General features: G+C 49.6%; 103 protein-coding genes and 1 pseudogene (2 of these 104 cut by a window edge). 54 read left to right on the top strand and 50 right to left on the bottom strand.

Annotation, left to right across the window (positions count from 1 at the left end):
• Positions 1-460, bottom strand: partial view of a deoxyribodipyrimidine photo-lyase gene (locus EHW56_RS03825; protein WP_152798653.1) — the start only. It extends 1,115 nt beyond the left edge of the window; 460 of the gene's 1,575 nt are visible here — the first part of the coding sequence; the start codon lies at positions 458-460; the stop codon falls past the left edge of the window.
• A gap of 239 nt (positions 461-699) precedes the next feature.
• On the opposite strand from EHW56_RS03825, the gene EHW56_RS03820 reads away from it, so the two are divergent.
• The 4 genes from EHW56_RS03820 to EHW56_RS03805 all read left to right on the top strand — a co-directional run bounded on the left by EHW56_RS03820 (position 700) and on the right by EHW56_RS03805 (position 5,128).
• Positions 700-1,479 (top strand): ABC transporter ATP-binding protein, encoded by a 780-nt coding sequence (locus EHW56_RS03820; protein WP_077666653.1) that lies wholly within the window; start codon positions 700-702, stop codon positions 1,477-1,479.
• Positions 1,476-2,339 (top strand): iron-siderophore ABC transporter substrate-binding protein, encoded by an 864-nt coding sequence (locus EHW56_RS03815; RefSeq protein ID WP_152798650.1) that lies wholly within the window; start codon positions 1,476-1,478, stop codon positions 2,337-2,339. Before EHW56_RS03820 ends, EHW56_RS03815 begins: the two co-directional genes overlap by 4 nt.
• A complete protein-coding gene (gene fhuB, locus EHW56_RS03810; protein WP_152798648.1) occupies positions 2,336-4,306 on the top strand; it encodes a Fe(3+)-hydroxamate ABC transporter permease FhuB in 1,971 nt (656 codons plus the stop codon). The genes EHW56_RS03815 and fhuB overlap by 4 nt, the downstream gene beginning before the upstream one ends.
• Positions 4,307-4,393: 87 nt before the next feature.
• The gene (locus tag EHW56_RS03805; RefSeq protein WP_152798646.1) at positions 4,394-5,128 is read left to right on the top strand and encodes an SDR family NAD(P)-dependent oxidoreductase; all 735 of its coding nucleotides are present in this window, start codon (positions 4,394-4,396) and stop codon (positions 5,126-5,128) included.
• Between the two features lie 17 nt (positions 5,129-5,145).
• On the opposite strand, the gene EHW56_RS03800 is transcribed toward EHW56_RS03805, so the two are convergent.
• Positions 5,146-5,451: a DUF6482 family protein gene (locus tag EHW56_RS03800; protein WP_152798644.1), complete on the bottom strand. Its 306-nt coding sequence runs from the start codon at positions 5,449-5,451 to the stop codon at positions 5,146-5,148.
• Between the two features lie 221 nt (positions 5,452-5,672).
• On the opposite strand from EHW56_RS03800, the gene phhA reads away from it, so the two are divergent.
• Both phhA and EHW56_RS03790 read left to right on the top strand, forming a co-directional pair.
• The gene (phhA, locus tag EHW56_RS03795; protein ID WP_077579115.1) at positions 5,673-6,545 is read left to right on the top strand and encodes a phenylalanine 4-monooxygenase; all 873 of its coding nucleotides are present in this window, start codon (positions 5,673-5,675) and stop codon (positions 6,543-6,545) included.
• Entirely contained in the window at positions 6,538-6,879 is a 342-nt protein-coding gene (locus EHW56_RS03790) for a 4a-hydroxytetrahydrobiopterin dehydratase (protein WP_152798642.1), read from the top strand. Before phhA ends, EHW56_RS03790 begins: the two co-directional genes overlap by 8 nt.
• A gap of 179 nt (positions 6,880-7,058) precedes the next feature.
• Here EHW56_RS03790 and EHW56_RS03785 read toward each other — a convergent pair whose 3' ends face one another.
• Positions 7,059-7,247 carry an ATPase gene (locus EHW56_RS03785; protein ID WP_152798640.1) on the bottom strand — a complete coding sequence of 63 codons (189 nt, stop codon included), beginning with the start codon at positions 7,245-7,247 and terminating at the stop codon, positions 7,059-7,061.
• Positions 7,248-7,428: 181 nt separating this feature from the next.
• Between EHW56_RS03785 and EHW56_RS15645 the strand changes: the two genes are divergently transcribed.
• From EHW56_RS15645 to EHW56_RS03760, 5 genes are all read left to right on the top strand, one after another.
• Positions 7,429-8,637 carry an HDOD domain-containing protein gene (locus EHW56_RS15645; RefSeq protein WP_172969900.1) on the top strand — a complete coding sequence of 403 codons (1,209 nt, stop codon included), beginning with the start codon at positions 7,429-7,431 and terminating at the stop codon, positions 8,635-8,637.
• Between the two features lie 2 nt (positions 8,638-8,639).
• Complete coding sequence (locus tag EHW56_RS03775; RefSeq protein ID WP_227486434.1) at positions 8,640-12,062, top strand: ATP-binding protein; 3,423 nt, start codon at positions 8,640-8,642, stop codon at positions 12,060-12,062.
• Positions 12,063-12,185: 123 nt separating this feature from the next.
• Positions 12,186-13,223: an efflux RND transporter periplasmic adaptor subunit gene (locus tag EHW56_RS03770; RefSeq protein ID WP_152794067.1), complete on the top strand. Its 1,038-nt coding sequence runs from the start codon at positions 12,186-12,188 to the stop codon at positions 13,221-13,223.
• Positions 13,220-14,320, top strand: coding sequence for an efflux RND transporter periplasmic adaptor subunit (locus EHW56_RS03765; protein ID WP_172969899.1), 1,101 nt, complete (start codon positions 13,220-13,222; stop codon positions 14,318-14,320). Before EHW56_RS03770 ends, EHW56_RS03765 begins: the two co-directional genes overlap by 4 nt.
• Positions 14,317-17,382 (top strand): efflux RND transporter permease subunit, encoded by a 3,066-nt coding sequence (locus EHW56_RS03760; protein WP_152794063.1) that lies wholly within the window; start codon positions 14,317-14,319, stop codon positions 17,380-17,382. Before EHW56_RS03765 ends, EHW56_RS03760 begins: the two co-directional genes overlap by 4 nt.
• A gap of 310 nt (positions 17,383-17,692) precedes the next feature.
• Here EHW56_RS03760 and EHW56_RS03755 read toward each other — a convergent pair whose 3' ends face one another.
• Both EHW56_RS03755 and EHW56_RS03750 read right to left on the bottom strand, forming a co-directional pair.
• Positions 17,693-18,175 carry a PaaI family thioesterase gene (locus EHW56_RS03755; RefSeq protein ID WP_046075817.1) on the bottom strand — a complete coding sequence of 161 codons (483 nt, stop codon included), beginning with the start codon at positions 18,173-18,175 and terminating at the stop codon, positions 17,693-17,695.
• Positions 18,176-18,281: 106 nt separating this feature from the next.
• Positions 18,282-18,812 (bottom strand): NUDIX hydrolase, encoded by a 531-nt coding sequence (locus tag EHW56_RS03750; RefSeq protein WP_158011367.1) that lies wholly within the window; start codon positions 18,810-18,812, stop codon positions 18,282-18,284.
• Positions 18,813-18,945: 133 nt separating this feature from the next.
• Here EHW56_RS03750 and EHW56_RS03745 point away from each other — a divergent pair, with 133 nt between their 5' ends.
• Positions 18,946-20,265, top strand: a complete 1,320-nt coding sequence (locus tag EHW56_RS03745; RefSeq protein ID WP_152798636.1) for a DEAD/DEAH box helicase — start codon at positions 18,946-18,948, stop codon at positions 20,263-20,265.
• Positions 20,266-20,927: 662 nt separating this feature from the next.
• Here the strand turns inward: EHW56_RS03745 and EHW56_RS03740 are convergent.
• Complete coding sequence (locus EHW56_RS03740; protein WP_131825352.1) at positions 20,928-21,125, bottom strand: hypothetical protein; 198 nt, start codon at positions 21,123-21,125, stop codon at positions 20,928-20,930.
• A 200-nt stretch (positions 21,126-21,325) separates the two neighbouring features.
• Positions 21,326-21,865 carry a hypothetical protein gene (locus EHW56_RS03735; RefSeq protein WP_231637467.1) on the bottom strand — a complete coding sequence of 180 codons (540 nt, stop codon included), beginning with the start codon at positions 21,863-21,865 and terminating at the stop codon, positions 21,326-21,328.
• A 276-nt stretch (positions 21,866-22,141) separates the two neighbouring features.
• Here EHW56_RS03735 and aroG point away from each other — a divergent pair, with 276 nt between their 5' ends.
• Positions 22,142-23,224 carry a 3-deoxy-7-phosphoheptulonate synthase AroG gene (gene aroG / locus EHW56_RS03730; RefSeq protein ID WP_152798634.1) on the top strand — a complete coding sequence of 361 codons (1,083 nt, stop codon included), beginning with the start codon at positions 22,142-22,144 and terminating at the stop codon, positions 23,222-23,224.
• Positions 23,225-23,301: 77 nt separating this feature from the next.
• On the opposite strand, the gene EHW56_RS03725 is transcribed toward aroG, so the two are convergent.
• Both EHW56_RS03725 and EHW56_RS03720 read right to left on the bottom strand, forming a co-directional pair.
• Complete coding sequence (locus EHW56_RS03725) at positions 23,302-23,727, bottom strand: DUF3069 domain-containing protein (RefSeq protein ID WP_152794061.1); 426 nt, start codon at positions 23,725-23,727, stop codon at positions 23,302-23,304.
• A 12-nt stretch (positions 23,728-23,739) separates the two neighbouring features.
• On the bottom strand, positions 23,740-24,180 hold the full coding sequence (locus EHW56_RS03720; RefSeq protein WP_046075823.1) for a polymer-forming cytoskeletal protein: 441 nt from the start codon (positions 24,178-24,180) through the stop codon (positions 23,740-23,742).
• 219 nt (positions 24,181-24,399) lie between these two features.
• Here EHW56_RS03720 and EHW56_RS03715 point away from each other — a divergent pair, with 219 nt between their 5' ends.
• Together EHW56_RS03715 and EHW56_RS03710 are read left to right on the top strand one after the other, a co-directional pair.
• The gene (locus tag EHW56_RS03715; protein ID WP_152798632.1) at positions 24,400-25,038 is read left to right on the top strand and encodes a YceH family protein; all 639 of its coding nucleotides are present in this window, start codon (positions 24,400-24,402) and stop codon (positions 25,036-25,038) included.
• Between the two features lie 5 nt (positions 25,039-25,043).
• On the top strand, positions 25,044-25,322 hold the full coding sequence (locus tag EHW56_RS03710) for a GIY-YIG nuclease family protein (protein ID WP_077579121.1): 279 nt from the start codon (positions 25,044-25,046) through the stop codon (positions 25,320-25,322).
• Here EHW56_RS03710 and EHW56_RS03705 read toward each other — a convergent pair.
• On the bottom strand, positions 25,319-27,562 hold the full coding sequence (locus EHW56_RS03705; protein ID WP_152798630.1) for a bifunctional diguanylate cyclase/phosphodiesterase: 2,244 nt from the start codon (positions 27,560-27,562) through the stop codon (positions 25,319-25,321). The genes EHW56_RS03710 and EHW56_RS03705 overlap by 4 nt on opposite strands.
• Positions 27,563-27,840: 278 nt before the next feature.
• Here EHW56_RS03705 and EHW56_RS03700 point away from each other — a divergent pair, with 278 nt between their 5' ends.
• The 11 genes from EHW56_RS03700 to EHW56_RS03650 are packed head-to-tail and all read left to right on the top strand — an operon-like array spanning position 27,841 to position 37,053.
• Positions 27,841-28,794 carry a DUF523 and DUF1722 domain-containing protein gene (locus tag EHW56_RS03700; RefSeq protein ID WP_152794052.1) on the top strand — a complete coding sequence of 318 codons (954 nt, stop codon included), beginning with the start codon at positions 27,841-27,843 and terminating at the stop codon, positions 28,792-28,794.
• A complete protein-coding gene (locus EHW56_RS03695) occupies positions 28,784-29,614 on the top strand; it encodes a MerR family transcriptional regulator (RefSeq protein WP_152798628.1) in 831 nt (276 codons plus the stop codon). Before EHW56_RS03700 ends, EHW56_RS03695 begins: the two co-directional genes overlap by 11 nt.
• Positions 29,605-31,047, top strand: a complete 1,443-nt coding sequence (gene phrB / locus EHW56_RS03690) for a deoxyribodipyrimidine photo-lyase (RefSeq protein WP_152798626.1) — start codon at positions 29,605-29,607, stop codon at positions 31,045-31,047. Before EHW56_RS03695 ends, phrB begins: the two co-directional genes overlap by 10 nt.
• Positions 31,044-31,484, top strand: coding sequence for a nuclear transport factor 2 family protein (locus EHW56_RS03685; protein WP_046075828.1), 441 nt, complete (start codon positions 31,044-31,046; stop codon positions 31,482-31,484). Before phrB ends, EHW56_RS03685 begins: the two co-directional genes overlap by 4 nt.
• Positions 31,481-32,206, top strand: a complete 726-nt coding sequence (locus EHW56_RS03680) for an SDR family NAD(P)-dependent oxidoreductase (protein WP_152794045.1) — start codon at positions 31,481-31,483, stop codon at positions 32,204-32,206. The genes EHW56_RS03685 and EHW56_RS03680 overlap by 4 nt, the downstream gene beginning before the upstream one ends.
• A gap of 3 nt (positions 32,207-32,209) precedes the next feature.
• Complete coding sequence (locus tag EHW56_RS03675) at positions 32,210-33,469, top strand: NAD(P)/FAD-dependent oxidoreductase (protein WP_152794042.1); 1,260 nt, start codon at positions 32,210-32,212, stop codon at positions 33,467-33,469.
• A complete protein-coding gene (locus tag EHW56_RS03670) occupies positions 33,466-34,212 on the top strand; it encodes a DUF1365 domain-containing protein (RefSeq protein WP_046075831.1) in 747 nt (248 codons plus the stop codon). Before EHW56_RS03675 ends, EHW56_RS03670 begins: the two co-directional genes overlap by 4 nt.
• Before the next feature lie 2 nt (positions 34,213-34,214).
• Positions 34,215-35,456 carry a cyclopropane-fatty-acyl-phospholipid synthase family protein gene (locus EHW56_RS03665; protein ID WP_077606600.1) on the top strand — a complete coding sequence of 414 codons (1,242 nt, stop codon included), beginning with the start codon at positions 34,215-34,217 and terminating at the stop codon, positions 35,454-35,456.
• Between the two features lie 3 nt (positions 35,457-35,459).
• The gene (locus EHW56_RS03660; RefSeq protein ID WP_152798624.1) at positions 35,460-35,978 is read left to right on the top strand and encodes a DUF2878 family protein; all 519 of its coding nucleotides are present in this window, start codon (positions 35,460-35,462) and stop codon (positions 35,976-35,978) included.
• A complete protein-coding gene (locus tag EHW56_RS03655; protein ID WP_227486435.1) occupies positions 35,975-36,508 on the top strand; it encodes a hypothetical protein in 534 nt (177 codons plus the stop codon). The genes EHW56_RS03660 and EHW56_RS03655 overlap by 4 nt, the downstream gene beginning before the upstream one ends.
• Positions 36,505-37,053 carry a DUF3833 domain-containing protein gene (locus EHW56_RS03650; RefSeq protein ID WP_152798622.1) on the top strand — a complete coding sequence of 183 codons (549 nt, stop codon included), beginning with the start codon at positions 36,505-36,507 and terminating at the stop codon, positions 37,051-37,053. The genes EHW56_RS03655 and EHW56_RS03650 overlap by 4 nt, the downstream gene beginning before the upstream one ends.
• Positions 37,054-37,079: 26 nt before the next feature.
• Here EHW56_RS03650 and EHW56_RS03645 read toward each other — a convergent pair whose 3' ends face one another.
• Positions 37,080-38,711 carry a DUF2813 domain-containing protein gene (locus EHW56_RS03645; protein ID WP_152798620.1) on the bottom strand — a complete coding sequence of 544 codons (1,632 nt, stop codon included), beginning with the start codon at positions 38,709-38,711 and terminating at the stop codon, positions 37,080-37,082.
• Between the two features lie 200 nt (positions 38,712-38,911).
• Here EHW56_RS03645 and EHW56_RS03640 point away from each other — a divergent pair, with 200 nt between their 5' ends.
• Positions 38,912-39,832: a LysR family transcriptional regulator gene (locus EHW56_RS03640; RefSeq protein ID WP_046075835.1), complete on the top strand. Its 921-nt coding sequence runs from the start codon at positions 38,912-38,914 to the stop codon at positions 39,830-39,832.
• Between the two features lie 83 nt (positions 39,833-39,915).
• Here the strand turns inward: EHW56_RS03640 and EHW56_RS03635 are convergent, their stop codons facing one another.
• Positions 39,916-42,621, bottom strand: coding sequence for a bifunctional acetate--CoA ligase family protein/GNAT family N-acetyltransferase (locus tag EHW56_RS03635; RefSeq protein ID WP_077666674.1), 2,706 nt, complete (start codon positions 42,619-42,621; stop codon positions 39,916-39,918).
• Between the two features lie 283 nt (positions 42,622-42,904).
• Here EHW56_RS03635 and EHW56_RS03630 point away from each other — a divergent pair, with 283 nt between their 5' ends.
• Together EHW56_RS03630 and EHW56_RS03625 are read left to right on the top strand one after the other, a co-directional pair.
• Positions 42,905-43,390: an SPOR domain-containing protein gene (locus EHW56_RS03630; RefSeq protein ID WP_172969898.1), complete on the top strand. Its 486-nt coding sequence runs from the start codon at positions 42,905-42,907 to the stop codon at positions 43,388-43,390.
• A 229-nt stretch (positions 43,391-43,619) separates the two neighbouring features.
• On the top strand, positions 43,620-44,624 hold the full coding sequence (locus EHW56_RS03625; protein ID WP_077606604.1) for a D-alanine--D-alanine ligase: 1,005 nt from the start codon (positions 43,620-43,622) through the stop codon (positions 44,622-44,624).
• Here the strand turns inward: EHW56_RS03625 and EHW56_RS03620 are convergent, their stop codons facing one another.
• Positions 44,625-45,578, bottom strand: a complete 954-nt coding sequence (locus EHW56_RS03620; RefSeq protein ID WP_152798618.1) for a tyrosine-type recombinase/integrase — start codon at positions 45,576-45,578, stop codon at positions 44,625-44,627.
• 214 nt (positions 45,579-45,792) lie between these two features.
• Between EHW56_RS03620 and EHW56_RS03615 the strand changes: the two genes are divergently transcribed.
• A complete protein-coding gene (locus EHW56_RS03615; protein WP_152798616.1) occupies positions 45,793-46,161 on the top strand; it encodes a DUF3319 domain-containing protein in 369 nt (122 codons plus the stop codon).
• A gap of 94 nt (positions 46,162-46,255) precedes the next feature.
• On the top strand, positions 46,256-46,579 hold the full coding sequence (gene yciH / locus EHW56_RS03610) for a stress response translation initiation inhibitor YciH (RefSeq protein WP_152794030.1): 324 nt from the start codon (positions 46,256-46,258) through the stop codon (positions 46,577-46,579).
• Positions 46,580-46,648: 69 nt separating this feature from the next.
• Here yciH and EHW56_RS03605 read toward each other — a convergent pair whose 3' ends face one another.
• Complete coding sequence (locus EHW56_RS03605) at positions 46,649-47,539, bottom strand: alkyl sulfatase dimerization domain-containing protein (protein WP_077579138.1); 891 nt, start codon at positions 47,537-47,539, stop codon at positions 46,649-46,651.
• A gap of 232 nt (positions 47,540-47,771) precedes the next feature.
• On the opposite strand from EHW56_RS03605, the gene EHW56_RS03600 reads away from it, so the two are divergent.
• Together EHW56_RS03600 and EHW56_RS03595 are read left to right on the top strand one after the other, a co-directional pair.
• Positions 47,772-48,134: an XRE family transcriptional regulator gene (locus tag EHW56_RS03600; RefSeq protein WP_152794028.1), complete on the top strand. Its 363-nt coding sequence runs from the start codon at positions 47,772-47,774 to the stop codon at positions 48,132-48,134.
• Positions 48,127-48,666 carry an RES family NAD+ phosphorylase gene (locus EHW56_RS03595; protein ID WP_152794026.1) on the top strand — a complete coding sequence of 180 codons (540 nt, stop codon included), beginning with the start codon at positions 48,127-48,129 and terminating at the stop codon, positions 48,664-48,666. Before EHW56_RS03600 ends, EHW56_RS03595 begins: the two co-directional genes overlap by 8 nt.
• Positions 48,667-49,032: 366 nt before the next feature.
• Here EHW56_RS03595 and EHW56_RS03590 read toward each other — a convergent pair whose 3' ends face one another.
• Both EHW56_RS03590 and EHW56_RS03585 read right to left on the bottom strand, forming a co-directional pair.
• Complete coding sequence (locus tag EHW56_RS03590; RefSeq protein WP_370517123.1) at positions 49,033-49,755, bottom strand: RES family NAD+ phosphorylase; 723 nt, start codon at positions 49,753-49,755, stop codon at positions 49,033-49,035.
• A complete protein-coding gene (locus tag EHW56_RS03585; protein ID WP_046076072.1) occupies positions 49,721-50,125 on the bottom strand; it encodes an antitoxin Xre-like helix-turn-helix domain-containing protein in 405 nt (134 codons plus the stop codon). The genes EHW56_RS03590 and EHW56_RS03585 overlap by 35 nt, the downstream gene beginning before the upstream one ends.
• A 284-nt stretch (positions 50,126-50,409) precedes the next feature.
• Here EHW56_RS03585 and EHW56_RS03580 point away from each other — a divergent pair, with 284 nt between their 5' ends.
• Complete coding sequence (locus EHW56_RS03580) at positions 50,410-51,444, top strand: Gfo/Idh/MocA family oxidoreductase (RefSeq protein ID WP_077667972.1); 1,035 nt, start codon at positions 50,410-50,412, stop codon at positions 51,442-51,444.
• A gap of 139 nt (positions 51,445-51,583) precedes the next feature.
• Here EHW56_RS03580 and chrA read toward each other — a convergent pair whose 3' ends face one another.
• Entirely contained in the window at positions 51,584-52,729 is a 1,146-nt protein-coding gene (gene chrA / locus EHW56_RS03575; protein WP_152798614.1) for a chromate efflux transporter, read from the bottom strand.
• 461 nt (positions 52,730-53,190) lie between these two features.
• Between chrA and EHW56_RS03570 the strand changes: the two genes are divergently transcribed.
• Entirely contained in the window at positions 53,191-54,105 is a 915-nt protein-coding gene (locus tag EHW56_RS03570; protein ID WP_152794022.1) for a LysR family transcriptional regulator, read from the top strand.
• A 15-nt stretch (positions 54,106-54,120) separates the two neighbouring features.
• Here the strand turns inward: EHW56_RS03570 and EHW56_RS03565 are convergent, their stop codons facing one another.
• Entirely contained in the window at positions 54,121-55,281 is a 1,161-nt protein-coding gene (locus EHW56_RS03565; protein ID WP_046075864.1) for a 1-acyl-sn-glycerol-3-phosphate acyltransferase, read from the bottom strand.
• A 194-nt stretch (positions 55,282-55,475) separates the two neighbouring features.
• On the opposite strand from EHW56_RS03565, the gene EHW56_RS03560 reads away from it, so the two are divergent.
• Complete coding sequence (locus EHW56_RS03560) at positions 55,476-56,147, top strand: hypothetical protein (protein WP_152798612.1); 672 nt, start codon at positions 55,476-55,478, stop codon at positions 56,145-56,147.
• Positions 56,148-56,181: 34 nt separating this feature from the next.
• On the opposite strand, the gene EHW56_RS03555 is transcribed toward EHW56_RS03560, so the two are convergent.
• Positions 56,182-56,700: a nicotinate-nicotinamide nucleotide adenylyltransferase gene (locus EHW56_RS03555; protein ID WP_152798610.1), complete on the bottom strand. Its 519-nt coding sequence runs from the start codon at positions 56,698-56,700 to the stop codon at positions 56,182-56,184.
• Positions 56,701-56,898: 198 nt separating this feature from the next.
• Between EHW56_RS03555 and nadE the strand changes: the two genes are divergently transcribed.
• Positions 56,899-57,738, top strand: coding sequence for an ammonia-dependent NAD(+) synthetase (gene nadE, locus EHW56_RS03550; RefSeq protein WP_077579154.1), 840 nt, complete (start codon positions 56,899-56,901; stop codon positions 57,736-57,738).
• A 49-nt stretch (positions 57,739-57,787) separates the two neighbouring features.
• Here nadE and EHW56_RS03545 read toward each other — a convergent pair whose 3' ends face one another.
• From EHW56_RS03545 to EHW56_RS15290, 10 genes are all read right to left on the bottom strand, one after another.
• The gene (locus EHW56_RS03545) at positions 57,788-58,342 is read right to left on the bottom strand and encodes an HD domain-containing protein (protein WP_046075867.1); all 555 of its coding nucleotides are present in this window, start codon (positions 58,340-58,342) and stop codon (positions 57,788-57,790) included.
• Between the two features lie 85 nt (positions 58,343-58,427).
• On the bottom strand, positions 58,428-58,586 hold the full coding sequence (locus EHW56_RS03540; RefSeq protein ID WP_077579155.1) for a YoaH family protein: 159 nt from the start codon (positions 58,584-58,586) through the stop codon (positions 58,428-58,430).
• Between the two features lie 86 nt (positions 58,587-58,672).
• A complete protein-coding gene (gene traF / locus EHW56_RS03535; protein ID WP_046075868.1) occupies positions 58,673-59,803 on the bottom strand; it encodes a conjugal transfer protein TraF in 1,131 nt (376 codons plus the stop codon).
• 123 nt (positions 59,804-59,926) lie between these two features.
• Positions 59,927-60,829 (bottom strand): DUF2861 family protein, encoded by a 903-nt coding sequence (locus EHW56_RS03530; RefSeq protein WP_046075869.1) that lies wholly within the window; start codon positions 60,827-60,829, stop codon positions 59,927-59,929.
• Entirely contained in the window at positions 60,829-61,494 is a 666-nt protein-coding gene (locus EHW56_RS03525; RefSeq protein WP_046075870.1) for a response regulator transcription factor, read from the bottom strand. The genes EHW56_RS03530 and EHW56_RS03525 overlap by 1 nt, the downstream gene beginning before the upstream one ends.
• Positions 61,466-62,905, bottom strand: coding sequence for a DUF3404 domain-containing protein (locus tag EHW56_RS03520; protein ID WP_077667088.1), 1,440 nt, complete (start codon positions 62,903-62,905; stop codon positions 61,466-61,468). The genes EHW56_RS03525 and EHW56_RS03520 overlap by 29 nt, the downstream gene beginning before the upstream one ends.
• Before the next feature lie 156 nt (positions 62,906-63,061).
• Positions 63,062-64,438, bottom strand: coding sequence for a Re/Si-specific NAD(P)(+) transhydrogenase subunit beta (gene pntB / locus EHW56_RS03515; RefSeq protein WP_046075871.1), 1,377 nt, complete (start codon positions 64,436-64,438; stop codon positions 63,062-63,064).
• A 9-nt stretch (positions 64,439-64,447) separates the two neighbouring features.
• Positions 64,448-66,001, bottom strand: coding sequence for a Re/Si-specific NAD(P)(+) transhydrogenase subunit alpha (locus tag EHW56_RS03510; RefSeq protein WP_046075872.1), 1,554 nt, complete (start codon positions 65,999-66,001; stop codon positions 64,448-64,450).
• A 312-nt stretch (positions 66,002-66,313) separates the two neighbouring features.
• Positions 66,314-66,595, bottom strand: coding sequence for an HlyU family transcriptional regulator (locus tag EHW56_RS03505; RefSeq protein WP_077579157.1), 282 nt, complete (start codon positions 66,593-66,595; stop codon positions 66,314-66,316).
• A 141-nt stretch (positions 66,596-66,736) separates the two neighbouring features.
• Positions 66,737-66,910, bottom strand: coding sequence for a hypothetical protein (locus tag EHW56_RS15290; RefSeq protein ID WP_167369760.1), 174 nt, complete (start codon positions 66,908-66,910; stop codon positions 66,737-66,739).
• A 348-nt stretch (positions 66,911-67,258) separates the two neighbouring features.
• Between EHW56_RS15290 and EHW56_RS03500 the strand changes: the two genes are divergently transcribed.
• Positions 67,259-68,191 carry a hypothetical protein gene (locus tag EHW56_RS03500; RefSeq protein WP_172969897.1) on the top strand — a complete coding sequence of 311 codons (933 nt, stop codon included), beginning with the start codon at positions 67,259-67,261 and terminating at the stop codon, positions 68,189-68,191.
• Positions 68,192-68,420: 229 nt separating this feature from the next.
• On the opposite strand, the gene EHW56_RS03495 is transcribed toward EHW56_RS03500, so the two are convergent.
• On the bottom strand, positions 68,421-70,169 hold the full coding sequence (locus EHW56_RS03495) for a bifunctional UDP-sugar hydrolase/5'-nucleotidase (protein ID WP_152798608.1): 1,749 nt from the start codon (positions 70,167-70,169) through the stop codon (positions 68,421-68,423).
• Between the two features lie 107 nt (positions 70,170-70,276).
• Here EHW56_RS03495 and EHW56_RS03490 point away from each other — a divergent pair.
• Positions 70,277-71,188 (top strand): annotated as a pseudogene (locus EHW56_RS03490) (NAD(P)-dependent oxidoreductase); the annotation flags it as partial.
• Positions 71,189-71,513: 325 nt separating this feature from the next.
• Positions 71,514-72,458, top strand: a complete 945-nt coding sequence (ylqF, locus tag EHW56_RS03485) for a ribosome biogenesis GTPase YlqF (RefSeq protein WP_152794547.1) — start codon at positions 71,514-71,516, stop codon at positions 72,456-72,458.
• A gap of 66 nt (positions 72,459-72,524) precedes the next feature.
• On the opposite strand, the gene EHW56_RS03480 is transcribed toward ylqF, so the two are convergent.
• From EHW56_RS03480 to nrdD, 4 genes are all read right to left on the bottom strand, one after another.
• On the bottom strand, positions 72,525-74,516 hold the full coding sequence (locus EHW56_RS03480) for a methyl-accepting chemotaxis protein (protein ID WP_152794003.1): 1,992 nt from the start codon (positions 74,514-74,516) through the stop codon (positions 72,525-72,527).
• 163 nt (positions 74,517-74,679) lie between these two features.
• Entirely contained in the window at positions 74,680-75,864 is a 1,185-nt protein-coding gene (locus tag EHW56_RS03475; RefSeq protein WP_152794001.1) for an amino acid aminotransferase, read from the bottom strand.
• A 74-nt stretch (positions 75,865-75,938) separates the two neighbouring features.
• Entirely contained in the window at positions 75,939-76,436 is a 498-nt protein-coding gene (nrdG, locus tag EHW56_RS03470; RefSeq protein ID WP_172969896.1) for an anaerobic ribonucleoside-triphosphate reductase-activating protein, read from the bottom strand.
• Positions 76,437-76,444: 8 nt separating this feature from the next.
• Positions 76,445-78,586, bottom strand: a complete 2,142-nt coding sequence (gene nrdD, locus EHW56_RS03465) for an anaerobic ribonucleoside-triphosphate reductase (RefSeq protein ID WP_077579162.1) — start codon at positions 78,584-78,586, stop codon at positions 76,445-76,447.
• 350 nt (positions 78,587-78,936) lie between these two features.
• Here nrdD and EHW56_RS03460 point away from each other — a divergent pair, with 350 nt between their 5' ends.
• From EHW56_RS03460 to EHW56_RS03450, 4 genes are all read left to right on the top strand, one after another.
• Positions 78,937-79,782, top strand: coding sequence for an endonuclease/exonuclease/phosphatase family protein (locus EHW56_RS03460; protein WP_172969895.1), 846 nt, complete (start codon positions 78,937-78,939; stop codon positions 79,780-79,782).
• A 122-nt stretch (positions 79,783-79,904) separates the two neighbouring features.
• Complete coding sequence (locus EHW56_RS15285) at positions 79,905-80,048, top strand: hypothetical protein (RefSeq protein WP_172969894.1); 144 nt, start codon at positions 79,905-79,907, stop codon at positions 80,046-80,048.
• Between the two features lie 92 nt (positions 80,049-80,140).
• Positions 80,141-80,458: a hypothetical protein gene (locus EHW56_RS03455; RefSeq protein ID WP_152793997.1), complete on the top strand. Its 318-nt coding sequence runs from the start codon at positions 80,141-80,143 to the stop codon at positions 80,456-80,458.
• Positions 80,459-80,558: 100 nt separating this feature from the next.
• A complete protein-coding gene (locus tag EHW56_RS03450; RefSeq protein ID WP_077667074.1) occupies positions 80,559-81,386 on the top strand; it encodes a DUF2797 domain-containing protein in 828 nt (275 codons plus the stop codon).
• 71 nt (positions 81,387-81,457) lie between these two features.
• Here the strand turns inward: EHW56_RS03450 and EHW56_RS03445 are convergent, their stop codons facing one another.
• Positions 81,458-81,682: a DUF3389 family protein gene (locus EHW56_RS03445; RefSeq protein ID WP_152793993.1), complete on the bottom strand. Its 225-nt coding sequence runs from the start codon at positions 81,680-81,682 to the stop codon at positions 81,458-81,460.
• Positions 81,683-81,687: 5 nt separating this feature from the next.
• Positions 81,688-82,134 (bottom strand): hotdog fold thioesterase, encoded by a 447-nt coding sequence (locus tag EHW56_RS03440; RefSeq protein ID WP_172969924.1) that lies wholly within the window; start codon positions 82,132-82,134, stop codon positions 81,688-81,690.
• 184 nt (positions 82,135-82,318) lie between these two features.
• Between EHW56_RS03440 and EHW56_RS03435 the strand changes: the two genes are divergently transcribed.
• Positions 82,319-83,143 carry a M48 family metallopeptidase gene (locus EHW56_RS03435; RefSeq protein WP_152793990.1) on the top strand — a complete coding sequence of 275 codons (825 nt, stop codon included), beginning with the start codon at positions 82,319-82,321 and terminating at the stop codon, positions 83,141-83,143.
• A 144-nt stretch (positions 83,144-83,287) separates the two neighbouring features.
• Complete coding sequence (locus EHW56_RS03430; protein WP_172969893.1) at positions 83,288-84,838, top strand: sensor domain-containing diguanylate cyclase; 1,551 nt, start codon at positions 83,288-83,290, stop codon at positions 84,836-84,838.
• Positions 84,839-84,867: 29 nt separating this feature from the next.
• Here EHW56_RS03430 and EHW56_RS03425 read toward each other — a convergent pair whose 3' ends face one another.
• The 3 genes from EHW56_RS03425 to EHW56_RS03415 all read right to left on the bottom strand — a co-directional run bounded on the left by EHW56_RS03425 (position 84,868) and on the right by EHW56_RS03415 (position 88,031).
• Positions 84,868-85,335 carry a PAS domain-containing protein gene (locus tag EHW56_RS03425; protein ID WP_077639162.1) on the bottom strand — a complete coding sequence of 156 codons (468 nt, stop codon included), beginning with the start codon at positions 85,333-85,335 and terminating at the stop codon, positions 84,868-84,870.
• A gap of 4 nt (positions 85,336-85,339) precedes the next feature.
• Complete coding sequence (locus tag EHW56_RS03420) at positions 85,340-86,341, bottom strand: response regulator (RefSeq protein WP_152793986.1); 1,002 nt, start codon at positions 86,339-86,341, stop codon at positions 85,340-85,342.
• Positions 86,342-86,465: 124 nt separating this feature from the next.
• Positions 86,466-88,031: a hypothetical protein gene (locus EHW56_RS03415; RefSeq protein WP_152798604.1), complete on the bottom strand. Its 1,566-nt coding sequence runs from the start codon at positions 88,029-88,031 to the stop codon at positions 86,466-86,468.
• Positions 88,032-88,336: 305 nt separating this feature from the next.
• Between EHW56_RS03415 and EHW56_RS03410 the strand changes: the two genes are divergently transcribed.
• The gene (locus EHW56_RS03410) at positions 88,337-89,485 is read left to right on the top strand and encodes a fatty acid desaturase (RefSeq protein WP_152793982.1); all 1,149 of its coding nucleotides are present in this window, start codon (positions 88,337-88,339) and stop codon (positions 89,483-89,485) included.
• 94 nt (positions 89,486-89,579) lie between these two features.
• On the opposite strand, the gene EHW56_RS03405 is transcribed toward EHW56_RS03410, so the two are convergent.
• A complete protein-coding gene (locus EHW56_RS03405; RefSeq protein WP_152793980.1) occupies positions 89,580-90,554 on the bottom strand; it encodes a GTP-binding protein in 975 nt (324 codons plus the stop codon).
• A gap of 213 nt (positions 90,555-90,767) precedes the next feature.
• On the opposite strand from EHW56_RS03405, the gene EHW56_RS03400 reads away from it, so the two are divergent.
• The gene (locus tag EHW56_RS03400) at positions 90,768-92,156 is read left to right on the top strand and encodes a TldD/PmbA family protein (RefSeq protein ID WP_152793978.1); all 1,389 of its coding nucleotides are present in this window, start codon (positions 90,768-90,770) and stop codon (positions 92,154-92,156) included.
• On the top strand, positions 92,153-93,505 hold the full coding sequence (locus EHW56_RS03395; RefSeq protein ID WP_152793976.1) for a TldD/PmbA family protein: 1,353 nt from the start codon (positions 92,153-92,155) through the stop codon (positions 93,503-93,505). The genes EHW56_RS03400 and EHW56_RS03395 overlap by 4 nt, the downstream gene beginning before the upstream one ends.
• Positions 93,506-93,530: 25 nt before the next feature.
• On the opposite strand, the gene EHW56_RS03390 is transcribed toward EHW56_RS03395, so the two are convergent.
• Positions 93,531-94,436, bottom strand: a complete 906-nt coding sequence (locus EHW56_RS03390) for an alpha/beta hydrolase (RefSeq protein WP_152793974.1) — start codon at positions 94,434-94,436, stop codon at positions 93,531-93,533.
• 96 nt (positions 94,437-94,532) lie between these two features.
• On the bottom strand, positions 94,533-95,123 hold the full coding sequence (locus EHW56_RS03385; RefSeq protein ID WP_046076083.1) for a TetR/AcrR family transcriptional regulator: 591 nt from the start codon (positions 95,121-95,123) through the stop codon (positions 94,533-94,535).
• A 417-nt stretch (positions 95,124-95,540) separates the two neighbouring features.
• On the opposite strand from EHW56_RS03385, the gene EHW56_RS03380 reads away from it, so the two are divergent.
• Both EHW56_RS03380 and EHW56_RS03375 read left to right on the top strand, forming a co-directional pair.
• Entirely contained in the window at positions 95,541-96,932 is a 1,392-nt protein-coding gene (locus EHW56_RS03380) for an L-cystine transporter (protein WP_152793972.1), read from the top strand.
• A 185-nt stretch (positions 96,933-97,117) separates the two neighbouring features.
• On the top strand, positions 97,118-97,681 hold the full coding sequence (locus EHW56_RS03375) for a PhnA domain-containing protein (protein WP_077667081.1): 564 nt from the start codon (positions 97,118-97,120) through the stop codon (positions 97,679-97,681).
• A 500-nt stretch (positions 97,682-98,181) separates the two neighbouring features.
• Here EHW56_RS03375 and EHW56_RS03370 read toward each other — a convergent pair whose 3' ends face one another.
• The gene (locus tag EHW56_RS03370; protein ID WP_046075895.1) at positions 98,182-98,514 is read right to left on the bottom strand and encodes a TM2 domain-containing protein; all 333 of its coding nucleotides are present in this window, start codon (positions 98,512-98,514) and stop codon (positions 98,182-98,184) included.
• Positions 98,515-99,031: 517 nt separating this feature from the next.
• On the opposite strand from EHW56_RS03370, the gene EHW56_RS03365 reads away from it, so the two are divergent.
• A complete protein-coding gene (locus EHW56_RS03365; protein WP_152798602.1) occupies positions 99,032-101,119 on the top strand; it encodes a methyl-accepting chemotaxis protein in 2,088 nt (695 codons plus the stop codon).
• 103 nt (positions 101,120-101,222) lie between these two features.
• On the opposite strand, the gene EHW56_RS03360 is transcribed toward EHW56_RS03365, so the two are convergent.
• Complete coding sequence (locus EHW56_RS03360; RefSeq protein ID WP_152793968.1) at positions 101,223-102,050, bottom strand: MalM family protein; 828 nt, start codon at positions 102,048-102,050, stop codon at positions 101,223-101,225.
• A 63-nt stretch (positions 102,051-102,113) separates the two neighbouring features.
• Positions 102,114-103,529 (bottom strand): maltoporin LamB, encoded by a 1,416-nt coding sequence (gene lamB, locus EHW56_RS03355; RefSeq protein WP_152793966.1) that lies wholly within the window; start codon positions 103,527-103,529, stop codon positions 102,114-102,116.
• Positions 103,530-103,941: 412 nt separating this feature from the next.
• Here lamB and EHW56_RS03350 point away from each other — a divergent pair, with 412 nt between their 5' ends.
• On the top strand, positions 103,942-105,906 hold the full coding sequence (locus EHW56_RS03350) for a glycogen-debranching protein (protein WP_152798600.1): 1,965 nt from the start codon (positions 103,942-103,944) through the stop codon (positions 105,904-105,906).
• An 83-nt stretch (positions 105,907-105,989) separates the two neighbouring features.
• Here EHW56_RS03350 and malG read toward each other — a convergent pair whose 3' ends face one another.
• The 3 genes from malG to malE form a co-directional block, all read right to left on the bottom strand.
• A complete protein-coding gene (gene malG / locus EHW56_RS03345) occupies positions 105,990-106,880 on the bottom strand; it encodes a maltose ABC transporter permease MalG (protein ID WP_046075898.1) in 891 nt (296 codons plus the stop codon).
• Between the two features lie 11 nt (positions 106,881-106,891).
• Complete coding sequence (gene malF, locus EHW56_RS03340; protein ID WP_152793962.1) at positions 106,892-108,466, bottom strand: maltose ABC transporter permease MalF; 1,575 nt, start codon at positions 108,464-108,466, stop codon at positions 106,892-106,894.
• Positions 108,467-108,528: 62 nt separating this feature from the next.
• Positions 108,529-109,710, bottom strand: a complete 1,182-nt coding sequence (malE, locus tag EHW56_RS03335) for a maltose/maltodextrin ABC transporter substrate-binding protein MalE (protein WP_077579336.1) — start codon at positions 109,708-109,710, stop codon at positions 108,529-108,531.
• A gap of 499 nt (positions 109,711-110,209) precedes the next feature.
• On the opposite strand from malE, the gene malK reads away from it, so the two are divergent.
• Positions 110,210-111,349 (top strand): maltose/maltodextrin ABC transporter ATP-binding protein MalK, encoded by a 1,140-nt coding sequence (gene malK / locus EHW56_RS03330; protein WP_077579335.1) that lies wholly within the window; start codon positions 110,210-110,212, stop codon positions 111,347-111,349.
• 129 nt (positions 111,350-111,478) lie between these two features.
• On the opposite strand, the gene glgB is transcribed toward malK, so the two are convergent.
• Positions 111,479-113,404 carry a 1,4-alpha-glucan branching protein GlgB gene (gene glgB / locus EHW56_RS03325; protein ID WP_152798598.1) on the bottom strand — a complete coding sequence of 642 codons (1,926 nt, stop codon included), beginning with the start codon at positions 113,402-113,404 and terminating at the stop codon, positions 111,479-111,481.
• A gap of 84 nt (positions 113,405-113,488) precedes the next feature.
• Positions 113,489-115,343, bottom strand: partial view of a 4-alpha-glucanotransferase gene (gene malQ / locus EHW56_RS03320; RefSeq protein ID WP_152798596.1) — the 3' portion only. Its footprint extends 332 nt past the window's final position; 1,855 of the gene's 2,187 nt are visible here — the last part of the coding sequence; the start codon falls outside the window, past its right edge; its stop codon occupies positions 113,489-113,491.

Here is a 115,343-nt window from a genome sequence, read left to right as displayed (position 1 = left end):
CGCGCATCACCTTTTGCCATTCAGTGTCCCAATCAACCCGATTTTTAGCGCCGCGGATCACCGCCCCAGTGGGGGATTCATGCCACGGGATCTGATGGCTCTCCAGCCATTTTGCCACCGCTTTATCACGAGAAAATGTCGCGTCGACGCCAATTTCTTGATGGCTGTACACCGCGCCAATGGCCTGTTGCCGGTGGATGGCGTCGAATACTGAGAGCGCCTCTCCTTGGCAAATGGTGACGTGACCGCCCAGTGGTGCGAGCTGTTGATTAAGATCGCACAGCGATTGCCAGACAAATCGCCAATGGCGTTCACTATGGTGCGGATCGTTAAGCAGCAGTGGTTCAAACAGGTACAGGATCACCAAGGGGCGCCCCGCTGCAATGGCGGCTTGTAATGGGGCATGATCCCGCAGGCGTAAATCGCGTTTTAGCCACACAAGGCTGATGGGCGCGGACATAGGGCTCTCGACAGTCGCAACAACAATTTATATTTATCCATGGGCGATACGAGGCTGAATGACGCTTGGATCCCTGAGAGGGACTTGGTTGAGGTCTAATTTCTCTCATTAACAAGCGCTAAGCACACAAAGCGAAATCAAAATGGTTTGCATTTGCCTTTTAAGCATCGGAAAATTAGCGCTCTTAGAGATAACGGGCAAGTGCTACGCGCTTGTGTTTGCAATAGTAGGATCGAGATATGTTAGAGGCAAAGGACGTTGCGTTTGCCGTCAACGGAAAAGTGTTACTCGATAAGGTGAGCTTGTCGTTTACGCCCGGAAAAATCTGTGCGTTGGTCGGGCATAATGGCTCGGGTAAGTCGACGTTGATAAAGCTGTTAGCGCAGCAACAGGCAACCAGCAGCGGGCAGATCGCATTAGACCAAAAGCCCTTATCAAAATGGTCGGAAAAAGCCTTTGCGCGCGAGGTGGCGTATTTGCCACAGCATTTACCGGCAACCGATAACTTAACTGGGTATGAGTTGGTCAGTTTTGGTCGCTATCCTTGGCATGGCTTGCTGGGGCGGTTGACCAAAGCCGATCACCAAGCGATTAACGAGGCAATGGCGCTCACTGGCACCCAAGATTATGCCGATCGCTTGGTCGATACCTTATCGGGGGGCGAGCGCCAACGGTTGTGGATTGCGATGCTGCTGGCACAGCAAACGCGTTACTTACTGCTCGATGAGCCGCTATCTGCACTGGATGTCGCCCACCAAGTCGAAGTGATGACCTTGGTGCGCAAACTCAGTCGAGAGTTGGATAAGTCCATCATTATCGTGGTGCACGACATTAATATGGCGGCACGTTTTTGTGATGAAATTGTCGCGCTGCACAGCGGACAAGTCCTGACTCAAGGCGCGGTCAGCGATGTGTTTCAAGAGTCGGCCCTCAAATCGATTTATGGCATTGAAATGCCGATTGCCGATCATACCGCCGGCTATGCGGTTGCTATGCCGGGGGAGTTATCGCCGGTATGATCAAGTCCTCTTTTTTGACGCTTGTGGTCTGGCTGACCGCGGCCATGATGCCAGCGAGCGTCAGCGCATCGCCTCGTATTCTTTCGCTGGATTGGACCCAAACTGAAACCTTGTTGGCCTTAGGGGTAACGCCCGTCGCGGTCGCGCAAAAGGCGGATTACAATTCGTGGGTGAAAGCCCCGCCCATTCCAGAAAAAACCGTCGATATTGGGCTTCGCACCCAGCCCAACATGGAGCGTTTGGCCGAGCTTCACCCCGATAAAATTCTGATCTCGCCCATTTTTAAGGCGATGAAGCCCAAGTTAAGTACCATTGCGCCGGTCAGTTCAATTCCTCTGTATGAAAGCGGCCTAAGCTGGGCGTCGCTCAAAACTGTGACGCGGCAAATTGCGCGCGAGGCTAACCGTCCGGAGGCCGGTGAAACCTTGATTGCCAATGCGAAACAGCAATTGGCGAGCTTGCGCGATACCATTCCCGGCGAACAGCCACCGCTGTTGATGATCCAGTTTCTGGATGCCAATCATGTGCGGGTGTTTGGGACGAACAGCTTGTATCACGCCGCTATCAGTGAATTGGGGCTCAGCAACGCGTGGCAAAATACCACCAACAGTTGGGGGTTTAGCATGGTCTCCACCCGCGAGCTGCTTGACCTTGATGCGCAACTAGTGATTGTGCGCCCGCTCCCCGCGGGCGTCGAGCAAACCCTTCAGACTAATATGTTTTGGCAATATTTGGTTAAACATACGGGGCATACGCCATTGATGATTGATCCGGTATGGAGCTTTGGCGCGATTCCGTCGGCGTTACGTTTTGCCCGCCTTGTGACCGCAGCATTGATCGAGCAAGGAGGGCAGTCATGAAACTGAACCTATTATGGGTGCCCTTGGCGTTATTGGCGGCACTGTTAAGCCTCGCAACAACTCAGTTGGGGCAGTGGAATGTGAATGCATCCATGCTCTGGCAGTCGCTGTGGTCGCTGGATGACAGTGCGTCGATTGGCGTTGTGATGCATTTAACCTGGTGGCCGCGCTTGGTCACCGCATTGCTGGCGGGGGCGTGTTTGGGGCTGGCCGGTACCTTGATGCAACAGGTATTGCGTAACCCCTTGGCCTCGCCCTCGACGCTGGGGGTGGCGAATGGTGCCAGCTTGGCGCTGATGCTAGCTACGCTTTATGCCCCTCCTTGGCTACTGACTTGGTCGAGCGCGATGGTGGCGATGTCTGGCGGGGTGCTGACCATGCTGGTGGTGTTTGCGCTAGCATGGCGACGCGGCCTATCGCCCACCGTAGTGGTGATCGCGGGGTTGATTTTAAACCTTTACTGCGGCGCGCTCAGCACCGTGCTGCTGCTGATGAATCAAGAAGCGCTACATGGCATGATGGTGTGGGGCGCGGGCTCGATGGTGCAAACCGACTGGCACAGTGTGCAAGCCTTACTGCCGCGTATTGGATTGGCGGTCGTGTTGATCCTTGCCTTATTAAAGCCGCTCAACGTCCTGAGCCTTTCAGATGAAGGAGCAAAAAGCTTAGGCGTATCACTGGCTAAAATCCGTGTGATTGCACTGGGACTATCGGTACTTCTGACCGCGTGGGTGGTCAGCTTAATTGGCGTGATTGGCTTTGTCGGTCTCGCCGCGCCCGCGATTGCGCGCTTATGTGGCGCTCGCAAGCTCATCACCCGATTGAGCCTAGCGATGATTTTAGGCGCCTTGATGTTGGCAGCCACCGATTTGGCTGTCCAGCTGTTACCCGGCCGCCGGGCAATGATGGTGCCCACGGGCGCCGCCACGGCAGCGTTAGGTGCGCCGCTATTATTGTGGCTGTTGCCACGGGTATCGCTGGGCAATCGTCAACGCCAACAGATGCAATCGGGATCGCCCGCACCGCGTCAGGATTGGCCACTAGGCCGAACGTTGATGTTACTTGTGTTGGGTGTGGTGATTTTTGCCACTGTATCGCGTCAAAGTGAGGGCTGGCAGTGGCTGGCGCTCAGCGGCGATTGGTCCTTGTTGGAATGGCGCTTGCCACGCTTGCTGGCCGCGGCATTGGCGGGTGGTGTGCTTGCTGTTGCGGGTGCCGTGCTTCAGCGTTTGAGTGCTAACCCGATGGCGAGCCCTGAAGTGATGGGGATCAGTGCCGGTACGGCGCTGGGACTGATTGTCACCATTTTTGCTGGCATGGGCGCATCTATGCTGAGCTTATATGTCGGCGGCTTAATCGGTGCAGGGGCAACCTTGGCGTTGATTGTGCTGCTTAATCGCAAAACCGGCTTCCAGCCAGAAAAGGTGTTGCTCACTGGCGTTGCCATAGCCGCACTGATGCAAGCGGTACAAAGTTTTTTGATGGCGGGTGGCGACCCTCGCGCATATCAAGTGCTCGCGTGGATTTCAGGCTCAACCTACTATGTGACTGACAGTACGGTGACCACACTGGCCTTGGTTGCCGCGGTGCTGGTGGCGCTGGGATTAATGTGCCAGCGGTGGCTCGATATTTTGCCGCTCGGTGGCGAAACTGCTCAATCACTGGGGGTTAAGGTAGGGCGTGCCCGCATGCTGTTGCTGGCCCTCGTCGCGGTCATGACCGTCAGTGCCACCTTGGTGGTGGGGCCACTCAGCTTTGTCGGCTTGATGGCGCCACACATTGCGCGCAGTTGGGGAGCGAAAAATGCTCGGGCGCATATGATCACCGCCGGATTGATTGGCATGGGATTGATGCTGTTTGCCGATTGGCTCGGACGACAATGGTTGTATCCGCAAGAAATGCCAGCAGGGATCATTGCCTCCTTGATTGGCGGACTCTACCTAATGGTTGTGCTACGTAAGCTATAGTTTTAACACACGGTGATCGACAGGATCGCCTCATCCCTAACTAAAGAGATGCAGTTTGCATCTCTTTTTGTTTGAGGAGCCAAGAGAATGAACAGTGATTCCATGCAGCGTGTGGCGGTTGTCGGCGTAGGTGGCGCGATTGGTGAAGCTTTTTGCCGCGCGTTGCTCGACAAGCCATCCATTCAGCAAGTCTTCGCTCTAGGGCGTCACCCCGCGCCACTTGCTGATGTAAGTGAAAAGGTGGTGCCTGTGGCGGTGAACATTCGCGATGACGCATCAATACAAGCAGCGGCCGAGCAGATCGACGACAATAGTTTAGATGCCGTGATCATTGCCTCGGGAATGTTGCATGACGATGCGGTCAGCCCAGAAAAGCGGCTCGCGGCGTGCAGCAGTGAGGCCATGCATCAGCTCTTTGACGTCAACGCCGTCGCGCCGCTGCTATTGAGCAAACACCTCGCGCCCAAATTGAAACGCAACGCCGAGGCGAAGCTTGCCATCTTGTCGGCGCGCGTGGGCAGTATCAGTGATAACCGTGCGGGCGGTTGGTACGCCTATCGCGCAAGTAAAGCGGCGGTGAACATGTTGATCAAGTGCATGAGTATTGAGCTTGGCCGCCAAGACAAATCATTAACCGTGGTTGGCCTGCATCCGGGGACCGTCGATAGTCGTTTATCCGCGCCATTCCAAGCCAATGTTAAGCCCGGTAAATTATTCAGCCCGGCTCAATCGGCTGGCTATTTGTTGTCGGTGTTGGATGGCCTCGACAGTCGTCACACCGGCCGATTGTTTGCGTGGGACGGGGAAGAAATTGCCCCGTAGGTTGGGGCATTGTTGCGTTATTTCCAATGCAATGGCTGCTCGAGGGTCGACAAAGGCTTTTCCGTGCCAAGCCCTATCATTTCATCGTATGCTGTGTCAGTGACTAGCACGTATTGCGCGGCATTAACCCATTCAAAATCATCTTTTACCGCCAGCAAACTGCGAGATAAATAGGGCTTATCGCCGTGGTAAATCAGCTTCTGCTCTACCGTATCGCCGTGACGCAAAAACGCAATGGCTTGATATAACATGCCATCAATGCCACGGATCTGAATCTTGTCAATGTTGTCGCAATTTATCAGTTCGCTCAGTTGTAAATTCATCACTCGTCCTTGCAGTCAGGTCTTTTCAAGATACTACGAGCCATGCAAGCACGCGGATCCCTCGGGGGTGAAGCATTGGCTAAAGCAGCAGCCTTTTGGATGTGTAATGTAAAATAAATGTTACGCAAAGGTAAAATTAAAACCGCAGTGAAGAGATGATTTTCTCTGCAAAGTCGACGTAATCTGTGAGTAACGGAGACATTGCGTAAGGCTAAGGGCCGCTGTTTACGCGCGATTTTTACGCCAGACAACGACACAAGGCGGTGAACGTGAAACAGAGTAAATACGAATCCAAACCCGTTGATGAGCTGGGTCGTGTAGCCTGGTCGGCACAAGAAAACGATGTATGGCGCCAGCTAGTTACGCGGCAGCTTGCATGTATCAAAGATAAAGCGTGTCAGGAATATCTCGACGGGTTGCGAATGCTGGATTTGCCGCATGACACGGTACCACAGATCCCAGATGTGAATGCCGTGTTAATGCGAGAAACAGGTTGGCAAGTGGCTCCTGTGCCTGCATTGATCGATTTTGACCATTTCTTCGCCTTGCTGGCGGATAAGAAATTCCCAGCGGCGACGTTTTTGCGCACCAAAGACGATTTCGATTACTTGCAAGAGCCGGATTACTTTCACGAGATTTTTGGTCACTGTGCGATGCTGACTCACCCAGCGTTTGCGGAGTTTACCCATATGTACGGCCAGCTCGGTAAGCAAGCCACGCCCAAAGAGCGCGTTTATCTTGCACGCTTATATTGGTTTACGGTCGAGTTTGGTTTGCTCAGTGACTCGCAAGGCAACCGTAGTATTTATGGTGGCGGGATCTTGTCTTCGCCAGCGGAGACCGAGTACGCCTTTAATAGCGACAAAGCGGTGCGTAAGCCTTTAGAAGTGATAGATGTCATGCGCACGCCATACCGGATTGACATCATGCAACCCATTTACTTTACCATTGAGTCGATTGACGATTTATTTGCCATCAGTCAACGTGATTTGATTGCTGATGTGCATCAAGCGATGGAACTGGGCCTTCATGCGCCTTTATTCCCGCCCAAACCGAAAAAGACAGAACAGCAAAAGGAAACGCAACATGTCTGAACTAACTGAGTTGAAATGTGAAGCCTGTAATATTGATGCCCCTTTGGTCAGCGATGAGGAAATGCCAGCGCTGCTTAAAGATATTCCGCAGTGGCGCAAAGTAACACGAGACGGAATTGATCAGCTCGAACGTGAGTTCACCTTCCGCAACTTTAAGTTGGCGTGGGCATTTGCCAACCAAGTGGCTGAGCTGGCTGAGCAAGAAGGACACCATCCCGCTATCTTACTGGAGTGGGGTAAAGTGACCGTGACGTGGTGGTCGCATAAGATTAAAGGCCTGCACAAAAATGATTTTATTTGTGCGGCGAAAACCGACGGCATTGCTCCTGAGTAAACCAGAAAAACGCCCCGAGTTTGAGCTCGGGGCGGATCTGTGTCGATAATCTTCTGTCTATCCCAGCCACGCAAGTATCAACCCTGCGCCGCTAATGCCTTTCATTATCATCTCTCGGCATCTTCTTCGTAGAATAAGATAAATTTAAAAAGTGACGCTGTCACGTCTTCGTATTGTTCTTACTCTTCTTCGTCACTTGTGTCTTTTTGCTTAACGGCAAAATACTGCGCGAGAATTTCTTCAGTGAGCTCACCTTTCTCCTCAAGGGCTTTGAGTTTTGCCACAATCGCTTTTTGTTCGTCGAGTGATGGCAAGGTGTCCGGCTCATGCTCGGGCGCGTCATCGGCAAGTTGATTCAAAACATCCATAAATATACCTCGTGATATGCTTAGCGCAGAGCCTAGCAAAAATCGTGATTTTGCCCAAGCAAAAGACGAGCACGTCCCAAGTAGTTGGACTTAACACACTCAGTTATATTAAAAAAAGGCGCCATAAGTCATACCTTTGGTCTACGTTTGTAGTGAGGGATTGTTTTAAGGAGAGTGAGTTGTGAGTGAAATTTTTTTTTCGTGCCAGCCCATCTTTGACGAAGCGCAGAACCAATGGGGCAATGAGCTTCTGTTTAGGGAAGGTCAAGAAAACAAGTTTCCTTCAATTGATGAAGATACGGCGACATCGCGCATTCTCAGCGCCAATTTTCTATCAGGGAAAGAACTCGATGATAGCTTGCGATACGTGGTGAGCTTTTCGGAGGCGGCACTGCTTGATGAGATCCCCTTTTCTATTCCAGTAAAATCTTTGGTGATCTGTGTCACTGCAAAGTGCAATGCGACGCCAATGCTAGTGAAGCAACTGGAGTCTTACCGGAAAGCAGGCTTTACCATTTTAGGAGAGAGTGATGTCTTCTCGAGCCGCTGGCAAAGGCATCTGGACTTATTCGATGTGGTGCGGGTCAGTATGGCAACAGAAAGCTTGAACGAATGGACCGCAGCGATTTCGGACTATGCCCAGACGCGTTTTATGGCAAGTAAAGTGGAGAGCAACGAAGAGTTTGTTTTGGCTAAACAGCTTGGGTTTAGCTTGTTTCAAGGATACTTTTTCGAACAACCTCAAATTAAAAGTCATAGCGATGTGGCACCCTCAGTAATCAGTTTACTGGATGCGTGTATCGTGATTAATCGCAGCCCTCATGATATCGATGAAATCACAGAGGTTATCTCTCGCGATGTCTCGTTGCTCTACAAAGTCGTCACAAGCGCCAATATCTTAGCGAAGTCAAAAAAGAAAGCGATCACTAATCCCAAACAAGCGGTGGTGTACTTGGGGTTAGAGTCATTGCGGCGGCTGATTTCTCTGCTGATTATGTCTAACATGAATCACCAAGAATGCTCACACTTGCAGAATGCGGCCATTCTTCGGGCCATTTTTATGCAGCAAGCAGGCCCATTGATGAACGACTTGGACCCTGATGAAGCTTTCTTGGTGGGCGCTTTTTCACTCCTAGACGCGATGTTAGGTGTTCCAATGGAGGATGTCGTAGAGCAACTTGCCCTAAACCAACAGGCAAAACAAGCATTACTATCACGTGCAGGTCCTTATGGTGACCTTTTGGAACTATGTAAACATATTGAGCATGCGAATTGGGATTGGGTTGGGTCACTGTGTGAAAAAATGTCGCTAAGAGAGCGTGCGGTTTTAAAAGCGTTTGATAAAGCCCGATACCAAACCCAAATCCTGGCGGCGACAATGCAGGTGTGATCATGATGAATAAAGTAGGTATGCGGCTCGCTGTCATTTTAATTGTATTAGCAACCTTACTGTTGGGTGTGTTTGGTTATTACAATTATCATGTTGCTAAAGGTCGGCTTGAGTCTGATATGAACCAAGACATTAATTCTATCACTCAACGCCTAAAGCAACGAATTCCTACTTTGATGTGGAATTATGATTTTAATAATGTTCAAAATGACTTAGACAGTGAAATGGGCTCTCGTTATGTCCACCGTCTTGAGCTGACGGATACCAATGAGCAATTTCGTTATGTGACTGACTCTAAAGGCATGCGGTCAAGTGATGAGCTAAAAGAAATCAACGTTCCCTTGGTTTATGATCAGGGAGAGCAACCTGTGGATGTAGGTCGACTGATCATTTATCAAGACAGTCGCTATATCGATAAAGAGCTTAACACAGAAATACTTCGCACTGCGACGCAAATCATTCTACTGAACTTGTTGGTTGGTTTTTTTATTTGGAAATACGCTAAGCAAATTAATCGAGCAGAACAAAGCCGTGCGTATTTAAATACGGTGATTCACAGTTACACTGATGCATTATTAGTGCTCGGTGATAAACACAGTATTATTACCATTAATGATTCGGCTAAGAAACTATTCGAGTTAGAATCTGTGCCCGATGAAGCGATCAGCCTATCGACGATTATCTCTCGCGTAAGCCCTAATTCGCGCGGCTATTTTTCACAAGCGCTTTATGGCCTCGGTGGACAGTTACAGCGGTCGTACGAGATAGATACGGATCAAGGTGTCCGTATTGTGCAGGTCAAATCAACCCCCATTAAAGATGAAGATCCTAGAGCGCTGAACGTAGCGATTATTCGCGATATCACAGAACAACACCTGGATAAACAGAAGGTATCTAAAGGGGCCGAGCTTTTTTCTGCAATGAAAAGCTTACAAGATAAGTTTCTTATCAGGGAAGACTTTGGTAAGAGCTTTCAGGATGTCTTGCAGGTACTGCTAAGGATAGGCGAAAGTAATCATGGCATTATTGTTGAGGTAGGCCATAACGACGAAGAAGCAATAAAGAACAACTTGCCTTATAAAGTGCTGGCACAAACGCGATTGGTGAAAAATGAGTTTATTGGTGAAGAGTTTGTGCGAGGGCTCATTGAGGAAATTATCGAGACCAAGCAAAGCAAACGTAGTCTGCAAATGGCGAGTGTGGCGGGGAATAATCAGAAAATGATTATTAACGTCTACGGTACGCCCCTATATATGTCTAGCCAGATGGTAGGGGTGGTGTGCTTGTTTGACGAGTCGACCACTTATAATGAAGAGCTTCAGGGGTGGATCGAGCCGATACTATCAAGTTTGAGCGCTATGGTGCACTTTGTGCAGCAGAAGGCGCTTAATGACATGATTTCAAGGGAAATGGCACGGGCTAAAGAACAAGCCGAGCGAGCAAATGAATCGAAGACCAATTTCCTGGCGATGATGAGCCATGAGATCCGTACACCGATGAATGGCATTGTTGGCATGTCTAATCTTTTGATGGAGACCTCGCTCAATCAGCAGCAACGCTATTTTGTTGATACCTTACAGCACTCTTCGACTGCACTGTTGAATATCATTAACGATGTACTCGACTTAACCAAGATTGAAGCCGGCAAGATGACGCTCACCAAACAGTCATTAGATCTGGCGGAACTTGTTCACGAATCCTTAAGTATTTTTACCGCAAAAGCGGCGGAAAAACAGTTGCGCTTACATTGTTATATCGATCCTGATATGCCCTGTGACATTGAATTAGATGCCATACGTTATAAGCAGGTGATCATAAACTTGGTCGGCAACGCCGTTAAGTTTACAAAGCAGGGGCACATTGCCGTGCGCTTATTCCAACGGCAAGCAGGCGATGGTTCGGTCACATTGGTCATGGAAGTAGAAGATACAGGGATTGGGATCCCGGAAGACCGCCACGAAGCTATTTTTGAGAACTTTACGCAAGTCGATAATTCGTATTCACGTTCTTATCAAGGCACAGGACTGGGCTTGCCTGTCTGTCGTAAGCTTTTACGCCTAATGGATGGTGATATCTCTATCCGCAGTCGAGAAAACCAAGGCACGACTTTCACTGCAGAAGTACCCGTGACGGTGGCGAATACTGACTCGACATTGATGTCAAGCTACGAGCCTGACGAGAGCATGACAGATAGCAAGGTTTACCTCGTGTCTGAAGACGCCATTTTGATAGAAATACTATCGACCTATTTAGAGCGTCTAAAGTTGGATTTAATCAACTATTCGGATGGCAGTGAGATAGCTTTTGATAACTCGAACCAATCAGTGTTGATGATCGATCAGGACAAAATGCAAAGCTGTCAGCGTTTGATCAGTCAAGCACATAAATCGATTGCTATCAGCCATGATGGCCATCATGACACTGGCATGGCGACGCTGACCTGTCCGATTTATCACGTTGAATTGTATCGTGTATTGAACGAGGATGAGAATGCATTGACAGAGCCTGAGCCCGTGGCTGGGCAGTATGATGATATTCAATTCAATCTCAACGTTCTAGTGGCCGAAGATCACTTGGTTAACCAAGAATTGATTGACATTATTTTGTCCAAACTGGGCTGTCAGCGTGCGCTTGCCGTCAATGGTAAAGAAGCGTTAGAACTTCACAAGTCTTCGCCATTCGACATCATTTTAATGGATTGTCAGATGCCAGAAATGGATGGTTTTGAGGCGACACGAGAGATCCGAAAATTCGACAAAACCACGCCCATTTTGGCTGTGACAGCTAACGCGCTCTCAGGCGATGCAGAGCGTTGTGTGGAGGCGGGAATGAATGGGCATCTCGCTAAGCCATTCAGTAAAGATCAGCTCATTGAATTGTTGCTCCTATATGCGAATCCAGATGCGGTCAGTTATGGTGATAAGCATACTGACGAAGAGGAAACAAGGTTGGATGATTTGGCCAGTGAGCACTTTACAGATGCATCCATAGATACAAACTCCTTACCAGAACCAGAACCAGAACCAGAACCAGAACCAGAACCAGAACCAGAGCAGTCATCCGGAGGGAGCACAATGAGCGATACCTCACCCCCAATTGATATCCAGCATGTCAAAGACCAGATCGGTGATAGCATGGACTTGGTAAAAATGCTGCTTGATAAGTACGTAAAAAACCAAACGAATGATTTAGAGGCGTTGAAGGCCGCGTTTGCAGAGCAAGATATCGGCAAGATCAAAAAGCTTGCCCACAAAATGAAGGGGGCAGCGGCAATGATTGGAGCCAAAGAGCTATTACAAACATGTCTTGAGTTGGAGAAATCACCGTATGATGAGTTGGAGGCGCTACACCCCTACCTCCAGCCGATAGAGGATCAGACAACACGCGTGATTCAACAGGCAGAGCATCTATCTGAAACATCTTGATACATTATTCGGCACTGGTTAGCATAGCGGTTAGCGCGGAATAAGATAAAAACAATGACCCATCAAAGACCTAGGGCCTGGCAAACGCTGTCGGAACCTGGGTTTTATTGTAAGGAAAAGCTGATGATAAAGCGTTTTGTATTGAGCGGTTGCCTCGCTCTCGCCCTAGCTGGCTGTGGTGAACCCCAGGTGTCAGCACCGTCTGAAACACCGCCTCGACCCGCCAAGTTACTGACCGTAGTCACCAATGAAGATGGGCTTGCCCGCCAGTTTCCAGCTCAAGTTGAAGCGGATGATAAAGCTTTACTCTCATTCCGAGTGTCAGGGGTGATTGAGTCAATGCCGGTCAAAGCAGGTATGGATGTCGCGAAAGGGCAAGTGCTGGCGGCGTTAGACAGCCAGCAGTATCAGCTGCAATTAGATAAGGCGCGTGCGCAATATCAGCTTGCTCAGGTACAATTTAATCGTGCCGAACGCCTGCATAACGATAAAGTAATTTCCGAACAAAGGTTTGATGAAGCCCGCTCGGCACTCAGTGAAGCGGCGGCTGGCCTAGAGCAAGCGCAAACTAATGTGAATTATACGCAACTAAAAGCGCCGTATGCGGGAACTGTCTCACTCCGAATGAAAGAGCGTAATGAATTCGCTCAAGCGCAAGCGCCAGTGTTACACATTCAATCTAAAGATATTATTAATGTCAGTTTCCAATTACCAGAGCGCTACTTTCACTATTTTGCTCAGCATGTTGACACACTCGTGCCGAAGGTGTCATTTGATACCCATCCATCGCGACAGTTTCCTGCACAGTTTAAAGAAATCGACACAGAGGCGGATCCCAAAACCGCCTCTTACCATGTCACGGTGAGTTTAAATCGGCCTGATGCCATCAATGTATTGCCAGGCATGGCAGCAAAAGTGCATGCCACTATTCCTACCGAGTCACAAACGCAAATACCGGACTCTGCTTTGCTCGACGCAAATGGTGAGAAAGCCGTGTGGCGTGTCAGTCGACAAGGAACCGTTAAGTTGACCCCAGTAACCTTGCGTGAAGGAAAGGTTGTTTCAGGCCTTGAAAATGGCGATGTCATTGTCGCAACTGGCGTCAGTGCGCTTAAAGAAGGTGACCGTGTGAAAGCATGGGTGAAGGAGAGAGGACTATGAGAGCGATAAAAGCCATGTTTGGTCTGCTCGCAGTTAATGCGCTGTTTGGATGCGAGCCCGCAACTGATGCTCAACCGGCGCCTTTGCCTGTGGTAACCACATTTACGGTGAGCCAACAGCAACTGAATGAACGAATCTCTTTTCCCGCGGTGGCAGCGGCGGCTGATAAAGCGACACTCGCTTTTCGCGTGCCAGGTGAGATCCAAGCCATTAATGTCAAAGCGGGCGATCGCGTGACGCAGGGACAGGTATTGGCACGTTTGGAGCCTACGGATTACCGCTTAGCGGTAGAGAATGCCAGTGCACGTTTTGATGTAGCCGATTCGCAGTATCGGCGCTCAGCCCCCTTGGTAGAGAAAGGCATGCTTGCCCAGTCGCAATTTGATGAGTTAAAAGCGCAGCGCGAAATAGCGCAAGCGGAATTGGCACTGGCCAAGCTTCGTTTATCTTATGTTGCGCTCAGAGCGCCAGCTGACGGGGTGATATCTAAGCTGAATGTTGAGCCATTTGAAACCATTGCGCCAGGACAAGGGATCATGAATATTCATGACGCCTCGCGTGCTGATATTCGTGTGCAAGTGCCGGATGTGTTATTCACCCAAAACACGGGCGCGAGTGCAGAAGAAGTGCAAGATCGGCTACAACCGAAAGTCTTAACTCAGCAAGGACAGTCTTACCCAGCCACGATTGATGAATATACGGCAGAGCCGGATCCGAGCAGTGGTGCTTTTGTAGTGACGCTAACCATGCCCATGCCCATGCCAAAGGAGCAGTTTATTTTAGATGGCATGCCCGTACAGGTCAGTATTGCGAGGGAAGGGTTACAACTGACACGCACCGGACTTTCCGTGCCCATCGAAGCGGTGTTTAACCAAGACGGGGATCCACTGGATCGAGACCACAGTTATGTATGGATTTATGACAGCGCCACACAAACCGTGGCGAAACAGCAGGTAACGATGGGGCGCATTCATGGTCAGCGGCTAGAAATAACCCAGGGTGTGTCTAAAGGAGATCGTATCGTGGTGGGAGGAACCAATCACCTGTCTGAGGGGCAAAAAGTGACGCTGGCATCGAAAGAGGAAAATGCATCATGAAGCAGGGTGTAGCGGGATATTTTATTCAAAATAAAGTGATTAGCTGGATGATCACGTTGATTTTCCTGATTGGTGGCACCCTTGCATTTTTGGGGTTAGGGCGGTTGGAAGACCCTGCTTTCACCATCAAAGATGCGATGGTGGTGACCAGTTATCCAGGTGCCACCCCCCAACAGGTGGAAGAAGAAGTCACTTATCCGCTGGAGAAAGCGGTTCAGCAGCTGACCTATGTGGATGAAGTGCGTTCGATCTCCAGTCGTGGCCTGTCCCAAATCACGGTCAAAATGAAACCCAAATACCGCGCCGATGATTTACCACAAATTTGGGATGAGTTGCGACGAAAAGTCCATGATGCGCGTGGGTCGCTTCCTCCCGGTGTCAATCCGCCACAGGTGAAAGATGATTTTGGTGATGTGTTTGGGATCATGCTAGCCGTCACTGGCGAAGGGTACGGCTACAGCGAACTGAAAGACTATGTTGACTTTTTGCGCCGCGAGCTTGAGCTTGTTGATGGCGTAGGCAAAGTGCAAGTCAGTGGCACGCAGCAAGAGCAAGTCTTCATTGAGGTCTCGATTCAACGGTTAAGTAGCTTAGGGATCTCACCGGACACCTTGTTTAATTTATTGGCGACGCAAAACCTCGTGAGTAACGCAGGGGCATTGCGTGTGGGTGATGAATATATTCGCATTCACCCAACTGGGGAGTTTTCCTCCGTGGATGAGTTGGGCAACTTGATCCTGACCGAAGCTGGGTCACAGGGGCTGATTTACTTACGTGACGTTGCCGAGGTAAAACGTGGATATCAAGAGGTACCGCAGCAGATTATTTCGTACAACGGCAAACAAGCGCTACAGGTAGGAATATCGTTTGCTGATGGTGTGAATGTGGTAGAGGTCGGCGACAGTGTGGATAAGCGTCTCGCGGCGTTGAACAGTGATCAGCCCGTGGGAATCAATGTCCATCATGTCTATAACCAACCCAATGAGGTCGATAGCTCAGTCAGCGGATTTGTCTCCAGTTTAGGCCAAGCGGTGGCGATTGTGATTATCGTGCTGCTCTTCTTTATGGGCCTGCGCTCAGGACTACTCATTGGTTTGGTGTTATTGCTGACGGTACTGGGTACGTTTGTATTCATGTACTACTTCGAGATTAACCTGCAACGCGTCTCTCTCGGGGCGTTGGTCATTGCCCTAGGGATGTTGGTGGATAATGCCATCGTGGTCGTCGAAGGGATACTAGTGGGCTTAAAGCGAGGACGAACCCGTCTACAGGCGGCTCACGATATTGTGACGCAAACCAAGTGGCCTTTGCTGGGTGCGACAGTGATCGCGGTAACGGCGTTTGCCCCGATTGGCTTGTCAGAGGATGCAACGGGCGAATACTGCGGCACCTTATTTACAGTGTTATTAATCTCCTTACTGTTAAGTTGGTTTACCGCTATCACGTTAACGCCTTTCTTTGCCAGCGTGTTCTTCAAAGAAACACCGCTTGAAGAAGGGGATGAGGGCAGTGATCCCTACAACGGGATTCTGTTTGTGGTGTATAAACGTTTTCTTACCGCCTGCATGCATCACGCCTATATCACCTTGTTGGTGATGGTAGTGGCACTGGGGGCCAGTATTTATGGCTTTGGTCACCTCAAGCAGTCGTTTTTCCCTGACTCCACCACGCCCATGTTTATGGTCGACGTTTGGTTGCCAGAGGGCACCGATATTCGTGCCACACAAAGTACACTGGATGAGGTGTCGAGCTGGCTGAGTAAACAACAAGGCGTCAACTATGTCTCTACCAGTGCCGGACAAGGTTCGCAACGTTTTATGTTGACCTATTCACCGGAGAAAACATACGCCGCTTATGGCGAGCTGATCGTCCGCGTTGACCAATACGAACATGTTAAACCCACTATGGGCATGGTGCGTGAGCATGTTCGTAGCCAGTATCCAGATGCGCAGCTTAAACTGAAGCCTATTTCCTTAGGGCCTGCGACTGGCTCGAAAATTGAAGCGCGTATTTTTGGTTCAGATCCCACCAAGTTACGCGCGATTGCTAAACAAGTAGAAGCGCGATTGCATCAGGATCCTGATGCGGTAAATATTCGCCATGATTGGCGTAATCGCACCAAAGTCCTTGAGCCGGCGTTTAATGAAAGTCAGGCACGGCGCTATGGCATCACCAAAAAAGATGTCGACGAGTTGCTGACAATGACATTCAGCGGCAAACGGATTGGTGTTTATCGGGATGGGACCAACCTTATGCCGATTGTTGCTCGATTGCCCGATGAGGAGCGCGTGAATATCAATACCTTAGAAGGGATGAAAATATGGAGCCCGGTATTGAAAGACTACATTCCTTTGCAGCAAGTCATTCTCGATTACGACATGCGTTGGGAAGATCCGATTATCATGCGCAAAAACCGCAAAAGAATGCTCACCGTGTTGGCCGACCCCGATCCGTTACGGGAAACCACCGCGGCGACCTTACTAAGCCGCGTGCGCACTGATATTGAGTCAATTCCTCTGCCTGAAGGTTACAGCATTGAATGGGGCGGGGAGTACGAGTCTTCCAAAGAGGCGAAAGAGGGCTTATTTAGCATTATGCCACTTGGTTATTTGTTTATGTTCTTGGTCACGATATTGCTGTTTAATTCCGTGAAAGAGTCATTGATCATTTGGCTGACGGTTCCCTTGGCGGTGGTTGGGGTCACCACAGGATTGCTGTTGTTGGATACCCCGTTTGGTTTTATGGCGCTCTTGGGCTTTTTAAGTTTGAGTGGAATGCTGCTCAAAAACGGTATTGTATTGATCGATCAGATCAATATCGAAGTGGCCAGTGGTAAACAGCGCTATCAAGCCGTCGTCGATGCGGCGGTGAGCCGGGTACGCCCAGTGTGCATGACGGCCATTACCACTATCTTAGGGATGCTTCCTTTATTGCCGGATGTTTTCTTCCGGCCGATGGCGGTGACGATTATGTTTGGGCTCGGGTTTGCCACCGTGCTGACGTTGATTGTGGTGCCTGTGCTATATCGTATCTTCTACCAAATTCGCTATCACCCTGAATAATCCCACCTTAAGCACCGTTTTGACGGTGCTTTTTTGTTTCAACCTTAAGACAAAAGCGCCTGTGTATAACTTGAATTTCATCCACAAAAACGGTTGATAACTCGGTGAATTTCACCGCAATCTCGCGATTTTATCGGCGTTGTGTAAAGTCAATAATATAAGGGAGAATTCAGAACCAAAGTCACAATGATGCTAGGTATTATGTAACTGGTTGATTATATTGTAGTGATAACCAAGCCAGTCTATTGACGAGACAGACTGGCTGAAGGCGTGACAAACAATAAAAAGAGACAAGTGCGGTGATGGGGGATTATTCGCCGATTTTTTTGACCGATAGCGTCAATTCAAAGGTCGCCATAGGCTCATCCCCGTGTAAGCTTGGGCATGTGGCCACAATGGTGACAGGCTGATTAACGCGATGACCCGTTTCGATTGATTCACTGATCATCTGGTTAATCTTGTCTCCATCAAGACACGTAAACACCACGTCATCCTCTGGTCGTTTATGAAAATCAGCGTTGACGGATTTAAACGCTAAGCTAATTTTAACCCCGCGTTGCTCGGCCATGGCCATGGCAAGAAAGCCACCTGCGACATCAGCGCCAACTGCCAACGCGCCGAAATACATACTGTTGAGGTGGTTTTTGGTACGTCGCCCCAGCGGGATTCGCATCGTGACATGCTTATCGTCGATGGAGAGGATCTTGGGCCGACACCAACCGATCATGGGTACTTTTAAAAAGCCAAACAACGACAAATGTTGATTAGCGCGTGCTAACGGAGACGAGAACATAGACACTCCTTGTTATCTGGTCGTACCTGTTACGCTACCTTGGTGTTCAATTTGCCGTCAACATCTTGTTAACAAAGTTGTGGCCTAGTGCTTTATTTTTCAGAGGTTAGACGCCCATTGTCGGGATCAACCCATTAAATAGGGCACGGAGAATAATGGCGCAGGTTTTGGTGTCTGTGATTTGTCCATTTGCAACGAGCGCCTGTAACTGGGAAGGGCTCACCCAATAAGGCGCAATAAACTCATCGTCATCTAATTGCGTTTGGGTGGGAGTGAGCGCTTGGGCAATATAAAAATACTGCACTTCATCGCAAAACCCGGGCACAGGGTGAGCGATGCCGAGAAAATGCCAGCGAGTCGCCACATAACCGGCCTCTTCTCCTAACTCTCTTTTGGCGGCTTCTAGCGGTGGCTCCTTCGCTTCCAGTGTGCCCGCAGGCGCTTCGATAATCCATTGATTGATGGCAGGACGAAATTGTTTGAGCAGCAGTATATTGCCATCTTCTGACAGAGGTAATATCACGGCGGCACCAGGGTGGCGTATGACGTGGTGTACGTGGTGCAGACCATCAGGTGTCTGTGTATGGGTTTCCACCAAGCTGAGCTTTTTCCACTGGTAGCGTAGTGTGTCATTCATGTTAGCGTGGCTCTCCATTCGTGGCGTAATCAATATTTTTGGTGCGGTGTTTTTTGCTAAAGTATGATAGCATTCGCCGCCTTAATTGGCGTGTGCACGCCTTTTGCTTTTGATTGACCTTTGGAGTGATACCTTGCAATTTGACGATCTGGGACTCGATAGACGCTTACTATCGCTTATTGCCCACCGTGGATTTGAACAGCCAACAGACATTCAACGTCAAGCCATCCCCGTTGTCATGGCAGGCAAAGACTTACTGGCCTCTTCAAAAACAGGATCGGGGAAAACGCTGGCGTTTTTGTTGCCAGCTATGCAGCGTGTGTTGCGTTCTAAGCCCCTCAGTCGTCGCGATCCGCGTGTCTTGATCTTGGCGCCGACCCGTGAGCTAGCAAAACAGGTGTATGGTCAGCTGCGTATGTTGACCAGCGGCACCAGCCACAAACCGGCCTTGGTACTCGGTGGCGAGAATTTTAACGAGCAAGCGAAGGTGTTTCGCCAGTCGCCAACCTTTGTGGTCGCGACGCCAGGTCGATTAGCTGATCATCTTGAACAACGCCACTTGTCTTTGTCGGGATTGGAAATGCTGATTTTGGACGAAGCGGATCGTATGCTTGACCTGGGCTTTAAAGCGCAGCTCGACGCGGTTAACCAACATGCGGATCACCGTTTAAGGCAGACACTGATGTTTTCTGCCACTTTGGATCATCAGCAAGTGACAGACATCGCCGCGGGGATGCTCAAGTCTCCTAAACGTATTGCCGTAGGGGAAATTGAAGCGCTACATAGCGATATTGAGCAACATTTTGTGCTGAGTGATCACCTCGACCATAAACATGCGCTGCTTGAGGAACTGGTACAAGCTAATGCGCATAAGCAAGTCATGATTTTTACCGCGACACGCGCTGACACAGAGCGTTTAGCTGAACGTTTTTCTCAGGCTGGCTACCAAGCGATTGCACTCAGTGGTGAATTGAACCAAGCCACACGCAGCCGGATCATGAACGAGTTTGAGCGTGGATTTCATGAGGTTTTGGTGACCACGGACGTGGCATCGCGAGGTTTGGATTTAATGAATGTGTCTTTGGTGATCAACTTTGATATGCCAAAGCATGCGGAAGAATACATTCATCGAGTAGGGCGTACCGGTCGTGCTGGGCAGCAAGGATTGGCTTACTCACTGGTAGGGCCTAAAGATTGGCGTAGTTTTAAAAATATCGAAGGTTTTTTACAGCAAAAACTCGACTTTACTAAGATTGAAGGCTTTGAAGGAAAGTTCAAAGGCTTTAAAGAGAAAAAAGCTGAAAAAGCAAAACCTTCAAGATCAGCTAAACCCAAAAAAGCACCCGTTAAGAACAAGAAAAAGGCGCCAAAAAAGCGAGATAGAAGCTTTTATACCAATGTGCCGGTTGGTGATGCGCCTTTGGTAAAAAAGAAGTCTAAACCTGAGTCTTAATCGAGCTGTAATGGCTGAGCGTGTTGGCGCTGACCATTAAACACTGACGCTTCCGCTATGCCAAATGGTGTAGCGGAACCTCTCGACTACGCAATATAACGATTGCTCTGCCACTTTACTGTTACTTTTAAGACATAGGCCGAGTATCAAACCTCTCTCCACGATTTATCTCTGTCTTTGCCTCAATATCGTGGCAACTTCCCTAGCTAAAGGCGTCATTGGTTAAATGTGATGTATCGCTAACAGTGAAAGCTGCGCTTTGTCGCACCACAAGGTGTTAAGTGATGAAACTTTATGCGTTCAACTGTCTAGTTGGCCAAAAAACTCACTTTTCTTTGCGTGAGATCGATTCTACGGCTGATTTTACAGTGATTTATCCGTAAACTACGTCCATCTGTTGGAAAGCGCTCATCCTTTGAACAACTTGAGCTGCTGGAAACGCGTATCACTCTGTCTATCATTTTTAAACTGGGAAAATTGCTGTGGAAACTGCACTGGTCGTTGCTTTTATCACTGCTGCGGCGTGGATTGTTCGCCGTGAACGTGCTGCACAATAATCTGCTGATTGAGCCCTTTTATACACACTCGTTTTATTCAGCAAAAATGAAAAGCCTTCTCCATGGAGAAGGCTTTTTTATGCTTACGTGTTTCGATGCTCGGCGTCAGTTGTCGTAATAGTCGCCGTCTGACACTTCATGAAAGTCTTCTACTTGGCTGGCGGCTTGGAAGTCAGCAGCAGGCTTGAGTTGACGTCGCCGTAACATCGTTACTTGCTCTTCCAAGCGATGAGCGGTTTCAATGTTGCCTTCTTGATAGGCTTCTTGGATTTTTCTTTCAAATTCATCAATACGTTGAGTCATCACCATCGTTATACCCTCCGACAGTTCCCACGCACAATCACAACGAGCATCGCTGTGGGAGTTGCACCACGCACTAAGACGCCCGCCTTGTAACAGCGATTACGTCCATACCTTAAACTTAGTTTAGATTGACAAGATAACCAGTGAGAGAGGTCACACTGGACGGTAACACAAGGGAGTGAGATGGTTACCGTTTGCTATTAATACAGGTATCTGACAGAAAAAATCAAGCGATTTTGTTCCAAGCCATTGGCACGCCACGTTGCGCCTAACGACAAGGTTTCAGTGGAGTGAAAGCGCCCGCCAATTTCCACTAAGCTGGTGGTGTCGTCTTGATCAAAAATGATAGAACCGACATACAAATTGGCCTCAATCGGTGGGGCTACCCAGCCGCGCAATCCGGCACCAATCACAGTGGCAAAATCACCGGTATCGTGCTTGTCGTCGTCTGGCCGCCGAAACCATGCACCTTCCAGCTCGCCATACACATCGACAAACTGGTTAATTGGGGCATGAAAGCCAACACCGCCCGAGGTATACCAGTCACCTTCGAATTGCGTATCCCCTTTAGCGACGAAGTGTGCGCCCTCCGTAAATGCAAAACGTCCCAACCCGCCAATTCCACTAGGATTTGCAAGGACGTTGACCTGAATATGGTTGTAATCAAAATTGGTCGCATGTGCAGCGGGTACGGACAGGGTCATGGCCAATAGTGCCGCTTTACTAAGGCGTGTGATCACAGCATTTACTCCATTTGCATTTAACATCAGTGTAATAGCTTCAACGCAGTCAGTGCAATAACTTAGCCGATCTTGCGCCCATATTTAAACCACAGCGCACATTGCGTCGCTAATTCACGAGGATTGATGTGTCAATATTTTGTTTGATTTAGGCTTTTGCTATTGCGTAAAAAAATATTTGCACAAAAGAATGTGGCAGGTTAGCGTAGGAGTCGAATAACGAAAACGTGGCAATCAGCTACGTGAGTCAGCGACACGCAAACACAGGATTAGCTCATGAGTGAACACCCAACCGATGACGTTAGAATTGACCAAATAAAAGAACTCCTTCCACCTATCGCTGTACTGGAAAAGTTTCCAGCGACCGACGCGGCGGAACACACCGTATTTAATGCACGTCAGGCGATCCATCAGATCTTAAACGACCAAGACGACCGTTTGGTTGTCGTTGTAGGGCCTTGTTCTATTCACGACCCTAATGCTGCGCGCGACTACGCCAAAAAACTTAAACAGCTGCGTGAGACATTAAGTGCCGATTTGGAAGTGGTGATGCGGGTTTATTTTGAAAAGCCGCGCACGACGGTTGGTTGGAAAGGCCTAATTAATGACCCGTATTTAGACAACAGTTTCAAAATTAATGATGGGCTGCGACTAGGGCGTAACTTACTGCTAGATATTGCGGATTCTGGTTTGCCTGCGGCGGGTGAATTTCTTGACATGATCACGCCACAGTATATGGCCGATTTAATTAGTTGGGGCGCGATTGGGGCACGGACTACAGAGTCTCAGGTGCATCGCGAACTTGCCTCTGGGCTATCATGTCCTGTTGGATTTAAAAATGGCACAGATGGGAATATCAAAATTGCCACGGATGCCATTCGCTCAGCGAGTTCACCGCACCAGTTTTTATCAGTGACCAAGTATGGACACTCTGCGATCGTCGCAACCGCAGGTAATGAGGATTGTCATCTGATTCTACGTGGAGGCAAAACGCCTAATTATTACGCGGGTGATGTCGATCAGATCTGTGGGGCGCTGGCTGATGCTGGGTTACGGCAAAAATTGATGATTGATTTGAGCCATGCCAATAGCAGCAAACAATATCAAAAGCAGAAAGACGTCAGCGAAGATGTGGCGGGGCAAATTGCAGCAGGCAACAAAGCCATCTTTGGTGTGATGATCGAGAGTCATCTCGTCGAAGGTCGCCAAGATTTAACGGACGGTCAGTCGCTTACCTATGGTCAAAGCATTACGGACGGTTGTATTGGTTGGGAAGATACGGAAAGAGTGCTCCATCAATTGGCGGCCTCTGTGCGTGCACGTCGTGAAAAGACGACGCCGCTCAGTGAATCCGCTTAATTGCGTCTGTTTAGTCACAAGAAGCCCCCAACCGGTGGGGGCGAATCACAGGGGTCAGTGCATGGCACTGGCCTTTCTTATTTTTGGAAAATAGCTTGAAACTCGCGTTTTAATCCAGGCTTTAAACGTGCTTGTTTCAGTTGCTTCGATAAATCTTTGACACAAGAGCTGAGCACATCATCAAGAATTTGCGCTTTGTAGTTGTCGCGCTCTTCATCAGACATATCACTTAAGTCAACCTTCTCGAGCTCGCTCAGCGCATCGATACCCGCATAGCTTTGACTTATGGCGACGAGTGCGTGAAATTGATCATAGTTGTCGAGAATGTTTTGCGCACTGGCAGGCAGTTTCTCCCACGCCTCTTTGACACTGGCACTGGACGCATCGTGTACCGAGGCGATCATCGTGTACATGGCTTCAGGGGCTTGTTCATAACGGATCACGCATTGTAGCTCAGGAGAAAAGCTATCAAAGCTGACGGGGGATTGATTAGAGTCGGACATTCACAGGCTTCCTTACGACTGTTTCGAGGAGGGTGGATGAGCTTTTTTGTCTTTGCTTGCTTTATCGTCTGATCTTGCTTGTTCCGCTAAGGGTACCACTGTGTCTGTTGATAGAGTGGCACGGTTCTCACCAGCAAGAAGCCCACCTTTTTCAATGGTCAGTTGCTCGGTATTCAGTACGCCTTTCATCTTTCCCTGCGAGAGAATATCGATAGCGTCTGCATCACATTGCCCCTCTACTAAGCCATTGATGGTGATATGCTTAGCGTTGATGGTACCGCGAAAGTGGCCAGATGCTGAGATAACAACGGCGTTAGCCTGGGTTATATTGCCTTCCCCAAATCCATCAATTTGAATATCGCCCTCAAGATCAATATCACCGACCACTTTACAGTTTCTGGCGACGATCGATAAGCCATGATTCGGGGTAGACTTTGAACTAAACAGACCCATGTCGTGCACTCCACATACATCATTTTGGTCAAGTATATCATTAGCTGTGCACAGATGGTGGCGCTCTGGTGTACAACCCGATGCGTAAGATGTGATCCTGCTACCAGTATTGGTGATCGTCGCCTCGGGTGGATTATTGCGCGGTTATCGGCGCAGTGATTGCTTGCACGACATTCAGTTGATATAACTCGATGAAATCGACTAAATGGGATCATCGCTATGTCAAGGACACTCTCACCGTATCAGCAACGTGTCATCGGTTGTTTACTTGAGAAAGAAGTCACCACCCCGGATCATTACCCGCTCACACTCAATGCGCTGACCACCGCCGTGAATCAAAAAAGCAACCGTGATCCTGTCTATGAGATGGCCGATTCAGAGGTATTAGATATCGTAGAGACCTTGATTGAGATGCGTCTGGTTAGCCCGCAAGAGGGCAGCGGTGGGCGTGTTGCCAAGTATCAACATCGTTTCTGTAATACACAATTTGGCGACCTAACCCTCAGTGAGCCACAGAAAGCGATCCTTTGTGTCATGTTATTGCGAGGCGCTCAGACGCCCGGGGAGTTGAGAACCCGTACACAGCGCCTCTATGCCTTTAATCGTGTCGAAGATGTCGAGCGCACATTGGCTGACATGATTACGTCAAACTGGGTAAAAAAATTGCCGCGTGAGGCTGGAAAGCGCGAGTCGCGCTATCAACACCTATTTACTGACGGCGTTAATATGCCGACGAACTCAGCACCGCAATTGGAACCAGAACCGACCACCGATGCCTCTTTGGTGACGCGAGTGAGTGCGTTGGAGCAAGAAGTGGCGGAACTCCGTCAGATGTTAGAGGCTGTTTTGGAGCGATAACACCTATGGATACGCCTTGGTTTGTTTATTTGATTCGAACGCGCCAAGGGCAGCTTTACTGTGGCGTAACAACGGATGTTAGCCGCCGGTTGATACAACATCGCCAGGGTAAAGGTGCACGTGCGCTACGAGGGAAAGGACCGCTGTCACTGGCGTGGCAATCGCAACCGATGGAAAAGCGAACGGCGATGCAGCGCGAATGGCAAATAAAGCAATGGCCGAAGCAGCGTAAGGAAGCGCTATGTGCACGCTTTTGTTGTGTGCGTGACAATGGTGTTGATTAATTAAATAAGCGAGTGATGGGTTGTGACTGCGTGAGGAGCGCAGTCAACTGATGGATATTCATTGAGGGGTAATAAAGGTGCCCCTGCGCATAGCGGCACCCCAGGTCAAACAAAAAGTCACGTTGATCTTCACGTTCCACACCTTCTGCGACCACTTTTAATTTCAGCAATTGCGCCATGTTAATGACGGCTTGGCAAATCACGATATCGTCTTTGCAGTGAGGCAGATCGGCTACAAAACTGCGATCGATTTTGACGGTGTCCACCGGGAAATGCTTAAGATAGGCCAGAGATGAGTATCCGGTGCCAAAATCGTCAATCGCCAAAGAAACACCTGCTGCCGCGAGCGTGTGTAAGGTATGTTGGTTTTGGCTAAGGTTCTCAATGAAAACTTGTTCTGTCAGTTCAATTTGCACACGTTCGGGCGGGACTTGATGGCGTTCAATGGCGCGTAGAATGGTATCAGCAAGGAAGCTGTCTTGGAATTCATGCCCAGAGATATTTATCGCGATAAATGGGGGGGCACAGTGCTGCGCCAGCAAGGTTGCATAGGTCTCTAATGCCTCATTGACCACCCAAGTGCCTAACTGCCGCATAAGCCCTGTGTCTTCTGCGGTGCGGACGATGGTATCAGGCGAAATCACCGCGCCCTCTGTATCTTGCCAGCGTACCAGGGCTTCAATCCCCGCAATGCTGTGATCTTTTAGATCGATTTGCGGCTGAAAATGTAAGCTCAACTCGTTACCTTGAATCGCTTTGCGGATGGCGTACTCGGTATCCTTTTTCTGATGCAGGTGGTCTCGCATTGCCATTTGAAACACCACGACTCTGTGATGAGAGAGTTGACGAGCGCGATGCGCCGCGGTGTCTGCGTGACGCAACAGTTCCTGAGCGGGCATGGAGGCATCGTAGCGATAACTAATGCCGACGGCACAGGTCACAATAATCTCCTCTGCGTCGTGGAAGAAGGGCTGCTCAATGGCTTTTCGGATCTGTTTCGCGTAAATCTCCGCTTTTAGCGGTGAAAGCTCGCTGCCGACAATCGCGAATTGGTCGTCGCTGATTTTGGCAATATAGTCATCGGTTTGCCTCACGCGTTGTAGACGTTGTGCCAATTCAACTAAAAGCTGGTCATGCACCGCTTGCCCGTACAAATCATTGATCTCTTTCAAATTATCAATGTCCACACAGATTAACGCCAGATCGTGGGGGTGCGCGTTAGATTCATGTACACGCTGCTGAATATAGCGAGTGAGGGCATGACGGTTGGGTAGGTACGTCAAGGCGTCGTGATTCGCGATAAAATGTAGCTGCTGCTCGACGTCTTTGCGTTGCTCAATTTCATTTTTTAAATAGTCAATCGTGGTCTGCGCCGCCCGGCGAGACATCAAATTCACCTCAGCCAAATACAACGCGACGCCCAATAAAAGAGCCACAAGCATGCCGGCGATATAAATCAGAATGGGTAATGAGATAAATTGACTGGCGCCTGGCTCTTGCCAAAGCGCAAGCTGCATAGCGGGTTGCGTGCCTGCTAAGGTTAAAGGTGCCGAACCAACCGCGGCAAACGGCGAGATGGTGTCACCAAGCAACACGGTGTCGTTTGCCCAGCGGGTCATGGTGAGGTGTTGATGTTTATTGAGATAGTCGGACGTAACCTCGCCAACAAGCGCGTCAAGATTAACGACTGCGCCAAGATAGTAACTTGGCGCGGCGCGGCTATGACTGTAAATCGGGTAAGCAATTCGCCAACGGGTGAGATCGGGCTGATCCGTTTCAAGCTGTCCCTCTGGCTCGCCCACTACGTCAAATGAAAAACGCGGCTTATTATGGCTGGTATCTGCGTGTGTTTGCCAACTTATTTCCTTTCGACTGTCCGCCCAAAACAATGATGAAATATAGGCACTGTCTTGTTGGGTTTGTTGCACCAAAGCTTGCCATGTCGAGAAGGTCGAGGGCACATCCAACTCGATGTTACTGGCTAATGAACTAAGCCGTGTGAGTTGGGTATTAATGCTGCGTTCGACGGCGCTGGTCAAGGCTTGAACTTCCACATTGAGAAGCTTTTCAGTGCGTTGCGCTTGTTGTGACTGGGCAGCCTGATACAACAAAAACGTCGCGACGAGCACACCAAAACAGACGAGCGCGATGAAAATGAACGCACGGCCACGAGGCTGTGCCGACCGCCTGGCAAGTGTGAGTGGATCCTCGTTGTGATCATTGAATGTTGATAAAGGCATAGGGCCTGCGCGTAAGGATTATGGTGACAACCAGATAGTTCCAGTGTAGTGCTAAGAATGGGGGATTGCGCGTATCAATACTGAGACAGTAGTCGGCCGCTTGCTGCCAACAAAATCTCGGCGTTAACCCAGTAACTGACGTGGATGCGACAGGGCACTTACTTGTACAAATAATTTTTTTTGTACAATTTTGATCTATCTTCTACTCTTAGTTGTACAACATATTATAAATGTACAACTCCGCAGCCAATGCTGCGCGGTCAGTGTAGAGGTGAGACATGTCATTCCCTGTAGGTGTTAGCGCCTGTGTTATTGGCGAAAAAGTACGATTTGACAGTGGTCATAAGCGTAGCCCATTTGTCACCAAAGAGTTGGCACCGTATGTCGACTTCGTGCCAGTGTGCCCTGAAGTCGGGATTGGACTCCCCGTGCCGCGCCCCGCTATTCGGTTAGTCGATAAAGGCGACCTATCAGTGAGGTTGGTAGAAACCAAAGATCAGCAAAAAGACTACACCGAGAAAATGATAGCGTTCAGTGAACAGAAAGCGGAAGAGCTCGCTCACAAAGCACTGCGTGGCTACATTGTCTGTGCCAAGTCACCGACCTGTGGCATGGAGCGGGTGAAAGTCTACCGCGAGAATGGTTACGCCTCAGATATTTCCGGGGTAGGGCTTTACACTCAGGCACTGATGGCGCGTATGCCATGGCTACCTGTTGAAGAAGACGGCCGGCTTAACGATCCTATCCTCAAAGAGAACTTTGTTTTTCGGCTATTTGCGCTTGATGATCTTTACCAGAGTGTCGAGCAAGGGGTGACCAAGAAAGCTCTTGTCGATTTCCACTCACGCTATAAGTTGGTGCTGATGGCGCACTCACCTGAAAAGTACCGTGAGCTTGGGCGATTTATGGCCAACATCGGCCATTATGACCTTGATCGTTTTTTTGAACAGTACCGCACCGCGTTTATGCAAGCCATCGCCATTCGTGCGACGCGTAAAAAACACACCAACGTGCTGATGCACCTGCAAGGCTATTTTAAAAACAACCTTGATAAAAGCCAAAAAGCTGAGTTAGCGAACCTTATTCATGCGTATCGTCAGGGCACCATGCCTTTACTGGCGCCGCTGACGTTGATTTCGCATCACCTACATAATCACCCTGATGCGTACTTAGCTAACCAAGCCTATCTCAAGCCTTATCCTGATGCGCTGAGGCTTCGCTATGGCCTTTAACACGACTCACACTCTGACCATCAGTCAGGTCGCGGATCAAACCGGGGTTAACCCTGTCACACTGCGTGCTTGGCAGCGACGTTATGGATTGCTTGCGCCTGAGCGAACGGCCAAGGGACATCGGCTTTATCGCCAAGAAGATGTAGAGACTATCGCTCATATTCTCCAGTGGTTAGACAAAGGCGTGCCGATTAGCAAGGTCAAACCTCTTCTTGCTCACAGTCCCGCGTCGGCCGAGGCGGAAGACGACAGCGTGGCACAAGAGCTGATTGACTGTATTCATACATTCTCAGTCAAACGGCTTGGGAAAGCCCTGGATATGATTTTAAAAGAGTACCCCTTTTATTGGTTAGTTGAACATGCCTTTACACCGATCGACCAATGGTTAGGTGACGAGGATGAAGCGGTTCGTGTATTGCAGCGCGACCTGTGGCAAAGCGCCGTGATTGACCGATGCAGAACGGCGCTGGCGGCGAATGCCAAACGACATGCCCAGTCTCGATGCTGGCTTGTCTCATTAACGGTAACCAGCGAATATCAACGCGTGCTTATGGCGATGGCACTCAACGAGAAGGGTTACAGTGTCACAATGTTATCCAGTCCGCATCAGCAATTGAATTTGGTGGTTGAGGTGATGCGCGAGCAGGGGGTGACAACATTGGCCTTAATGGCTAATCGTCGTCTCGATCGCGCCCAAATCAATCAAGTACGCCATTGCCTTGCTCAAGATGATATTGACGTTGTGAGCCAAGCTTTTATCTGCTCCGTACACGGTGACGAGCTCGAAGAACTTAAGGAGAACAAAACGTTATGCATCTAGTCTGGTTTCGGCGCGATTTACGTGGGCTGGATAACCGTGCTTTGAGCGCAGCCAGCGAAGCGTCCGATCCTGTGGTCGGGATATTTATTGAGACACCGGAACAGTGGGCATCGCACCATCTTGCCCCCAAACAAGCGGGCCTTATCAAAGCACGGCTAGAGGCGTTACGTGAAGAGCTTCGCGCGCAAAACATTCCGTTGGTGGTTGAACGTGCGGCTGACTTTTCTCAATCGGCGGAAAAAGTGGCTGACTATGCCCACCGCATTGGTGCAACAGCGGTATTTGCTAACAAGGAGTACGAGCTCAATGAAAGCAAGCGTGATGAACAGGCGCGCGTGGCGTTGGCGGACAAAGGCATCGCGTGGTATGCCTATGATGACCGCAATTTGTTTGCACCGGACACCATAAAATCGGGAAAAGGTGAACCGTATAAGGTGTTTACTCCCTTTAAAAAGGCTTGCTTACGTGCCTTAGACGGCATGGATGCCTCACCGCGCCAAAAGCCACCTAAACGCGAGATAAATTCGGCCGTCGACGCGATCTTTTCACAGCTTAAACCGATTCACTTTGATTATCCGACAGAGGATGTCTCCGACTGGGCGTCTGATGAGAAAGGGATCCTCGCGCACATGCGTCGTTACTGCCGCGAGCAAGTGGCTGATTATAAAAGACAGCGTGACTTTCCCGCTGTTGATGCCACCAGTCAACTTTCTCCTTATTTAGCCATTGGCGCGTTATCCCCACGTCAATGCTTGGCACGTTTACAAGAAGAGCATGCCGATTGGCGCGAGCCCGATACAGGGGCAGCCACCTGGCTTTCGGAACTTATTTGGCGTGATTTCTATCAGGAAGTGAGTGCGCAAAATCCGGCAATCAGCAAAAAGTATAGCTTTTTAGCTTGGGGCGAGTCAGTGGTATGGGATAACGACCTTACATTGTTTGAGGCGTGGAAGGCGGGCAAAACGGGCTTTCCCATTGTTGATGCGGCCATGCACCAGCTTAATCAAACGGGCTGGATGCATAACCGGTTGAGAATGATTGTGGCCAGCTTTTTGACCAAAGATCTACTTATCGATTGGCGCTGGGGAGAAGATTACTTCATGTCCAAGCTGATTGATGGCGATTTTGCCTCTAACAACGGGGGCTGGCAATGGTCTGCGTCGGTAGGGACCGATGCTCAACCTTACTTTCGGATCTTTAATCCGACCACACAGGGAGAGCGGTTTGATAGTGATGGGCGCTTTATTCGTCGCTGGCTACCGGCGCTTAAACAGGTGCCGGGCAAGCATATTCACCAGCCTTGGCAATGGGCAGATCACTACGCCCAGACGCTAGATTATCCGCGTCCGGTGGTGGATCACGCCACTCAGCGCAAAAAGGCGCTGGCTATTTTTGAAGCGGCGAAGAATCAGCCTCAGGAGCAAACACCATGACTCGCTCCCCAACCCATGTCGGTGTGTCGCAATTTGTGACGACCTATCAAGCGCTTAATAAAGATAACTTGTCATCACTGGCGACGATTTATCACCCCAAGATTGTGTTTGTCGACCCAGCGCATGAGATAACCGGCTTAGAAGCGTTTATCCAGTATTTTTCGCTGCTGTACGAAAACGTGACCGATTGTCAATTTCATATACACACGACCGCGGTAGACGGAGACGATGCCTTTGTGACCTGGACCATGATGTTAACGCATCCCAAGTTGGATGGGGGGAAAACGCGACAAGTTCAGGGCTGCTCTCACTTACGTTTTTATGACGGCAAAATCATTCGCCATCGTGATTACTTCGACTTAGGTGAAATGCTGTACGAGGCGCTGCCTGTGATAGGTCGCCTGCTCAAACATATCAAAACGAGGCTAGGACAATGAAAAACGTATTGATCACCGGCGCCACGTCGGGAATTGGTGAGCAATTGGCAAGAGACTATGCACGTCAAGGTTGGCAGGTAACGGCCTGTGGGCGAAATCAAGACAAGCTCAACACTATGGCTCGCGATCACGCATCATTAGATGCATTGGCGTTTGATGCCACGGATGGCGAACAAACGCATCAAGCGCTGAGTAACCTAAGCGTCTTCCCCGATTTAATTATTCTAAATGCTGGGACGTGTGAATATATCGACCATGGCAAAGTCGATGTGGCGCTGTTTAAACGCGTTTTTGAGATCAATGTCTTCGGCGTCCTCCACTGTATTGAAGCGCTACAGAGTCGGTTCACCCACAGTACGCATCTTGCCATTGTCGGCTCGTCGGCCAGTTACATGCCGCTGCCACGTGCGGAGGCATACGGCGGATCGAAGGCGGCGATTAGCTACATAGCCAACACCTTATCGGCAGATCTGGCGCAACAAGGAGTGACGGTGTCACTTATTTCGCCAGGGTTTGTAAAGACACCACTGACAGACCAAAACGACTTTGCGATGCCAATGCGCATCACGGTGGAGCAAGCATCGGCGGCGATTCAACAAGGATTAGCAAAAGGAAAAACGGAAATACATTTTCCGCGAAAATTTACCTTTATTCTCAAGTTTCTCGCGCTATTGCCTATGTCTTGGCAGCGAGCTCTCGCACGACGTATGACAAGGAACTAAATCATGAAAATTGCCATCATCGGCTCAGGCATTGCCGGTTTGACGTGTGCTCATTATCTCAATAAACAGCATGACATCACCTTGTTTGAAGCGAATGATTATTTGGGGGGCCACACGGCCACGGTCGATGTCGACGTCGCCAGTGGACAGTACGCGATTGATACCGGGTTTATCGTTTTTAACGATCGCACATACCCAAATTATGAACGTTTACTCAATGAAATTGGTGTAGGTCGTCAACCTTCTCAGATGAGCTTTAGTGTTCGCAATGATGCGAATGGACTGGAGTATAACGGGCATAGCCTTTCCTCGTTATTTGCGCAGAAGCGTAATGTCATCAATGTACGCTTCTACCGCTTTTTGGCGGAGATCATGCGATTCAACCGCCTCGCGCGCGACGCACATGAAACGGGTGAAGCGGAGCGGCAAGGCGCACTTAATACCCTAGGCGATTTTCTCAATCAACATGGGTTCAGTGATTATTTTTGTCAAAACTATATTCTCCCCATGGGCGCGGCTATCTGGTCATCTACCTTGTCGGATATGCGTGGCTTCCCCTTGGCGTTCTTTTTGCGTTTTTTCCAAAACCACGGCTTGTTGGATATCGCGAATCGGCCGCAATGGTATGTGATCCCCGGAGGCTCACGTGAGTACGTTAAAAAGCTCACGCCTGCTTTTGAGGATAAGATCCATCTGAATTCACCCGTGACAAAGGTCCGCCGGACCCCTGATGCGGTGTGGGTGACGACAGAAGCCGGTGAGCAGGCGTTTGAGCAGGTGATTTTTGCGTGTCACAGTGACCAAGCCTTGGCCATGCTGGCCGATCCCAGTGAAGCGGAACAACAGGTGCTTGGGGCGATTCCCTATCAAGACAATGAGGTTGTGCTTCACACTGATACGTCGCTGTTGCCTAAGCGTCAAGGCGCGTGGGCGAGTTGGAATTATCATTTACCTTTGTCAGACAAAATAGACACAGAACCAGCGGCTTTGACCTACAATATGAATATATTGCAGTCAATTCAGGCGCCTGAGACATTTTGCGTGACGTTAAATCAAACCGACAGGATCGAGCCGAGTAAAATTCTTAAGCAATTTGTCTATGCTCACCCCGTGTTTAATACCGACAGTGTTGCCGCACAGCAGCAGCGCCATCGGGTTAATGGCCAGCAACGCAGCTGGTTCTGTGGCGCCTATTGGTATAACGGCTTTCACGAGGATGGTGTGCGGAGTGCGCTTGATGTCGTGGAGGGGATTAATTCGTGAGTGAGTCGGTTTCAGCACTAAATAGCGGTTTATATGTCGGGCAAGTGCGGCATCGGCGTTTTAGCCCGATAAAACACACGTTCAATTACTCGGTGTTTATGCCTGTGATTGATCTTGATGAGCTTAGTTTGTTGGCATCACAGGTCAAAGGGTTTCGCTTGGGTAAGTGGGGGTTAGCTGCCTTTGATCATCGCGATTATTTGAATGGACAAGCCGACACCAAAGCGGCATGCATCGATAAGGTTCAGGAACTGACGGGCGAGCGCATTGAGGGGAAAGTGTATGCGTTGTGCCAGCTACGTTATTTGGGCGTGTATTTCAGTCCGGCCAACTTTTATTACCTCTATGACCAAGCCCATAACTGGCGTTATTTATTAGCCGAAGTGAGTAATACCCCGTGGGGAGAGCGGCATTATTATGCCGTGCCTGCGGGTCAGCGGTATGAGCATGACAAAGCGTTTCATGTCTCACCGTTTAATCCCATTAAGCAACGTTATCACTGGCGTCTTCGCCCTTTAGGTACGCGGGTTCACTTGCACCTCGAGGCTCACCGACAACAGAAAGAATTCGACGCCACACTTGGACTGCAGCGACGTCCATTTACATCAAAAACACTGAGTAAGTTATTGATCCGGACGCCGATGGAAACAGTAAAAGTTGTCATTGGTATTTATTGGCAAGCGCTCAAACTTTGGATAAAGGGCGCACCGTTTTATCCGCACCCGAGTGCGAAGAAGGAGTAATTATGTCTGCAACGGACGTACCTCAGAGTCAACGCACACTGACACGTAAAGAGCACTACGCTAAACAGCTGGTTTATACCCTGCTAGCACATGTTGATGAAGCGTGTATTTCGCTGGTTGATGAGCAGGGCCAAACCTTACAGTGTGGTGATCCTCAGGCACAATTACATGCATCCGTGCTGGTACACGACCCACGTTTTTACACCCGGATTTTAACCGGCGGTAGCATTGCGGCGGCCGAGGCTTACATCGATGGTTGGTGGGAATCACCGAACTTGACCGACGTTATTCGCGTATTTGCTCGCAACCTTCCTGCTATCGACAGAATTGAAAAGCACACTGGCTGGCTGGTGGGACTAGGGAACAAGCTTGCTCACTGGCGCAATCGCAATGAAAAAGAGACCGCGCGCCGCAATATCGCAGCGCATTATGACCTCGGCAACGACTTGTACCGTCATTTTCTTGATGAGCAAATGCTGTATTCCAGTGCTATTTACACTGACAAAGAAATGACCCTAGAGCAGGCCCAAGTGGAAAAGATGGACCGGCTCTGCCGACAGCTGGCGCTGACCTCTAACGATCATTTGCTCGAGATTGGCACTGGCTGGGGAGGAATGGCGGTCTACGCGGCTAAGCATTACGGCTGCCGCGTGACCACCACCACGATTTCACAAGAGCAATATGCTTGGGCAAAAGCCTGTGTCGAGCGAGAAGGGCTGGAAGATAAGATCACGCTGCTACAAAAAGACTACCGCGATCTGACCGGCGAATACGATAAGCTGGTATCGATTGAAATGATTGAAGCGGTGGGGAAAGAGTATCTAGATACCTTTGTCCGTCAATGTCAGTCATTGCTTAAGCCCAGTGGTTTAATGGCCATTCAAGCGATCACCATTGCTGATCAGCGCTACGAGCATTACAGCCGTAACGTCGACTTTATTCAAAAGCATATTTTCCCCGGAGGGTTTTTACCCTCAGTGAGCGTATTGTTGTCTCACCTCACCGCTCAAACTGATTTTGTGATCAGAGACCTAAAAGACATCGGCTTGGATTACGCACAAACCTTGGCTGATTGGCACACACGCTTCAATCAGCAGACGGAGGTACTGCGCGATTACGGCTATGACGATCGTTTTGCACGTTTGTGGCGCTATTACTTTTGTTATTGTGAGGGCGGCTTTAAGGAACGTACGATCAGTGCGGTCCAGCTACTCCTAAGCCGTCCTGCTTGGCGAGAGGCATAATCTGTGCGCTTTGTCGTTATCTCTTTATTGTTCAATGTTTACTGGTTTTCGGCGGCACTTGGCCCGCCGAGCTTTCAGTGGTTAATGGTCGCGATGCTACTGGGCGCGATCCTTTATGATCGCAGCGTGATGTGGGCCATTGCCGTGCTTACGCCTGTTGGGTTGATTGGAGATAGCTTATTACTCCACACACAGTGGTTGGCTGTTGAGGCCGAGTACGTTGTGATGCCGCTGTGGCTACTATTACTCTGGCTAGGGTTTTGCAGCTTTGCGTGGTTAATGCGTGAGCTTATCCTCGCACGCGCATTTTGGTTTATGGCGGCGCTGGGCAGTTTGGGTGGCGCAAGCAGTTACTGGGCAGGAGAGCGTTTAGGGGTTTTAAGCTTCCCACAATCAATATGGGTCACTGGCGCGGTGCTGATTGGCACTTGGTTAGTCTACAGCATCATCCTGATTAATCTGATGCAATGGCTGCAACACCACTTAGATGTCCGTACTGCCACGACAAGGAGAGAGCCATGAACAAGTGGGTAAAACACCTTGTATTAATGCTCGCGCTCGCAACGCCTTACGCCACCATGGGGGCGCCCTCGTCTTCAATGACATGGCAAAGCTGGCCCCAAGTTGGCGAAGCGACGCTAACTTGGGGCTGGTGGACGATATATCAGTCATCACTGCGCTCACCGACCGGGCGTTATCAAGCGCAAGCGCCTCATGCTTTAGTGATTACCTACGCACGCGATATCAGTGACCAACGACTGATGAAAGCAACAAACGATCAATGGGAGCACTTGGGCTTTTCGGAAGTACAACGAACGCGATGGCAACAAGCGCTGGACAACGCATGGGGAGAGATAACAGAGGGCGATCGTCTTGCGTTTGTTCGTCACGCGCAAAAGGGTGTTTTTTACGCTCAGCCAAAAGGGAAAGATTGGGAAGAGACCTTGACGGTCAAGGACATCGAGTTGGCAGATGCCTTTCTCGCAATCTGGTTATCAGAAGACACTGACTATCCAGATCATCGCCGAGCATTATTAGGAGAAACGCCATGAGACAAGTGACGCAGACGATAGGCAAAATCCTGACGGCATTGGTGAGTGCTGTGCTATTGGCGGCATGCTCTGCCGATATTGAAGACTATCAAGGGCGCAAGCCAGACTTTAACTTGTTTGAGTACTTTGAGGGACAAACAAAAGCGTGGGGCATGGTACAAGATTTTACCGGCGAGCAAACCCGACGCTTCGTTGTCGATATCGACGGTGTGGTAGAAGGCGACACACTGACACTGGATGAATCCTTTGTGTATGCTGATGGCGAAACGCAAACCCGGGTTTGGACGATTAAACGTCACTCTGATGGGACTTACACGGGGACGGCGGGCGATATCGTCGGGACAGCAACAGGTGTTGTGGCGGGCAATGCGCTTAATTGGCGTTATGATTTAGTGGTTCCCGTCGGCGATAGCGAATATCAGCTTCACTTTGATGACTGGATGTTTCGGCAAGACCAAGATCGCCTTTTTAACGTTACCTCAATGCGCAAGTGGGGGATTGAAGTAGGCAAAGTCACGCTGTTTTTTGAGCGGGTGGAACAATAGTTCGCGAATAGGACGAGTCAGAGGCGTTAACCAACACCTCTGGCCAAACCGATTGCGCGTTGAATAATCCAGCGCAGCAGCTTGGGAATGGGTGTTTTTAACTCATTCTCGGTATAGGCGATGATCGCCAACGCGGCGTCAGGCTTGGCATAGCGTTTTAAGGCTTTGGCGATAATACGTTTGTCATTCATGTGGGGCTGTTGACTGGTGACGCCGGCCATGTCGCGAAACAAAGGCTCATAACCGTTGTTGTACAAGTAGTGCTCAATATCTCTATCAGGCAGCACGGTTAAACGCGCGCCCTCTGGTTGATGCTCTATTTGCCCGCGCGCCGTCGCAGCGTACTTCTTACCAGCCATATCACCATCCGCCACCAAATGCCATTCAATACCTAATGCTTTTGCAGCCTTGATAAGCGGGCGTAATCCACTTTGGGCAAACTCGATAAGGTGTACACCCTCTGCAGCTAAGTCATAACCTTGCAATCGCGCTAGCTCGTTAAACAGCCATATCTCCGTTTCTCCTTCCACCAGCAACCAGCAGCGTGCAAATAGCGCACTGGGTCGGTGAAAACGGACATGGAAGGTCACGCGGCGGCGCTCGTCTTTGCTAAGAAGGTGAGGCGGTACTTGGTGGCTATGCGTTTCAGTGGGGTGTCGCACCAGTCGGCGAATATGATCCAGTTGTACGCCCGCGAGCAAGTCACCGCTGTTTGTGGTGAGCAACTTTTGCATCGGCATCAACTGAATCAAGCGCCACGCTTGATTCAGTAAGGTTGGATGAAGTCGCCCTTCTGGATCTTCAAATAACATCACTGGCCGCGCATTACGTTTGAGCTGTTTTGGCCCGCGCGCCCGGACAAATGCACTCAATAAACCCATGAGCACGAGCCGACTTTGATTAGAGGTATTGGCGGCCACCGCTTCGAGCGGGTGCATTTGGTTATGAGTGATGGCTAATGCACCCGGGGCATGAATGGGATAAGGATCGCGGTCATGCTCGTAGGCGGCAAAATAGTGATCGAGCAATTGACGCATGGCATGCAGGCCACTTTTTATCTCGCCTTTATTCACATGGCCGGGCATCATCAACAGGCGGCGATAGGTGTTGTCTAACCGCTGCTCAAGGCGGGTGTTATCTTTTGTCACTGCTTGCCCTGGCACGCGCATGCGTCTGGCATCACGCACACGAACAACTGGGTGAATTTGCATTAGGTGGCTGGCGAGCGCGTCGCTGTCTGCTTGCTCAATAATATCGCCTTGTGAGGATAAAAACTCTCTCCGTACCGCGACTTTACTTTCTTGGATGGTGGCGCTTAAGCAATAATCAAGGGTTCGACACCCCGCGTTGTTCCCATTCCAAACGGGTTTAAAACGACGATAGCGGCGCGCTTTATGCTCACCGGGGAAGCTCTCTTGCCAGCGAAGGATGATTTGAAACTGTTGTTCAGGCAAGACACCTAAGACATGGTCAACGTGAAAGTCCGACCGTTTAAACTGGGGTTTATCGCCACTTGGGTGCAATGCAATTTCTAGCGCATCAAGCAGAGACGATTTTCCCCATGCGTTTTCACCGATTAAAACGGTCAGCTCATCTACTTGCAGTGACAGGCGATTGATACCACGAAAGCCTGCTATTTCAATTCGGTCTAGTCTCATCGTCACCTCTGTTTTACAGTATGACACCTTCACTAAAAAGGAAACCAAACCCGTGATGGTTTTGTGCTATATGCCTGATTTATTGCATTTAAGCGAGCGCATGTTAGCGCCAGATTTGCGATATGGCGGTGAGCCAAACCCTGATATAGTGTTTAACATGAGTTATCTCGCCCCTAATGGGCAACGACTAAGAGACCGTCATGCTATCATTTGAAGCTTTGCAAGTGCTTGATGCCATTGAGAGAAAAGGAAGTTTTGCCGCGGCAGCTGAATCATTGAATCGTGCGCCATCATCGCTGAGCTATCAGGTTCAGAAGTTGGAAGACGAGCTCGGTTTAGTCATCTTTGACCGTTCAGGGCATCGTGCAACCTTCACCGATGCCGGGTATTTATTAGTTGAACGTGGGCGCATGCTGTTGAACGCAGCAGATGAAATGGTGGCCGACGCCGCTTCTCTGGCGCATGGTTGGGAATTAGAAATTTGCTTAGCGTATGACGGGTTATTTAAAAGCCATTTCTTCTTTCCCTTGATTGAGCGCTTGGCGAAAAAAAGTAATACACGCCTTAAGCTGTCGGAACAAATATTGGCAGGATGTTGGGAAGCGCTGGCTCAAGACCGCACCGATGTGTTGGTGGCACCCATTCCCGACACAGTGCCGCAGGGCATCAAAGTTCAGCCTTTGGGCGATATGAGTGCCTACTGGGTGGCAGCGCCCGACCATCCTATTCACAAAGAAGCGCGTCCCGTAGAGCCTGATGTACGAGCCAAATATCGCGGGGTGGCGGTGGCGGATACCGCGCGAGGTATGCAACCTAAAACCTTCAATGTCTTAGAAGACCAACCACGGCTTACTGTCAGCTCAATGCACGATAAGTACGCAGCCATCTTAAACGGACAAGGGATCGGTACCTTACCTTGGTTCTGGATACAAGATGACCTTAATACGGGTCGTTTGAAACGTTTAAAAGGCGGAGAGCCATTCGAGTTAACGCTCGGGCTGGCGTGGAAACGCAACCGAATGGGCAATGCTAAGTCATGGTTAGTACGCCAGCTTCCCAAGCTACTTGAACCCTACTTACAAGCTGGGGATATGCCTATTGCTGACAAGTCGATGAAATAGGGGGACGTTCGCTCGTCTTTAGCCGCGATCAGTGAGTCCGATCGCACGGCGTACGAACACAGTCGAAGACCGCCGAGACGCTCTTAATCGTTAATCGGCGGGTTTGGGTGCAAAGACAGTTGCATATCGACAATGCCATCTTCCATTTGCACATCAATACTAAAACCACATTTTTGTGCCAATGCGATCATCCCACGGTTATTGGGCATGGTCATCCCGGTGATCCGCGACAACCCCGCTTGACGACCATAATCGATGATCGCTTGCATGAGCACGCGACCTAACCCCACTCCTTTTAGGTCGGAGCGCACGAGCACGGCAAACTCAGCGTCGGTGTTTTGTGGGTCAGCCAGCAAGCGTGCTACCCCCCAAATCTCTTCTTCGCCAGACGCAAGATGACAAGTAGCCACGAGTGCCATTTCACGGTCATAATCAATTTGGGTTAAATTAGCGAGCGCTTCATGGTTGAGCTCGCCGACGTCAGAAAAAAAACGACGATACAAATCTTCTTCGGACACTTTTTCTACGAAGGCTTTGTGCGTCGGCTCGTCTTCGGGGAGGATGGGGCGCAGTAGAATGGTCTGCCCGTTTTTGAGCTGGATAGACTGCTCAAGCTCTTTCGGGTAGGGGCGTATCGCTAACCGCTTTTGTTGACTACCTGCGTAATCGCGCAATCGTAGGGATGCATCCAAAATAGTCAGCTCATTGCCAGACACCAATAAAGGATGAATATCGAGTTCATCAATTTCGGGGCAATCAATGATCATCTGTGACAGGGTCACTAAAAAGCGACACAAACTGGCAATATCAATGGAGATCGGAAAACCACGTTGTTTGATTTTGCCGCTCTTTATCGCGCCAATGACCAGATAACGTGCCAATGCCATGTTTAATGGCGGGATCGCAACGGCGGCATCTTTGGTCACATCCCAATCCGAGCCTCCCTCACCCAGCAGAATAATGGTACCAAATACGGGATCGTTGCTGATGGTGACCCGCAATTCTTGCGCGCCAGCGCGGGAAGCCATGGATTGAACAAGTAAGCCTTGAATTCGAGCCTCTGGAAATGTGACCGCGACGCGATCAACAATTGCTTGGGCGGCATTTGCGACTTCGGCGCCGGTGCGTAGATTGAGCATCACGCCTTGTACATCGGATTTATGGCGAATATCTGGGGAGCGGAGTTTTACCGCCACAGGATAGCCGACTTGCTCGGCAATTTGTGCCGCCTCGACGGAATCGGTGGCGAGCCATGTCGATATCACTTGCATGCCATAGGCTTCGAGCAAGGGACGGACTTCATGGGTGGTTAAGGTCAAATGCTCGATATCTTCTGCTTGATCGATAAAGGCGCGAGCGGCGGGCAAGTCGTAGTCCATACTCCCGGTTGAGGTGGGCGTTTCCATTAATTGCTTTTGATTGCGTCTGTATTCTACAAGGTGCATGTAGGCGGTGACGGCGCTTTCGGGTGTGCGATAGGTCGGGAACCCGGCGTGGGTAAAAGCGAGACGCGCGACCGTGGCATCATCGCCTTCGCCTTGCCAGTTGGTCAGAATATTGAATCGACGCGCGCGCGGGTTTTCTTTGAGTGAATGGATTATGGCCTTAGCGGTCGCTAGTCCTGGTGCCGTGACAGAAGGAGAGTGCATGATGAGTACGGCATCGGCATCGTCACTGTTTAGTACGATATCAATCACCGCTTGATATCTTTGCATGTCGGCGTCACCAACAATGTCAATGGGGTTAGTTTGCGACCAACTTTTGGGAAGGACCTGGTGCAATGCGTCGAGCGTCTGCTCGCTGAGCGTGGCCAGTTTGCCACCGGCATCCATGAGCGTATCGACGGCCATCACCGCCGGCCCACCCCCATTGGTAATAATCGCAAGGCGTTCTCCGCGAAGTGGTACCGAGTGAGAAAGCGTTTCAACAGCGGCAAAAAGCTCGTGGGTATTGTTGACACGTAGCATCCCAGAGCGGCGAATAGCCGCATCATAAGCGGCATCTAAGCCAATGTTGGTATGACTGAGCTGCTCGAGTGCAACAGAGCCACCTCGTGTGCGGCCACTTTTAAGCACGAGAATTCGTCGATTACGGGCTGCGGCACGAGCAGCTGATATAAATCGGCGCGCGTCGCGTATAGAGTCGACATACAGCAAAATGGCGTCGGTTTTACTGTCGCGACAAAGAAAATCGAGTAACTCTGGGAAGTCGATATCGCTCGCTTCACCGAGCGAGATAAAGGTGGAAAAGCCGATGCGTTTGTTCCGCGCCCAATCTAAGATGGTGGTACAAACGGCGGCTGATTGAGACACAAAGGCAATATTGCCTTTATTGGCGGGTACTGGCGCAAACGACGCATTGAGATTGAGCCAAGGTAAGATCATGCCAAGGCTATTGGGACCGAGCACCCGCATGGTATATTTCGCCGCGATCTGTTGCATAGCGTCGTACTGACTTACCCCCTCAGCATTTAATTGCCCCCGCATTCCCGCTGCTAGCACAATCACGAGCTTTACCCCGCGCTCGCCAAGCTGCTCAATAAGAGGAGGCGTGATCTCGCCACGCGTACAGAGGATGGCCAAATCAGGCACCAAGGGGAGATCAGCCACTGTTTTGTAGGCCAAGATACCGGCGACCGCTTGGTATTTGGGTGTCACGGGCATGATAGGGCCTTGGAAGCCGCCGGATTGCAAATTGCGTGTAACAACGTAGCCTGCACGACCACTGTGATCAGAGGCGCCCACCACCGCGATGGACTTTGGCTTGAGGAGTTGATCGATACCGGCCATGATGCCCTCCGTTGGTTTGACGAGTGCTTGCTTGTGGTGCGCAATGGCGCAAGCGTGTTCACAAGCCAGTTTATCGGTTCGCGCTTGAATTCAACGGTTTTTTTTAACGCAATGTGATCTCGGCATGGCAGAAAGTGAACCGTGAGATAGACTAAAAAACGACGTTTAACATGACTATCTGTGAGCTGTAGCCGGAAACCTCGTGCAAGAGGATAACTTTTGGTTGAATGGCTACTGGGTCGGGGGCACAATGAAACAAACTTGGATAACTGACAGAATCACAATGAAAAAATCGGGCTTACTGGCTATCGCGATACTGCTAACTGGGTGCAGTAGCGGTGGCGTTACCACTGAAATCTACAGTCAGACAATTGAATCAACTGACAAGCGCGATACCGCGCAAACGGCAGACGCCGAGCCAATGATGAACACGGCCAAGCCTGAGCCGAAGCCGGCACCGAAAAAGCAAACGGTGAAATCAGCGACGCAAGGCGCTGGGTATACCATCCAAGTCGTTGCCCTTAGCCATGATAGAGGGTTCAGTGATTATGCCAAACGGCTTCCGAGCGACCAGCCATTGTGGAGCAACAAAAAAATGGTAGATGGTTTGCCTTGGTACACCTTGTTGTATGGTGAGTACCCAAGCCGTGATGCGGCCAAGCGTGCGATTAAAGCGCTGCCACAAACGATTCAGCAATATGGTCCTTTTGTACGCGATATTGGTAAAATAAAACGGTCTTCAACACCTGAGATGATCCGTATAAATTAATTCGCAAATTGGTGTGGTTGAAAAGAGCTGGCGAATGCCAGCTTTTTTGTTGCGTGGCGTTTATCCCTGTATTGTGGAGACGCATTGGCAGCACAGATTGAACAAACCTGCAGCAAATGGGCTCTAATCAACCAATAAAACGTCTCTGATAGATGAAAGCGAAACGGCATTTGTCTACTATGGCGTTAATGTCCGAATAGCGCGTTTCGACGCGTGATGAGAGAAGAAAATGACCAAACTCAACCTGCTTTTGTTATGCGGCGGCGGCGGGGCAGAACATGATATTTCCCTCGTGTCTGCTCAGTATATTGAATCACAATTGGCTAAATTACCGCGCATTAAGGTGCACAAAGTTGAAATGACCCAAGACGGGTGGCGCCTTGATGATGGCATGCGCTGTCACCTCGATACAGATGGCAACCTGTGCAGTAAAGTAGAACACACGCAAATTCACTATGTCGTGCCTTGCCTTCATGGCTTCCCGGGCGAAACAGGCGATATTCAGTCATTACTGACGATCACTGGCCTTCCTTATTTGGGGTGTGACGCGGAAGGCAGCCAGATCTGTTTTAATAAAATAACGTCAAAGCTATGGTTTGATGCACTGGGCATCCCCAATACTCCCTATGTGTTTATCACCGACCAAGGCGAGCAGAGTCAAGCACGTGCCTCCGCGTTTTTAGCCGACCATCAGGCGGTGTTTGTGAAAGCGGCGAGCCAAGGCTCCAGTGTGGGTTGTTACCACGTAACGGATGCAGCGCAGCTACAAGCGCGGATTGCCGATGCATTCACCTTCTCGGACCAAGTATTGATCGAAAAAGCCATCAAGCCGCGTGAATTAGAAGTGGCGGCGTTTCAAGTCGGCGATGAGATCATAGTGACGCGCCCTGGGGAAATCCGTTGCCCTGAAGGGAGCTTTTACACTTACGAAGAAAAGTATAGCGAGGGTAGCCACAGTAATACCTACATTGAGGCAGAAGATCTGACCGAAGACCAGGTCGAGGCAATTCGTTCATACGCACATCAAGCATTCAAGCAACTACGTTTAAAAGATATGTCGCGTATCGATTTCTTCTTAACGGAAGACAACGAAATCTTAGTTAATGAAATCAATACGTTTCCTGGCATGACACCTATTTCTATGTTCCCCAAACTGGTGGAGCACCATGGCTTGGCATTCCATGAATATTTGGCATCCTGTATTAGCACGGCCACGGGCCGGCGGGTTAATTGATTAATCGGTGAGCTTTTTGCGTCGGTAACGCGACTTGACTTGCTCACTAGCTACCGTGTTACCGACATATTGCGCTGGCATGGCTGGGCTTTTCCAACGTCCCATATACTGAATTTGTTTAATGGACATTCCCTGGTTCGCCAGCGACCGACTTGCTCCCACTCTGGGTGACTGGCCGGAAAAGGTCACGGACTCCTCCAACAGCGCACTGGCTCGGCGGAACACGCGATAGATAGAGGAAGGGTCGAGAGGCGCTTCTCCTAGGTGACCATGTTTGTTGATTCGACGCAGTAGGGGACCTTGGCTGATCCCTGTTTTTTCGAGCCAGTCCATGAGCAGCGTTGCGACTGAGTCAGACACCGGCACGCGTTGCTCTTTCACCAAAATGAATGCTTGGCCTTCAGCTGTGACAAGGTCCTCCACCGACAGGGCGGCTAATTCACTTCGCTTTAATAATCCTTCATAACAAAGCGACCAAACCAAGCGGTCTCGAATATCCTTTAGGCGCTTAGAGCTTGCAAGCTGCTGATTTAAGCTAGCTAAGTGATAGGATTGAAAAGGTGTGGCTTCGCGGCTTTCCGGTAATTTCTCTTGCAGAAGGCGCGCCATTGCGTACTTCACTTCTCGATGCTTGCTCGGGTCTTTAAATTGGTGAAGCTTGTGCACCAAACCGACGGTGATAACCATCCTACGAACGGCCGAAATCTTGCGCTGGTTCGCCGTTATTTCAGCAAAGCGGCGCAGTGTGGTGACGGCACAAGGAAGGGGCGTCACGTTTTGTTCTTGACAGAAAGCAACGAAAACGCGCCAGTCGTTGCGATAACTCAATAGCGAGTTTTTGCTGTAGGCGTTTTGTGTGATGGACGACCATTCTTCAATGCTTAATGCACCAGTGTTAAAGCGAGTTTGACTTGCTTCAATGTCACTTGGGTCTAATGGTAATAATTTCTTCATAATGCACTATAACTTTTTATTGCTAGCACTAATATATCAGACATCAGTGCAAATTGTTTGAAACATATCTCAATTTGCCTATTACTCGGTCTACCAGCGGCTTAGGCTTGATGAAATTGCTCGAACAACACGTGATAATAGTCTAAAAATGAAGAATGTTCGTAATCCATTGCATACATAGGTATCGGATTATTGTTCGCGAAAGGAGAGAGCCATGACTCGACGCCTTTTTCATCGTGGTTATACGATTGAAAAGACAGAAGGTGGTAATGAGACCACGGAGGTTTACCGGGCTAGAGTCGCAGGTAAATCGATCTCTGGCAGTTTGCAGAATGTAAAAAAGTCAATCGAGTGGTGGGCTGACACAAACACATTCGTGGAGCCCTCTGATTTTGACGATGAAGAGAATGACGTATCGTCAAAAAAGCAGGTGGAAGAATATAAAGGTTTTCGTATCATGAACGACGACCCAGAAAAAGATGAAAAGGGCTGGTACATGATTGTACGCGGTAACTTAATGAAAGGCTCGCTGCCCGCACTCAAACACTTTATTGACAAAAATGCAGAGCAACTCCGCGCTTAAGAGGGAAAGTCACTGAGTGGCTCTCCCTGTCATCGGCTGCTATGTGGATTCAGCTTTGATATAGTGTGCCCAAACGCTTCAACGATACAGAATTATGTCTGATAATAATCATTTAGTTTACTCGACAGAAACTGGCAGAATTAAAGCCGAGCCAGAAAAGCCAAGCCGCCCTAAAGGTGATGGCATCGTTCGTATTCAGCGACAAACCAAAGGGCGCAAAGGTAAAGGCGTCAGCCTGGTAACTGGGTTGGATCTTGATGATGGCGCGCTGAAACTGCTCGCCGCTGAACTTAAAAAAGTATGTGGCTGTGGTGGCGCAGTCAAAGATGGTGTTATTGAGATCCAAGGGGACAAACGCGATGCCCTCAAGGCGCATTTAGAAAAGAAAGGCCATACGGTGAAACTGGCAGGTGGCTAGGTGTTAAAAACAACATCCTAATAGCAGTAAAAAAGGCAGCCCACGCTGCCTTTTTGTATTCCGCCTGATTTAAACTTGGCCTTCAGCATCAATCAAGGCATCAAAGCGCTCATTACCATGCAATGATTCAAAGTCCGCTTCTTCACGGGCGGCTTCGCGCAGCGACGCACTTTCTGCAACCGCCAGCTCTAAGTCAGACACTGCCTGATCTTCAGCCCCCAATCGCGCATAGGCGCACGCACGCTGGAAGAGGGCGTTGGCATTACGTTCATCCACTTCCAGTACGCGGTTACTGATGCTCAGCGCCCAATGGTATTCGCCCATTTCCATTGCCGCATCCGCTTTATGGGTGAGCGCCTCGAGGTCACCTGGGCGAATTTTCAGGATTTCATTGTAAATTTCCATTCGCTGCTCAGGCGTCTGCGAGTGTTGAGCGCGTAGCCATAAGTTGTGGATCTCATTGATACGCTCAATCTCTTTGTTGTTTTCAGCAATAATGCGTGTTTTACGCTTCAAGTCCCGCTCCAAGGCTTGGAACTTGCGTTCATATTGCTCTGCAATCTCTGACAGTTGTTGATCGGCCAACTCTTTGGTATTGGTTTTTATATCGCGCAAAGACTGCCAACCCACCAATGCAATCAATGAGGCCGCACCGGCTATCAAATAAAAGAAGTAGGTCACCGTCACGTTGGCATAGTTCAATGACTTATCCGCTACGTCCAGCTCACGATCGGTAATTTCCGTCACCATTCGCTTTTCTAGCGCCTGGAAATCTGTTCTTAAGTTTCGGATTTCATCCAAAACGTATCTTTCCATCAACGGCTTATCGTAGATACTTTGCTCAGCATACGACGTCGGCTCTTTCGCCGCTTTGGTATGCTTGACATCGTTTTCATCTTCAGCAATAACACTGAAGCTTGCCAACGCCACGAGCAAACAAGCCCAAATGTGCGCTTTCATGGTTATCCTTATGTAACGAATCAGTTTAGAACTAGCGAGACTTTAGCAAACCTTCTGCAGACTAAAAAGGTTAACAGGTGGAATTCGCCGATAAGATGACTTTTCACAATCCGTAGCCCTACACGTGCCATGATTGATACGCTAAGCACAGCACATACTCGCCTTGACAATAACCATACTGACAATCATATTGGATGTATATAAGTCAAATATTGCTGACATGGTGAGCGAAATGAACCAATCCATTTTAGACGCAGTCATGAATGCAGAGGGTATCGTCGAACCAAGCAAAATGGCCGCGTTCTTCCATACCAATTTGAAAGAAATCGCGTCTTTGTCTGGATTACCTTATTCCACGTTAAGCCGCACAGAGCGATACTCAACGATCAAGGCACAGCAACAACTGCGTAACTGCACAGAAGTGATCAACCGAATCCTTCCGTGGACGGGAAATGAATTTCATGCCTACGCATGGTATCGGAGCGAAGGGCTACCAGAGTTTGGCGGATTAACCGCAGAGCAACTGGTTAAACACGATCGAATGGACGCGCTGAGAGCCTACCTTAACCATACGACCGAAGGCGGTTATGCGTAAAGAAAAGCTACAGGAATACCTATTTCGCTTTGAAGGTGCGGTATTTCGTGGCCATAACCCTCGCTGGTCATACGCGCCTAACATTGGGGAAGGAGCAAGACGCAATGGTGGACGCTTTAACCCCAAAGGCGTTGCCGCTCTGTACACCTCATTGTCTCAATCGGGTGCATGGGTAGAGGCTCAGCAGGGGTTTCGTTTTAAAGCTCAGCCTTTGACAATATGTCAATATGATGTCGACTGTGACAATGTACTCGACCTGACCGATGAGACAGTGCTGCTAAACTGTGGCATCAAGCCCTCGACGCTAAGCTGTGCTTGGTTAGATCAAGTGACCCAGAGCCAAACTCCCGATAGTTGGCACTTATCGAAACAGCTTATCAGTGCAAAGGTCAACGCCATTATTGTGCCCAGTTTTGCGCGTGGCGCCCCCCGAGGGATGAAAAACATCGTATTTTGGCGATGGAGTGATACGCCACCCAACATGGTTAAAGTGATTGATGACTTTGAACGGCTGCCGCCATCACCTTACTAGCGCCACCCGCCAAGGTAAGTGAAGCCCCAGTGTTTGCCAAAATAGCTTGGTATAACCCGTAAAGCCGTTCCGTCTGGCTCATCACCGCGCGCTTGAAGCATCTCAGATCAAGCGGAGCATTTGAACTGAGTGGGTTAAAGAAAGTGGTGATTAGCTATTTTATGGTAAATGTTGTTTATGGTGAATGATGGATAAGCATAAATACATGTCGCTAAGTAGGGCGACAGTTGTCGTAATGGCGCATCAGCAGCGCTCTCTATATGATAAACAACAAACCTCGTTTTACTTCAGCACTCCCAAATTATATTTAACATAACATACATAATGCGCACTAAGGATGTATTTGTTAACACGCAATCGTGTCGATTACGCCATTGCGTAAATCTTCTCGACCTGACTGATTTCTTTTCCGTTCCAAATCATTTCTGCATGGAAGCATTGTATGACGTCGCTAACGACTTGTGGCGTAGACATCGCCCAACAGCTCCCTTTTTCATTTCGTACTGAGTTGTAGCGGATCCCTGTTAATGTATCATCTTGCCGAACCTGACGACCAAGCGTCTGTGCCGCGGAGTAATCAATAAGGTCGTAGATTGGATCGGTCATTGGCTTATCGCGCACATCAATCACTTTATCGTCATCAAATGTGAAACGAAGCGCCCTAAACACCAAGCGATCATAGTGAAGCCCATTAACATGAGTCCAATACTTGCGCTGGTGATACATGACTTCCTTTAAAGCGGTTTGTTCGGTGTCGCCGATATACAGCATTCCAAAGCTGCCATCAGCGAAACGCGAACCATCACGATTAATGTGAGTAAAGGCAGCGACAGCATAGCTACGCCCACGCTCACAGTGGTACGGGATTTCTTCCGGCTTAATCAGGGATACATCGCCCACTTCATCGCGAATACGTGGATTCGTCAATGCTTGCAGTTGATACATCACCTCAAAGTCCTCAGGGTTGAGGACATCATCAAACAAGTCAATCGTCGGGTACTTAGACGGAATAAGCCTATATCCTACCGCTTGATTTTCTCGAGCATTCAGCATTTTATCCCCACTGACCGGAACGTAACGCGTCGACACGACAGAACACTTCGTAGAGGTCAGCAAACTTGCCGCTACTAATAATAGATAAAGGAGTCCGCCCTTCAAAGTAAGCGTTTTTGTTCTCCATAGACATGAACCCCTGAACGTTCTCTTGATTATCGAAGATGATTCGAAGACTACCGTGGATGTTTGCGATGTAGCTTAAACGCTCAAGCTGATCATCATCCATAGATATCGTGTCTGGGTTAGCCTTGTACTTTTGGAACGTAGACCTTGGTATGCGAAGAATTCGTTGCATGTCTGCTCCGGTACATCCCCATCCTTCCATTATGTTTACAGCAGCCTTGAAGCCGACCTGAGCCATTCTCTTCTTGTCTGCCGCTTTTAGTGCTTGTGCTGCTGTCATATCATTCACCATTTCATGTTTGCACACTCTCATTGTGGACCCAATGTTTAATTTTGTCCACAATGAGACCGATGACCTTACCCAGCTCGCGACATTCTTTCGTCTTGGATTGACCAAACCTCGCAACCGTATCAACGATCTAAAGCATTCTTCTGATGTCGCCCTTTTGTATGCCTTAGCGCATTCAACAGCGACGCGTTATCACACCTCATCTCGCTTGGATTGATTGGCATGTCGATGTCCGATAAAGTGCTGATAATACGTCGTCAATGCGAGTGAGCTTTATGATAAAAACAGCTTTGGTGGGTTTTGGCTTTTCTGCCAATACATTTCATGTTCCTTTTCTGAGCGCAATCTCTGAGTTTGCTATCTCAGCTGTCGTGTCCAGTAAACCCGATCAGGTTGCACAACGGTTACCTAAAGCGGCCTGCTTTGATGATCTCAGCACCTTATTAGCACAACAAACCCCGGATTTGGTGGTGATCACCACGCCCAACCATCTCCACTACCAACATGTTAAACAAGCATTAGAAGCCGGTTGTCATGTCTTAGTGGAAAAGCCTTTTGTCACCAATAGTCGTGATGGCCTTGAGCTGGCCGCGCTGGCTAAACAGAAAGGCTTAGTATTGTGCCCCTACCATAACCGCCGCTGGGATGGTGATTTTCTCACTCTGAAAGGCTTACATCTTGCAGGCGAGCTCGGTGACATCAAAGTCATGCACTCTAGCTTTAATCGCTACCGCCCAGAGGTGCGTCAACGGTGGCGTGAGCTACCAGGTGAAGGCGCCGGTATCTTGTATGATTTGGGCTCACATTTAATTGACCAAGCACTGCACTTATTAGGGGATCCGAATGCGGTTTCGGCCAGTTGCCGCGCACTCCGCCCAGGCAGTGAGACGACAGATTACTTTCAAGTCACCCTGCATTACCCAGACAAAGAGGTGGTTCTCTCCTCAAGCCCCTATCGATCTGGGACCACAGAGCGTTTTGTTGTTCATGGTGAAAAAGCGACCTTTAGTACGTTTGGTTTAGATATCCAAGAGGATCAACTACGCGCCGGTTTAATGGTCACCGTCTCCGGCTTCGGAGAACAAGCGTATCAGGGAATGCTTGAAATTGGTGACAGTGTCACACCTGATCCCTTGACCTTAGAAGATGGCCAATACCATCGACTATTCGACGGGTTAGCTCAGGCAATTACAAATGACCAACCCTCGCCTGTTTGCCCTATCTCCGCCAGCAAAGTTATCTATGCCATTGAGCTGGCACAAACAGCCTCTGATACGGGCAGTCGCCAACCCTGGCAGTTCCAAGCCTAACCCTCACCAATTGATGAATAAAGCTTAGCTACATTGACAGATGTGACTGAGCTTTTGTCGAACAACCACTAAAGTTATAGTGCATTATAATGCCAAAATGTAGCCCAGAACATGGCTGGGCTACAAAATTGGGCGCGTATTACGCGAGGATAAACTGATACACCATCATCAATAGGAGCAACCAAAACACTGAAACACGCCACTTGATAAGTGCCATTAAACCTAGCGCTACCGGCAATAAATCAAGGGGTTGCGTATAGGCAGACACCCATACAGGTTGGTAAAGCGCGGCAGCGAGTAACCCCACGACACTGGCATTAATGAGGCTGATCGCACCGGCTAAACGAGGCTGCGTTTTCACCGCCTCCCAGATAGGTAAAACACCAAACATCAGCAACGCGCCAGGCAAGAAAATCGCGATAGTGGCAATAATACTGCCCCAAAGCGGTGACAAGCCATCAATACTGGCACCAAGGTAGCTCGCCATCGTGAACATAGGGCCAGGCACAAGCTGTGCCGCCGCATACCCTTCAATCAACGCAGAATCTGTGACAACGTCACCAACTATGGGCTCAAGTAAAGGTAGCACGACATGGCCACCACCAAACACAAAGCTCCCTGCCTGATAGAAAAGATTAAACACTTGTACCCAAAGTGTCTGGTTAAACAACCAAGGCACCGTTAGCAATAATAAAAACAGGCCAATAATAATGGCACTACGACGCCACGCAATAGACACGGCAGTGTGGCTCTGCTGCGGTTTTGCAAACCCTATTGCGCCAACCATGCCGGCGACCAAAATGGGCAGAATTTGGTACAACACGCCTGAAGGCGTCAGTAACAACCACAATGCCGTTATAACTGCGACAGCGGCAGTCACCCACGAGCTGACAAACTTTTTACCCATCGACACCGTCGCATCAATGACGACCACCACCGCCAATAACTTCGCCGCACTGATGATCGTTGCCACCCAGTCTGCTGCCTGCGCGCCACTGTTTAGTACCGCCACTGCTGTCAATAAGGCAAAGGAAGGTAAGGTAAACGCCACAAATGCGCCGAACGCCCCCAGGTACCCTGCACGCTGATAGCCAATATACATGCCTAACTGGCTACTTCCCGGACCGGGTAAAAACTGACTGATTGCCAGACCCGAAGCAAATGTTTCTTCGCTTAACCATCGCTTATTTTTGACAAAAACCCGCTCAAAATAACCCACATGGGCGGCGGGCCCACCAAAGGACATACAGCCCAACAAAAAAAACTGTTTGATCAACTCAATCATTGCTCACCTCCTGCTAAGAGTGTATGCGAATAGAACAATGAACAAAAACAAGACATTTCGATTAAATGAATCGATTAAATTAATAGATAAACAAGGCGTAGCGCCGCATAATTGTGATGTGTAAGTTTACAACACAAACAAGAGTGAGCACTTACAACTATAAAAGTTAAGTGTCCACTCAGAGAAACAGTCATTATTTTTACATATAAAACAATATTTTGCATGTTGTAATGATTATCGTGATAATGAAGGTAAGGTGATCATCTGTCGCTTACAAAGGCAAAAAGTCGTGCTCTCATAGAAGTGTCGAAGTCACAACATATTCGCATTTAATAAAATAGATTCGAGGCAGCATAGATGACTACCCTAGACGAACATAATGCGTGACATTGTCACACACATTCCTGACCACCGACGTTATGTGGTAGTCTCACGCTATTGATGAAATGGATGTGCGTAGAATGCTCGATTACCTTCAACAAATCGTTGTGCTAGCCGCTGTTGCACAAGAGCAGCACTTTACTCGCGCAGCAGACAGGCTGGGAATTTCGAAGTCTCAGGTCAGTAAACAGGTTCGCTATTTAGAGGATCGCTTAGGTGTGCAGTTGGTGCAGCGCAACACCCGCTCTGTTTCCCTTACCGAAGTCGGTAGCAGATATGCGGAGTATGGCAGCCAGTTGATCGCTACCTTGGACGAAGCGGAAGCGATGGTGGCAGGCTATCGCAATGAAGTAACAGGAAAACTAAAAATTGGGGTCGCACAGTCGTTTGGCAATACATTAATGACGCGCCACTTCGCTAAATTCCGCCAAGCTTATCCCGCGCTTAATCTTAACATTAACCTTTTTGACCATCGCCCTAACCTCGTCGAGGAAGGCTATGATTGCTGGGTCGCGATCCATGAACATCCTCCTGAAGGCATGGTGGCGCGAAAGCTGGCTGATTGCCAATTTAAACTGGTCGCGGCACCCAGCTACCTAGAAGCGAGAGGCACACCACAACAACTGGGTGATTTGCGTCAGCACGATTGCATTACCTATCAAAGCCGTGAACGCCGCTATGATAAATGGCCGTTTGTCAAAGCGGGCATAGAGCAAGTGGTGCATGTTAGCGGACAGTACACAATAAATAACGCGCCCGCTGTGCTAGAGGCGGTAAAGGCGGGACTTGGCATTGCCTATTTAGCGACTTACCTTATCAACGAGGAAATAGAAAAAGGCGAGCTTATTGAGCTCATTCCTGAATGGAAGCCTTGTCTTGAGTTACCCATTTACATTGTTTACCCAAGACGCAAGCATCTCGCGCCCAAAGTGAGAGAGTTTGTCGACTTTATGCTGCAAGAAATTGGCGATCCCCCGACTTGGGATCGCCCTTAATTGTGACGCCGTCACTTATCGCTGCTCAGCAGTGAGACCGCTGGTTGGCGTATTGGAGGTTGGCACCGTCTTTGATTGGTTGAGTACCGGGTTTGCGTACATTTGGCGCAAGTAATCACGTGCCGCGTCGGGAGCCTGAGCAAGCTTTTGCTCATATAAGCGCTGCTCTGCTGGCGTGACACTGTCATGTTCTACCCCAGCGGCAATATAATTTGCGGGGTATAAACGGTATAACTGGTGGATTTGCGCATCAATTTTCGCAGCCATTGACTCGGGCGTGTCTTGTGACAACGTCACAGGTTCACCAAACGCCACGTGCACATGCCGTTTATCTCCGACAATCCCTTTCACAATGGTTTGAATGTCTTCAAACTCGCTTTTTTCGTAGGCGCCAAGGCGGTTGACCGCATCTAATTCAGTCGCTTTGTCCACATCACACGGATCATTTTGATAAGAGATAGCCACAGGCACCACATTCAGTGCCTCCATATAGGCATCAAACGCTTGCTTACGTTTTCGTCCTTCCATGAAGAACATTTTTAAGATCGCCGGATCCGTGACATCTTGACCGGTCTTTGCCCGCCCCTCACGCTGAGCAATCCAGATAGATTGCCCCTCATCCAGCGATAAGCGTAAATAGGCAGAAAGCTGTGATAGCGACTTCATCATTTCACGTGGTGCTTTGGCAGAGCGTTTGACGATAAAGCTTTTATTGAGCTTCATCAGCTCGGTCGCACACGGCTTACGCAATAAGTTATCACCAATGGCAATCCTCACGGTATCAAGCCCTTGCTGGTGCAAGCACCAGTTTACTAACGCGGGATCCATGGCAATATCTCGGTGATTCGAGACAAAGAGGTACGCTTTATTCGGATCCAACTTTTCTATGCCTGAAACCGTGACTTTGTCGCACGTTGTTTTAATCATCTTGCGCATGTAACTGGCAACATGCAGTTGAACATCCTGCACTGTTTTGATGTTGTTCCACTTTTTGGTTAGATACAATTTAAGTGCTGGCTTTAAAAGCCAACCAAGTGGGCCAGACGCATGTGGATAGCGATAAGACAAGATCGCATTAATGAACTCATCATCTTGGATGAGGCGCTGAATCGCACTGGGAACTTCGTCGTCGTGATAAGGACGAATCTCTTGATAGGGATCGTTAACTGTCTGCACTTTCTTCCATTATATCGAGTAAAAACCGCGCCATTCTACGCAGTCAACAAAGGATTCAAAGTGAACCCACCGAAATTTTACACAGGTTGGAGGTCAGACCTTCAAGCGGGTTAAGAGTTCCACTTGCCGTCCTTGACTTGACCTCGACAACAAAAGTGATCACCATTGCCGCCTTATTACATCGAGACACGGTTATGAAGAACACGAGCGAATACACTCTTTATCACACACCCTCATTGATATTCACCCCTCGAAAGCGCCGCTACACAGCGAACCTGCTTTATGTTGAGGACGGTTTGGTGCTTGTTCGCTTAGGAAAAAAAGATATCCCTGTCTATACCGGTCAGGGGTTCTGGCTACCTTTTGAGTGCCTTCACGCACTGACCATCACGCCCGATACCCGTTTACACCAATTGGCCGTGTCACCACGCACACAACACCCTCTCCCTGAGCGCGTGGGGCATGTTGTTTTGCCTCCATTACTGACCGCTGGCTTGATGGAACTTGGCACGCCGACAGCATCTGTATTAACGGCACAGCAATCGCATCACATTCAAGCCGTGCTGCTTGACCAAATCATGCATCTGGCTCCGACGCAACAACTCGATGCGCCCACGCAAGCGCTGGCAGATTGTGTGGCGTGCGCCCAAACAGGTCAGCCACCGGTGAGCGCAGCGCAACACTACCAATTACAAGCACTCACCCAGCTAACCATTGCACAACTGCAAGAGTATTTTACCGTTCGACAACTCAGAGCAGCGATAAAGTCCGGTAAAACACCGCAGCGCGCGGCTGAGTCGGCCGGACTCGCCACAGCCGACGCTGACACCCTGTATACCCGCTATGCCTGTGTGTTTGAACGCTAAACGCGCGTGTTCTTGAAAACGCAGCGATAGGCCGTTAGCGACAAAAGACCGTCTCGCTCAGCTGTGCTGCGATACTGGGTGTGGTGAGATCATCAATCGGTAAGCCTTGCGCCAGTCGTTCACGAATATGTGTACTACGCACCACCACCGTCTCAGGCATCCCTAAGACTGACCAGCGAGAGAGTATTTGCGCACTATGCGCAAATTGGCCAAATTTGAGCAAATTATCAGGGCCAACGACGAACGTGAGTGCTGCATCAGGGTAATCGCGCTGTAACGAGGAAAGCAGCATGTATGTCGTGACAGCGTCACCTTTTTGCCCTAACGACGCCTCTCGCTGACACACGTGTAGATTCGGTAAGCGCAAATCATTAATCAATGCCTGTACCCACCCGCATCGTGTCTCGTAAGGTGCCATCATTTTGCCCCATGCGTGTTTATAACTTGGCACTAGCAGCACCTTGTCAAAATGACACAATTGCGCCAAAACAGACGCGTGACCTTGAGTGGGTGGATTAAATGCACTGCCAAATACGGCTATTTGCTCTGTCATTATACGCTCTTCGCCAAGTCATTCTCGCGTTTAGGGATTACGCGAGATGATGCCATGAATCTGACCAAAAGCCCAATCTGTCGCCATCAACGTGAGGAGATTCACTCGCGCTATACCCAAGCCAACAGAGATCATGCACAATAACCCCATAGCGTCTTCATTTACATCGTATGCCAGAGTGATTGAGAGGAACATAAGATGGAACACCAGATCCGCGAAGCCATGTGCGTTCAACCGAATATCGATCCCGAGACAGAGATCCGTCGTCGCATCGCTTTTATCAAAACCATGTTGCAACGTTCAGGGACACGTAGCCTCGTGTTAGGTATCAGTGGTGGTGTCGATTCGTCGACATGTGGACGACTGGCACAGTTAGCCGTTGAAGAGCTTAACCAAGAAGCAAGCAACGACCACTATCAATTCATTGCGGTTAGGTTGCCCTATGGCGAACAAAAAGACGAAGACGAAGCGCAACTCGCACTGTCTTTTATTAAGCCGAGTAAAACCGTCACAGTAAACGTTAAGCCGGGTGTCGATGGTAACCACCAATCGGTTTTAGACGCGGTATCTGCCGTTGGCCTACTACCGGATAGTGATAGCCGTATTGATTTTGCTAAAGGCAACGTCAAAGCACGCGCAAGAATGGTGGCACAGTATGAAATAGCAGGATTAACCCAAGGGCTGGTCATTGGTACCGATCACTCAGCTGAGAACATCACGGGTTTTTATACCAAGTTCGGCGATGGTGCGTGTGATCTTGCGCCGCTCTTTGGTTTAAGCAAGCGCCAGGTTCGTCAACTCGCGGCCACATTGGGGGCGCCAGACATCTTGGTGCATAAAACGCCCACCGCTGATTTAGAGGACTTATCGCCGCAAAAAGCGGATGAAGATGCGCTACAGCTGACCTATGAGCAAATAGATGATTTTCTTGAGGGCAAGCCTGTCGATAACGCAGTTAAGGAGAAAATCATACAGGTTTACCAAGCCACGCAGCACAAACGTCAACCGATTCCGACAATTTATGACCTCGATATCTGATTGATAGTCTTGGGAATTGAAGAGAAAAGCGTGTCGAGCTTAGCCTGAGTCAAGAAATGGATGCGTGCAGTTGATGATCTGGGTGCCGGTCTGCTTGTTGGCCGGCATCAATCAAGCCATCAAGCTCACGCCAGAGGTGATCACATAACCCTGGCCGATACACCGCGACCCGGAAGCCTCCATGCTCGCGTTGATATTGTAAAAAACGCGGCGGACTGTGCTCACTACTGGCAATCACATTGGCTAAACGGTCACAGGTTTTTACCACTAATGCTAGCCACGCAGCTTCATCGCTCGGATCGAGCGCGATCAAACGCTGGTTCAATGCGCGCTTTCTCTCTTCCCGGCTTGGCCGTCGGGGATCCGTCACGAGCATGACCGCCCTGGCAACCGTTGGGCCGAAAAGTGCTGAGATCTCGTCAACACGTGTGGCGGTATCTTCCAAAATGTCATGCAATTGCGCCACAATGCGTGCTTGCTCACCAAAGGGCGCGGCAATGCGCTCAACATGATCAAGGTGACAACGATAAGGCTGGGCACCATAACGTTGCAGTGCGTGCCGCACCCTCGCCCACTCGCGCGCCTTTTCAAGCCGATTGCTCATCCGACACTCCTTTTACTGATCTCCTTTAAATAAATCAGGGATTGGCGGAATTGTAAATAAAAAGGCGATTTGTTTGCAGCTTGTCTCACTCTTCAGACGAAGATGCCTGCGCCGCTTGCGCTCTGATTTCATTAGCAACGTGCATAATGGCCTCGCCACTGCTCATCCCTTCTGCCATCAGTGCATGAATGCGCTCTGCCGCTTCTTGCTGTTGTTCATGGTTTAACGTGACGCCATCAAACATAGGGAGCTCTCTTGGTGGTAAATCGTGATCAAAAAAGGCAGGCCATTTTAGGGCCTGCCTCATCATTTGTCATCATCAATAAAGGACTAGAATGTAAATGCCAGCTGAGCCGATCCGCCATAACTGTCGCTATCAATAATACTGGCAGCAATATCGAAGTTGGCCACACCAAAGGGAGACAACCCTAAACCGAGCGTAAACGCATTGTCGACGTTATCTTCAAGATCCGCGCGATAACCGGTACGTAACTGCGCATGACCAAAGGCATCAAACTCTGCCCCAACCCGGAAAAACTGGGTGTCATCGTCCACATCCAGGGTACCTTTAAAGCCCTTTTTCTTGTTCAAATCCAAATCCGCCGCGAGGGTGACAAAGTCAGATACAAAGGCTGAACCCAGCGTGACTTGCGGCTCAAGTTCATAGGTGAAACTGTGACCGGTTCTCGCGCTAGTCACAGTATCAACATCTTGGCTAACAAGGTTTTTACCTGCAAGCCCCACCCGGTAAGGGCCGGACTGCCAGACGGCGCCAAGGTCAAGGTTAAACGTGTTTTCTTCTTCTCGGTAGCGGCTATCATCCCAATCATCCGTATCGTAATCGTCGACCGCGACACCGTAATTATAGGTGGTAATTCTCTGTAGTTTCGGCGTCACGCCCACCGCCACTCGCTGACCCGCGAGCTCGAGGTTAGTGGCCAACGCGACCCCTAACTCACCAATACCCGCGGCAATAATGGTCGCAGTTGAATTGGGGTTGGAAGTGACACCAAAATCACTGGTGTCGATATCAGGTAACACCGCGCCTTCAATCAACCCTGAGGTATAAAGGGTGGCCGAGACAGAGCCAGTAGGAATGCCGACTGCGGCACCGACGCCTGCATTGAGATACGCTTTATCGCCTTGCACCGCTCTCAATGATTGTTCAATTTGATTGGCATCATTGGTATCAAACGCATCCGCTACATCATCAAGCCCATCAACCAGCTCATCAGGGTCACGCACCTCAGCGCCAAGATAAGGCACGAGGACACCAAACGCGCTGTCAGGGTCAAGCGCCGCCAAAGCAGGATTATGAAAGCCAGCAGAGAGGTAGTCGCCCGATGCGACACCCACTCCGCCCATCGCATTGCCGCGCGCATCGGTGGGATTGGTTGCAGCCATCGCACTGGCAGAGCACGTGGCTAACGCTAGAACAAGTGCTTTCGTTTTAAAAGTCATTGAGCGGCCTCTATATTGTTTGTCTCGCTACTAAAAGCAAGAATAGAGGCAAAACCCAATGGGTGGAGAGCGTTCACTAAAACCTGTGAGCTTTATCAAACTACGACACATCTAAACGTCGTTTTACTGATTATCAGCCTCAGGCGCAATCGCCTCAAGTGAGCCGGGGTCCAAGTCCGGCAGATCAATCGCACGCCCGATGCGCTGTACTTCTTCTATCGATAACGCGCCTTGCCAGCGACGCTCAATCAAGGCAACACTGAACCAATACTGTCCATTGGGTACATCCAGCATGGGTAACTGAGTCGGGAGTCGTTTGTGCTTCTCTGCCGACCAAATCGGTGCGCCATCAGTTTGGTTTTGCGGATAAAGGTTAAGCGTCAAAAAAGGACGCTGGCAGGTTGAGTTAAAATCATCAAAAGGCGCAATGTGCCAACTGCGGGTGTCTTTCCAGCTCAGCGTTTGACGCGGCTGAGGTTGTGTCAGCAATAACCAGCTAGACCATGTCTCTCCCGCCACTGACTCAGCGGTTAACTGGTAAAGCCCTTCAGAAACCGGCTCTGATAGCCCATCTTTCACAAGGCGCCAGCGATGTTGTTGCTCTGTCGATAAATCGTCACTGATGACGGTTTCGTCCGGCCATTTTTTCAGTGTAAACGCCTCAACACCAGGCTGCGACTCTCCCGCCACTTGGACGCGGTAGTAAACGCGACTGGTAGTCTGCACCGTTTCTCGACGAATGGAGACATTATTCAGCCAATCCGGCAACGTCTGACGACTCAAACTACGGCCACAATCTTCAGTAATGGCGAGTGCCAATAACTGAGCCAGATGATCCTGACGCGACGCTGAAAGACTGGGCTGTTGCCACGCCTCAATCATCGATTCGACACTGGCCGCGGTTTTCCCCTCTAACAGGCGCTGATGGGCACTGGTTAATGCATCATTGCCATCAAACCATGCTGCATGCACACCACTTGCAGTCAAAATCGTCAGTAATGTTCCAGAAACGACCCACTTTTTCATCATGCTTTCATACGGTAGCCAACGCCACGCAAGGTTTCGATATTGACCGAAGGTAGCTTTTGCCGCAGCTGTAATATGTGCGTATCGACGGTGCGAGTTGTGGGATAATGGTTGTAGCCCCACACTTGATCCAATAGTTCATCACGCGTAAATACCCGTCCCGCATTCTTGGCCAAAAAGTGTAAAAGGTCGAACTCAGTTCGTGTCAAAGTCATCTCTTCTTCGCCACAAAATACCGCTCGGCTCGCGGTATCAATACGCACATCATTGATAATGAGGTCATCGCTCGAGACTTCCACCTCACCCACGGGATGGCGAAGATGCACACGCACGCGCGCAAGCAACTCGGCCTCCGCAAAGGGTTTGGTGATATAGTCTGTGGCGCCGGAGTCCAGGCCGCCTACACGATCGCGCACCGAGACCATGGCCGTCAGTAAAATCACAGGAATGGTTTTAAGCTTATTCCAATCCGCTAGCCACTCAATGGAGTCGCCTTCTGGCAATTGGCGATCGAGGATCACGAGATCGGCATCTCTCCATAATTCGGCCACTTTTGTCGCATTTTCTGCATATAAGCAGCGGTAGCCTGCTTGTTCCAAGCTTGCCAGTAAACCATCAGCCAGGTTGGCATCATCTTCAACCAGAAGTAACGTCGCTTGCGTCACAATGAATCTCCAAAGTAAATGTGGTGGGTGGGCCAGATAAAATTAACTTCCCCCCCATTCGCTCAATCATGGATTCTACAATCGTCAGCCCCAGTCCAAGTCCACTTTGGCTGACAAAAGGTTTACGTATATGTTTCCAGTCCTTGGCCGTGAGTTCCCCTTGATCGCGTATCGCGATCGTAAAACGATCCTCAGACACGTGAGCATGAACATCGACGGGTGCAACGCCATATTTGACCGCATTAGCAATCAAATTGTTCAACGATGTTGCTAACCAATAAACATTCGCTCGCACGGCACCATCTTGGCTTACGTGTAACGTAACTTGGTGCTCGTCGCAAATATAACCCAACCACTCTTCAACAGAAGGGATCGTCTCTTTACTGAGAGGTTTCTGGTTGGATTGTAAATAATCTTTACTTGCCTCTGCCAATTGTTTTAGGCGTCGCGAATCCTCGCAAAGCCGGCGGAACTCCTCATAAAACTCATCGGGTAAACTATCAAATTTGCGCCGAAAGCCCTCCACTGTCATGGAGAGGCTCGCAATCGGCGTGCGCAGTTCATGGGTGAGAATTTGCAACACCAGCATACGCTCTTGCATCAACCGGCGCTGCACCGTCCAACGGTTAAACGCCCAACCACCCAGTGCCACAAGGTTGATAACGATTAATGCTCCGACCAAGTAGGGCCAATAACTGGGCGCTTTTTCCTCATTCCAACAAATGTTGCCCACTCGCGCCAAACAGAAATCTTGCTCCCCACGAGGGGTGATCCTTAAATCAAACTCGGCCAGTAATGGCTGCCATTGCGAAGCTTGGTATAAATGGTAATAACTGCCAACGCGCACCCACATCTCATTCTGACTGATTAACGATTTAGCGCCGCTGTTTAAAGCATCAACGGCATTAGACTCCATCCGCTGCAATCGTCCCAACAAGCTGTCTGGTTCTGCTTGAGGCCGCTCTTGAATATGAAAAAAACGCATTAGTTCGCTGCGCCGCTCAGGAAATTGCTCTGCATATTTTGCCGCGTAACTTCCCCCACCGGGATGAATAAAGCCAGACCGAGAGAACCATGCCACCGGAAGCTGGGTGTTATTACACATCGCTCGCGTGAACACCAACGGCTCTGTCACCTTCGGATTGACGGGCCACGGGCCTTGGCATTTTTGTGCAGCTTGATAAAGGCGGCGAATATCTTTTAAAGGATAATTAGCGCTCTGCGGCAACAAGCTATCGGGGCTAAGCAGCACACGAGGGAACGCACGGTTAATACCAATCAGGTTATAGCGAGCAACGGGATCGGCAAGCAATAACTGCGCACGAAAGGCAGTCATCTGTTCCGAGAACGTGCTCGCGGCCAAGGTTGGCCAGCCAGTCAATGTGAGAATGAGTAGCAGCAGAATTCGCATGATCGCAAGCTTACCATCAATTTTTATCAAAATGTCAGTGCCGTGTAAGTTCCAAGGCCGCGCCCGGCACTCTCCGTCACGCCATAAGACGTGGCGAAAAAAAAGAGCCAGTTGAAACTGGCTCTTTTCGGCAACGCCACCAATCAGTAGACGTCATTACAATGCTTTAAAGATCGCTTCAACGCTTTGTTTCGCGTCCCCAAATAGCATACTGCTATTGTCTTTGAAGAATAGCGGGTTTTGCACCCCGGCATAACCTGTGTTCATTGAGCGCTTAAATACCACCACATTTTTGGCGTTCCAAACCTCAAGGACCGGCATGCCAGCGATGGGACTCGATGGATCGTCCGTCGCCGCAGGGTTTACCGTATCGTTGGCACCAATGACCAAAACCGTATCTGTGTCAGGGAAGTCATCATTGATTTCATCCATCTCCAGTACAATGTCATAAGGCACTTTGGCCTCAGCCAACAAGACGTTCATGTGGCCTGGTAAACGACCCGCAACAGGGTGAATCGCAAAGCGCACCTCAATCCCCATACTCCGGAGTTTTTCTGTCACCTCGTAAACAGGGTATTGGGCTTGCGCAACCGCCATGCCATAACCCGGGGCGATGACGACGCTGTTAGACTCTTTCAGCATTTCGGCAACTTCTTCGGCTGTGCTTTCTCGATACTCACCGACTTCGTCATCACCAGAAGACGCAGTGCCATCAGAGCCAAAGCCACCGGCGATGACACTAATGAAAGAGCGGTTCATCGCTTTACACATGATGTAAGACAGAATCGCCCCCGATGAGCCCACTAGCGCGCCTGTCACAATCAAGAGATCATTTGCCAACATAAAGCCAGCTGCAGCGGCGGCCCAACCTGAATAGGAGTTCAGCATCGATACCACCACGGGCATGTCTGCACCACCGATCGAGGCCACTAGGTGATAACCAAACGCTAACGCAATAACGGTCACTATCAGCAGTGCCGCTGTTGAACCTTCTGCGTTGACAAAGCTGATTAGCAACAGGAACGAGACAACGACAGCAGCCAAGTTAAGCTTGTGGCGATGTGGCAACATCAACGCCTTGGAAGAAATCACGCCACGTAGCTTACCAAAGGCGACAATCGAGCCGGTGAAAGTGATCGCACCGATAAAGACACCGAGGAAAATCTCGACCAAGTGGATATTAAGCATCGCGCCCGTCAGCGGCGGGTGATCGATGTAGGTATTAAAACCCACCAATACCGCAGCCAAACCCACGAAACTGTGTAGCATCGCCACCAGCTCAGGCATTTCTGTCATTTCTACGCGCTTAGCGTAATAAATACCGATCGCGCCACCAATGACCATGGCCAGAATAATCCAGCCCACACCTTGCACTTCCGGCCCCCAAATAGTGGCAACCAGAGCGATCGCCATCCCGGTAATCCCGTAATAGTTGCCTGCGCGCGCTGACTCTTGCTTTGATAGCCCAGCCAAACTGAGAATAAAACAAAGCGCAGCGACAATATACGCAGCTTGTACCAATCCTTCAGACATTCTTTCTCCTTACCCTTTACGGAACATTTCAAGCATGCGCTTTGTAACAGTAAAGCCGCCAAATATATTGATGCTGGCGATCAACACGGCAATGAAAGCAAGGAAGGTTACAAAGCCAATGCCTTGTCCTACCTGCAATAACGCCCCAACGATGATGATGCCTGAGATCGCATTGGTCACGGACATCAGCGGGGTATGCAGCGCGTGAGTAACATTCCATACCACGTAGTAGCCCACCACACAGGCCAGTACGAAAACGGTAAAGTGTGAGAGGAATTCACTGGGGGCATAATTGGCAATCCACCCGAACGCCCCTGCGGCAGCGGCCATCAGGCCATACTTGGTCGCACGAGAGGTTTTTTTGGGTGCCGGCTTAGGAGCGGGTTCTGCTTTAGGCTCTGCTTTGGGTTGCGCAGAGACTTGAATCGGTGGCGCAGGCCAGGTGACCTCGCCTTCTTTGATCACGGTAACGCCGCGCACGACCACATCATCAAAATCAATCTGGATGTTGCCGTCTTTCTCTTTGCAAAGCAGTTTGGTGAGGTTGACTAAGTTAGTCGCATAAAGCTGTGACGATTGGGTGGGCAAACGGCCGACCATATCGGTGTAACCAATCACTTTTACACCATTGGGCGTGGTGATCACTTGGTCTTTTTCCGTGTACTCACAGTTGCCACCATTCGCTGCGGCGAGATCGACGATCACACTGCCCGGCTTCATGCTGTCAACCATCTCTTTGGTGATCAGCGTGGGCGCTGGCTTACCAGGGATCAGTGCGGTCGTGACGATAATGTCGACATCTTCTGCTTGCTGCGCATAAAGCTTTTCCGCCGCCTGATTAAACTCGTCAGACATTTCTTTGGCATAACCATCGCCACTGTCTGAGTTGTCTTGTTTAAAGTCGACTTCTAGAAACTCCGCGCCCATGCTCTCGACTTGTTCTTTCACTTCAGGACGAACATCAAAAGCACGGACAATCGCCCCCAAGCTACCGGCTGCGCCAATCGCCGCTAGCCCAGCAACGCCAGCCCCCGCCACAAACACTTTCGCAGGCGGTACTTTACCCGCCGCCGTGATTTGTCCGGTAAAGAAGCGGCCAAACTCATGCGCTGCTTCAACCACCGCACGATAACCGGCGATGTTCGCCATCGAACTTAGCGCATCCAATGACTGCGCACGCGAAATACGTGGGACCGCATCCATGGCCATCACATTCACGTTCTGCGCTGACAGACGTTCGAGTAATTCTTCGTTTTGAGCGGGCCAAATAAAGCTCACCAAGGTGGTGCCTGCTTGCAGCAATGCCACTTCATCTTGGCCTGTCTCTTCAATCACGCCTGGTGCATTAACTTTAAAGATGATGTCAGACTGCCAGGCAGCATCTGTATCAACAATGTTCGCCCCAGCTTGTTCGTACGCAGTGTCTTCAAAGCTTGCTTTTTCACCTGCACCCTTCTCTACTACGACGTCAAAACCGAGCTTGATAAGCTGCTCAACCGACTTAGGTGTCGCAGCTACCCTCGTTTCATTAACGAGCCTCTCTTTTGGAACACCAATCTGCATAGCTATTCCCTGAATGTTGGCTTATAAGAAATTTTTTTGGTTATCACAGGCGCTAAAACCGCGGCCTGAAATAGGTTCACTGACAAAAATAAGCATTCCAAGCGGTTTTATTCGCTTATCACGCTGTTGCGGTCTGTTGTCAGTATTTCGTGCTTAGCAACGCAACAGTGTTAACTTAACGAGTTTATTCCTTAATCACCACAGGGCGGGGATCGCCATTGGGGCATAAATGTGATCTGGGCTACACTTTATCCGAATTAATTGCTCATATTTATGCATTATTTTTGCTATCGCGCGATTCGTTGACGCCCCTCAATCAAATAGCCGATCACCGTTTTGATCAATCATCATTTTTGCTTTTGTGACCATCAAGCTGTTGGCATCTTCCTGACTTCCCAGCAAATCTGAGCGAATAAACGTATGAGTGAGTACCTTGTCATCAACCGGTTTGCAAATGCGGCCACTGACACGATATTGACCGTTTTCGGCGGTCGATTCAGGGTATATTAAATAGCCTTGGTATTCTGTGGGGGTGACTGACACCTGTGGTTGTTTGTCGCTTCCCTTGGAAAACAGTGCAGAGAACCATCCCATCTTTTGTACTCCTCAATTGATCGCATTCGTCGGCTTAGCAAGCCACTCATTTTACGTAAACATTCGAGAACGATTAAACCATAAAAAAAACGCCACATCTCGATGATGTGGCGTTTCGCGTTCTATCCGTTTTAAGTCGTCTTATCGGTTTATACCAATATCACGCTGCAAATGTGCCGGTAAGCGACTGGCATCATAAGCGGGGGCGTGTGTGCTGCTAGTGAACAGCACATCCATGGCGTGAGCGATCAGTCCTTTGATTGTTACCGCGTAAGATCGACGAGAACGGGGCATATTAACCGTTGCAGTCGTCATAAGATCCTCGCTTTGTTGTCTTAATCACTCGCCGCAAATTATAAGGTGCTGCCCCGAGATTTAAACTGATGAAAATTAAACCAATGGATTAGTTTTTCTAATCTAAAGTGCTTGCCGGTTAGCACGTATTCATTATGTTAAGTTGCAGTAAAATAAGCTAATCACTTACCTGACATACAAACCATCAATGAATTCAGTTTGTCTGTTTGAATTCACTGCTCGCTCCCTTATCCTGTCTGACTTTTTGTACGACAAAGCGTATTAATCATTGAAAAAGACTATTTTTCACTCGATTACTTATGTAAACCTGATAACATCGTGGTTACACATGTGACCAAGGTGTTGACCATGCTCGCGTTTCTCGCCAAACATTCAGCGTTGTGTCTTTTTATTGCCGCATTGATTGGCTTTGCCTTTCCGAGCGTCTCGTTAGCCTTATTTCCGTTTTTACCTTATGTGCTATTCGCCTTGATGCTGTTTACCCTACTTGGCATTCATCAAGGCCTATTAGTGAAAGCGTTAGCTCAATGGCAGGTCTGGGTGTACGCATTAGTTCACTCAGTGCTACTTACCGTACTCACTTGTTCTCTCGCGTGGCTACTCGGCGCGTCTGCACCTTTGTTACTTGCCATCAGTGGTATTTGCGCTACTGGATCTTTGTTTGCAACACCAGCCATCATTCGTTCTTTGGGAATGGATGCGCTCATCGCCATGGCATATACCATTGCTTCAACGTTGCTGATGCCCGTGGTCTTGTTTATTAATCTCACGGTGCTATCCGGTGACTCATTTTCACTGGACCTGCAAAGCTATGCCGTGCGATTGGTGATCTTCATTTTTGGGCCCATGCTGTTTGCCGCGCTTTTTCACGCGCTGATCAAACCAGAAAAGCTCAAACGCATTCACAGCAAACTGGCACAGTTTACGATTGTGCTAGTGTTCAGTTTTCCATTAGGGCTAGTAGGGCCATTCGGGGCAATGTGGCAAAACGACTCTGGGTATGCGTTAGAACTTTTAGCCATTTCAGTTGCAATTTGCATACTTTTTTTCATCATTGCGTATGGGCTATATCGCAAACGGGGGCGGGAGGCGAGCATGATCGCCGCCGTTTCGGCGGTCAATCGGAATGTACTGCTAACGTACACCGTTGCCGGTGCCGCGCTCGGGCCAGCATTTCTGCCATTAATCGGCGCGATACAGCTGCCAATCTATTTACAACCATTGTTAGTGCGTTGGGGAACCCGGCTCAAACAGGTTCCCCCGCAATCCGCGGATCAGTAAATGGGTTAAATGACCGGCACAAAGTAGACAATCGATGCCCAAGCCACCAACCAAAAACTGATCAAGCCGATATCAAACCAATCACGTTTTTCCATAACCCCTCACCTTTCGATAGTGTGTCGATCAATTCAGGTTCACTCTATGTATCGACAATCTTGTCAAAAACTTAAACGGCAATTGTCTGCCGTAAACACCAAGCTGACTATCAATAAGCAAGGGATAGGCCAAGTTATTCACCCCAGCAGGTTTTTCTCTCACTAGACGTTCGGAGGTAACACACTAAAGGCTCAGTAGGTAGCGCTAACACTGGCTGCTGACGCGCATAGTCAATAAAGCACTCCGCCATGGATAAACCAATCGAGCGACGGTGGCCGGTTTGAATCGCATCGTACCCTTCTTTTCCTTGGGCGGTATAAGATGACGACACACCTGTGTATTGTCGCTCATTATCTATGGCTATCCAGTGATTACCGCGCTTTATCTCGAGTTGTGTTACCCGCGCACCCATCGGCCGCCACGCTTCGTAGCGATAGCGTATATCGGCGCAATACGGAAAACTGCCTGACCCGAGGCCCGTCATGCCATTGTCTGTGGCATTGTTGATTGCGCCTTCAATCGCACGACGGATCTGTGCGCCGGTTACCTGGTAGGCGATCACGTCGATAGCAAACGGTAACAACGCGCCTGCAATTAAAGCGGCCGAGAGCGGCCCGGCGTTTAAACTGACTCTCACGCCACCCGCATTATGAATAGCAAAATCGGCTTCAATACCTTGCTCACGAGCCGCCCATAAAAAGCTTTCTGTCACCAACGGCGCCACTTCGCTGCCGCCCTCGCTGTCAGGCACGCGCACATGACGGAGTCGTTGCGGCACATGTGTGACAACGTCACTTTCTAGTTGCGCCACATGGGGACGGTAGGTGCGCTGTAGATATTGTTTCAATGCAAGATCACTGGGTAATATCAGTACATTGTCTTGTCGGTTAAGATAGCTTCTTACTGCTTGATATGAGCCTTCAGTCAATTGCTGTTCCCGCGAGGCATCCATCGCGAGACTGCGCCCGAGCAACAAGTAATTTTGACCATCAAAGGCAACTGGCCGACCGTTTTCATCGATAGATAACGTAAAGCGACCGATGGCTTGCGCATGGCAACCCGCTTGCACAATCCAGGTATCATTGACTTTATAGCCGTAGGGATCTTCTTTCGCCAAACCAAGGTTTTGAAAGTCTCCCTGCAGCACATGGGTATGTCCTCCCACAATCACATCAATCCCATTAACCGCAGCCGCTAATTCCTTGTCTTTGTCATAACCCAAGTGGCTCAATAGAATAATGGTGTTCACGCCTTGTTGACGCAAAAAAGCCACGGTGTTTTCAGCGATGCGTGTTGCAGGCAAGAAAGGAGTATCATGATCAGGGTGTGCCAATGCCGCCATTTGCTCAACCGCTAAACTGAAGATGCCCACTTTGTGTCCGGCATAGGTTTTAATGAGTGTACTCGCGCGCTCCTCCGGGGCGATGTATGGCAGTAAAGCGGGTTTCTCACTGACGCGCTTGTCCTTGTCTTTTGACTCATCCGCCACATGCCAATTCCCCGCAAGCAATGGGAATTGAATATCATCAAGAAAGTCAGCCACGGGGCCATTCCCTTGGTCAAGCTCGTGATTACCAATCGCCATCGCATCAATACCGAGTCGATTCAGCAAATCTGCATTCGCCTTACCTTTGAACAAGGAGTAATACAGAGTCCCTTGAAAGCAATCACCTGCGTGCAGAAAAAGGAATGCATGGTCATCTTGCTTGGCTTGCTCACGAAAATGCGCCACGGCTGAAGCAATGCGTGCGAACCCTCCGCTATTGGCATAAACCGGTGTCGCCTTATCATCCAAGTTCAGCGAGACAGGCGTGGACTCAAAATGAGAGTGGGTGTCGTTAATATGGGCAATCGTTAACGAGAAAGGTTGTCGTGCTGTCATAATTATCCGTGTTACAACACAAAAAAGGATGATACAAGCTTAACATTGACACATGCAAGAAAGGTTAAGTTTCTGATAAATTAACGACAACGAAACGACAAGGAAGCAAGATGACCATGCAAGTTAACGATATCAAGGTGGCCTTTATTGGCCTAGGCGTGATGGGCTTTCCAATGGCTGGGCACCTTCAGCGCCACGGCTACCCAACTTGCGTCTATAACCGCACCACCGGCAAAGCCGAAGCTTGGTGCGACACCTATTCAGGCACATATGGAATAACGCCAGCCGAAGCCGTGGCTGATGCTGACATCGTCTTTATGTGCGTGGGAAACGATGATGACGTACGCAGTGTGGTGTATGGCGATATTGGTGTGTTAGCCAATATGAAAAAAGGCAGTACGCTGGTCGATCACACCACCACCTCTGCCGAGCTAGCCCTTGAGTTGGCACAAGTATGCGAGCGTCAAGGCCTGAGCTTTCTCGATGCCCCCGTCTCAGGCGGCCAAGCCGGTGCGGAAAAAGGCGCACTCACCATTATGGTCGGTGGCAACCCGGCTGTGTTCAGTGACATTGAACCCGTCATGAACGTCTATGCCAGCGCAATCCAGCATATTGGCCCGCATGGCAGCGGCCAGCGCTGCAAGATGGCTAACCAAATATGTATTGCCGGCGTCTTACAAGGCTTATCCGAGGCACTCACCTTCGCGCAATCCGCTGATCTCGATATCGAAAAGATGATCAATGCCATTAAGCACGGGGCCGCAGGCTCTTGGCAAATGGAAAATCGTGCTTTGACCATGGCAGAAGACAGTTTTGATTTTGGCTTTGCGATTGATTGGATGCGTAAAGATCTGGGCTTTTGTATAGAAGAAGCCGCCAAGTTAGGCGTGGGACTTCCCTTAACCGAGCAGGTGGATCAACAGTATAACAAGTTACAAGCGCGCGGCTATGGCCGTTGCGACACCTCGGTCCTGATCAAGCAGTTTGATACAGATACCAAACCATCTTCATCGACCTGATCCAAACACGCGCCTTTCCTCGGCACCTGAGGCCGAGGAAAGGCGAAACAAGGTGTATACTAAAGTTAACCAATAAGGAGGGTTGCAATGACAGCTATCTATGTAATCTGCGCCATCGCCATGATGGTTGGTCTGTTCACCTTATACGCCCCCTCTATTGAAAAATGGTGTGATAAGCAATTAAGCCCGAGAAAGAAAGATACGTAGTTAGTCACACCTGCCCCAGCTTTTCTCATCCCTCTGATTAAGTGGTATGATGCGCGCCATTCTTGCGCCACTGACTGATATCGTGTTGGCGCACTGGCATCAGCAAGGTTGTACAAACATGGTTAACAACAAAATCCAGTGGTTTCCTGGGCATATGCATAAAGCTCGTAAGGAGATCGAAGAGGCCATCCCTAAGATCGACGTGATCATCGAGGTGCTCGATGCGCGCATTCCGTTTAGTAGCGAAAATCCCCTGATCCGCACGCTGCGTGGTGAAAAGCCAGTGATCAAGGTACTGAATAAACGCGATCTAGCCGATCCGGCGATGACCGAAATGTGGATGGCGCACCTAGAGCAAGAACAGGGTGTGTCAGCGATGGCAATTACTACCTCGCACCCGCATGAAGTAAACCAGATTATGGATCGCTGCCGCGCACTGGCACCGCATCGGGAAACCATGGGAAAAAACATTCGCTCAATGATCATGGGGATCCCCAACGTCGGCAAGTCCACCATCATTAATAGCCTTGCTGGCCGAGTGATAGCCAAAACCGGCAACCAACCGGCGGTGACGCGCCAACAACAGCGGATCAACCTGCAAAACGGCGTCGTGCTCTCTGATACACCCGGGATTTTATGGCCAAAGGTTGAGAACCCACACAGCGGTTTTCGTCTCGCGGCAACCGGCGCCGTGAAAGACACGGCAATGGATTATGACGAAGTCGCCTTTTATACCGTGGAATACTTGGCGAGCGCCTATCCCGAGCGGCTTAAAGAACGCTATCAGCTTGATGTATTGCCCGAAACAGACATTGAGTTAATGGAAGCGATTGGTGCCAAACGCGGTTGTTTGCGCGCGGGGGGACGGGTTGACCTCCATAAAGCCTCAGAAGTGCTTTTGCACGACTTACGCACCGGTGCGCTAGGTGGCCTCACTTTAGAAAAACCGGATATGATTGAAACCGAGCTGGTACAGGTTGAAGAAGACAACGCCCGCCGAGAACAAGAAAAAGCCGCTAAAAAAGAGGCTCGTCGTAAGCGTTACCTCAAAAACAAACGTTAATACAACTCGTGACATGACAACACGTCATATGCCAAAGGGGCATTCGTCCCCTTTGGCAAAAATATACTAGACTTTAAATTGCCCCACTAGTTGTTGCAGCGCCGTATTTGCAGCTTGTAAATCATGTGCTCGTTGCTCGGTGGTTTGTCCGTGTTGATGCAGTTTGGCAACGATATCACGGATAGACGTCATGGTTTGGCTGATATCCTCAGTGACTTGGCTTTGCTCGGTGGCCGCCGTGGCGATTTGCGTACTGAGTTCGTCAACCTGCGTCACCGATTGGGTCATGGTGTCGATCCTCTGTTCAACCTGTTGGCTCCGCTCTGAGGATGAGACGCACTGCTCTCGAGTATTTTGCATGGATTGACTAGCCTGTGTCACAGCCTCGCTTACCTGTGCCAACATCTTATCAACTTCACCCGTGCTCTGTTGTGTCCGCGAGGCTAAGTTTCTTACCTCATCGGCAACGACCGCAAAACCACGCCCTTGCTCACCCGCCCGAGCCGCTTCAATCGCTGCATTCAAGGCAAGCAAGTTAGTCTGTTCAGCAATATCACCAATCACACCGAGAATGGATTCAATCGCGGTAGCATGCTCTCGCATTTGCGCGACTTTTTCCTCACTGGTTTCAACGTTATCGACGAGTGCTATAACACTGCGTGTCGATGCCTGTGTCTCTTCACGTGCTTGCTGCGCTTCTGATTGCATCTGACGCGTGACATCATGGCTTTGATTCACGTTTTCCGCCACATCAGAGGCAGAGGCACTCAGCTGATTAATCGCGGTAGCCACGCCTTCGGTTTCTCGCACATGAGCCTCTAACGTCGATAGTGTTTGGCTGGCGTCATGAGCAATTTGCTCAACATAGTTGGAGCAGGTTTGATTTGCGCTCATCACTTTCTGTACTAAATCTTGCAAGTACGCGATGAAATCATTCACTGAGTGAGAAATATTATCAAGCTCATCATTACCTTTAATTGGCAAGCGTAGTGTGAGATCCGCATCGCCTGAAGATAAACTATCCACGTTGTGCTTAAACGTCTCAAAGCGGCTATGAAGTCGCTTAAAGGCAATGAGCATGATCACGAGCAATAGGCCAATCAAGGGTAACTGGATCCAAGCAAGAGTAGTGAGCATTTTATCGCTCAGCGCCGTGAGTGCCGAGGTTGGTTTAGCAACGACGAGCGTCCAGGGCGTACCAGGGACTGGCGACAACAATAAGGTTTGCTCTTGGCTTTTACCTTGAAAAGTCACACGTTGCGTTTGTTGATTCAAGGCTGTCTCAATGGCTTTGGCAAAAGGCGTGTTAAAACCTGACACCGATTTAAGTACATCATCACGCGTGAAGCCCCCGCGGCTTTGGCTAAGGATCTTTCCATCAGATTCCACAATAGCAATCTTGGCATCTAGTGCCTTTTGCTTCTCGGCGACCAATTGATTAAAAAAGCCAAGCGTAACATCTATGGTGGCCACACCGTATAAGTCACCTTGTTGATAAATTCCCATGGCGCAGTTAGTACGAGGCTGCGCACTCGCTCCATCTTTGTACGCATTGGCCCAAACACATTCTCCCTGAGGGGCATTTTGGCCCGCACGGTGCCAAGGTTGGGTGTAATAATTCGGGGCCTCGTCACTATTCCAGTAGGTATTCTCAACCAGTTGCCCACTTTCATCACGATGATAAAAGGTGGAGGCGCGATCAACGCCTGCGAGACGTTTGTTAGGCAGCGGCCATATACCGCCCCCGAATACCAAAGGGTTGCCGTACTGATCAATTAGGTGCGGTAACTGGGTATCGATTTGGGCGCTGGTTAAGGTTGGGATTAGTTGCGTAATAGCCCGTTGCTGCGCTTTGACCTCACGCAGTGCAAAGGTAATATCACGCCCAACTTCATTCAGGCTCAGCTTAAGCCTTTCTTCTCCCTCTTTTTTTAGCGTTGGAGCAATCCATGTCTGAATGCTAAATATCGTCAGGATCGTCGCGATCAGTATAAATACGATCAATCCGATACTGTATCGGCCTTGTATGGTGGCAAACGGTGATCGAATCGTTGTCATAAAAAATTCCCTATTTACGAACAGCTCAGTTGCTCACGTCACCATACTTTTGTGTACTAAGAAAAGCGTGGGGGAACATCACATTATGTGTGCACAGTTATAAAAAAGCCCGTCTTACCAAAGTATGACGAGCCTATGAGAATACTTCTACCTGACCATGGACCTAACGAGTTACATCCACCAGCGCATCGGCCAGTCTATCAATATGACGTTCAGCCAAGCCGGCAATGTTAATCCGACTATCACCCACTGCGTACACGCCATGTCGGTCGCGTAGCTGATTCACCTGATCAACCGTTAACCCGAGGACAGAGAACATACCACGGTGGTGCTGAATAAAATCAAAATAACCATCGCCCGTACGGTCGCGCAGTGCTGCTGTCAACCCTTCACGTAACGTATTGATCCGAGTGTTCATCGCCTCAATTTCATCTCGCCACTGTTTGGTGAGGGCGTCGTCGGTGAGGATGGTTTCAACAATCGCTGCACCGTGATCAGGCGGCATGGTATAAGTGCTTCGCGCAAGCTGAAGGATACGCCCTTTCGCATTTTGCGCTCCTTGGGAAGATTTACCCACCACAATCGCCGCGCCAGTGCGCTCACGGTACAACCCAAAGCTCTTAGAGCACGAGGTGGCAATCAACATTTCCTCAACGTTGTCGGCGAGAATACGCAAACCACGCGCATCTTCCTCCACACCATCACCGAAGCCCTGGTAGGCAATATCCACAAACGGTGTAAAGCCATTACGGTTTGCAAGCTCGGTAATTGCTTCCCATTCTTTCAAGCTGATATCAGCGCCCGTGGGGTTATGGCAACAGCCATGCAGTAATACCACATCGTCCGCACCAGCTTGCGACAACGCGTTAAGCATGGCATCGGTATCCACCATTTTGGTGTCGCGATTAAAATACGGGTAGAACTTGACCGTCAGGCCTGCCGCTTCCATGACAGGTTTGTGATTCACATAGCTAGGATCGGTCAACCACACAGTGGTCACCGGCTTGGCCAGATTCATCAAATCAGCCAACATGCGCAGTGCGCCACTCGCACCTGGGGTTTGCACCGCCGCACATCGGTGGTAAGCATCGGTCCCTTTGAGCAAGAGGTCAACCATGGCTTGGTTGAAGTTTTCATTACCCGCCAGCCCGACATAGGCTTTGGTTTGTTGGCTTTGTGCCAGTGATTGTTGCGCCGCTTTAACGGCGTGCATGATCGGCGTTTGACCCTGACTGTCACGGTATACGCCAATGCCCAAGTCCATTTTGTGCTCACGCGGATCGTCACGATACGCCAATGACAAGGAGAGAATCGGATCCTGCTGAGCAGGCGAGAGCAGATCTAACATAGTATTACGTCCTTTTAAGCCTGAATGCTCAAGATACGCTATACCCTACCCCATGCGGGAAAATTGGCAACCTCTTAACCATGATTCTCTTGCCCTTTTCGGGCACGCTCGGACAGAAAGTGTACGCATTGATTGGCACTTCCCCGCCACGCTAAATGAGGATCCGCTTCATCTTGGATAAACTTGCCGTCAATTAATACATCAACCAAATCGACAACATCTCGCTGTTTTGATGACAATTCTGCCAATGTATAGCCTGTCCACAGCCAAATGTCTTTGCTCGGTGCGCGGCTAACCACCTCTTGTAACAATTCTTTTACACTGTCGATGTTAGCAGGATGAAGCGGATCACCACCGCTCAATGATAATCCTCGGCGCGGGATCCGTGAATCGAGTAAGTCTTGAACAATCTGCTCTTGCATCAGATCAGTGAAAGGATGGCCGCTGTTCAGCGGCCAGGTGGCTTTGTTGTAACAACCACGGCATTGGTGTTCGCACCCCGATACAAACAAGGTACAACGTGTGCCTGGCCCGTTGACCACATCAACGGGAAGGTATTGGTGATAATTCACGCTTCCCCCTACATGTGTTTCACACGGCGAATCACTTCTTGCTGTTTACCCGGGTTAAAAGGTCGCGTATCAGGGCTTCCTAAATAGCCGCACACACGTCGTGTCACTGACACACGTGCTGGGTCATGATTGCCGCAAGCCGGACAAGTGAAGCCTTTACTGGTGCAATTAAATTCGCCGGTAAAACCACATTCATAGCATTCATCAATCGGCGTGTTGGTACCATAGTACGGCACACGATCGTAGCTGTAGTCCCAAACGTTCTCTAACGCTTCTAGGTTGTGTTGAATGTTGGGGTATTCCCCGTAGCAAATAAAGCCACCATTGGCTAAGCGCGGATAATCCATCTCAAAATCGATTTTATCGTAAGGCGTCACCTGCTTTTCCACATCCAAATGGAAGCTGTTGGTGTAATACCCTTTATCTGTCACCCCTTCAATCACACCAAACGCCTGGGTATCGAGCTGACAAAAACGACTGCACAAGTTTTCACTTGGGGTGCTGTACAAACTAAATCCATAACCTGTTTCGGCTTTCCAACGCTCGGTCGCATCATGCAAATAAGCCACGATCGCTTTGGCTTTCTTTTGTTTCACCACGCTGTCGTAGATGTGCGGCACGCTACCGTACAGCGCATTGATAGTCTCGTGCAGGCCAATGTAACCTAGCGAAATGGACGCACGCCCATGTTTAAAAATATCACTGACATCATCGTCTGGGTTCAAACGGATACCACATGCGCCTTCCATATATAAAATCGGTGCCACCCGCGCTTTCACCCCTTTAAAACGAGCAATCCGGGTATCGAGTGCCTGGCGCGCAAGGCTTAACGTTGCATCAAGGCGCGCATAGAACTCGTCTTCGTCCCCCTCCGCCTCAATGGCTAAACGAGGTAAATTAACGCTGACGACACCCAAGTTGTTACGTCCTTCATGCACCAGTGTACCGTCCTCTTCGTAAGCGCTTAAAAAGCTTCGGCACCCCATTGGGGTTTTGAAGGAGCCCGTGACTGATACCACTTGGTCATAATTGAGAATATCTGGGTACATACGCTTAGAGGCGCACTCGAGTGCTAATTGTTTGATATCGTAATTGGGATCACTCGGGCGGCGGTTTAAGCCCTCTCGGATACAAAACACCAATTTCGGGAAGACGGCCGTTTTTCGATTTTCACCCAAACCAGCAATCCGATTTGCTAAAACAGCACGTTGCACCGCACGTGCCGCCCAGCTCTTACCTAAGCCGAGGCCAAAGGTGACAAAGGGAGTCTGCCCATTCGCCGTGTGCAACGTGTTGACCTCATACTCCAACGACTGAAAAGCATCAAAACACTCTTTATCAGCACGGGCGCGGGCATAAGCGTCGGGATCACTGATAGACCACTCACGCGCCACCAACAAGTGCTTTTGATAACTGGCTTCAACATAAGGGGCCAGCACTTCATCAATGCGGTTAATCGTGGTGCCACCGTAAATATGACTCGCGACTTGTGCGATGATTTGCGCGGTCACCGCGGTAGCGGTTGAGATGGATTTGGGCGGCGCAATTTCCGCATTGCCCATCTTAAAGCCTTTTTGCAGCATGCCAGCCAAGTCAATTAGCATGCAGTTGAACATCGGAAAGAAAGGTGAATAGTCCAAATCGTGATAGTGAATTTCACCCGACTCATGCGCTCTTACCACGGCACTGGGCAACATGTGTTGCTTGGCATAGTGTTTGGCGACGATCCCCGCGAGCAAGTCACGCTGAGTGGGGATGACTTTACTGTCTTTGTTGGCATTCTCGTGCAGCAATTCAGTGTTAGTTTGCCCGACCAGCCCTTGTACTTCATGATTCAAACGGCCACGGCGCTCGCGAGCGATGTCTCTATCATGGCGATATTCAATATAGGCACGTGCCACCGCTTTATGCGGTCCGGTCATGAGGACATCTTCAACGGCATATTGAATATGATCAATATCCACCTCGGCCTCGCCAGCAAACTGCGTCGCGATGGTATCTGCTAAGCGGAGGATGTCTGCGTCGGTCAGTTGACACAGCTCAGCCTCTCGCATCGATTGCGCCGACTCTCGCGCACATGTCACCGCCTGGACAATCCGATCTGCATCAAATGGGACGCGTGTTCCATCGCGCTTAATTACCGCTGGCATATGCCCTCCACACCATATATAGGATACAAAATACACTAAAACACAAGATGTGGTATTAGATAGCAACTAGGGGGCACATTGTGTTGACACAGATCATCGAAGTCTCGAATAACGTCCAACTGACGAATCAAATGCCTATCTGTACCGCAATCTCACTGATCTTCGTTATGATAGTTATCAGTTAAAATCAAAGGTTCTCCGCAAAGTGCTACAATGCTCCACTGCATGCGCAACATTTCCAGTAGGATCACAGTGGAACGCGTAATAATGAGGTATCCACCATCGTACTTCGAGTTTTAGGTCTGCTCGTGCTTGTTGGGGTATTTTCGGCCCCTAGCTATGGACTGACAGTGGCAACATGGAATTTTGAGTGGCTGACCTTAAAGGGTGATCAACGAGCCGGCGTCCGTCATCAAGACGATTATCAACAGCTTTCGTCGATCTTTGTTCAACTCGCCCCCGATGTGTTGGCTTTTCAGGAGGTTGATAGTCCTGAGGCACTGGCACGAGTCATTCCCACAGAGGCGTATAATGTCTATTTTTCCGATCGTTATGCCGCCCTTAAAGAAAGCACACAAAGCCAGCAACTGACGGGGTTCGCCGTCCGTAAAGACTGGAAAGTAGACGACCCTCGCGATCTGCGTCAAATCGCGCTACCTGGTTTTTTTGGCGTGCCCTCTCTGCGATATGGCACCTATGTTGTGGTCACACCGCCGGGCCAAGAACCGGTTCATATGCTGTCGGTGCATCTTAAGTCCGGCTGTTTTAAGCAAGCGCAAGCCTCACGAAGCTGCGAAAAGCTACGCAAGCAATTCAGTGTGTTAGCCGATTGGGTGCGTGAACATGGTGATAAAAACATCCTCATTGCGGGTGACTTTAATCGCTATATCAGTGAAAAGCAGGATCCGTTTTGGCAACAATTCCGCCAATCCCTTCTCGACGATGCCTCGAGACCAACAAACATCATCAACGTAACAGAGAGTGTCCGCGCACGTTGTAAAGCACGACGCTATAACTGGCGTACTCAGACCTGGAACCAAGTGATGTACAGCCGCTTAATCGATCATATTTTAGTCTCCGAATCGTTGGCGTCTCGGTGGCAATATAGTTTTCAGCATCATTTTGCCTATCATAACGTCATGAACTTCAGGCTCAGCGATCATTGTCCCGTCGTGGCGACGTTCAAACCCCAATAAGCGCTAAAAGTCATTGACCTACCAAAAAGATTGCGAGAGTCTAGCAAGCTGTCATGGTGATGACATAAAGGGTCGTTAGCCTTCCTTCATGTGGGCTGTTAGAGTCACCCAAGGAGAAAAAAATGGATAGTTTACAACATCAAGTCATCCCAACCGATGACGACCTATTAGCCGACTACTACGGCGATATTGGCGTGCTCCAAGGCCAAGACGCACGCTGTGATAACGACGTATTTAGCGACGATATCGAAGACGCCACACGATAGGCGTTGATATCACGTTTCTAACATGACGCTGACAACCCCTTTTCCGCTGCGTAGTAGGTTGTCAGTAAATCCACCAATGTATCCGATGTCTTATGAAAAAAGGTCTCTCTACTGCGCTATTTGTTCTCTCTTTTTTATCATTTCACGCCTCTGCAGCGCCTGAGCTAATTGCCAAGTCCACGCTTGAGTTTGGTGATTTTGAAGAAACGGCCAACGTGGAGATACAAGGCGATATTCAAGAAGATGTCTTACGCCTGGCCGAACGAGGGGTGGAAAAAGAAGAGGCGGATTATTTCGTGATCGATCAGGTTAGCGAAGATACCCAGAAAGACCTCTTAGTGGTCTCCGTTACGCTTTATCGTGAGCACACCACAGACACACAAAAAAGCATAGAAGCTCGCCTCGGCTAATCCGTTTTCGAGACAGGCAGGTTGTCGCTTGCCTGTTTTCCTCTCTGCCTTACTCCGCTCTCTCCCATTTGCTACACTTGCCGCTCTTAATAAAACCATAATGAGCAAAGTCGTGATTGGAACCCTAGATAAGATGCGCACAGAAGCCGGCGCCGACGTACAATACTTTCTGCGGGTGGGTAATGAAGAGCTACACCTCAATCCATTGCTTGGGCAGAGATTAACCCTGACTCATACTGGCAATATCTTTTGCGATGCCTGTGGGCGAAAAACCAAAAAAAGCTATTCGCAAGGCCATTGTTACCCCTGCATGAAAAAGCTCGCGCGTTGCGATATGTGTATTATGAAGCCTGAAACCTGCCACTATGCGCAAGGAACCTGTCGAGAGCCCGAGTGGGGAGAACAGTTCTGCATGACGGATCATATTGTTTATCTCGCCAACACCTCGGGATTAAAAGTGGGGATTACCCGCGCTAACCAGATGCCAACACGCTGGCACGATCAAGGTGCCACGCAAGCTCTCCCGGTGTTTCGGGTTAAAACACGCCAGATTTCCGGGCTAGTTGAAGTCGCGATGGCGAAACATGTCGCGGATAAAACCAATTGGCGCGCGCTCCTAAAAGGCGACAATGACCCACTTGATCTTCACGCAGAGGCTGAACGTTTAACCCAAGCGATCGAGCCAGAATTAGCGGATATCCGCTTGCAATTTGGCAATGATGCGGTCTTGCCTGCAGCACTTGACGCCCTCACTTTTAGTTACCCTGTCACTGAGCATCCAACCAAAATAAGTTCACATAACTTTGATAAAAATGCCGAGGTGAGTGGGGTTTTGAAAGGCATTAAAGGGCAGTATTTGATTTTCGATACTGGCGTGATTAACGTGCGTAAATTCACCAGCTACGAAGTCAGCACCTCACACGGCTAACGGCGCATCAAGTTAGCATCTAACCAACCGTGCGAGTGATCGTTGCCACTAGCACGGTATTGGTAAGGTGGCTACTGAGGTTGGATGCCCGTCATATCTGAAATCAACGCAATATGTTGTGCACTTAACGGCAATGACCAACGCACATCACCGGCATCAGCCACCAGCACATTGGCGTCGGCGATAATCCGTAACGAGTCAGATTGCACCTGCATGCTCAATTTCATTGCAGGCAATTGGATCACCACCTCATGCGCGGTCACGATTAGCTTGCCGTGTTCTATATCGACCACCATCTTGCTCAGTCCTCCAAGGATTTATCGGCGCGCTTATCAGTGAGTACCGCCATAGTGAGTCGGCTCACGCACACATCCCGGCCTCGTTCATCTTGGATGGTGATATTCCACACCTGCGTGGTTGCGCCGAGATGCACTGGGTTCGCCACGCCCGTCACCGTGCCTTCTCGCATCGCACGCAGATGATTGGCATTAATGTCCAACCCGACGCAGTACTTTCCTTCTGGCACACACATGTTTGCTGCCAAGGAGCCTAGTGTTTCAGCAAGCACGACAGATGCGCCACCATGGAGCATGCCCAGCGGCTGATGCGTATGCGGTGCCACAGGCATGGTTCCCGTTAAACTCTGCGCATCAAAAGCCGTATATTCAATCCCTAAATGCGCGACCAACGTATTAGTCGAAGAGGCATTTAACCCCGCTAACGACATGTCTTTTTTCCAAATACTCACAATACTTTCACCCATTGCTGTTTATCCCGATGGAAAGGAAATCGCTGCGCGAAACGCGGACTATCAAGCCGCGCCTAACGCTGCCTGCGCGCACCAGTAGACGTTAAGCCAAGAAGCCAGTACATTAGCACTCTGATATCTTTGCTTATATTCACTGCGACTGTGGCGCAAAACGATACAGGAAATGACCATGCTACGCACTGCTAAAACCGTCATGCTATCTCTATGCCTGATGGTTATGCTTTCATCTTGCTCTCACTCGCCAACGGGACGAAACCAGTTATTGCTTTTTTCCGGTGATGACATGGCGAATCTGGGACAGCGTTCGTTTGAGGAGATGAAAAAGTCGCAACCTATCAGTGACGACAAAGCCATCAACGCCTACGTGCAATGCGTCACCGCCGCCATCTTAAAAGTGGTGCCACCGCAATCCAACTTCTCGGAATGGGAAGTGGTGGTATTCGACAGTGATCAAGTCAATGCCTTTGCACTTCCCGGCGGAAAGATCGGCGTTTACACCGGACTGCTCGACGTTGCAAAAACGCCCGATCAATTGGCTGCAGTGATCGGCCACGAAATTGGGCACGTCCTTGCCGATCACAGTAACGAGCGCTTATCGCGCTCGCAACTCACTGCCTTGGGGTTGACCATTACCGGCATCACTCTTTCTGATAACCCCTATGGCGATCTTGCCCTCGCAGGGCTTGGGCTTGGCGTCCAAGTGGGGATATTGCTTCCTTACAACCGCGCTCAAGAATCAGAATCGGATAAGATTGGTCTGCAGTTAATGCATCAAGCAGGGTTTGACCCGAGCGCCAGCGTTACCCTGTGGCAAAATATGGCAAAAGCGTCCAAAGGCGCGCCGCCGGAGTTGCTTTCAACCCATCCATCACCCGACACGCGTATTAATACGTTACAAACAGGTGTCAATCAACTGCCTAACGTGCCCCATCGCTTGACATCGTCGTGCCCTCGACCACCATCAAAGAAACAGAGTAAAAACATTTAACTAACATAGTGAGCATCATCACAAAGCCTGCATACAAACACGGACAAAGCGTCGTCGCGTGAGAACAGCCCGTCGCCGTCACACAAAAAATTAACCTATATGTTACGCTTAAGTTTTCATTGGGGACGAGTGACGACACGCGTGATGAAGCCGTTTTTCATCTTATTTTTTTTTATACTGCAGGTGCCGTTTGCGTTCGCAACGACGCAAGAGACAAACGATCTTTTCGATCAGCTGTTTGAGAAACATGCACTGGTCATGCTTCTCCTTGACCCAGATACTGGTGAAATCAAAGCCGCCAACCCAGCAGCTAGCGACTTTTACGGCTATTCACAGCAGACGCTGACCCAAATGAATATCGCCAGCATTAATGCCCTGCCCCCTGATGCCGTCGCTGAAGAACGTAAGCTGGCGGAATTAGAAAACCGAAACTATTTCGTTTTCAGCCATATATTATCGGACGGCACGACCAAAACCGTAAGGGTATCCTCGATACCCATTATCTACCGCGATGAACCAACCCTTTTTTCAATTATCACCGATATCAGTGATTATCGGGCCACCCAGGCATCACTGTGGCACTATCAAAACCGACTCGAGCAAATGGTGGCACAACAGACCGAGCAAATCGCCACGCAAAAAAATCACCAACTGATTATTACATCCTTGATTATCATTGTGCTCGGTGCAGGGCTCGCGACAATGTGGTTTGTTCTCACTAAGTCACGACGCACCGAATATGAGCTGCAACTGGAGCGTAAACGCTTAGATGAAATAATCCGCGGTACCCATGTCGGCACTTGGGAGTGGCATATCCCTAGTGGAGAGCTGGTTATTAATGAGCGCTGGGCAGAAATTTTGGGATATCAAAAACACGAGCTGATACCTGCCTCATTTGAAACCTGGAAAAAGCTTTGTCATAGCGAAGATTTCGCGCGCGCGTCTAAAGAAATTGATGCCGCCTTTAGCGACTCTAACCCTTTTTATGAATGTGAGTTTCGCATGCTGCATAAAGATGGGTTTTGGGTTTGGATCTTGGCCAAGGGTAAAGTCATGGAGTGGGATCGCGACCATAACCCAATTCGCATGGCGGGCACGCACCAAGATATCAACGAAACCAAGCGTCTTTACCTGCAGTTTGAGCATATGGCGCATACCGACACCCTGACAGGCGCGCTTAACCGCGTCGCCTTTAAGCAGCGTGCGGATATTGTGCTGGCGCAAGCACGTCAGCAAGGTGCACATTTTGCCTTACTGTTTATCGATCTCGATGGCTTTAAGAAAATAAACGATACCTATGGCCATGACGCCGGAGACAGTGTGTTAGTGGAAACGACTAAGCGGATGGGCCAAAGCATCCGTAACTCAGATACCCTCGCTCGACTGGGCGGCGACGAATTCGCGGTGATTTTAGAATATACCAGCCACTCAGAAGACGCAGCACGCGTCGCCGAGAAAATTATCTCCAGTCTCAATCAGCCATTTGCAATAGATGACCAGCAACACGCACACCTTTCCGCCAGCATCGGTATCGCTTGCTATCCAGATCATGGAGAATCGGTCGAACAGCTGCTCAATTGCTCAGATGCCGCCATGTATTATGCGAAGAAATCGCTAAAAGGCGGCACTTATGCCGTCTGTGACCCTGATAATCATGCAACCACGAATAACAACCGCGGGAAACAATCACTCTAGACACTCACGTGTTGGCTATTTTGAGGTGCTTATTTTGGCGCGGCTTGTTGTGATGGTGCTGTGGCACGCGGCGTTTGGCTTGCTAGCGCCTCATTAGTCACATCCTGGATGGAGATAAACATGTGATTGACCTCACCCCGCGTATTCGCCATTGGGTGCATGGTGACGTTTTGATACATAAAGGGGAGCTGACCGGTGATCGGGCGAACATGACGACAACGGAACAAATACGGGCGTTGCTGCCAGACAATAAAACTGCGACAACGGAGATCGAACACGGGTTGCGACTTGGCACGAAACCAAGGCTCATTGATCTCCGGAAACACCTCGAATAACGAGCGGTTTTGCACATCTTTAGCGTGTTTACCGCTATGGTGAACCATAAAGCCATTCCACATTTGGATATGGAAGTCTCTGTCTAACACAATCAATCCCATGTCGATGTGCTGTACCATGTCGAGCATCCAATGGAATTGGTCAAAATCTTCTGTGCTCATCGCATTACTCCTCATCCATTAGGTAGGCCAACTTCGCATCGAGCAGCGGCAAAGACTCATCCAGTAGCAATAGTAACAAATCGCATTTTATATCTGTCTCATCAATTTGATAACTGACTTCAATGGTCACTGTGCGTTTCCATGACCCTTTCATCGCCGCTATCAACTGATCCACTTCAGCGTGCTGACCCAAGAGCGCCGGATAGCTTTGCGAAAACTCTAACGCGCCTTGATCGCCTAAGCCCTTTAAAAAGGCACTAATCAGAATATTGCTAATATCGACCAGCAATTCGAGCTCGTTGTCGACCGACCCATCCTCGGGATAGTCCAACAATGTCACCATCTCAGTAATACTGGAATCACTAATCAGCATCAGCGCTTCACCAGCGATCCCCTCCCCACTGAAACCCTGACACACACCGTTCATGGTATTTGATTGGGCCAAGTGCCGGATAGTCATCGTCAACTCGGTCACTTCAAACACATTAACCTGTGGCAGTGGCATGTGGACAAACACACCGCAATGTCGGGCAAGTTTATCTGCTGCCTGCCCCATCGCAATGTTCACCACTTCCATGTAAATATCTCGGCGACTGAGTTTTTCTTTAGGCGCGTGTGAACGCTCGGTCTCTGACGCAGAAGCAGTGGGCAAATACGCCTTGAGCAATGCATCGACGCGCTCACGACTGATGGGCTTTTTAACAAAGTCTTTGGCCCCCCGCTCCAGCACTTGCTGCTGGGCAAGCGGCTGAATGTCGCCTGAGACCACGACGACAGGCACCGTCATTCCGGCTTCTTGCATCGCTTCAAGTGTCTGATACCCATCAAGTTCCGGCATAGTCAAATCAAGGAACATGATGTCGATCGGCTGACTACTCAACACATCCAGGGCAACATTGCCATTTTCGGCAAAGTGCACGTCGGCATCCAAATCGTTGGGTAAAGTTCGCGCTAATTGCTTACGAGCGAGCGCAGAATCGTCAGTGATCAGAATTTGTGTGGTCAAAAGCCTCTCCTTTCCTACATCTTTACTGAGAGTGTGGCTGGGTAAACACTGTAAGCATAAACCAATATCGCGAGGAATGAGGGCAAACCAGTCAAAATGCGATGATTCTTTTTATATCAGGGGGCTACTCTTGTCGTTGGCATAATTGAGCAAGGCGATCAGAGCGACTGATCAGGCTGGGCGCATGCAAGTAGAAATAATGCAAACATGTTAAACAAAGCTGAACGCATTCGTACACTTTTTCGCTGATGAGCTCAGGCGAAGCGTCAAATTCACCGGTCAGTAACGCTTGCCAATCCTCGGCAAGCCTATCGATCAGAGTGACGTCTGTCTCTCGCTCAAGAATATGGCTCAAGGCCTTTTTTATCGGGATAATATCTTCACTCGCGGCAAAAATATTTCTCAGCGCAATAATCACATCCACCAATGCGTCTTGTGTGTCTGGCTTTTTCGCTGCGGTATATAGACGAGACATTGCCAAGCGAATACCCCTCGAGTCGGTGTCATCCACGAGCATACTCCAACGCTCAATATCGACTAAGTCTGTCTCACTGATAGCAACAGGATCGTCCGTTTCTGCCACTGAACCAAAGTCTTGTCGCCGATTATCAAGCGAGAATGGATCGATACGCCAAACCCACTCTGGCGCCACAAACGCTTTGTGTTCACCGAGGTAACAAAGCGCCATACACAAAACAATGTTGAGCTCAGTGGTTTGTTGTTCAGTCGTGGCGTCCAATACCTCTTCTGGCCAATCATCGTCCTCTAGAAAATCACCAAAGTTAATCGCAAACGCATACCCCGACTCGAGCATGAACCCGTTATCGCGACGTTTAGCCATTAAACTCGCCGCTTGTAGGACATATTCCGCAATCCCTGGGGTATAGCGACGTACACTGCCCCATTTGGTATCCAGCTCGGCCAAGTTCGTGAGCGCCGCATTGCGAAAGCCCACAAACATCGGAATATGAGCGACTTCACCATCAGCTAAGCTACGTGCCATCTCCAACATTTCTTGCACCGTTTCTACGAACGTATCAGGACTGACAACCCCACGAATACGCATCAGGTCGTAGCTATTAACCAGAATCGACACGGGTAAACTGGCCAAGCTGACCACGCCGCGGTGGCCACTGGCATCTTTGTAGTAGCCACAGGTTTGCTGCGGCTCTTTCCCCGACGTTGTGAATAGGCGAGACAGAGCAGGGTCTGCCGCCATGCGTTTTTGAACCTGCTTACTGACCGGGAATTGCTCAATGGCTGCGGTGAGATAGCCGGCGCCTCGATAAAAAAGATGCGGCCGCTGTCCTGCTTTAATCAAAAATAAAGGATAAAGTTCACCCGCCAGTTGGCAAAAAGCACTGGTTAATGGGTCTGAACTGTTAATTCGCGTCGCCAGTTCACCGCCCTGCTGTGCACGCCAAACATTAAAGACGTGGCGGCCGTTTTGCATCACGTGCGGTAAACGATAAAAGAAGGATTGTTCACTTTCCCCTTGCTCAACCGCAGACACACGTAGCTGGCGACACAGCTCAATATATTGATTGAGTGTGTCGCGCTGAATCCGGCTCAAGCCGAGTTTTTGCATCAAAATTAAACGGCCTTCCGCTTCTGTGACATTCAGGATGTAACTCACCACACGGTGGCCCATCGCTTTCACAAAATGCGGAATGGCCGGATAGGACATCATCGTTTCCTAACCTTGTGTCATTCGTTCACGGATATCAATGCGTGCTCCAGCACCTATGAAGGGTATCGGCCTCCGTGCGGAAAACTGTACCGAGCGGACAATAATGCGATAAAAGCCGTCGTACCTGTGGCTGATTTGTCGTACCTGTAGCTAATTTAAAAAAATATAGTGCTTCCATTAACTTGGCAAGTCACGACAAACCCTGAAACATTTTTGCGCGCAAAGGCGACAGTGAGGACTTGACCAAGCGGTAACACGCACCTATTCTAGCGTACAAGTGTACGCTTAAATAAAGATAACGAGTTATGGATACCAAGGCTTCAACCTCTCCCCCTCAGAAACCACGCTTAATCTGGTTAAATATTAGCGTGTTTACCCTCACTTTTTTGATTGCGGTGATAGGAACGCCACTATGGGCATGGCACCATGGTTTTGATTGGATGCAGATCACTGCGCTGATCGTCGCATTCAGCTTTTGTGGCCTGTCGATCACCGCCGGCTATCACCGGTTGTGGGCTCACAAAACCTATCAGGCTCATCCGGCTCTACGCTTTATCTTCGCCATTGGTGGGGCATTTGCGCTGCAAAACAGTGCACTTCATTGGTCATCAGATCACCGCATTCACCACCGCCATGTCGATGACAACGATGTTGATCCTTACTCGGCCAAGCGCGGCTTTTGGTTCTCACACCTTGGCTGGATGCTGCGCGAATACCATCCCAACCGCTATGGCGATTACAGCAACTGTCGCGATCTGCAAAAAGATAAGATCGTGATGTGGCAACACAAGCACTACCTTGCGCTGACACTGGCAACCAACTTTGGCTTCCCTATCGCGTTTGGTTTGCTCCATGGCGATCTTTGGGGCGCTATCTTACTGGTCGGCTTTACTCGATTAGTGCTAAGCCACCACACCACCTTTTTCATTAACTCGTTGGCGCATGTGTGGGGCAGCCAGCCTTATACCGATAAAAACACCGCGCGGGATAATGGCGTGCTCGCCTTGATGACCTTTGGCGAGGGCTACCACAACTTTCACCATATCTTTGAGAACGACTACCGCAATGGCATTCGCTGGTGGCAGTTTGATCCGACTAAATGGCTGATCAAAACCGCATCTTGGTTGGGCCTGGCCGAAAAACTGCGCGTAACCCCCGAAGAGAAGATTGAAAAGGCGCGTGCGACCATGCAATTGCAGCGTATCACGCAACAGCTTAGTGACAAGCCACACGCGTCGCATCGTCTGCAAATCTTGCAACAAGAGTATGATGCCTTGGTCGCCAAAATGGCGGACTACTACACACTGAAAAAACAGCTGTTAGCGCTCGAGCGTGACAAGCTGCGCGAAAAAGTCGAAAACGCCGAGCTAACCCAGCAATACCAAGATTTAAAGGTGCGTTTTCAGCAACAAAAACGCAGCTGGCAGGTGCTTACCGCCAAATATGCTAGCTAGACGCGACGAGCACGCGACACACACCAAACCGGCCACTTGGGCCGGTTTTTTTAGCGGGCACGGACGCGCCGCTGACAAGCTCTGTTTATGCCATTTATTGGGACGGGGTCAGAAAAGAAAGCAGGATCGACTCCAGCTCATCCCACGGTAAGGCGTCGGTATCGATCACTTCGATGCGCGACTCGGCCTGTTCAATCGACATAGGCGTCACGGTAACCACCTGATTAGCGACGTTAAACGCGTAAAAACCCTCGTCTGTATTGACCACCGCTTTAATCCGTTGAGCGTTGATGTTGCTCAATAGACCGTACAAGGCATCAAACGGAAAACAACAGTGCGCGGCAAACAACCAACCGCAGCTGACATAGCCCTGCCCTTGGTTTTCTTTGCGGGTAAAGGTATCGTCCGTGCCCAGCGCTAATGTAGTCATGGGCTCGGCATCGTTGTGGTGGTGATGATAGTGCGCTTGACGAGCGTGACGCGGTAACGCAAGCCACGCGGTCTCGAGAGCCCCTTGTTCAACACCGGTTACCAAGCTTTTCTCGCCATCAAACGCGGTGACATAATCATAAAAGGTAGCGATTTGCGCCTCGCTACACTGGTCAAGCTTATTGGCCACTACCACATCCGCGAGCGCGATTTGATCATGAAAGTTTTGATTTTCACGATAGCGCACATCATCAATACAACGCGGATCCACCAAAGTAATGGTCGCGCCCAGCGACAAAGAAGTATCGAAAGGCGGCTGAGTCAGCTTACCGATAATATCTTTGGGATGACCGAGTCCCGTCGGCTCAATCAAAATTCGATCCGGCTTCTCGGCAAGCAAGGTATTTAGCCCCACCGTCATGGGTAGGCCGGCCACACAACACATGCATCCTCCCGGCACTTCCTTTACCAACGCACCTTGTTCAGAGAGGATAGCGCCATCGACACCCACCTCACCAAACTCGTTCACCAAGATAGCCCAACGCTCATGCTCGGGTTTATTCGCGAGTAAATGACGAATCGCCGTGGTTTTCCCCACGCCAAGAAACCCAGTGATAATGTTGGCTGCGAACTGACTCATTGCTTTATCCTGCTTGTTATCTGCATCAGCGCAGTGTAACGGATTGCGCCACATTCGTCGCCTTTTGGTAAAGCACATTGAACCAGCCATATGCAGCTCAGTGAGTAGCACAAAAAATGATGAAATATCATGCACTCACTGCAAGTGGTGATCATTACGCATAAAAGCTTGGTAAAATAAAAGGTTCGCTAACACACTTCTTTAGGAGGAAGTATGCTGAATCCATCAACGGCAAAGTCGGTGATTGACCATGCCCTGTTTTTAGGCGCGGATTTCGCCGAACTCTTTGTCGAACGCCATCACTCAGGCAACGTGGAGCTGTTGTCTGGTGAGGTGGATAAAGTGAGCTCAGGGATTGATTTTGGTATTGGTATCCGGTTGTTTTTCGGCCACAAAGTGCTTTATGGCTACACCAACAGCCGCGATGAAGAACAATTGAAAAAAGTCACCAGCTTGCTGTGCGCGCGTGATAAGCGCGATCAAATCGCCACCGCTGGTCCACTTAATTTGTCCCATTTAAATGACAAACATCCGGTGTCTGAGCCGTTATCGGCAGATCAACATGTGGCCGATAAGGTGGCGTTCTTACGCCAAGTGGATGCGCGTATTCGTGCCGAGAGCGATAAAATCGCGCAAATTATTGGTCGTGTCGGCCAACGTGAGCAACAGGTCGAGATTTTTAACTCTCACGGCCTGCATGTCACAGATACCCGCCACTACACGCGTATTGCCGCTACAGCGGTCGCAACTAACGGTGAAGAACAGTCAACGGGCTTTGATGCCCCCGGTGCACTCACAGGCTGGGAGTTCCATCAGGATATCGATCCGGTTGCGCTGGGCGAGCGTGTGGCACGACAAGCGCTGATTAAACTCGGTGCCCAAGCCTGTCCATCAGGCGAAATGCCTGTAGTGATTGGCAACGGTTTTGGTGGGGTAATTTTCCACGAAGCCTGTGGCCACTTGTTAGAAACCACCTCGGTTGCTAAAAAGGCTTCCGTCTTCCATGACCAAATGGGCGAAATGATTGCCAGCCCTGTAGTGAGCGCGGTGGACGATGGCACCTTGGCGAATGCGTGGGGCTCAATCAATATCGATGATGAAGGCATGGAAACCCAGCATACCCAGTTGATCAAAGACGGTAAGCTCACCTCCTTTATGGTCGATCACATGGGTAGCCTGAAAACCGGTTATGCCCGCACCGGCTCTGGCCGACGTGAGTCTTATAAATTCGCACCGACCTCGCGGATGCGAAACACCTTTATTGAGCCCGGCAACGACAGCTTAGACGCCATGATTGGCTCCATGGAGCGTGGCATCTACGCCAAAAAGATGGGGGGCGGCTCAGTACAACCCGGCACCGGCGAGTTTAACTTTGCGGTCCAAGAAGCTTACTTGGTCGAAGACGGTAAGATCACTGTGCCACTCAAATCTGCCACCTTAATCAGTACGGGACCTAAGGTGCTTAAAGAAATCAGCATGGTCGGCAAAGATCTTGCCCTCGCCGCCGGCATGTGCGGTTCGGTGAGCGGCGCTGTCCCCACCACCGTGGGCCAACCTGCATTGAAAGTCGATAACATCCTAGTAGGAGGCGGTAACGCATGAGTGAGCAAACCATTAAAGCAACCCTAAGCGATGCCGTCGATCAGGTCCTCAGCTTGGTGAAACAGCAAGGTGCGCAAGCAGACGTGATTGCCAATGCCAGCGAAAGCTTGTCACTCAAAGCCGACCAAGGCGATCTCTCCGAGCACAAAGTCACCGCCGGTCAAGTGATTGGTGTGCGAGTGATCAAAGGGGATCAAGTCGCCACCAGCTATTCAGAATCGCTAGATAGCGACAGTCTTGCCAGCATGGTGAACGCCGCACTCACCAACGCAAGCTTTACCAAAGCCGACCCGGATCAGCAAATTCGCGCTGAAGGGCAGCAAATTGATCAGCAAGATCCCAGCTTGCTACAAGCAGATAACACCCCGATTGAAGACAAGATCGCGTTGGCGCTGGCCCTTGAGCAAGATGTGGTCAGCCAACCCCGCGCAACGGGGGCGCCCTACAATGGGTACAGTGAGCAAACCCAATATCAGTTGCTTGCTAATACTCTAGGCACACGCTGCTATCACAGTGAGCGTAGCTTTAGTTGCTATACCGCAGCACTGCTCAATCACGACGGTAAGCAAGCGATGCATCTCGGCGCCTCAGTGTCACGCCGCTTTGTTGACCTTGATCGCGCCCATGCCACTCAACTGGCCTACCAAACCGCTGACGCCTTGCTCGAGGGGGGCCCAGTGAAAACCGGTTCGTATCCGGTGATTTTTGAGCATGATTGTCTCAGCGAATTGCTGGGCGCCTTTGGCAGCTGCTTCTCCGGCGATGCCGCTATGCGCGGGACTAACCCGTGGCGTGAAAAAGTCGGCAAGTCCGTTGCAGATACGGCGCTCACCATCACCGATGTGGCAAGACTTGATGGCGGGATGCGTATTAAAACCTTTGATAACGAAGGCTTTGCCACCGCCGACACGCCTTTGATTGAAAACGGCGTCTTAGTCGGCTTTTTACACAACAGCGCCACAGCACAGCATTTTGGTGTTCCCCATACGGCGAACGCGGGCCGCAGTCCTAAGGGCGGTTTGGATGTTACCTCTCGTCATGATGTGATTGCCGCAGGTAAACACAGTGATGCAGACGTGCATGCGGGTGAATATCTCGAGTTGGTGTCACTGCAAGGTGTGCATTCAGGCGCGAATGCCATCAGTGGCGACTTCTCTTTCGGTGCAAGTGGGTTTGTCTGCCGAAATGGGAAACGGGTTCGTCCGGTTCGCGGGATCACAGTCGCCGGCAATTTCTATACCATGCTCAATGAGATAGATGCCATCGGCAATACCGTTTTACCCAACTATGATGGCGCTTTCTTTGCGCCACGCATCCGCTTCGCCCGCTTATCCATCGCGGGTGAATAACGGCGCATCCTCTAAAGGCATCGGTTTAGGCTGATGCCTTTTTATTCTCGGTTTGTGCTTCCACACTGTGTACCGCAGGATTCATCTTTGCCGCCAAATCGGTGAATGCCTGCATGGCGACGTCACTGGTCAGAATACGCCCGTGCCCCAACCCTTCGGTGGCTAGCACAGTCACATGTGGGTAGTCAGTGGCTTTTTCGGTGACGGTAAAGGAAGCAAAACGATCATTTTTATCGTGGGCAATCACCACCGGATGACGGCGACGCGACAATTTTTCGAGCGGCTCAATGGTCTCGATCGGATAACCATGTTGATCACCCACTTCTCGGACAATTTCATCAAACAGCTTCAGTGAATACCCCGATTTACGGACCGTGGCGTATAAATTCTCGCGATAATTCAGCACAGGTGCGACCAAAAAGAGCGGTAAATCATCCACCTGGGGGTGTTCGCTTTCCAACACCGCGGCTGCGCCCATACTGTGCGCAATCACCCCAGAGACATTATCGACTTGATCTAATACATCATTGATTGCCTGTACAAAACCGGGAATATGGCTCTCATTCCCCTCACTCTGTCCATGTGCGGGATGATCGAATGCCACCGCACGAAAGCCCAATGAGGCAATGTGCGCCATCAGAGGGAAAAACTGGCTGGCGGATCCAGACCAGCCATGCGTCAGCAGCCAAGTTGGCCCCGCCCCCAAACTATACATTTGCAAGACCCCTGCTTGGCTTTGCACTTGAGAGCGCACTAAACCTTCAGGCTCTGCGTTCACCATTGGACTGCGCGTTGGTGTGAGAAACAGCTTACGCGCCACTTTTCTAGCATGTCGAGGTGCCAAGCGGTGATGACAACGGCTCACCGCCCCCACGAGCGTGCGTTTGGCGCTAAAGCGACCCAGCGTTGAAAAATACACTTTTTTACTCATGGTCATTGAATCCTTAAAATCGAACGAATGTTCGTTTTTACACTGAAAAGTGTCGTTGTTTTCAATACCGACACCCTCTTCATCTTATTGGGAAAATTAGCGGCGACTTTGCGCGAGCAACTGCTCGACACCATGCCAAAAGCGTGTTCCTTCCGGCGATTCAAGTGACAAACGCAGAAATAACTGGCTACTCAAATAGTGCCCATATAACTGATAAACAGCTTGCCACGTATCGAGATCGGCACGAAACTCTCCGGCTTGTTTGCCCTTTTCAAATTGCGCGGCCAGGTAATCGAGCCACTGGCGAGTAACACGCTGCAACGCCTGATGGATGGGATCATTGCTCGCGCGCTGCTCATGCCACGCATCTAAGAACAAGCACTGACCCTGAAAGTGCTGATGCCAACCCATCCAATTACGCAGTAAGTGTTGCAATTTGGCCTCAATACTCGCGTGGTCCGCTTCACGACTGGGGGTGATCACCCGCTCGACAAAGCAATCGCCCGCAAAATGGACCACGGCGATCTGCAAGTTTTCTCGCGAATTAAAATGCGCAAAGAGACCACTTTTTGACATTTGCACGTCGCGCGCCAAACTACCTATCGTTAAGCTCTCCAACCCATATACACTGGCAGCTTCAAACGCGGCTTCGAGAATACGCAATCTCGTTTGCTCGCGCTTAGACAGCGAGTATGTTGAGTCTACGGAAACGGCCATGACACTCTCCCTCAAAGCAGCCGAGTTGATACGCCACTATCTATTGCTAACAGTGGCGCAGTCGGTTCACTTTAACCCAACGATGCCTTCATTTATAGTACGAACGTTCGTTTTTATCCAATTGAGATTCGCTCCAACCGTGTCATCGCCTCCAACATTGGTAGACCTTTCATGCTATTGCACACTGACTCAGCAAACATTGCTGAAATTTTGCGCCATATTCTTTTTGGTTTTAATAAGTGCTTTTTTTATCTAGCAAGAATGTGACATAGGTCTTCATTGCATGCACCTTCCGGCATATGATGCCAAGCAATCGCTAATCCTTGAATACATTTAACGGGGTTAGAGCTTCACGTCATTATAATTCTCTAGATTGGAACGCCGACTATGACAGTTATCCTTTTAAATCTGATCGCTTTTACGCTGTTGCTGGCGGTGCTTGTCAAATTGCACAAGCAACAAAAATCCTTATCCACACGTGTGTTTACAGGCCTAGGCTTGGGAGTTGCTTTCGGTGCGGCGCTGCAAGCGTTATACGGTGCTGACGGCGCGATCACGCGCGAAACCATCAACTATATCAATATCGTCGGCTCAGGCTACGTCAGCCTGCTCAAGATGATCATCATGCCGTTAATTACGGTGTCGATTATTGGCGCGATTTTGAAAGTGAAAGACTCAGGCTCACTGGGCAAAATTTCCAGCTTGAATATCGGTATTTTGCTGGCCACCACCGCCGCGTCTGCGCTCATTGGTGTACTCGTCAGCAACCTGTTTGGGTTGTCTGCGCAAGATATCGTACAAGGTGCGCGAGAGATGGCGCGTGGTGCCGCCTTGGAGCAGCGCTTGGGCTCGGTCGAAGACTTATCATTGGCCGATATGGTTATCTCTTTCTTCCCACAAAACCCATTTGCAGATTTAGCCGGTAGCCGTCCAACCTCGACTATCGCTGTGGTGATTTTCTCTGCGCTCGTAGGCATCGCTGGTGTCACATTGTCGCGCACTCAACCTGAACTTGGCGAGCGTTTTCAGCGCTTTATGGATGTGGCTCAAGAATTAGTGCGTACGCTGGTTAGAATGATCATCGGCCTCACTCCCTACGGTATTTTGGCTTTGATGAGCAAAGTGGTAGCTGGCTCAAACGTAAGTGAAATTCTTGAACTTGCCAACTTTGTTGCCGCCTCTTATGTAGGCTTAGGTGCCATCCTAGTCATGCACTTGGTATTGATTGGCCTTGTCGGTATGAGCCCAATTCAATATCTGAAAAAAGTGCTCCCTGTGCTGACGTTTGCCTTTACGTCTCGCTCAAGTGCGGCCACGATTCCGCTCAATATCGATTCGCAAATGAAGAACTTGGGTAACGATCCGGCCAGCGCCAATTTCTCAGCGTCATTCGGTGCCACCATGGGTCAAAATGGCTGTGCCGGCTTGTATCCAGCTATGCTGGCGGTCATGATTGCGCCTACCATTGGCATTAATCCACTCGATCCGGGCTTTATCGCCACCTTGGTTGCGATTGTCACTGTCAGTTCATTCGGTATTGCCGGTGTGGGCGGCGGCGCGACCTTTGCGGCACTGATTGTACTCTCGGCACTAGATATGCCAGTCGCGCTAGCGGGTCTGTTGATTTCTATCGAACCATTAATCGATATGGGTCGTACCGCTGTGAACGTGAGCGGCTCAATGACGGCCGGTACCCTCACCTCTCGATTGACCGGTGGCCAAGATAAGACCATCTTCGATCACCATGAAGTGGTGAAGCAAGACACGGCAAATGCCTAATTATTGAAAACAATAAACGTTACCCATGCCACGCCCATGCGTGGCATTTTTGTGTTCGTACTGAGCCTACATAAAGCAACGTCATGCGATGACCTAATCCCTTACAACTTGTAAGAAATTATTTCAGCGATTACACTCTGCGGCACTGTAACTGCAGGGATCCCCTGCCAACCGTGAGATAATCAATGAGTATTGAACAAACGCTTCAGGCGCGCAGTGGCGGCCAATGTGAACTCTGCACCAGCCCAGACAACTTATCTGTGTATGAAGTCCCGTACTCGCCCGACACCACAGCGAACAGTTGCGTATTGGTTTGCAGCACGTGTCACGACCAACTTCAACACCCAGACAATATGGATGTGAACCACTGGCGCTGCCTGAACGATAGTATGTGGAGCCAAGAGCCTGCGGTACAGGTAGTTGCCTACCGCCAGCTCTCTCGTCTTTCTAGCGAAAGTTGGGCGCAAGATAATCTTGATATGATGTATATGGAAGACGATGTCCGTAAGTGGGCAGAAACCGGTCAAGATATCGAAGAAGTCAAAGTATTGGACGCTAACGGCGTGGCACTGCAAAAAGGCGACGACGTGACCGTGATTAAAGATTTGCCCGTTAAAGGCTCAAGCCAAGTGATCAAACAAGGCACGGTGATACGCGGCATTAACTTGACCGACGACCCTACCCACGTGCAAGGAAAAGTAAACGGCCAAACCCTGTTTGTGATTGCGGAGTTCTGTCGCCGTAAATGAGCCTCAAAGCAATTGATGGGTCATCTTAGCCCACAAGCGGCGTCCTGGCGGCGCCGCGTTAATCACGCTTCCGCACAGTTTACACTGTAAAACGTTACGCCTTCCTCACCGTGAAACCAAATAGATTGATCATTGGCAATCCTTCGCCTATTTTCAAACCATGGCACTCGCCACCTTCCTCTTTTGACTGACAGCCGCAGCAGTAGGCGTAGAAACCGCCTCTCAATTACGCAAATGACGCATGCTGCCCATGTGACATGTCGATGAAATTCAAGGTTTCTATTTCTTCAAACCCATGAGTGCGGAGCAAGCGTTGGATAGGTTTGCTCGCCAATAAGTAATAAAAAAGGGGCGAATGGGCGAGAAAGCATTCCCGAACAGATAAAACCCGATAACTCCCTCTTTTTAGAGGGAGCCTACATTGGAGACGTTCTTTAAAAGGCTGCCGTATCAATTCCCCCACCTTTATGCAAACGTGAAGCAATTTATATTCGCTATCCCTATTTCCAATCGCGCTCTAGCTTCCCGTCTTTGAAACGGTACATCGAAAAACCGAATTGTAGCTCATTGCCATTACCATCTTTAACAATACCGGTATCTTTGCCTAGACTATGACCCATTAAGTCAACCATTAGTAATGCATTATCAATAAACCACCATAAACCAAAGCCACCCAACGTGCAGGCTTTCAGTAACCCAGAACCAGGTTTACCTAGATAGAATCTATCTGCGCCGACAAACCCTAAAAACATGCCTAGAATTAGTGCAATTATTCTATTTTTGGGTTTAAAACTCTTCAAGTCTTTCTCTGGTGCAGGTGCTGTATCTGTCATGTCCCTTCCTTATTTACACAGTAAAAATTCGACTGAGTGTGAATACCAGAAAAGTTAAGTCAGCCTCAACTTTTTGTTCGCTTTTTTAGACATTGACCCCATAACTCTCGTGTCGCAAGTTCCTAGGAGTTATTTAGCGATGTTGACCGGAAAGATATAACCTACGCCCCCTCTCTACGCCCCTCAAACAAATTGGCAAAATGTGAACTAATGCTTTTTAGCGTCTGTTTAACTTATAAGAATTGAGAACTTGCCCCTAGTTACTCGTGATTGCTCATTAAAAAATATGCGACAGATCATGCGGGGAATAAAAGAGTCTTGCGAGTTTTATTTCCTCCCTAAGACCACTTAGTTAAGGAGGATGTGCCCTTTTCTTAATTAAGTAACACTAGTGTCACTTATCGTCCCTGTCGGCGCGCTACCGGTTGTGCCATCACTCTTCGCACGACGCCATTGTCTCGCCACTCGACGACTCAGAGTATTTCTTTGTGCGGTTTTCTTTGTGCGGATAGTGATTATGAAAAAGTTGCGTACCCTTTCTATAAGTCAACGGATAAGCTTAGCTGCCTCGTCCATCGTACTGATCGGTCTTGGAGCAGTGAGTGCCGTTTCCTTGTCAACGCTGAATAGCAGTCAGTCAGCAATGTCATCCCAGGTCACTGAAAACGTAAAGCGTGATCAGGTGATTAAGATGCAAAATCGCGCGACAGCGATTAGCGAGGAGATCCATGCGTATATTGCCTCTCCCCTCGATACGGTGCGGACTATCGCCCAGATTTATACCTCCGAAGCGGAAAAGAATAAGTCAGCACGGATCCTCGACCGAGATGATATACCTCGGATCATGTATTCGATTTTGAAACGCCAACCTGAATGGCACAACATCTACACCGAGTGGCAAAAAAACGTGTTAGGCGCCGATGCTTTTTACTACGGCGACCCAACAAGCGCTGCTGATGGACGCTATGTGCCGTCTGTGTCGGTAGATGAGAGCGGGGAAATGCGCCTTACCGCCGCGCAAAATTTCTCTGAAACTAACCCTTGGTATCAATGCCCGGTGAGCACACAAAAAGATTGTATCACCGACCCGAGAACCGCTGAGATTAATGGCAAAACCCAAACGGTGTTTGATGTGACAACCCCCGTTTTCCGTTTCGATAAAACCGTTGCCATGGTGGGGAGTACACTGACTACAGCACAAATCCAGTCCATTCTGGCTAAACGTGCTGATAGTAACGCTAAGCTGTTTGTTGTCAGTCAAAATGGCCGAATCGTTGCTAGCACCGATCAACAAGTCCAGCATGGTGCCGCGGTCTCCAAACTATCCTCTCCCGCGTATCACTCTCTTGCCAAGCTTCAAAAGCAAAGCCATAAAAGCCAATTCAAACAAACCGATTCGCACTTTTATGTGTCGCAACCGATCGAATTTGGCAATATGTCTCAGACGTGGTCAGTGATGATTGTGACCCCCAAGCAGGCCGCGATGGCCCCCGTCACACAGCTGAATCAAATGATGACAGACGCCGAAAGCGATATTCAAAACACCATATATTGGGTGAGTGGCGTCGTCCTTTTGCTGGCCTTTGTGATCATTCAAATCGTTATCAAACGTCAATTAGCACCGTTGAGTAGCGTCGAGCAATCGATTCAAGCGATAGCCCAAGGTGGTGGCGATTTAACGCAGCGCTTGTCGGTTAATGGTAAGACAGAGATTGATCGTATTAAACACTCAGTCAATCACATGTTGGATGCGCTGCAATCGATGGTGGGACAAATTCAACAAGCAGGTGGACGTTTGTCCGACACATCAACGACCGCCAATAACGCCATCACCGATGCTCACCAAGCCCTGTCTGATAATACCGAGACATTACACCAAGCCGCGACGGCAATGGAGCAACTGACCGCGACCTCAAAAGATGTGGCAACCAACTCTGAAGCCTCAAAAGAGAAAAATACCGCAGTGGTTTCATCGCTGAATCAATGCATGGAGAATGTGGCTAACAATGTGGCACGTAACCAAACCGCCAACACAGATCTGCAAAAAGCCAACAGTTTTGTCAGCGAAGTCAAAGCCAGTGGTAGCGATATTGCCTCTCTACTCGACGACATTCGCGGCATTTCAGATCAAACCAACTTGCTAGCGCTCAATGCCGCGATTGAGTCGGCACGCGCCGGTGAAGCTGGCCGAGGGTTTGCGGTCGTCGCTGACGAGGTGCGCGCCTTGGCCCAGCACTCACAAAAATCTGTCGACCAAATCGTATCGACGCTTGAAACCTTCAACCAACTCCTTACCGATATTGAAGCCGTCATCCAACAAGGTGAGCGTGGTGCGGCGGAGGGTTATCACGCGAGTGTTTCCGTGCAGGAAACCTTAACCGAGATTGTTGATTTGGTGCAGCAGCTAGGCGATATCAATTACCAAACCGCAGGCGCGGCGGAAGAGCAAAGTGCCGTCTCTCAGCAGGTGGCTGAAAACATCCAGGCACTGTCACAACGCATAGAACAAACCTTGTCACTCAGTGAGCAAGCGCAAGGCGCAAACCAAACCCTCAACCACGAGGCCAAAACGATTCGCCAACTGGTCGATACGTTTACGGTCTAGTTTCCAGCCTTACCTCTCATACTAAAAAAGGGCAACCAACGTTGCCCTTTTGAGGTTATGTCTTGTTGAAGACGCGATGTAAAACGTAGCTTAAATGGTGAGATTACTTCTTGTCTAATTGTGCTTTCATCGCGTCACGAAAGACTTGGTCAGCGTCAGTAATACCCAATTGCTCCGCATCACGCAGCAATCCCATTGCTTTGTCGACATCGTTGTCTGCAATGGCGGCCCGAATAGCCTGATGATAAAAACTAACGCTTTCTTGTTGCGGACGTTCAGTGGCGGAGAGCGCTGGCAGGACGATAGACTGAGCATTGTTACGTGCGCCCAATGCGGTTGCTTCAATCGAAAACGTGCCAGTCAACGCGCGCGACACTTGAATATCACCTACCTCCGGAAAGTAATTCCCTCTCCCCTCTGCGTCCAATTTCGCTGGGTGGCTAACCGCCACCGTTTCATTAAGTTTATCTTTATCGGTAAAAATAACCAAATAGAGCGAACTGTCGCCAATTTGTGGATGGACTTTAATATTCCCTTGCAAACGGTTTCCATCGGCTAGACGGGGCTTTAGATAGACTAACCCATCATCATCAAGCTCAGCACGAATATCGCCAGACTGGTTAATGACTTTAGCACTTGGGACAAAAACACTGTCGTTGACTTCTGCCTCAATATTGATAGCTAGTCCATTTTTTACCATTGGTAAGTCGAAAATGACGCCAGGGCTATCAATGCTATAGATATCGAGGACTTGTGTTTGTGTGGTGACCGCTACTTTGATCTCTTTATCCATCTCTAGCGGTAGTTGTTTCGCTTTCTCAATCTGTGTCACTGCCTCTCCCGTAGGTGCAATCTGATATTGGTTATCCACGATCGTCGAGCACCCACTAAGTAATAATAGCCCAGAAATAAATAACACTTTCTTATTCATATAAAATACCTAAAAAAATAGCCGACAATTGTCGGCTATGAAAAAAGACAGTTTAAAAAAGGCTTACCACCAAGCTTCAACCTGTACGCCAGCTACAAGTTCATTATCTTCACCCGTTCCAAAAGCGTCATCGTTTTCAAGGTCAGAGATATACGAACCATATACACGGATTTCAGGACGTGCCCAGAAGCTGTCACCCATTGCCCATGCTTGTGCAATGGTCAATTTAGAGTTACCAAAGTCTTCGACCGCGTTACCGTCATCATTGATTTTCTCACCCGCATTATAGCCAGCTTCGAATACAGTACGCATGGTATTATTCCATTTGTACATTGGACGGACGACAACAGAGAATTGGTCAATATCTAGGTTCTCACCGGTATAATTACCACCTTTATCTTTACCGCCGATATCATTACCTTTGAGAAGTGCGAATTGATGGCCCATTTCCCAAGACTCACCTAGGTTCATGACCCCCCAGTTAATCAAACGGTAACCTGTCGCCTCGTTTTGCGCGCCAGAACGATCGTAATAAGTCCCAGCCCCCCAAAAGTTAGCCGCTTGAGCGCCATAGCCATTGGTACCGTACTGGAGGATAGTTTGGTTGAAGCCATTATCCATGCCCTGGTGGACAATACCAGTGACCAACAGACCATCATCTGCTTGGAGATATTGATCGCTTTTTTCAACGCCAAAGTTATAGGCTGCCGCCAGTTCTAACTTAGCATCTGACCATAAATCGATATCGGCTAGGCGGATATCGGCAATATAGCCATTAACATCTTCTGATGTTGTAGTTGTATGAGGCTCGCTTTTATACGCACCTGGTTGAATCTTAGCAGCTTCCGTTACACTCTTTGTACATTCAGCGCTGTCACCACAATCATCTAAATGATCTTCTAGTGACTGATCTGTACCATCAAAATCAAAGCTATTAGCCTGGTCAAGAACAAGCTTCTGACCCTCAGATTTCAGTTTCTGGGAACCGTTATCTTGAATCAGTGCTAAAGACAATTTCTGGTCGCCAACGGATAGATTCTCAATACCACCACCGGTACCTGATGTATTCAAGAAGTAGAAATCAGTGATGTGGATATCTTTACGTTGATAGTAAGTTTTACCCGCCCAAAGTGTTGCATCTTTGTCGGCCAACACGCCTTTTGCTTTTACGGCAAACTGAGCGACATTAAAGTCACCATCTTCCCAGCCACTTTCACCAGGCGCGCCCGACGCAATCATTGACTCAACTCGCCAAGTTTGTTCACCGGTTTTTAGCTCTTCCGAAAATCCAAACTCAGAGTAGTTGTCATCTTCGTTACCGAGGCGGCCAATACCTTTTTTGTTAATAGCCAAGTCACCGCTACCGGAGGCACTAATTCCAGTCCCTGCTCGCATGTAGCCATTAAAGTCGACAGCGAATGCTGAGGTGGCAGTGACAGCAGCTGCGACAGCCGCCGCAATTAAACTTACTTTTCTCATACCTTACTCCATAATGTGCCTTTTATACATGTCTCTTCACACCGGCAGTGGGTAGTGGAAAAAGACAGTGTGTCCAAGGCTTAGCTTTCTTCGTTATCCTGGAAATATCCTATCCCTGCACACTAAAGTGCGCGTCATCCAGGGATGTGGTTGAAGGGGGAGGAGGAGTAAGGAGGAGCTAAGGCGGATTATCCTAACTTGTCGACATCGATCACTGAACCAAGGCGTAATTGGTAACTGGGTTTCTTGTTTATCCCCTACAAAACGTCAAATAGATCACTATTAATAATTTTATTCATAGAGATATGAAACTTTATTACATGAGGGGCAATGATCATAAATGTGACGTCAGATTGAATTATTTATAGGTAACCGCTCTAATAGCGACTCGTCTCATTTAACGGTGTTAGTTATGTCGGTTTGTTTCCCATCTCCTTATGTATTAGGGGCGCAATTACACCCATCAGGCTGTCGGTTTACACTGTATGTCCCAGACCAGGACTGCGTACATTTACTATTGTGGCATCAAGAGCACCAACCTAAGCGGATCGCTATGCACGAATATAAGCGTGGCTACTGGACACAAGATGTTACTGATGTCGTTGCAGGGCAAGAATACAGCTTTGAGGTCTCACATGATGGTCAAATCTGGTGTGTGGCTGACCCTTATGCTCAGGCCATTACCGGCCCTTTAACCTATCAGCCTCCCTATACATCATCGCAAAGCACACAGGTTGCGCGCTGCCAAGTCGTCGATCATGAGCTATTTGATTGGCAAGGCGTGTCATCGCCCCAACGCTCAATGTGCGACACCGTTATTTTCGAAACTCATGTTAAAGGGCTAACTCAACAGCACCCAGATGTCGCGCCAACACAGCAAGGACGTTATTTAGGCTTGGTGTCACCAGCGATGTTGGCGTTCTATCAACAACATCAGATTAATTGCCTGCAACTGCTGCCGATTACCTGTTGCTTACCGGAGCCGCATTTACTCAGCCAACAAAAAACCAACTACTGGGGCTACAACCCATACGTTTGGATGGCTCCGGATCCGCGCTACGCGGAAAAAAATGCGATTAACGAGCTGAAAACGGCAATACGCGAACTACACCGCCACGACATCGAAGTCATTTTAGACGTGGTGTTTAATCACACGGCGGAAGGCGGAGAAGGTGGGCCGATTCTTCATTATAAAGCGCTTGATCATGCCATGTACTTACATGATGGCCAACGGCTGCGCAACCATACCGGCTGTGGCAATACCATTGATATACGCCATCCTGCTGCCCTGAAGCAGGTGCTCGACACCTTACGGATGTGGGTCAGCGACTATCACGTGGATGGGTTTCGGTTCGATCTCGCCGCCACCTTAGGGCGAGACGGCGATACCTTTGATCCCCACAATGCCTTTTTCCATGCCATCGCCCAAGATCCGATCCTTTCTAAGGTCAAATTAATTGCGGAACCATGGGATATAGGCCCCGATGGGTATCAGCTAGGACAATTTCCGATTAACTGGGCCGAATGTAACGATAAAATCCGCGACATCACGCGCAGTTTATGGCGAGGAGAGCCAGGTATGCTACAGGATTTCGCCACGCGGTTGATGGGGTCACGCGACTTTTTCAGCGCAGCGTATTGGCCGGATCACCTGCCCATCAACTACATCACCTACCATGATGGCTTTACCCTGCAGGATGTGGTCAGTTATGCCAAGCGGCATAATCACGCCAATGGCGAGAACAACCGAGATGGCCATGGCGATAATCGCTCCGCCAACTATGGTGTTGAAGGATCCACAAACAATACTGATATTATTGAGATAAGAACTCGGCAAAAAAGGAATATGATGGCGAGCACCCTCTTCTCTCTGGGGACGCCGCACATTCTAATGGCCGATGTTTTAGGGCACTCGCAACAGGGAAACAACAATGCCTATTGCCAAGACAACCCCATCAGTTGGTTAAACTGGCAAACGCAGGATCATGTTTGGTCAAACTGGCTTTCCACCATGATTGCACGTCGCAATGCTATCATACCGCGCTTTATTGATGCGTTGAGTGGCACACAGCGCCATCGCAATCAGATTGAGTGGCGACATCCGAATGGCGATCCTATTCACGATCATCAATGGCCAAGCCTGCAAGCACTCAGCTGTCAGATCACACTCGGTGCGCATCATTCTGACGCGGGTCAATCGCTGCTAATTGCCATTAACAGCGGCGACACCGCGCACAATCTACGGCTTCCACCAAATCATCAGTGGCGTATTGTCTGTGACAGCGCAACCAATGAAACGACTATCACCACACCCGAACCATCCCTGATATTGGCAGGCAAGCACTTTGTAGTCTGCATTGACGGTGACTGGCTGTAGCCCAATATTACCCACATCAAAAAGGCAGCTAATGTTAGCTGCCTTTACTTTCGTGCTCTTGCTTCGCCTGAGGGCGTAACGCCTTAGCCTTTCACACCACCAGCCGTCAAACCACCCACTAACCAACGTTGGGCGAGTAAGAAAACACCTGTGATCGGTACCGCTGAAAGCACGGCTGCCGCCGCGAAGTCGCCCCACAGATAGTTCTGCGGATACAAGTACTGCTGCATGCCGACCGCCAAGGTATACGAATCAACATCCGACAACAGAATCGAAGCAACTGGCACCTCACCTACCGCCATGATAAACGACAGAATAAAAACCACAGCCAAGATAGGCACGGAGAGCGGAAGCAGCACCAGCCTAAACGCCTGCCATGGGGTGGCGCCATCCAGTGCTGCGGCTTCTTCCAATGAACCATCAATGCTCTCGAAGTAACCTTTAATGGTCCAAACGTGTAATGCAATCCCGCCCAAGTAGGCAAAGATCAAGCCACCGTGCGTGTTGAGCCCCAAGAACGGAATGTACTGCCCCAACTTATCAAACAAGGCGTAGATAGCCACCAATGCCAACACCGCCGGGAACATCTGGAAGATCATCATCGCGTTCAAGATGGTTTGCTTGCCTTTAAATCGCATACGCGCAAAAGCGTACGCCGAGGTGGTTGAGAGCACCACGATAAACAGCGAGGTGATCCCGGCCACTTTTACCGAATTCCACAGCCATAATAGAACGGGAAACGGCGGTGGCGTGACCGAGCCATCCGGATTAGTCACCGGGAAGCCCAATGCTAATTTCCAATGTTCAAGTGATGGATTTTTTGGGATCAAACTCCCGGTAGCGAAATTCCCTTCACGGAATGAAATCGCAATAATCATTAACAGCGGGAATAGGATCAGCGCCAAAAATAAGCACAAGCCAATATGGGTTGCCCAGACGCGATATTTTAAGGATTTACCTTGTACCATTGCCATATTTACGTCCCTCAGTGCTCGTTTTTCTGCGTCATGCGGAGGTTGATTAACGCCAGTGCGCCGACAATCAAGAAAATCAGTGTGGCGATGGCACTTGCCAAGCCAAAGTCTTGACCACCACTGCCTTCAAAGGCGATGCGATAGGTGTAGCTGACCAGCAAGTCGGTATAACCGGCCGGCTCAGTGGTGCCAATGCGGTTTGGCCCACCTTCTGTTAACAGCATAATCATCACAAAGTTATTGAAGTTAAAAGCAAAAGCGGCAATCAGCAACGGTGTTAATGGTTTAATCATCATCGGCAGCGTAATACGGGTGAAGTTCTGAATGAAATTCGCGCCGTCAATCGCGGATGCTTCGTAGAGATCATCGGGGATCGCTTTAAGCAAGCCCATACAAAGGATCATCATATAAGGGAAACCAAGCCAGGTATTGACAGTTAGCACCATGCTCCGCGCCAAGAACGGGTCAGAGAACCAATTCGGACTGATGCCAAACAGGGCTTCCAATACCATGTTGATTTCACCAAAGCTTTGGTTAAACAAACCGCGGAAAATCAGAATCGAAATAAAGGCTGGCACCGCATAAGGCAGGATCAATAATAAACGGTAGATCGATTTGCCTTTCAGCTCTTCCCACTGCACCAAGCTCGCCAATATCAAACCGATAAAGAGGGTAAACACCACGGTGAGTACAGAAAAAACAATCGTCCAAATAAAGATGCCAATAAAGGGCTCTTTAATCCCCTCATCTGTCCAGACACGCTCAAAGTTATCGGTGCCAATTTGCACCACATAACCGGGCGACACCGTGTCGTCAACAAACTCACCCGAAGCATTAACCGGTTGGTAATACCCTACCTCATCATTGGGTTTGAGTGTCTCATCCGTCTTATTATTGATCAGCGTGCGACCATCCTCTTGCAAACTATACAAAGGCTGAATGGCGGCGAACTTACGTAACCCACTCATACGAATGGTTTGATCATCTGACAATTGCAAATCTAGATTACCGAGCGCCTCTCGATTTTGAATCACATCGCGAAGTGACGCTTTTTGTCCCTCAACACTGTCAATTGGGCTAAGTGACAAGTTTTCATCGGCCAGTGTTGCAAATTCAAATGGCTTGGTGGCAAAACGTGTGTTTTCGCCTTCCACCACAATACGAACGCCTTGATCCGTTTGATATAACGAGAAAGGATAACTGTCGCCACTTTGAAAGGTTCGCTCGAGTAATACGGACTGGGCACGCTCGAAAGAGAGTTGATTTTTGGCGCTATAGTTGGTGAATGACAGCCCAACGGTATAAACCAACGGAAAAATAATGAAGAGGATCATCCCCGCGATACCTGGATAGATATAGCGATGGGCGTATGTTTTTTTACTGCCAAAAATGTACAGCGCTAGTGCGGTTAATACCACAGTTAACAGGGCAAAGGCAGTTTCACCACGCGAATACATCAAGACGGTGGCATAGCCATTGATGATGGCCACAGTAGCCAGTAACGCCCATTTTATGAACGCTTTTGTGCTGCTGGGCAAAGAAGAGCCTGACGTTGTCATAGCTTGGGAACCTTGGACTGACTGCATAAGGAACGCTACTCACATAGTTTTAAAAAATGCAGGGAGGCAAGCCCCCCTGCAGATAGAGCTTATTTGACCATTTGCGTTTCCGCATCGTCGAGCGCTTCCTCGACGCTTTGACGGCCATCGACCACATTGATGATGGCGTTTTTGGCAGCCGCCCAGAACCCATTCATTTGTGGAATGTTCGGCATCACCTCGCCATGTTTGGCGTTTTCCATGGTCGCAGCAATACGGCTATCTTGAGCCAGCTCTGCTTGATACGCATTCAGCGCCACCGCACCTAGGGGCTTATCAGCATTGACCGTTGAAAGGCCTTCTTTCGTCAGCAGGTAGTTTTCAAGGAACTCAACCGCTAGTGCTTTATTTGGCGATGCGGTGCTAATACCGGCACTAAGCACACCAACAAAAGGCTTGGACGCTTCACCTTGGAAGGTAGGTAAGGTGGTGACACCATAATTGATACCTGACTTTTCGATGTTGCCCCACGACCATGGGCCGTTAATGGTCATCGCTGTGTCACCTTGGTTAAAAGAAGACTCAGAAACCGAGTAGTCCATATCTGATGAAATCACGCCATCTTTGACCATCTGCTTCATGAAATGTAGCGCGTCATGCACACCTTGGTTATTGATACCCGCGTCTTTAACATCATAGCCGTTTGCCGTTTGCTTAAACGCGTAGCCGCCATCAGCCGCCATTAATGGCCATGTAAAGTAGGGTTCTTTTAAGTTCCACATGATGGCTGACTTACCCTGCTCTTTGAGCTTGGCATCCATCTCAACTACGTCTTGCCACGTTTCTGGCGGGTTTGGCACCAAATCTTTGTTGTAGATAAGGGAAAGCGATTCTACTGCCACTGGGTAGCCAACATATTTACCTTTGTATTTCACCGCATCCCAAGCAAAGTCGACCATGCCTTCTTTAAGACGGTCTGAAGGGCGAATTTCTGCCAACAGGCCTGACTCTGCGTAGCCGCCAAAACGGTCATGCGCCCAAAAAACAATATCTGGACCATCGCCCGTTGACGCCGTTTGCGGGAATTTGTCCTGCAAACCATCAGGGTGAACAACGGTCACAGGAATCCCCGTGTCTTGCTCAAAGCGGTCACCCACTTCTGCTAGGCCGTTATAGCCTTTATCACCGTTAATCCAAATCGTCAGTTGGCCTTCTTCGATATTGGCGTGTGCGCCAAATGAACCCAGTGCAATGAGGGTACCGAGAGCAACAGCGCTAAGTGATTTTTTCATCTTTCTATCCTTCTTCTACTGAGGTGTAGCACGATTCCATGGAGGATGAGCTGTATTTCACGGTCTATCATGGGTAATTCCCGCGCATTCCTCATCATCCTGGCTTCTACGCCCTACGCCTGTGCGAGCGAATTCGTGATCCATATCGCTCGTCGCTAATGATGCGGCTCACAAAAATAAACGGTACGTGATCAACTTCAACTAATTTGCTAATCATTTTGTGATGTACGCCCTCAAACTAAATTAGGGAGGAGATCATCCTCCTCCCCGCCTACTCCCCCTGCAATAATTTCACTCGGGAGGATGTACCGCTTGCGCAGATACGCGACACTGCTGTCATCAAAAAAGCATCGGGTGGAACCTATCCAATGTGCTTAATCAATGACCAAACAGCGTTCAACAAAAAAGATAACGCTCAAAAATGGCCGATATTGAATAACACAACCACCTATAATGCGTATTGAGCCGAATTAATGAAAAGCGATTGAGGGCGAGCGACATGGCAAGTGTCACGTTTAAAAACGTTTGTAAAGCGTATGACAACGATGTAATGATTTCAAAAAACGTTGACCTAGAGATTAAAGACGGCGAATTTGTTGTTTTTGTCGGTCCATCTGGTTGCGGTAAATCCACTTTATTACGCTGCGTTGCCGGATTAGAAGATATTACATCGGGCGATCTTTATATTGATGAGCAACGCGTCAATGAAATAGAGCCTTCTAAACGCGGCGTGGGAATGGTGTTTCAATCTTACGCGTTGTATCCCCACCTAAATCTTTATGACAACATGTCTTTTGGCCTAAAACTGGCCAAAACGAACAAAGCGGAAGTCGATAAGCGCGTCCATCAAGCGGCGGAGATCTTACAACTCGGCCACTTACTCGACAGACAACCCAAGTCTTTGTCCGGGGGACAACGTCAGCGTGTCGCGATTGGCCGCACCCTGGTGTCTCAACCTCGTGTCTTCCTCCTCGATGAGCCACTTTCCAACCTCGATGCTGGCCTACGCGTACAGATGCGCGCACAAATTACCAAATTACAACGTCAGCTTGGCTGTACCATGATTTATGTGACCCACGATCAGATCGAAGCCATGACCATGGCAGATAAAATCGTGGTACTAGATGAAGGCCGTGTGGCGCAGGTTGGCAAACCGCTAGAGCTTTATCATTACCCTCAAAACCGCTTTGTCGCGTCGTTTATCGGCTCACCCAAAATGAACTTTATGAGTGTCTTTATTGAGGATGTTGAGCCAAACCGTGTCAAAGTGCAGCTCAGTGAAGGCGCCAGTTTTTGGATGCCGGTCGATGGCAAAACCGTCACGCGCGGCGATCGTATGTCTCTCGGCATTCGTCCTGAGCATTTGGTGGCCGCCAAAGACGGTGATGCGCAGATTGAAGGGGAAGCGACCATTGTCGAGAAGCTAGGCAACGAGACGCAAATTTATCTCAACCTTGAAAGTGCAGACGCAGACGTGATCTATCGCCAACTCGATACCGTTGAGATTGAGCCCGGCGAGAAGTACGCTATTGGTATTCCAGCCCATCGCTGCCATTTGTTCCACAGTGACGGTCGAGCGTGTAAACGCCTGCATCGTGAAAATGGCGTCACCTTCGTTGATGAAGAAGACGCAGCCTAATATCACCTTGTAAGAGACTGCGACTAGGCCGCATTCGCGGCCTTTTTTATGGTACCGATTCAGACAGAAAAAACGCCAAGGATTAACTTGGCGCAATCTTCATTTTGTCGCCCAAAGGGCTCAGTACCTTCACCCTTGCCAGCAATAAAACACAGTGGCTAATGGGGGGAGATTCAATGTTAGCGATTGGGGTTGATCGTGCGCCGCGCTTTTATCGGTGCTAAGCGTTGCGTAAACGGGATACCCACTGCCCCAAAACGCCTCATCATCCGAGTTTAATACCAATTGGTAGTCGCCACTCATCGGCACACCCAGCTGAAAACCATCCCGGGGGACAGGGGTGAAGTTACTCACCACCAGCACCCGCGAGCCGTCATCGCCAAGCCGCTCATGGGCTATCACGCTAATATCTGCAGCGTCTTTTAACCGCCACTCAAATCCTGCCGGATCGCAGTCGAGGCGATGCAGCGCCGGCGTTGAGACATACAGGTGGTTCAGCGCTTTCACCCATGTTTGGATACCTTGATGGCGACCGTATTGCAGCAAATGCCATTCAAGCTGGCTGTCATGGTTCCACTCTGCAGTCTGACCCATCTCCGTGCCCATAAAATTGAGTTTTTTCCCCGGCTGGCCATACATGTAGCCCAAATAGGCACGTAAGTTCGCCGTTTGCTGCCACTCGTCACCGGGCATTTTACCGATCAACGAACCTTTTCCATACACCACTTCATCGTGAGACAGAGGCAGTACATAGTTCTCGCCAAACGCATAAACCAATGGAAATGTTAGCGTGTCGTGGTGATAGCATCGATACACCGGCTCTTCACGGATATAACGTAAACTGTCATTCATCCAACCCATGTTCCATTTAAACCCGAAACCCAGGCCACCCGCATAAATTGGCGAAGAGACCCCGGGAAACGTGGTCGATTCTTCGGCAATCGTCATCGCATTGGGAAAATAGTGATAAACCGACTCGTTCATCCATTTTAACGTGGCAATGGCGTCGTAGTTCTCATTGCCGCCATCCACGTTGGGGACCCATTGATCCTGCTCACGCGAGTAATCGAGATAAAGCATCGACGCGACGGCATCGACACGCAAACCATCAATGTGAAACTGATCGAGCCAATACAGTGCATTATTCACCAAAAAGCGGCGCACATGCTCTTTACCCATATCGTAAAGATGACAATGCCAGTCGTTGTGCCAGCCACGTCGTGGATCGGGGTCATGATATAAGGGCGTACCATCGAAATAGGCCAAACCATGATCATCGGTAGGGAAATGTCCCGGCACCCAGTCGAGAATGACGCCAATGCCCGCTTGGTGGCAACAATCCACCAAGTACTTAAAATCATCCGGCGAGCCATAGCGGCTAGTCGGCGCGAAAAGCCCCACTGGCTGATAGCCCCAAGAACCATAAAAAGGATGCTCACTGACTGGCATCAGCTCTACATGGGTATAACCCATTTCCACCAAGTAAGGGACTAAACGGTGAGCAAGCTCACGATAGCCCAGACACTGACCCGATGCATCTCGCTGCCACGAACCAAGGTGAAGCTCATAAAAAGAGAGCGCTTGCGTATGTTTTTCAGTCACGGGGCGGTCTTGCCACTGCTGATCGTGCCATTGATAAGCATGTTGATCATAGGTCAGAGAAGCAAATGACGGGTATTGTTCAGCATACACACCATAAGGATCGGCCTTGTGCGGTAAACATTGTCCATCGGGACCCGTTAACGCATATTTGTAGCGTTGATTAAGGCCAAGATGAGCGACAAACCCCACCCAAAATCCACCTTCGATGGCAATAAGGCTTCCAGCCTCTGCCTGCCATTGGTTCCAATCACCGATCACACTCACTGATTGTGCATGAGGCGCAAAGAGCACAAACCGTACACCCTCGACCGGTTTGCCCGCGACGGGTAACGTCACCGGATGCGCGCCCATTTGCTGATGTGCAACTCTCGGGTTATATAAAGCAGCCATATCAATTGCAAAATGATCAGGCTGAATAGACTGGGGCAGTATTGAAATGGAAGAATCTGGCATCAGCGACTCCTTATATAAAAAAACGCTCCATCCTATGCGTGTTGGCTGGCACTGAGGATAGAGCGTTAGAGCATGGTATGGTGGTTACGACGTTTGCCGACTCGCTTGCATGCGCACCCGAGATAAGTCTCTGGCAAGTTGATTCAACTCTTCACGGCTAAAGAGCGTTTCCAAACTGGCCGAAAGCTTACGCCGCCAGTTGGGATATTCGTCTACCGTACCAGGGATATTGACGGGCTTGTCCATATCCAACCAGTCTTCCAACTGGACGCTTAATAGTGCTGACTTGCCAGCGGCAACATGCAATTGCAACGCGCGGCACAAGTGACCATCCATCGGCACATAACGCGCATCGCCCCCAACCCCATCTGGTAGCATGCCATGCCAGCGCACACTGTCTAAAATGCCCTGCTTGGCTTTCAAACGATCATCAAACAATTGTTGAAGTTGTGCTTCATCTGGGTATAGGCCGAGCTCTTGACCCAGTTTTAAATCGTCGCAATGCCAAAAGCCACGAATGGTTGGCATATCATGGGTGGAAAGCGTCGCCATCGCCTGCTCGGTATAGTGCGCCGGAGAAATAAAGCCCCCGTCCTCTTCTGAGGTTTCAAAGAAGAATACCTTGTAGGAATGCACGCCCGCATCCGCAAGTAACGCACCAATTTCATCGGGTACCGTCCCCAAGTCCTCGCCAATCACACTGCATTGATGACGGTGCGACTCAAGCGCTAAAATCGCGAGCATGTCTTTAACGGGATAGTACAAGTAAGCGCCCTCGGTGGCATTTTTCCCCTTAGGGATCCACCATAAGCGCAGCAAGCCCAGTACATGATCGATACGTAAAGCCCCACAATGACGCATATTGGCCCGCAACAACTCGATGTAGGCATGATAGCCAGTGTGTTTCAGTGCTTGCGGATCAAATGGCGGTAAGCCCCAGTTTTGCCCCCGAGGTCCTAACACATCCGGCGGCGCACCGATACTGGCATCCAGTACTAAGGGCGAGTTGTCCGACCAGGTTTCGCTTCCCGCGTCTGACACCCCAACAGCGAGATCACGGTACAAGCCCAGCGACATCCCCTGCTCTTCAGCAATGGCTTGTACCTCTTCCATTTGACCTTCGGCAATCCACTGTAAATACATGTACAGTTGAATGTCGTCACTGTGCTGCTCGATAAATGCTTGCGTCGCTGCATTTTCATAGCGACGATATTTTTCAGGGAATACGGGCCAGCCCCACGCATGAGGGTCTTCCGCGCGTAAATGTTGATGCAAGGCATCAAAGGTGGCTTGCTGTTTTAAGCTCTCTCCGCCTTTTTCAATAAAGTCTAAAAACGCACGGCCACGTCGAGTCTGTTGCAGCAGCTCGCGTTGCTTAAACTCTTGAAACAACAAAGGCAATACGGCCATTTTTAGGGCGGCGACTTCGCTATAATCGACCCAGTGAGTGTCGCGCACTGCTTGCAGGCGGCGCTGGAACTCGGCACTGCCCACGAGTTGCTGCGCACGGGCGCTCAAACAAAACTCACGAACGTTGCTCACATCAATGTACAAAAGATTAAGCCAGCGGCGTGATGAGGGACTATAAGGGCTCGCGGCTTCTGGATTAGCAGGGAACAACGCATGAATGGGGTTAAGGCCAACAAAGTCCGCGCCACGCGAGGCGAGCTCACTGACCAATTGTTTCAAGTCACCAAAATCACCAATCCCCCAGTTGTGAGGGGTACGCAGTGTGTAGAGCTGAATACTCGGGCCCCACATTTTTTTGTGTTGATCCAGTTCAGGTTGTTTATAGCATTGAGTAGGCGCCATGATGAGCGTCATTTGGTACGGTGATTGACGCCGTTTACGTATCACAGAAAGGCGATGATAGCCCCACGGTAGGGAGCAAGGCAGGCTAAACACTAATGGGCCGCCATTACTGCGCTCATCGCGAACG

The sequence above is a fragment of the Salinivibrio sp. VGrn1 genome, from assembly GCF_009377995.1.
GTDB classification, from domain to species: Bacteria; Pseudomonadota; Gammaproteobacteria; order Enterobacterales; family Vibrionaceae; genus Salinivibrio; species Salinivibrio siamensis.
The sequence above is the reverse complement of the archived record's forward strand: the minus strand, read 5'-3'. Positions and strand labels throughout refer to the sequence as shown.

Bases quoted from the DNA above. Each gene is read 5' to 3' on its own strand.
- EHW56_RS03510 (WP_046075872.1), bottom strand. From the start codon at position 66,001: ATGCAGATTGGTGTTCCAAAAGAGAGGCTCGTTAATGAAACGAGGGTA.
- EHW56_RS03425 (WP_077639162.1), bottom strand. From the start codon at position 85,335: ATGAGCACAGAAGATTTTGACCAATTCCATTGGATGCTCGACATGGTA.
- EHW56_RS03710 (WP_077579121.1), top strand. From the start codon at position 25,044: ATGGATACGCCTTGGTTTGTTTATTTGATTCGAACGCGCCAAGGGCAG.
- EHW56_RS03785 (WP_152798640.1), bottom strand. From the start codon at position 7,247: ATGGATGTTTTGAATCAACTTGCCGATGACGCGCCCGAGCATGAGCCG.
- EHW56_RS03770 (WP_152794067.1), top strand. From the start codon at position 12,186: ATGATAAAGCGTTTTGTATTGAGCGGTTGCCTCGCTCTCGCCCTAGCT.
- malF (WP_152793962.1), bottom strand. From the start codon at position 108,466: ATGCAGTCAGTCCAAGGTTCCCAAGCTATGACAACGTCAGGCTCTTCT.
- EHW56_RS03545 (WP_046075867.1), bottom strand. From the start codon at position 58,342: ATGAGCAATCGGCTTGAAAAGGCGCGCGAGTGGGCGAGGGTGCGGCAC.
- EHW56_RS03695 (WP_152798628.1), top strand. From the start codon at position 28,784: ATGGCCTTTAACACGACTCACACTCTGACCATCAGTCAGGTCGCGGAT.
- EHW56_RS03620 (WP_152798618.1), bottom strand. From the start codon at position 45,578: ATGAAGAAATTATTACCATTAGACCCAAGTGACATTGAAGCAAGTCAA.
- EHW56_RS03750 (WP_158011367.1), bottom strand. From the start codon at position 18,812: ATGAATGACACACTACGCTACCAGTGGAAAAAGCTCAGCTTGGTGGAA.
- EHW56_RS03495 (WP_152798608.1), bottom strand. From the start codon at position 70,169: ATGACAGCACGACAACCTTTCTCGTTAACGATTGCCCATATTAACGAC.
- EHW56_RS15290 (WP_167369760.1), bottom strand. From the start codon at position 66,910: ATGACGACTGCAACGGTTAATATGCCCCGTTCTCGTCGATCTTACGCG.
- EHW56_RS03605 (WP_077579138.1), bottom strand. From the start codon at position 47,539: ATGAAAGCGCACATTTGGGCTTGTTTGCTCGTGGCGTTGGCAAGCTTC.
- EHW56_RS03500 (WP_172969897.1), top strand. From the start codon at position 67,259: ATGCTCGCGTTTCTCGCCAAACATTCAGCGTTGTGTCTTTTTATTGCC.
- EHW56_RS03615 (WP_152798616.1), top strand. From the start codon at position 45,793: ATGACTCGACGCCTTTTTCATCGTGGTTATACGATTGAAAAGACAGAA.
- EHW56_RS03820 (WP_077666653.1), top strand. From the start codon at position 700: ATGTTAGAGGCAAAGGACGTTGCGTTTGCCGTCAACGGAAAAGTGTTA.
- EHW56_RS03645 (WP_152798620.1), bottom strand. From the start codon at position 38,711: ATGAGACTAGACCGAATTGAAATAGCAGGCTTTCGTGGTATCAATCGC.
- EHW56_RS03570 (WP_152794022.1), top strand. From the start codon at position 53,191: ATGCTCGATTACCTTCAACAAATCGTTGTGCTAGCCGCTGTTGCACAA.
- EHW56_RS03435 (WP_152793990.1), top strand. From the start codon at position 82,319: ATGACCATGCTACGCACTGCTAAAACCGTCATGCTATCTCTATGCCTG.
- EHW56_RS03585 (WP_046076072.1), bottom strand. From the start codon at position 50,125: ATGACAGCAGCACAAGCACTAAAAGCGGCAGACAAGAAGAGAATGGCT.
- EHW56_RS03725 (WP_152794061.1), bottom strand. From the start codon at position 23,727: ATGTCCGACTCTAATCAATCCCCCGTCAGCTTTGATAGCTTTTCTCCT.
- lamB (WP_152793966.1), bottom strand. From the start codon at position 103,529: ATGAGAAAAGTAAGTTTAATTGCGGCGGCTGTCGCAGCTGCTGTCACT.
- malG (WP_046075898.1), bottom strand. From the start codon at position 106,880: ATGGCAATGGTACAAGGTAAATCCTTAAAATATCGCGTCTGGGCAACC.
- EHW56_RS03380 (WP_152793972.1), top strand. From the start codon at position 95,541: ATGACAGTTATCCTTTTAAATCTGATCGCTTTTACGCTGTTGCTGGCG.
- EHW56_RS03360 (WP_152793968.1), bottom strand. From the start codon at position 102,050: ATGAATAAGAAAGTGTTATTTATTTCTGGGCTATTATTACTTAGTGGG.
- EHW56_RS03365 (WP_152798602.1), top strand. From the start codon at position 99,032: ATGAAAAAGTTGCGTACCCTTTCTATAAGTCAACGGATAAGCTTAGCT.
- chrA (WP_152798614.1), bottom strand. From the start codon at position 52,729: ATGATTGAGTTGATCAAACAGTTTTTTTTGTTGGGCTGTATGTCCTTT.
- EHW56_RS03600 (WP_152794028.1), top strand. From the start codon at position 47,772: ATGAACCAATCCATTTTAGACGCAGTCATGAATGCAGAGGGTATCGTC.
- EHW56_RS03805 (WP_152798646.1), top strand. From the start codon at position 4,394: ATGAACAGTGATTCCATGCAGCGTGTGGCGGTTGTCGGCGTAGGTGGC.
- EHW56_RS03480 (WP_152794003.1), bottom strand. From the start codon at position 74,516: ATGACAACGATTCGATCACCGTTTGCCACCATACAAGGCCGATACAGT.
- EHW56_RS03775 (WP_227486434.1), top strand. From the start codon at position 8,640: ATGATGAATAAAGTAGGTATGCGGCTCGCTGTCATTTTAATTGTATTA.
- EHW56_RS03540 (WP_077579155.1), bottom strand. From the start codon at position 58,586: ATGTTTGATGGCGTCACGTTAAACCATGAACAACAGCAAGAAGCGGCA.
- EHW56_RS03450 (WP_077667074.1), top strand. From the start codon at position 80,559: ATGAGCAAAGTCGTGATTGGAACCCTAGATAAGATGCGCACAGAAGCC.
- EHW56_RS03530 (WP_046075869.1), bottom strand. From the start codon at position 60,829: ATGAAAAAGTGGGTCGTTTCTGGAACATTACTGACGATTTTGACTGCA.
- traF (WP_046075868.1), bottom strand. From the start codon at position 59,803: ATGACTTTTAAAACGAAAGCACTTGTTCTAGCGTTAGCCACGTGCTCT.
- EHW56_RS03655 (WP_227486435.1), top strand. From the start codon at position 35,975: ATGAACAAGTGGGTAAAACACCTTGTATTAATGCTCGCGCTCGCAACG.
- EHW56_RS03580 (WP_077667972.1), top strand. From the start codon at position 50,410: ATGATAAAAACAGCTTTGGTGGGTTTTGGCTTTTCTGCCAATACATTT.
- fhuB (WP_152798648.1), top strand. From the start codon at position 2,336: ATGAAACTGAACCTATTATGGGTGCCCTTGGCGTTATTGGCGGCACTG.
- EHW56_RS03675 (WP_152794042.1), top strand. From the start codon at position 32,210: ATGAAAATTGCCATCATCGGCTCAGGCATTGCCGGTTTGACGTGTGCT.
- EHW56_RS03475 (WP_152794001.1), bottom strand. From the start codon at position 75,864: ATGTTAGATCTGCTCTCGCCTGCTCAGCAGGATCCGATTCTCTCCTTG.
- EHW56_RS03560 (WP_152798612.1), top strand. From the start codon at position 55,476: ATGAAGAACACGAGCGAATACACTCTTTATCACACACCCTCATTGATA.
- aroG (WP_152798634.1), top strand. From the start codon at position 22,142: ATGAGTGAACACCCAACCGATGACGTTAGAATTGACCAAATAAAAGAA.
- EHW56_RS03715 (WP_152798632.1), top strand. From the start codon at position 24,400: ATGTCAAGGACACTCTCACCGTATCAGCAACGTGTCATCGGTTGTTTA.
- EHW56_RS03630 (WP_172969898.1), top strand. From the start codon at position 42,905: ATGAAAAAATCGGGCTTACTGGCTATCGCGATACTGCTAACTGGGTGC.
- pntB (WP_046075871.1), bottom strand. From the start codon at position 64,438: ATGTCTGAAGGATTGGTACAAGCTGCGTATATTGTCGCTGCGCTTTGT.
- EHW56_RS03650 (WP_152798622.1), top strand. From the start codon at position 36,505: ATGAGACAAGTGACGCAGACGATAGGCAAAATCCTGACGGCATTGGTG.
- EHW56_RS03395 (WP_152793976.1), top strand. From the start codon at position 92,153: ATGAGTGAGCAAACCATTAAAGCAACCCTAAGCGATGCCGTCGATCAG.
- EHW56_RS03625 (WP_077606604.1), top strand. From the start codon at position 43,620: ATGACCAAACTCAACCTGCTTTTGTTATGCGGCGGCGGCGGGGCAGAA.
- EHW56_RS03755 (WP_046075817.1), bottom strand. From the start codon at position 18,175: ATGTTCTCGTCTCCGTTAGCACGCGCTAATCAACATTTGTCGTTGTTT.
- EHW56_RS03455 (WP_152793997.1), top strand. From the start codon at position 80,141: ATGAAAAAAGGTCTCTCTACTGCGCTATTTGTTCTCTCTTTTTTATCA.
- EHW56_RS03705 (WP_152798630.1), bottom strand. From the start codon at position 27,562: ATGCCTTTATCAACATTCAATGATCACAACGAGGATCCACTCACACTT.
- EHW56_RS03370 (WP_046075895.1), bottom strand. From the start codon at position 98,514: ATGACAGATACAGCACCTGCACCAGAGAAAGACTTGAAGAGTTTTAAA.
- malK (WP_077579335.1), top strand. From the start codon at position 110,210: ATGGCAAGTGTCACGTTTAAAAACGTTTGTAAAGCGTATGACAACGAT.
- EHW56_RS03390 (WP_152793974.1), bottom strand. From the start codon at position 94,436: ATGAGTAAAAAAGTGTATTTTTCAACGCTGGGTCGCTTTAGCGCCAAA.
- yciH (WP_152794030.1), top strand. From the start codon at position 46,256: ATGTCTGATAATAATCATTTAGTTTACTCGACAGAAACTGGCAGAATT.
- phrB (WP_152798626.1), top strand. From the start codon at position 29,605: ATGCATCTAGTCTGGTTTCGGCGCGATTTACGTGGGCTGGATAACCGT.
- EHW56_RS03765 (WP_172969899.1), top strand. From the start codon at position 13,220: ATGAGAGCGATAAAAGCCATGTTTGGTCTGCTCGCAGTTAATGCGCTG.
- EHW56_RS03790 (WP_152798642.1), top strand. From the start codon at position 6,538: ATGTCTGAACTAACTGAGTTGAAATGTGAAGCCTGTAATATTGATGCC.
- EHW56_RS15285 (WP_172969894.1), top strand. From the start codon at position 79,905: ATGGATAGTTTACAACATCAAGTCATCCCAACCGATGACGACCTATTA.
- EHW56_RS03815 (WP_152798650.1), top strand. From the start codon at position 1,476: ATGATCAAGTCCTCTTTTTTGACGCTTGTGGTCTGGCTGACCGCGGCC.
- EHW56_RS03520 (WP_077667088.1), bottom strand. From the start codon at position 62,905: ATGCGAATTCTGCTGCTACTCATTCTCACATTGACTGGCTGGCCAACC.
- EHW56_RS03350 (WP_152798600.1), top strand. From the start codon at position 103,942: ATGTCGGTTTGTTTCCCATCTCCTTATGTATTAGGGGCGCAATTACAC.
- EHW56_RS03415 (WP_152798604.1), bottom strand. From the start codon at position 88,031: ATGATGTCCTATCCGGCCATTCCGCATTTTGTGAAAGCGATGGGCCAC.
- EHW56_RS03665 (WP_077606600.1), top strand. From the start codon at position 34,215: ATGTCTGCAACGGACGTACCTCAGAGTCAACGCACACTGACACGTAAA.
- EHW56_RS03635 (WP_077666674.1), bottom strand. From the start codon at position 42,621: ATGGCCGGTATCGATCAACTCCTCAAGCCAAAGTCCATCGCGGTGGTG.
- EHW56_RS03595 (WP_152794026.1), top strand. From the start codon at position 48,127: ATGCGTAAAGAAAAGCTACAGGAATACCTATTTCGCTTTGAAGGTGCG.
- EHW56_RS03800 (WP_152798644.1), bottom strand. From the start codon at position 5,451: ATGAATTTACAACTGAGCGAACTGATAAATTGCGACAACATTGACAAG.
- EHW56_RS03400 (WP_152793978.1), top strand. From the start codon at position 90,768: ATGCTGAATCCATCAACGGCAAAGTCGGTGATTGACCATGCCCTGTTT.
- EHW56_RS03410 (WP_152793982.1), top strand. From the start codon at position 88,337: ATGGATACCAAGGCTTCAACCTCTCCCCCTCAGAAACCACGCTTAATC.
- EHW56_RS03680 (WP_152794045.1), top strand. From the start codon at position 31,481: ATGAAAAACGTATTGATCACCGGCGCCACGTCGGGAATTGGTGAGCAA.
- glgB (WP_152798598.1), bottom strand. From the start codon at position 113,404: ATGCCAGATTCTTCCATTTCAATACTGCCCCAGTCTATTCAGCCTGAT.
- nrdD (WP_077579162.1), bottom strand. From the start codon at position 78,586: ATGCCAGCGGTAATTAAGCGCGATGGAACACGCGTCCCATTTGATGCA.
- EHW56_RS03640 (WP_046075835.1), top strand. From the start codon at position 38,912: ATGCTATCATTTGAAGCTTTGCAAGTGCTTGATGCCATTGAGAGAAAA.
- nadE (WP_077579154.1), top strand. From the start codon at position 56,899: ATGGAACACCAGATCCGCGAAGCCATGTGCGTTCAACCGAATATCGAT.
- EHW56_RS03445 (WP_152793993.1), bottom strand. From the start codon at position 81,682: ATGGTGGTCGATATAGAACACGGCAAGCTAATCGTGACCGCGCATGAG.
- EHW56_RS03430 (WP_172969893.1), top strand. From the start codon at position 83,288: ATGAAGCCGTTTTTCATCTTATTTTTTTTTATACTGCAGGTGCCGTTT.
- EHW56_RS03760 (WP_152794063.1), top strand. From the start codon at position 14,317: ATGAAGCAGGGTGTAGCGGGATATTTTATTCAAAATAAAGTGATTAGC.
- ylqF (WP_152794547.1), top strand. From the start codon at position 71,514: ATGGTTAACAACAAAATCCAGTGGTTTCCTGGGCATATGCATAAAGCT.
- EHW56_RS03375 (WP_077667081.1), top strand. From the start codon at position 97,118: ATGAGTATTGAACAAACGCTTCAGGCGCGCAGTGGCGGCCAATGTGAA.
- EHW56_RS03720 (WP_046075823.1), bottom strand. From the start codon at position 24,180: ATGGGTCTGTTTAGTTCAAAGTCTACCCCGAATCATGGCTTATCGATC.
- EHW56_RS03505 (WP_077579157.1), bottom strand. From the start codon at position 66,595: ATGGGATGGTTCTCTGCACTGTTTTCCAAGGGAAGCGACAAACAACCA.
- EHW56_RS03555 (WP_152798610.1), bottom strand. From the start codon at position 56,700: ATGACAGAGCAAATAGCCGTATTTGGCAGTGCATTTAATCCACCCACT.
- EHW56_RS03685 (WP_046075828.1), top strand. From the start codon at position 31,044: ATGACTCGCTCCCCAACCCATGTCGGTGTGTCGCAATTTGTGACGACC.
- EHW56_RS03700 (WP_152794052.1), top strand. From the start codon at position 27,841: ATGTCATTCCCTGTAGGTGTTAGCGCCTGTGTTATTGGCGAAAAAGTA.
- EHW56_RS03740 (WP_131825352.1), bottom strand. From the start codon at position 21,125: ATGACTCAACGTATTGATGAATTTGAAAGAAAAATCCAAGAAGCCTAT.
- malE (WP_077579336.1), bottom strand. From the start codon at position 109,710: ATGAAAAAATCACTTAGCGCTGTTGCTCTCGGTACCCTCATTGCACTG.
- EHW56_RS03405 (WP_152793980.1), bottom strand. From the start codon at position 90,554: ATGAGTCAGTTCGCAGCCAACATTATCACTGGGTTTCTTGGCGTGGGG.